Raw genomic sequence first — 115,343 nt, forward strand, 5'->3', positions numbered from 1 at the left:
TATAAGATCCAGTATACGTATTAGTTACTTTTCCAGTAAGCCAGTTAATCTCATCTACTTTCCAAGTTCCTCTGTCATAGAATCCTGTCCAATAATAAATTCTTGAAACATATGATGGGGTACCGCCAGCAAAACGCGGATTTACAACGCTAAGAAGAATGGAACACAAAAAAGGCCGGTTTTCACCACGTTAACGGTGTAACCGGCTTTATTGCTATCCCTCGTTCAACGGTCGCAAGGATTCCAAAGTGGTAAATCCTTTAGGATCAAAGCGATACTCGCCAAGGAAGTTGATATGCTCCCAACCTAGCGGAGACATATGCTTTAATAAATCCTCTCGTAACGCACCTTTACTCCGGAGTAGATCAGTGGCTTTCCCAAGATATACCGTATTCCAAACACTAATTGCATTAATCAGGATGTTTAAAGCACTTGCACGCTGCAGCTGATCCTGCAAAGCACGCTCTCTCAGCTCTCCATGTTTCCCGAAGAAAATGGCTCGCGCCAGAGCATTCATTGCTTCACCTTTGTTTAATCCGCGTTGGATACGGCGGCGCATCGATTCGCTTGAGATATAGTCTAAGATAAAGATTGTCTTTTCAATTCGCCCCATTTCTCGAAGTGCTTTGGCAACTCTATTTTGGCGAGCGTAGGAGCCAAGCTTACCCATGATAAGCGCACCGGACACTTTGCCCTCCCGAATAGAATGTGCCAGGCGCAAAACATCATCGTAGTTATCACGAATGACCTTCATATCAATTTGGCCACGCAGAAGATTCTCCAACTTTGGAAAGTCGCTTGGTTTTCCGATCACATACAGCTTTGAGTCTGATAAGTCACGAAGGCGTGGGGCAAATCGAAACCCAAGTAAATGAGTCAATCCAAAAACCTGATCCGTATAACCCGCGGTATCTGTGTAATGCTCTTCAATTGACAGATCCGACTCATGATGTAATAGCCCATCAATAACATGTACTGCGTCACGAGCGTTCGTATTAATCACTTTCGTATAGAACGATGAAAATTGATCGCTGACGAATCGATAAATCGTAGCCCCTTTGCCTGATCCATAATGAGGGTTAGGATCGGCACTAAGAGACGAAACACCCACTTGCACACGCATACCATCGGATGAGGATGTGCTCCCATCTCCCCAATATGCTGCTAATGAACGTCGATGATGAAAGTTTACAAGTGTTGCTTGCGCTCTGTTCATAGCATCATCGTACATTCTCCATTGAGCAGCGTTGGCCATTTGATGATACGAAATGCCAGGCGTTGCATCAGCCATTTTTGTTAGGCCGATGTTCGTTCCCATAGCCATGAGTGCTGCCAGAACAATCGGTTTTTCCTCGGCTTTAGGGTGACGATTGGTCGAAGCATGGACAAACTGCTCATCAAAGCCAGTCCAACTTGCTACCTCTAAAAGTAGGTCGGTCAGCTTCACTCGTGGCAGCATGCCGTAGAGAGTGGAGCTGTATTGTTTCGCTTCTTCAGGAACGTCCTTTTCCAGCCGATGAACATGTAATCTACCTTTTTCTATGTTTACTCCTTCAAGCGCGTCGATGTTTTCACTAATCCACTGTAGTCGGTGTAGAAGGGACGAAGTTCTTTCCTCAAGATATTCATCAACATTTAGACTCACGGCCAACCTGGTACCAGTCGCCTGAGTAAATTTCCATTCGTCTTGGGGCACTAGGTACTCGTCAAAGTCTTTATGCTGCCTGCTCCCAACAATAGAAACATCTCCGGATCTCACATAGTTTCGTAATTCCGTAAGTGCAGCCATCTCGTAGTAATGTCGATTAATGGTCCCATCCTCGTCGAAAACATGCTTTTGCCATCGGTTGGATACAAAATCTAAAGGAGCCCCTTCAGGTATTTTTCGTTTACCGGTTTGATTCATCTCTCGAATCGTATCGAGCGCTCTCATTAACGGTTCGGCTGACTTCGTTGAACGGAATTCTAACGCGTTCAGTAGGGTCGGCGTGTACTTTCGAAGATAATTAAACCGACTTTCTAAAAGATCTAAATAGTCATAATCAAGTGGCCGCGATAGTTTCTTCGCTTCTTCTACAGATTCAACAAACTTTTCCCACGGCATAACCGTTTCTAACATAACAAAAGGATCAATACCCTGATCCCGAGCTTTGATAAGCGCATCTCCTAAGTCTGCATAATGGACAACTTTTTCATTTACAGCTTTGCCGTTCTGTTTCTGTATCTCTTCTTGCTGTTTACGTCCTTTTGATTGCAAGGTTAAGACTTGCTTATCGTGGATCTCAAATGCCTGGTCAACTAAATCCTGGCTAAGATCCAATAGATACGCCACCAAGACCGTATATCGTTTTGCTTCATGGAAGCGTCGAAAGGATTGCGGCTCGTATCGTGAACCTAGACGCGAGAGCTGTCTTAACCGGTTCGGATGAATCGATCTCGTATCGATGTTTAATTGCAAACTTCGTATATAATCTAACCGTTCAATAACCTTTAAAAACGCTTCAGGAGAGAATTGTCCAGTCGTTTCTTTTAGCCATCCAAGTTTTGTTTTTCCGGTACCAATCACTGGTTCGATAAGCTTGTCTAGTTTCTGTTTTTGGGAAGAGGTTAGAGATAAGTGGATCAGTCGGTAAATTCGTTCTTCCGCACGATGCCGCGCTTCCCATACAACCCTCTCGATCGTCGTAATAGCCGGTAGGATAATTTTTGAGCGACGCATCTCATCTAATGCCGAACGAATTAAGTGAACAGCGTTCCCATTTTCCAGCGCCAGCTTAAATAAGTATTTCAGCAACCGGCGATAATCATTTGTTGTAAACGTAGTATACCGATATTCCTCTCGAATTTCTTTCAGATGATCCCATAGTGTGTTTTCCCTTCGGGCATACAAAGAAAAAACTCCTGGCTCAATATCCAGCTGCTTGGCCAGATAGTCAAGCAAAAAGTCAGGGATTTCCTTCATATCAGTTATGCTCCAGCCTGGGTAGCGGAGTAGAGCTAATTGGACGGCAAAGCCTAATCGATTGTAGTCTCGCCGGTGACGATTAATGATGTCCAAATCATGTTGCGAGAAAGTGTAGTATGTAGCAAGTTCCCATTCACCATTAGAAGGGGTCATCCATTCTAGTCTCTGGTCTGTTGTTAGGAGCTCTTTTCCGCGCAAGGTACTCGCACCTTTCTTTGATTTTCATACTCCTTTACGCGCCGATAAAACGTATTGGGCTTTAATTCAAGACGCTTCATTCCTTCCGTCGCAGTAATCGATCCGGATTTCCACTCATTATACACCTGAATAAATTCCGCATTTATCTCGTACTTACGTCGTCCGAATCTCACGCCGTTATTCTTTGCCACTTCTATTCCTTCGGCCTGCCGTTGCTTATTTTTTTTACGTTCTTGCTCGGCCACATAGGAAAGCAGGCTTAAAAATTGGTCCTCCATCAGCTTTCCAAGATCACCCATGCTTCGGAATTTCCTACTATCGAACAAAGTCTCATTTTCTAGTACCACAATATCTGCATTAAGCTCACGTGTAATATACTTCCATTCCCGAATGATTCCATCATAATCCCGACCTAATCGATCCAGTGCATCAAGATACAGCAAATCACCTTCACGTATGATTAGACGCATCGCCTGATACTGTGGTCGGTTAAAGTCCTTTCCACTTTGCTTGTCAACGAAGATATAGCGCTCTTCAATTCCAAGTTCACGCATTTTTTTAATCTGCCGTTCGGGATTTTGATCTTTGGCGGAAACGCGAGCATACCCCAGCTTCAAAATATCAACTCTCCTCTATAATATATTTCAAAAAGTATACCAATAAAATGAAATATTGCGAAATAAAAAAGGACACTTTATGACATACAGATGACGACCTATTTTCCATCGTGTCATAAAGTATGCTTTTTGACATGAGCACACATTTTGTTATTCAGCAGTTCCCCAATACGGATAGAGTAGTCCACTGACATTCGCTTTTTTTTCTTTCAAAACGAAGGGAAGACTAACACTTTAGGTACCTGCAAGGAAAAATCATGATCGGAAATAAAAAGACCGTTGGAGCATTTGAGCGCAATCCAACGATCTTCATTTTGTTCGTGCAGAGTTGTTATGGAGAGGTTGCCCCATCCAAAGAAAGCAGATATTGAATGAGGGCATCCTGTTCCTCACGAGTAAATCCGGTTGAAGTATCTACCCAATACTCGTGCCCAATGCCTTTTGTATGAGTAAAATCAAGGTCTTTCGAAGCTTGATTGGCAGAGATGACTTTCTTTCTCCATTCCTTATCCACCAAAGCCCGCAGGCTGTTGGCCGGGTCGGGTTCAATACCTTTCAGCAGAGTTCCTGGCATTCCTAGGTCACGATGTATATCCGGTCCGACGGAGACTCCGCCATCGTGCAAATAAGGCGCTGACCAGAAAAGTCCGATTAAACTCGGGACCTTGTAGCCGCCTGGGGAGTTTCCGTGCGCAAATCCTAGCTTAATCTGTTCCTCATCTAAATGATGAGTAGGTACATTTATTGTACGAGAGCCGGGAGGAACCGGTGCAGGCGTGTTGGGTGGATAAAAGACTGGGTCGACAAATACTTTTTCCGTTTTCTTTAACGCCTTCGCACGGGAGGGATCAGTTTTGATGATAGTTGCCGATATCACTCGATTATTCGTAAGGGCAGTACCTGCATGACACGTTATACACCCAGCTCGCTGAAATACGTTTTTGCCCAGGTCTACTGTTTGAGATGTCACTGGTTCAGATTGTTTGGGAGGCACAAGCGTGTTTTGCCAAGCTGCGATGCCGTTTACCTGTTCCGCTACCCGAAATCCCGGAGAACTGAGAAACAGCCCATCCGGAGCCACCAAAGATACATTCGGGAACGTCGGAGGCTTTATCATTTGATTGACACCGGGGACGCCGGGTGTCGGGTCCACAGTGGCAAAAAACTCAGATGGTTTGCTTCCACTTTCGGGAGTATAACGGTATTTTGGATTTGCCGCGTTTTGCAGGATTGTTCCCAGATACACTTCCTTGTCAATGCCGAAAAGGGGACCGCTAATCTCCGACTGCGAAAGGGAATCCGAATTCTGGGCATGCACGTTGTTGCTGAAGACACTTAATCCTTTAAATGGCCCTGCAGCTGCAAAACCACTCCAGCCATACGGGTGATCGCCGAGCGTGAACGAATCTGGAATTTGACTGGGATTGCTTTTAAGATCAATGGTGGAATCGAAGTTTCCGGGTGCCCATTTGAGAAAGGTTGAATCAACCGCATCTTCGAGTGACTTCGAATCGGGTAAAGCAGATTTTTTTCCTTCGGAATTCACGACAGGCCTATCCAAATTGTTCATGTATTTCTTTAGATCCTCGATTTCAGCATGTGTAAAATACGCTGCGGAATTCGTGGCTAATGCCAATAGCAAACCTGCGTTTAAATCTGTATTGGGCGCTCCTTCGACAACCAATTTCGTTTTCCGATCGACAGTTGCATGGCAGGCGGCGCAACTGATTCCCACTTTGATTCTTCCCTCCGCAAAGCTCACTGGCATGCCTAAAGGAACATATGCCCCTTTGGGAACATCGAGACCGGTGTCGATCTTTTGACCTTTTGTGAATGTTTTTCCTCCAACCTTAACCGTCTGAGCTAACTCCACACGAAGGTTAGAAGTACCCTCACCCTTTAGATCCCTGATCGCCTTTGCAAAACTAGAGAGAGTGAGCGGACCGTCAACAATTCCCAGAATGTCGGTCATAAACACCTCGTTGCCGAAGGTTTCTGTGTAAAACGCTTTTCTCCCCAAAGTAAGCAAGGAGTTGGTCACTTCAATCGCACCGTTTTCCGGAGCTAGGAGTTTGCGTCCTTCCGGTGTTTTCTGAAGAATCGAAGCTTCTTTCCGTGATATCGACTTTCCCCACACATCAAACTGCTGCTGATTGGCTGACGATACATTGATGGTTCCTCTCGTGAGGATTTTGTTTTGGGGGGGAACATAGCCGTATTGAAATGAGCTATTGTAAAAACAAACAGCGCCGAGCCCCACAATGCCAATTCCGAGAATGAGCAACCATTTCCCAATTTTCAACGCTCATAATCCCCTTTTGCAGATGTAGATACTATTCTCGAAAGTATTATTTGTATTTGTCACAAGGTTTATTTACGCTTTTGCTCAAATGATCGTTTGACTGTTAGCGTAAATAGTATTACAATAACAATCAAACGAACGTTGGAATGAGTGGTGATTATGTGACACATATTATTGGCTCGACCGTGGCCAACACTTGGTATCACTTGCACCCACTATGAGATGGTGGTGTGGTGGCCAAACACCGGACAATACACCAAAGGATGGAAAAAAACTATGTCGATCACGTTGATTCTTAGTGCGATTGGAACATTCATCGTTACAAACATTGACGATATTTTTGTGCTCATGATCTTTTTCGCCCAGATTGAGAAAGTACGTCATGCCCAAGTTGTTCTTGGTCAATACCTTGGATTTGGGATTCTGGTCATACTGAGCTTACTTGGAGCCTTCGGCTTTACGTTTCTGCCACCGGAGTGGGCCGGCTTCCTCGGGCTGATACCCATTTTTCTCGGTATTCGCATGTTCCTGAAAAAAGAGGAAGAAGATGAGGCGGAAGAGGCGCTTGAGAAATTGGGCGATGTAAAGGCTGAGCCCTCGAACAATCGTTTGTTTGGACCACTAACCGGTAAAGTGGCTGCGATTACCTTTGCAAACGGGGGGGATAACCTTGGGATTTACATTCCTTATTTTACGAGCCAGGGTAATGCCTCCCTGTTATACATCGCGATAGTCTTCCTTGTCATGGTCGCGGTCTGGTGTTTCCTGGGTTATCGCCTCGCAAGTTTTCCGACCATCTTAAAGATGTTGCAGAAATACGGAAGTGTCATCGTGCCGCTGGTTTTTATCGCCTTAGGTGTTTCGATTATGCTGCACGGTGATTCATTTGAATATCTGATGAGGCTGTTTGGGTAACAATCACATTTGAAAACACGAACTGGAGGGAAACACAATGGTAGTAGGGGATGCAATTCATCACACCCAGTTGTTGGTCATCGGCGGCGGTTCAGGGGGATATGTTGCTGCGATTAGAGCGGCGCAGCTAGGCAAAAAAGTGGTACTCGTTGAAAAATCGGAAATGGGTGGCGTTTGTCTCAACTGTGGCTGTATTCCGTCCAAAGCCCTGATCTCCGCTGCCCACCGGTATGAACACATGCGAAATTCCGGCATCTCCGGATTAATAGCAAATAATGTGGAGATTGACTTCGCTCAGATTCAGCATTGGAAGCAGTCGGATGTTGTAAACCGGCTTAAGATGGGTATCCATTCGCTGATGAAGAAACATAAGATCACGGTGTTCAAAGGAGAAGCAGTATTTATCAATGAGCGCGAAGCACGTGTTTATAACGAACAGGAAACGCTTCGTTACCGGTTTGATCACTGTATTGTCGCCGTTGGCTCCCGGCCGATCGAACTAAAACCATTCCCTTACGGCGGTCGTATCTTGTCATCGACCGAGGCGCTCAGTTTGACGGAGATTCCCCAGCGTCTAATTGTGATCGGCGGAGGATACATTGGCATCGAGCTTGGGCAAATGTACGCCAAGTTTGGATCGCAGGTGACGGTACTGGAAGGAACGCCGACCATACTGCCGGGATTCGAGAAAGACATTACCCGTATTATCAGCAAACATTTGGATGCACTTGGTACGATCGTTTACACGGAAGCTATGGCTCAGTCAGCCGCGCAAACGGATAAAGACATTACCGTTACATTTACCGTTAATAACGAGCAAAAACAAGTAACCGCAGATTATGTTTTGGTCACGGTTGGCCGTCGTCCAAATACGGACGGGGAGCTCGGTCTCGACAGGATCGGGGTAAAAATTGGTGACCGGGGGCTGGTTGAAGTTGATCAACAAGGGCGAACATCCATACCTCACATTCACGCGATTGGCGATATTATACCCGGACCTGCACTTGCGCATAAGGCATCCTATGAAGGAAAAGTTGTTGCCGAAGCAATTGCTGGGTTGCCAAGCGCCTTCGACTATAAAGTGATACCGGCGGTCGTCTTTTCCGATCCCGAGATCGCTTCTGTGGGCCTCAGCGAATCCGAGGCCAAGGAGCAAGGATTTGAAGTGATGGTTGGCAAGTTCCCGTTCGCGGCCAATGCGCGAGCACTATCCTTAACGGCGCCCGAGGGCTTTGTCAAGCTTGTTGGTGATAAGAAAACAGGGCTCATCCTTGGCGGGCAAATCGTCGGCACAAACGCATCTGATCTGATTCCGGAGATCGCCCTGGCAATCGAAATGGGAGCAACCATGGAAGATTTGGCCCTTACGATCCATGCGCATCCGACACTTGGGGAACTGTCAGCGGAAGCTGCAGAGGTGGCACTTGGCCATCCCATTCATATTTAAGGATTTTTCTTTTGACAAACGATCCGACGAGGTCTATGATAATAATCAAATAAGTATTTGATCGAGGTGATCCCGTGTGGAACGTGGAGATACTTGCGATATCTTTTGTTTTGATGAGCAAAAGGTAAGTCGGGTTAAGGAAAAGCTAAACAAACATTATTTTCAGGACATGGCCCAAATCTTTAAGGTGCTTGCAGACCATACGCGCCTAAAAGTGGCTTATGCGCTGTGCGATGAGGATGAACTGTGCGTGTGCGATGTAGCCAATATTATCGGCTCAACCGTGGCGACAGTGTCCCATCATTTACGGCTGTTGCGGAATATGGGTATTGCGAAGTACCGCAAGGAAGGAAAGCTTGTTTTTTATTCACTGGAAGACGAGCAGATTAAACAAATGCTTAGGCTCGCCATTGAGCATCAGAAGGAGGTTGTCGGCATTGAGTAAAGTGGCAGAACCCATGGACAGCAAAAATGTCTACCGCGTTGAAGGATTCACCTGCGCGAATTGCGCAGGGAAGTTTGAGAATAATGTGAAGCAGATTCCTGGCGTTCGGGATGCAAAAGTGAACTTTGGCGCTTCAAAAATCACCGTGTACGGTGATGCAACGATTGAAGAACTGGAGAAAGCCGGCGCATTTGAAAATCTGAAGGTAACGCCGGAAAAACCCGTACGGGCAGCGACGGTAGAAGTCAAAAAGGAAGTCAAGGAGCCATTCTATAAAAAGTACAGCACGTTACTGAATGCGACGTTATTGCTCGTATTCGGTTATCTTTCCCAGTATGTCAATGGCGAAGAAAACCTGATCACTTCCTTATTATTTGCGGCCTCTATTGTAATGGGGGGATTTTCACTATTTAAAGTTGGTTTCCAAAACTTGCTTCGGTTTGAATTTGACATGAAAACCTTGATGACAGTGGCCATTATTGGAGCCGCGATTATCGGAGAATGGGCAGAAGGCGCGATCGTCGTTATTTTGTTTGCCATTAGTGAAGCCTTGGAACGCTTCTCTATGGATCGTGCGAGACAATCGATTCGCTCCTTAATGGACATCGCTCCAAAAGAAGCTCTTGTAAGACGTAATGGACAAGAGATGATGATCCATGTCGATGATATCGCCGTCGGGGACATTATGATCGTGAAACCCGGTCAAAAGATCGCTATGGACGGTGTGGTTGTAAGTGGATACTCCGCCGTGAATCAAGCTGCTATTACCGGTGAGTCCGTGCCGGTAGAAAAGACGGTCAATGACGATGTCTTTGCCGGCACGTTAAATGAAGAAGGATTGCTTGAAGTTAAGGTAACAAAACTTGTGGATGATACAACCATTGCGAAGATTATTCATCTGGTTGAGGAAGCACAGGGTGAACGTGCTCCTTCACAAGCGTTTGTTGATAAATTTGCGAAATACTACACACCCATCATCATGATAGTTGCCGCTTTAGTTGCGGTTATTCCTCCGCTTTTCTTTGATGGAAGTTGGGCGGCATGGATTTATCAAGGCTTATCTGTACTCGTTGTAGGTTGTCCTTGCGCACTTGTGATATCGACTCCCATTTCCATCGTGTCGGCGATCGGAAATGCGGCCAAAAACGGTGTCCTGATCAAAGGCGGCGTGTATCTCGAAGAAATGGGAGCCTTGAAGGCTATTGCATTTGATAAAACCGGCACGCTCACAAAAGGAGTCCCGGTTGTAACGGATTTCAAGGTGTTTAACAATGAGACAAATGAATCGGAATTGTTTTCCGTCATTACTGCATTAGAGTACCGCTCTCAACATCCTCTCGCGTCAGCGATCATGAGAAAGGCCGAAGAGGAAAACATTTCGTACTCTGATGTCAGCGTTGAAGATTTTTCTTCGATTACAGGCAAAGGCATTAAAGGGATTGTCAACGGAACGACGTTTTACATTGGCAATCCAAAACTCTTCAAGGAACTGCCGACAGTTCATTTCAGCAGCGAGCAAGAGCAGTTGGTTACAACCCTTCAAAACCAGGGCAAGACGGCAATGGTTGTCGGAACTGACAGTGCAATTCTCGCGGTGATCGCCGTAGCGGACGAAGTTCGCGAGTCAAGTAAGGACGTTATTCAAAAGCTGCACCATCTGGGTATCAAAAAAACCATTATGCTTACCGGCGATAACAAGGGTACGGCAACTGCCGTCGGCGGACATGTCGGCGTATCGGATGTTCAGGCGGAACTGCTGCCGCAGGAAAAATTGGACTTTATTAAACAATTGAGATCCGATTACGGAAACGTAGCCATGGTCGGGGATGGCGTGAATGATGCCCCTGCACTGGCCGCTTCTACGGTTGGCATCGCCATGGGCGGAGCCGGCACTGACACCGCGCTGGAAACGGCAGATGTGGCTTTGATGGGTGACGATTTAAGGAAACTGCCATTCGCGATAAAACTAAGCCGAAATGCATTGAGCATCATCAAACAAAACATCACCTTTGCGCTCGCGATTAAATTGATTGCTTTGCTGCTCGTTATTCCAGGTTGGCTGACGCTGTGGATTGCCATCCTTTCCGATATGGGCGCAACACTCCTGGTTGCATTAAACGGATTGAGACTCATGCGTGTGAAAGAATAAATACTCTGGCGAGTTAGGGGTATTACGCCCCTGACTCTTTCTTTGAAAAGATGTGTGTATCTGGTTCGTTACTATATCGTCGCGATTTTCGCTTTTGCCGTTAACCAATAGATCAAATGGAGTGTAGCGACTTATATGGATCTCGGTCAGGTGGTTCAACTAATACAAACGGTACCGAATCGGCTAACCGTGCGTTTGAAAGTGACCGAGGGGTATCAAAGGGATCAAGGTTTTTAACCTGTACCAATGACAATGAGGTGTGAAATGGTCTATTTTTGGATGATAATCGCGGTATGTATTGATCAAGCAGCAAAGTTTGTAGTTAAAAATTATATGGAGCTAGGGGAAACGATTCCACTTATTCAAGGCATATTCCATCTAACATCCCATCGGAACCCTGGAGCTGCATGGGGGATTATGGCTGGGCAAAGATGGCTTCTTATAACGATTGCTATCGTTGTAGTCGCAGCAGGTTCCATCTATGCAAAAAAGATCACAAATCGAATGCAGCAGTTCGGGCTGGGATTGTTTCTGGGAGGAGCACTCGGAAATGTTGTTGACCGGGTTTTTTACGGAGAAGTCGTCGATTTTTTTGATATCCGTTTTATTAACTACCCGATCTTTAACACCGCGGATACCGCAATCGTTATCGGTGGGGTGATACTCGCAGTGACAAGCTGGAAAGAAGACAAGTTGAAACGGACGACGAGAGAAATCGAATAATAATCAAATTCTGTGAGGTTGGAGGAGCTTATGTCGAGAGGAGTCCGTTTATTCGTTCGTTCTGGAATTATGCTTTTGTTATATTTGCGCTAGGGTTTGCGATATACTCGAGTGCCTTTAAAGAAGAGGGACCGGAAGTGGGGAAAGAAGCACCTAACTTCAGCCTAAAGCAACTGGATGATGACACATTTAAAAAGCTCTCCGATTACCGTGGGAAAGCAGTTGTTCTAAATTTTTGGGGATCCTGGTGTATACCCTGCAAAACGGAAATGCCAGCGTTAGAGAAACAATATGAACGATTCAAGGAAAAAGGATTGGTTGTCATTGGCATTAATATTGGAGAATCGCCGATCGTTGTTAAACCATTTGTGCAATCCGTCGGCGCAACATTTCCGATTTGGTTGGATAGCGAACGAATCGTAACCCAGTTATATCGAATTAGCCCAATTCCACACACCTACTTTATTGATAAAGATGGCATCATCCGTGACCAGTTTATCGGAGAAATGACCGAGACAATCATGTTGAACAAAATTCAGAAGATTTTACCTTAAATACCAAGTTTATGTTGTAAACATGCGTTAGTTAAAGGGGGGAGAAGATCATGGATGTAAGATTATTTCATGTAACACTTGCTTTCGTTTTCTTTCTCTTACAATTATTTTCCCCGGAATCCGTGCAAGCTGATGCAATATCTGTACAAAGCAATCCGATGATAAACGGGACAATAGAGGGAGAAAGCCATATGTCCCCTGAAACAAAAAAGAATCAGGTGTCCTCCGAAAAGCCTAATCTTTCTCCATATCTCCTAGCATTTTTTGTTGCATTCCTTGTATTATTGCCAGTCATTAAATTGATATTTACAATCATAAAACACCTTACGAAAAAGAATGAATAAACAGTCGAAGTAATAATTATCGGAGGGTTCCAAGTGGATTCAAATGTTTCGTTGTTGCTTGCGTTTGGGGCGGGCTTACTGTCATTTATTTCCCCATGCTGTCTACCATTGTATCCATCTTTTTTATCGTACATCACAGGTATTACGGCTGAGGAGGTAAAAAAGGGGCCGCTGGTATTCAGAGAGTCTGTCAAGATTTTTGTGTAAACGTGAAAACGATGCTTCATATGTCGGGCTTGACATGGAGCCACTGGCGGGCATGAGTTCTTGCGATTGGGCGATGGAGAAGTTCACACCATCGCAAGGCAAAGTAGCCTATCATGCCCGCCCCTCCATGTAAAGCCCTTCATCGAATCTGTACCCGTTCTGGGAAATGTACAGTCAACTGGAGAAGGATTTGCCCCCAATTTTGGACCCGCCCTGTCCACTTCCGAATGACATCCATCGTCGCCAAATATAGCATTTTGAGTAGCGATTCATCCGTCGGAAAGATACTTTTTCCCTTTGTCACCTTCCGGAGTTGTCGATGGTAGCTTTCGATCATATTCGTTGTATAGATGAGCTTGCGCAACTCAGGGGAGTACTTGAAAAAGGTCGCCAGTTCATCCCAGTTACTCCGCCACGACCGGACAATCAGGGGATACTGTTTTCCCCAGGTCTCCTCAAATTGATCCAATTCCAGGAGAGCCGCCTCTTCCGTTGGGGCCGTATAGATCGGACGCAAGGCCGTAGTAATCTTCTTCAAATCCTTGTACGACACATATTTGATGGAATTGCGGATCTGGTGGATGATACATTTTTGAACCTCCGTTTGCGGATAGCTGGCTGCAATGGCTTCGCTGAAGCCTTTTAAATTGTCTACACAGATAATCAAAATGTCCTGAACGCCACGATTTTTCAGATCCGTCAACACATGTAGCCAGAACTTGGCTGACTCGTTTTCTCCGATCCAGATGCCAAGAACGTCCTTATAGCCTTCCAAATCAATGCCAATGACCATATAGGCGGCTTTGCTGATAATTTGCCCGTCCTGTTTTACCTTAAAATGAATGGCATCCATGAAAACAACGGAATACACGCTTTGCAGCGGGCGATTTTGCCATTCCTTGATAAGAGGTAACAGTTTAGCTGTTACGTTGGAGATAAGGGTCGGGGATACCTCAAGTCCATACAGATTGTGCAAATGATCCTGAATATCCCGTGTGCTCATGCCTTTGGCGTACATAGAGACGATTTGATCTTCAATACCCGTTACATGTCTCTGGTGTTTCTTGACAATCGCAGGTTCAAATTCTCCAAGACGATCACGGGGAATCGTGAGATCCAACTCCCCATACTCAGACGTAACCGTTTTTTTGCTATAGCCGTTCCGACTGTTTTTCGTCTGCTTCTGCTTGCTGTCATGCTTGGCATAGCCCAATTCGGTATCCAATTCGGCCTCCAACATTTCTTGCAGTGTTTCTGCAAAAATGTCCTTCAGGGCTTTTTGAACATCCACCATGGTTTGCAAGTTGTGTTCTTTGATAAGTTGGCGCAGCTGGTCTTTTGGAATGAGTCCCATGTGTTCTCTCAACCTCACTTTGTTTCATTGTAATGGAATGTGGAATGAGAGTTTACACAAAATATTTTACAGTCCCTATTCAGACGTCAAGCTATGTTCCATACCCTGTTTTTTATCACAGGGTTCTCCATTGTATTTGTTGCGCTTGGTTTATCTACCTCGTTACTAGGAAGTCTGTTTTCGGACTATCAGGAATTAGTAAGACAAATTGGCGGCATTCTTTTAGTCTTGTTGGGTCTGATCATGGTGGGCTTTTTTAAAACGGAAATGCTGATGAAAAGTTGGAAGATTGAAGTAAAGAATCGGCCGTTGGGTTATTTTGGTTCCGTTATCGTTGGGGTAACCTATGCCGCAGGTTGGACACCGTGTGTGGGTCCTATCTTATCCTCGATCATTGTACTGGGGGTAACAAATCCAACAAACGCAATATACTATACCCTTGCTTATACACTCGGATTTGCCATTCCTTTTTTCTTGATGACGTTCTTCATCAGTAAAATAAATGCAATTGCAAAGTACTCAGAACGGTTTATGAAGATCGGAGGAGCCTTCATGATCTTATTTGGGATCCTGTTGTACACGAACAAAATGACGGATATCACAGTCTTTTTGATACGACTGTATGGGGGTTTTACAGGATTCTAAGGAGCGATCCTCTTTCAATTCGATTTCGATATTTCCAAATCCAATCTATATCCAATAGGTTACAATTTCACGAATCCCTAACAAGATTAAAATGACACCGGCAACACGGTGTATGATTGACCCCCATCGCTTGGAATGCCGATTGGCGGAGGGATGATTATGTAAACGGATCAATAACCATATTGAAATGAAAAGGGGAACTGCGGTCCCCAAGGCAAAAACAACGGGGAGTATGACGCCAAGGGAACTGGCAAACATAAGTGGAACTAATAAACCGAAAAATAACCAAAACATGGTTGGACAAAATCCTAAAGCCATAACTACTCCAACCGCAAAGGCCGCTTCACCACTATCTTGCCTGCTGGAGAGAGGATGGAGCATTCGAGTTACAAAGCCACGCCCTTTGAAAGGGAAGTGTATAACTCTGAGCAGAAATAGACCCACTAAGATAAATAATGGACCAAGTAATTTGTTAACCCAATCAAATAAGGGAGAAATTGTATCAGAGATGCTGTGACCAAAAGTTAAGATGCAAAAACCTAACACCCAGTAAGCTATTATTTTTCCAAAGACAAAAAAAAGGAACTCCCTTTTTGGTAGGTTTTCAATAGTGGCCCCCTTTTTTCCAATCAACAAAAAAGCTGCCGTGTTGTTCGAAAGTTGACAAGGTTCCATTGCCCCGATTATTCCAAGAATAATTGCACTTAGGACAGGAAAACTAGCTCCCCATTCGATGGACATAATAATCCCCCTTTAAAGGGTAGAATGACTAAAGTATTTATATGACTGGCTGTCCAAATATATGCTTTGATTTAAAGCAATCCGCTCACCAAAGTTGTCCCTGACGTAAAAACAAATTGAGAGGGGTTTTCGTATGAAAAAAGGGGAAGATAGGCGAAATGATTTTATCCCTGCTCTACGATTTCATTGGCTTACATCGATTTATGATCCGATTCTTCGCTGGACAATGCGGGAATCTTCCTTTAAAAACCGACTCATCCAACAAATTCAACTCAGATCTGGACAACGTGTACTTGATCTTGGATGTGGAACCGGTACGCTAACTCTACTCATAAAACAAGCGAATCCGAACACGGAAGTGTTCGGATTGGATGCTGATCCAAAAGTTCTCGAAATTGCCAGGGGAAAAAACGCCAGTGTGGGAATGGACATCATTTTTGATCAAGGAATGTCTTTTGAGCTACCGTATCCGGATCATTCATTTGATCGAGTTGTTTCATGCCTAATGTTTCACCATTTATCCCACGAAAGTAAAAAAGCAACACTAGATGAGATTTACCGTGTTTTAAAGCCAGATGGTGAACTTCATCTAGCGGATTGGGGAAAGCCTCACAATCAACTCATGCGTATAGCCTTCTTGTCCATTCAAATCCTTGATGGATTTACTACCACCAAAGATAACGTAGAGGGTTTATTGCCAAAACTTATCAAGCATTCAGGATTTAACGTCGTTAAAGAAACTTCTAGATTCATGACGATTTATGGAACCTTGTCCCTTTATCATGCCAAGAAGATCAAATAAGGACGTACAGGCAACGCATATATGAGATAACTACTCTTTCGAAAAAAGTAATCAGGTGATCCCATGGGCCTCGGTAGTAAATGGAAGAGGATAAGATACATCTTAGCGGTAATCACTTTATTTGAATTAAGTTTCTTCGGAATGTTTTATGCAAGAAAACAACATATCACCATCGATCAGCTTGTTGAGGTTATCAAGGGTTTACCCCAGGCTGAAGTGGCACAAAATAAATTAGGAACGAAAAAGAACGAAATAGATGATGTCCCTTATTTACTTTTCAAAGAAGGACAGTTTTTTCAAGGGTTTAAAAGCTTACCCGAAGCCATTCACTTTGCGAAATCATTGCCGTTTTCTGTAACAATAAGAACCAAAAATCAAGTGACCGTCTGGGGAAAACGACCCGGCTGTGAACGCTCACCAAAATGTTGACCACTTTGCTCATCATAAAGTTACCCACCTGACAGTTTGAGCACACGTCATCATTTTCACACCTAATTGCAAATGTTTTTACTGAGCCAAGGATCGTCAAGGGCTTGCGTAGCAAGGGGTTTACCCTTTATCCTTGACGATCCTTGGTGCAGGAAATAAAATGCTACTTTGTGTGAAAAAAAGCATCGTAGGTGGTCAACTCGAAGATGAGCGTTTGCTCCAAAAATGGTCAACTTTTTGATTAGCATTCACACCCGGCGATATTTATAAAGACCATGTTGACGCCCCTTTTGTAAGTCAGCATCCAGAGTTACCACGTGGTTGCGAAGTTACGGCTTTAGCTATGTTATTGCAATACTACGGTTTTCAGGTAAATAAAATGGAGCTTGCCGCAGAAATCACGAAAGATAGAACCTCTTTAACATATGATCAGAGTGGTCAAATGTTTTGGGGGAATCCTTATAAGGGTTTTGTTGGCGATATGTATGATAGGAGCAAACCTGGGTTCGGAGTTTTTCATACTCCTATTGAAAAATTAGCTCAAAAGTACGCAGGAAGTCGAGTAGTCAATTATTCAGGTTTGTCATTTGATGATATTTTACACGTTGTGAAAAATGGAAAACCGATTTGGGTAATCGTTAATACCAAATATAAAAAAGTTGATACAAGGTTAGTCCAGTGGATGACGAAAGACGGACCTATTTCAACTACTTGGCATCAGCATTCCGTTCTTTTAACGGGTGTTGATCAAGAATATGTTTATTTTAACGATCCAAGTTTAACATCGGGTAAAAACATAAAAAAAAGAAAAGATGCGTTTGAACAGGCATGGATTCAAATGGGTAAGCAAGCAATAGGTATTGGCGATTTGGTAACAAGAGGAGATAGACACTAAAGAACAGTCGCATCATTCAAATTATCACAGCTCCCAACCAGGAGTTGAATTCGAAATTACTTCTAAGCATGGTGAGAACCGGTTTTTTTAGGTCCAGATCCCACCAACGGTGTAAATCCGCGTTTTGTTGGTGTTACCTAAAATAGCATGCGTTTCTGAGTTAAAAGTGAAGAAAGGGGGGGTTAATCCTCCGTTTTTCTGAGTACGAAATAAGGTGTGATCGTATTGAGCTGGAGTGTAGTCGGTTTTGTTCTCCTCGCCGCTGCTGCAAATGTAGTCGGTGGGTTATTCATCTTATTTAAAAAACACTGGTCAAAACGAGGCATCAATGGTTTGATGGCGCTGAGTGCAGGGTTACTCCTTTCAATTGCGATCATGGATTTAATCCCCGAGGCAATTGAAGTAATGCCAACAACGCCGGTTTTTGTTTTGGCAGGAATTATGGCATTGTTTTTCTTTCAGCAGTTTGTAGCGTCCCACTTCCATTTCGGTGAAGAAACGCATCATCATGGTAACGAGAAAAGTGCTGCCGTAGGAGCATTTTTTGGCATGATGATTCATACCTTCTTTGACGGGTTATCCATCGTTGCCAGTTTTGAAGTGGACGTTCGGTTAGGTGTAACAGTGTTAATTGCAATTCTGATGCATAAAATTCCTGATGGTTTAACCATTTCATCCATCGTTTTTGCTATGTCAAGAAAGCGGGGACAGGCAGTAGTTGCAGCGCTTCTGTTAGGTCTTTCAACCATTTTCGGTGCCGTCGTTGCGATGATGCTCTCGCACGTCGCTTTGCCGCATGAACAAATTACGGCAATCGCGATTGCTTTTACTGCGGGCATTTTTCTTTACGTAGCGGGAACAGATTTACTACCTGTTGTGAACGCAGCGGAAGATAGACCGATCGCTTCCTTGTTCTTTTTGGGGATATTCTTGTATTTTCTTCTTCAGTGGGGTTTTCATCTGTTAGCTCCAACGCTGCATTAGCGCAAGTAAGAAAGATGACAAGCGTGAATTCTATACGGAAAGTAATTCTCTTACTGTTATTGTTTTTACTCTTCCAGGTAGTGCCGGCACAGGCACACTCCGAACTGGAAAAAACGTATCCCCAATCCGGACAAGTTCTAGAGGAATTTCCAATCCAGATAGAGCTGTTGGCGATCACGATGCGTAGTTTGAGTATAACGAGGTAATCAATGAAATCCCAGTTTAACCCATACGTTTGCCGGTGATGTCAGCTGCATGGGAGCTACTCTAATTGTGACTTTAAATAGCTTGCGTTTATTAAGGGTAAAGGAGTAGGCTGTTAAGCTCTAGTTAAAAAGAAAGCCGGTTACACCTTAGCGTGGTGAAAACGGCTATTTTTGTGTCAGGACTCCATAGCGTTGTAAATTCGCGTTTTGCTGGCGGTACCCCATGATGAACTTTCGGCTGGTCCAGTCCAAGTTTCTTCTGTTGTGTATGTTGTCGATATCTCTGTAGTCAAAGTGCTTTCTACTTCTTCGCCGACGGATGCTGGGCCATTCCCAACAGAAACACTAGCTTTAACTCTTGCTGAGGAATTTACTTTCTTTGCTTGGGTCGTAGTAAGTTTAATTGTCTTCCCTTTAGGAACAGAAATAATTTGCACTGCTGCTGTAGGGTTATTGGAACTTTCTACCGGGACTGTAAAATATTTTGTGTAAACTCTCATTCCACATTCCATTACAATGAAACAAAGTGAGGTTGAGAGAACACATGGGACTCATTCCAAAAGACCAGCTGCGCCAACTTATCAAAGAACACAACTTGCAAACCATGGGGGATGTTCAAAAAGCCCTGAAGGACATTTTTGCAGAAACACTGCAAGAAATGTTGGAGGCCGAATTGGATACCGAATTGGGCTATGCCAAGCATGACAGCAAGCAGAAGCAGACGAAAAACAGTCGGAACGGCTATAGCAAAAAAACGGTTACGTCTGAGTATGGGGAGTTGGATCTCACGATTCCCCGTGATCGTCTTGGAGAATTTGAACCTGCGATTGTCAAGAAACACCAGAGACATGTAACGGGTATTGAAGATCAAATCGTCTCTATGTACGCCAAAGGCATGAGCACACGGGATATTCAGGATCATTTGCACAATCTGTATGGACTTGAGGTATCCCCGACCCTTATCTCCAACGTAACAGCTAAACTGTTACCTCTTATCAAGGAATGGCAAAATCGCCCGCTGCAAAGCGTGTATTCCGTTGTTTTCATGGATGCCATTCATTTTAAGGTAAAACAGGACGGGCAAATTATCAGCAAAGCCGCCTATATGGTCATTGGCATTGATTTGGAAGGTTATAAGGACGTTCTTGGCATCTGGATCGGAGAAAACGAGTCAGCCAAGTTCTGGCTACATGTGTTGACGGATCTGAAAAATCGTGGCGTTCAGGACATTTTGATTATCTGTGTAGACAATTTAAAAGGCTTCAGCGAAGCCATTGCAGCCAGCTATCCGCAAACGGAGGTTCAAAAATGTATCATCCACCAGATCCGCAATTCCATCAAATATGTGTCGTACAAGGATTTGAAGAAGATTACTACGGCCTTGCGTCCGATCTATACGGCCCCAACGGAAGAGGCGGCTCTCCTGGAATTGGATCAATTTGAGGAGACCTGGGGAAAACAGTATCCCCTGATTGTCCGGTCGTGGCGGAGTAACTGGGATGAACTGGCGACCTTTTTCAAGTACTCCCCTGAGTTGCGCAAGCTCATCTATACAACGAATATGATCGAAAGCTACCATCGACAACTCCGGAAGGTGACAAAGGGAAAAAGTATCTTTCCGACGGATGAATCGCTACTCAAAATGCTATATTTGGCGACGATGGATGTCATTCGGAAGTGGACAGGGCGGGTCCAAAATTGGGGGCAAATCCTTCTCCAGTTGACTGTACATTTCCCAGAACGGGTACAGATTCGATGAAGGGCTTTACATGGAGGGGCGGGCATGATAGGCTACTTTGCCTTGCGATGGTGTGAACTTCTCCATCGCCCAATCGCAAGAACTCATGCCCGCCAGTGGCTCCATGTCAAGCCCGACATATGAAGCATCGTTTTCACGTTTACACAAAAATCTTGACAGACTCTTTCTACCCGCTTAACTACATCAGATAGGTACATTGGTTTTATTTTGTCATCAGTGTTTTTACCAACTTTATGAATAGTTATACTTTTAGCATCTCCAGCTTGCTCTACTATTTGTTCGATTTGCTCTTTTGTGACCATGCCTTGGGCTTCTTCGGCGATGTTTACAACGACCTCTTGATCTTCGGCGCCAAGGAGTTTCAGTGACTCACTATAATCTTCTTTTGCAAACGAAAGGGATGGCAACATAGCCAGTAGACTTAATGTGCATAAAATAGCAATTGATTTTTTCTTAAACACAGTTCAATCACTCCTATTTTTTGGTATATAACAACATTATATCTTATTGGTAAATTTGTAAATATTTTCTTATATTTTGTTTTATGTTCTGTTTAATATGAATTATTTGTATAATCCATCAACCATATCACTAGCTAGTCGTCACATCGTCCATACAGTCATTCAGGAAGGCGTGTCGATCATCAAACTTGAGCGACTAGAGAATATTCGCAAGACGGCAAGAACAAGCCGTAAAAACGCCAAGAATCTGCATAGTTGGACGTTCTATCAGCTTCAACAATTCATCTCCAATAAAGCAACCCTTGTAGGCATACAAGTTGTGGAGGTCAATCCTGCCTACACTTCTCAAACTTGTCCTGTCTGCGGGGAGAAGAATAAAGCGAAAGACAGAAGATACGAATGTTCATGCGGATTCAAAACGCATCGTGATCGGGTTGGAGCGATCAATATCATACGTCAACCTGTGACAGATGGTAACAATCTGTCAGCCTAAGATGCTAGAGGCACTGTCTTAGGACGGGCTGATGAGACAGCCCTGAACTTGGGGGAACTACGGATAGCAGAAATGTACTTCCGACTACCACCCAAGAATCCACCCAAGAATCCCACTGATACCGAAAGGCTTCAGCTTGCGGCTTTAGCCGTGGGAGTCTCAATCATGCTATACTGATAGAGAATGATTTTTGAGGGAGGGAAGAGTGTTGTCAACGATTGTCCAGCAATCTTGGAAGCGCTGCCAGGAATCGAACCTCAAAGCTTGGGAGAAAGCCAATGACCAGATCATTTCCAGCAAACGAATCAAAGAAATCATTCAGGAAAATCACCCTCTGATTCAAGAAAGCCTCCCGCTCTTCAACAAGCTTGCTCCTTTTTTGCTGTCGACAGAGCATATCGCTTTGCTGTCGGATCGGGATGGCAATATCATTCACACCGTCGGGGACCCTGTGTTTGCCAATCAGGCGCAAAAGGTGCAACTGCAGATCGGGGCGAACTGGACGGAGGATTACAAAGGAACCAATGCGATAGGAACGGCGCTGATCGCGCAGCAGCCGATCTCCGTGCAGGGCGACCAGCATTACTTTTTGGAGAACCGCTTTCTTTCCTGCTCGGCGGCGCCGATTTTTTCACCGACGGGCGAGCTGCTTGGCGTCATCGACATCAGCACGCGCAAGGAGTACACGCATCCGTTTGCCTTGACGATTGCCTGCATGATTGCGGAAGCCCTGCAAAATCGCTTTCTGTATGCCAACGCCGAGCGGGTCATTGCCCTGCCCGGCAGCACGGCCGTGAAAAGCAGCCAGGGAAAAGTGCCGCTCGTAGCTCTCGACAGGGACGAGCGGATCGTGGGCTTGAACGAATTGGCCAAGCAGCGGCTGGGAAAAGACGCTTTGGGAACGCGGCTGTCCCCGGAGCAGGAGCGCGCCGGACGGGATGTGCAGGATAACCGCCAGCGTTTCTGGGGGGCGCAAGCTGCAACAGACGGTGCTTCCAGGAACGCTGCGGCTGCCCCAAACCAAAAGCCGATGCCTGCACTCAAGCCGTTTCCGCGTCTCGCCGGATCGTGCCCGCTCTTTTTGCAGGCGAAAATGCTCGGGCAAAAGGCGGCGCAGGTTGATTTTCCCGTGCTGATTCTCGGCGAGAGCGGCACCGGAAAAGAGCTGTTCGCACAGATGGTTCACGAGACAGGGCCGCGAGCGCAGGAGCCTTTTATCGCCGTGAACTGCAGTGCGATTTCAGAAAATTTGATCGAAAGCGAATTGTTCGGATACGAAAGCGGGGCGTTTACCGGGGCCAATCGCGAAGGAAGAATCGGCAAGTTTGAAGCGGCGAAGAAAGGGACGATCTTTTTGGATGAGATCGGGGACATGTCTTTGCGCGGACAGGCCGCTCTGCTGCGCGTGTTGCAGGAAAAGGTCGTCACGCCTGTAGGCAGCAACCAGTCGCGGCCAATTCATGCGCGGATCATCGCCGCCACGCACCGCAATTTGCCGGAGGAAATCAGGGCGGGGCGTTTTCGGGCGGATTTGTACTACCGGCTCAAAAGCGTCTCCATCCACCTGCCGCCGCTGCGCAAGCGAAGCGACATCGTCCAACTGGCCGAACATTTGATGCAGCAAATCGCCATGGGACAGCCATACGTCTTGCTCCCGGAGGCAAAAGCAAAGCTCGCCGCCTACTCCTGGCCGGGCAACGTTCGCGAGTTGCAGGGCGTGCTGGTGCAGGCTGCCTTTTTGTCCGACGGCGGGGAGATTGGCGAGGAGCACATCCAGCTTGAAGGCTTGACCGGAGAGGCGGAGCCTGTGCATGCGGTCCCATCCTTGCGGGAAACCGAGCTTGTGGCGATCAAGCGGGCGCTTGATTCGAGCGGAGGCAATGTGAGCCGGGCCGCCAAGCTGCTGCAAATCGGGCGAAACACCTTGTACCGCAAAATGGCGGAATACCATCTGACAGCGCCCGTCAACCAGGAGGAACCATGATCGCCCTGTACAGGCTGGATAAGGAGCTGGAGCGGAAAATGACCGCGCTGCTGGAAAACAGCGGGCAAAACATCGGATATTTTTACTCGATCAAATCCATTCTCGACCAGATGATGAACCCGTTTGTTGCCATCACTACAGAAAAATACAGCGAGGAGCTGGAGGCGCTCTCGTTGCCCGTCGTCAGCCTGTCGATAGACATGAATGACGTGCGCCGGGCTATCGCAACGCTTCCGGATGAAGGGCGGGGCCACAAGGTCGTCGTGGTGTGCGCCACGCAAAAAGAAAAAAGCTGGTTGCAGCAGGAGTACGCTCTGGAAGAGGGGGAACCGCAGCCAGACTGCACGTTTCTCTGCGCAAAAGAGCTGGCGTATCCGCAGGAGCAGGCTGTCTATCTCGTGCCGATCTGGAACCGCCATGCTTTTGCGCTGCACCCGGCCTCGCAGCAGTGGCATCCCGTCGAGCCTTCGCTCGCCACCTTGCGCAAAGCGGTGCAGCAGGCAGCCTCGCTGGTCACTTACACAAAGGAGCGGCTGCGCGAAAAGCATCAGATGGAAGCCGTCGTAAACTCGGCCCATGACGCGGTGATCGCCGTCGATCGGCACAGCCAGATTACGCTGGTCAACGAGCATGCCAAAATGCTGCTGGGGCTGTCCGGAGATGTGCTGGGCAAACCGATCACGGACTACATCCCGCACTCTGACATGCTGCGCGTGCTGAAGACGGGCAGGGAGGAGCTGGGCGAAATCGCGACGGTGCGCGACCGTTCCATCGTCATCAATCGCATTCCGGTGATCGTCAAGGATCAGGTTGTGGGGGCGGTGTCCAACTTCAAGGAAATCATCGACATTCAGAAGATGGAGATGACGCTGCGCAAAAAGCTGCACGACAACGGACTGTCAGCCAGATACCGCCTGGACAGCATCGTCGGCTCCTCGCCTGCCATCCTCGAAACGAAGGAGCAGGCGGCGCTGTTTGCGAAAACGAACGCGACCGTGCTGATTACAGGGGAATCGGGAACGGGCAAGGAGCTGTTTGCCCAAGGCATCCACCTGGAAAGCGGACGCGCTGTCGGGCCGTTTTTGGCGGTGAACTGTGCGGCGCTCCCGGAGGGGCTTCTGGAGAGCGAGCTGTTCGGCTACGAGGATGGCGCTTTTACAGGGGCGAAAAAGGGCGGCAAGCCGGGCTTGTTCGAGCTGGCGCACGGAGGCACGCTGTTTTTGGACGAGATCGGGGAGATGCCGCTGCGCATTCAGGTGCTCTTGCTTCGCGTCCTGCAGGAGAGGCGCGTGCGTCGCGTCGGCGGCGAAAAAGTGATTCCCGTCGATGTGCGGATTGTCGCGGCGACGAATCGCGAGCTGGCCAAGGAGATCGAGAAGGAGCAGTTTCGCGCCGATCTCTACTACCGCATCAACATGCTCAGGCTCGATGTCCCTCCGTTGCGGGAGCGCCTGAGCGACATTCCGCTGCTGGTCGAGAGCATGATTCGCGAGATGAACGAGCAGCACGAGAAAAAGATCAAGGAAGTCGATGAAGACATCTACCCGCTGTTTCAGAGTTACTCGTGGCCCGGCAATGTGCGGGAGCTGAGAAATGTCGTCGAGCGGATGGTGCTGCTGGCAAAAGGGGGAAGAATCGGCAAGGAGGACGCAGGCTTTTTGTTCGCGAGGCAAAAGGGAGGGCACGACGGCAGGCTGCCCGTGCCGCCGGAAGCAAGCGAAGCAGAGCGGAACCCCGAAGCGCAGCAAATTGCCAGCGCGCTGCAGCAGACGAGATACAACAAGACTCTTGCGGCAAAGGCATTGGGCATGGATCGAACTACACTGTGGCGGAAAATGAAACAGTATCGTCTGGAGTGAGCAAAGTGTTGCAACGTTGTGTTGCAACACTTTGTTGTTTTATGAGGGAGGAAGCATCGAGACGGCGTGGACAGTCGAGACAAAATGTAAGCGTTTTACCGCGTTAACGCGATTGCGCCTGCTTGGCATCAAACGTGCATTTACTATCTGGTGCATATAGTCAAAAAATTTAGATCATTTAGGGGGGAGTCGATTGCTTCACTATTCGATTGCAGTCATTCCGGGAGACGGTATTGGTCCAGAGGTGATGGACGAAGGCTTGAAGGTTTTGGCGGCGCTGGAAGAAGCGCACGGCGGGATTCGCTTTACCCGTGACGTCATGGACTGGAACTGCCAGTACTACCTCACGCATGGCAGGATGATGCCGGAAAATGGACTACATACATTGAAGGACTACGATCTGATCTTGCTGGGAGCTGTCGGGGCGCCGGAAGTACCGGATCACGTGTCGGTGTGGGAGCTGATTTTGCCGATTCGCCGTGCCTTCCAGCAGTATGTGAACCTGCGGCCTGTCAAGCTGCTCAAAGGGTTGGAGAGCCCGCTGCGCTACAAAGGGCACGCCGATCTCGACTTCGTCGTCGTCCGGGAAAATACAGAGGGCGAGTATTCCAACATGGGCGGGCGGATGCACCAGGGGACGCCGTACGAGATGGCGGTGCAAAACAACGTATTTACTCGCTACGGCACCGAGCGCATTCTCAAATACGCGTACGCGCTGGCGGAAAAGCGGCCGAAAAAGAGCGTGACGGCGGCGACCAAGTCCAACGGCATCAACCATTCCATGCCTTTCTGGGATGAGATCGTCAAGGAAATCAGCCGGGAGCACCCAGACATTCAGACCAACCTGTATCATATCGACGCATTAGCCGCTTACTTTATCACGCGCCCGGAGACGTTTGACGTCGTGGTCGCCAGCAACCTGTTCGGAGACATTTTGACAGACCTTGGGGCGGCGATTGTCGGCGGCTTGGGGCTGGCACCGTCTGCGAACATCAATCCCGAGCGCAAATACCCGTCCATGTTTGAGCCGATTCATGGCTCTGCGCCCGATATCGCCGGAAAAGGCATCGCCAACCCGATCGCACAGGTGTGGAGCCTCAGCATGATGATGGACCACCTCGACTTGCCGGATGCAAGCGCCGTCATTATGAACGCGATCGAACAAGTGCTGCAGGAGGGCAAGGTGCTGACGCCTGACCTCGGGGGCAAGGCGACGACAAAGGAAGTGGGAGACGAGCTTGTCCGGCACATCTACCTGGCAACCAGATAAAAACAAAGGAGGAAAAGGAGCATGGAACCAAAAACGTATGACCTGTACATCGGCGGAGAATGGATCAAAACAGAGAGCTACATTCCCGTTTTTCACAAATACAGCGGCGAGTGCATCGCGCATATCGCCCGCGCCGAACAGCAGCACGTCACGACGGCGGTAGAAGCGGCCTGGCAGACGTTCAAGCAGGATAAGCTGACGCCGTTTCAGCGCTATCAAATTTTGCTGAAGGCTTCCGCGCTGATGGAGGAGCGCCGCGAGGAAATGGAGCTGTCGCTGATTCGCGAAGTGGGGAAAACGCGCAAGGACGCGCAGAACGAGCTGGACCGCACGATCAACACGCTGCGCCTGTCGGCGGAGGAAGCGAAAAAAATTCACGGCGAAATGATTCCGCTGCAATCGACGGAAGGCTCGGAAAATCGCCTGGGCTTTACGATCCGCGTACCTAAAGGCGTCATCGGAGCGATTACTCCGTTCAACTACCCGCTTTTGCTCAGCACGCACAAGATCGCTCCGGCGCTCGCCGCGGGAAATACGTTGGTAGTCAAGCCGGCGACGGTCACGCCGATCGCGACCTTTCTTTTGCTGGACGTATTGGAGGAAGCGGGCCTGCCCAAAGGGTATGTGAACATCGTGACAGGCGCAGGCAGCGAGGTGGGAGAATGGCTGCTGGATGAGGAACGCATCGCCATGTACACCTTCACCGGGTCGGGCGAGGTGGGCCGCCATATCAAGGAGCGCAGCGGCATGCGTCCGGTGGCGCTGGAGCTTGGCAACAACTCGCCGAATATCGTACACCACGATGCAGACCTGGAGCTGGCGGCCCGTCAGACAGCCGCGCGCAGCTTTCATAACGCAGGCCAGGCGTGCATCGCCGTGCAGCGCATTTACGTACACGAGGACGTGGTGGAAAAGTTCAGCGAGCTGTACATCGCGCACGTCAAGCAGTTGAAAGTAGGCAATCCGGAAGACCCGGAAACAGACGTAGGGCCGATGATTAGCGAAAAAGAAGCCAAACGAACGGAGGAATGGGTGCAGGAAGCGATCAGCCAGGGGGCGCAGTCGCTTTTGCCAGTCAAACGGGAAGGCGCTCTTTTCTATCCGGCGGTGCTCGTCAATACGAAGCCGGAGATGAAGGTCGTGTGCCGGGAAGTGTTTGCTCCTGTCGTGACGATCATTCCGTACAGCGATCTGGAGGACGCTTTTGCCCAGGCCAACGATTCGGAGTACGGCTTGCAGGCGGGAATTTTCACCCGCGATCTGAATGTCGCGATGAAAGCGGCGCGTACCTTGGAATACGGCGGTGTCGTCATCAACGACGTCTCGACCTACCGCAACGACGTCATGCCGTATGGCGGCGTGAAAAACAGCGGACTGGGCAAGGAAGGCCCGCGCTACGCCGTAGAAGAAATGACCGACGAAAGAATGGTGGTGATTAATCTATGAACGGACAACTGCTGCAAGGAAAAACCGCGCTGGTAACAGGTGCCGGGTCAGGGATGGGAAAAGCGATCGCCAAGCTGTTTGCCGCAGAAGGAGCCAATGTCATCCTCGCTGATCTAAACGAAGAAGCCGCTTTGCAGGTGGTCGCCGAATTGCCGGAAGGAAGCGGCCACGCGGTGCAAGCCGATGTAGCTGACGATGAGAGCGTAGCCGCGCTCGTCCGGGAAACGCTCGATGTCTACGGAGCGCCCGATGTGCTGGTCAATTGCGCCGGAGTGCCACAGGCGTTCACCCCTATCGAGGAGCTGACGCTCGCCCAATGGGATCGGATCATGTCCGTCAATACCAAATCGATCTATTTGACGACCAGGCATGCGGTTCCGCATATGAAAGCGAAAAACAAAGGAAGCATCATCAACATCGCCTCGATTGCCGGGATTCGCGCGCGGCCTGGCCTCAACGCCTACTGCGCCTCCAAAGGAGCGGCGATCATGCTGAGCAAGGCTTTGGCGATCGAGCTGGCCCCTCATCACATCCGGGTCAATGTCATCAATCCGGGCCCGGCCGAGACGCCGATGCTGGGCAAATTCATCAACGGGGACGAAGCAGAGGTAGAAGCCGGGAAAAAAGATATTTTCATCAGCAGCGTTCCGCTGGGGGAGCTGATTCAGCCGGAGGATATCGCGCAAGCCGCCCTGTACCTGGCATCTGATCTGTCGAAAATCGTGACGGGCGAGGTCATGAATGTGGACGGTGGAAGAGGAATCTAGTAGCTAGTCAAATGAGCGGAATTTTCATATTATTAAATAAATTGAAAACAAACAAACACAAATAGGGGGTATTGCAACATGTCTCGAAAGAAGTGGAGTTTCGTGCTATCTGGCATCATGTCTGTTTCGTTATTACTGGCGGCATGCGGAGGCGGAGGCGGTCAACAGGCCGCCCAGCCTTCCGGACAAGGCGGGGGACAGCCAGCCGCGCAAACGGGAGCGCCGTCGAGCGACGGGCAAAGCTATGTCTTCAAGGCGGGGCACTCCTTGACCGAAGACCACCCGTACCATCTGGCGCTGAAAAAGATGGCCGAGGATGTAGACAAGCGTTCGAACGGAAAAGTGAAAATCGAGGTGTATCCATTGAGCCAACTCGGGGCCGAGCGGGAGCTGACAGAGGCACTGACGTTTGGAACGGCAGATATGTCGATTACGTCAACCGCGCCTGTCACGAATTTTTATGCCAAGCTGGGCGTGCTCGACCTGCCTTTCCTGTTTGAGAGCCGCGAGCAAGCGTACAAGGTGCTCGATGGAAAAGTCGGAGAAGAGATGCTGAAAAACTTGGAAAGCGCCAACCTCGTTGGCCTGGCTTGGGCTGAAAACGGTTTCCGCCACATCACGAACGGAACGAAAGACATCAAGAAGCCGGAGGACGTCTCCGGCATGAAGATTCGTACCCAGGAAAATCCGATTCACCTCGCTGCCTTCGAGACGCTGGGCGCCAAGCCGACGCCGATGGCATGGACAGAGGCGTTGACCGCTTTGCAGCAAGGAGTGGTAGACGCGCAGGAAAATCCGGCGATCGTCGCACAGACCTACAAGCTGTACGATTCGAAGCAAACGCACATGTCGCTGACCGGGCACGTGTACTCCGCGGCGATGATTTTGTTCAGCAAGCCGGTGTGGGACAAACTTCCCGCAGACGTTCAGCAACTGATTGCGGAAGAAGCGAAAAAAGCCGGGCAGTACGAGCGTGAGCTGATGATTAAGATGGAGGAAGAAGCGATTGCCAACCTCAAGGCAAAAGGGGTTGTCGTGACAGAGGACGTCGACAAGCAGGCTTTCCGCGAGGCCATGAAGCCTGTGTACGACAAGTTTTCCGACCAGTTTGGCAAAGAGCTGGTGGATGAAATCGTCAACACGAAATAAACGGCAAAAGGGAGAGGGGCCAGGCGGCTTTTCTCCCCCCTTTTCCACGAAAGGAGAAACTGTGTGAGCAATCTCATATCCAAACTAAACAGCGCTCTGCGTCTCGTCATTATTGCCTTGCTGGCCGTGATGGTCGTCGCCGTCTTCCTGCAAGTCCTTTTCCGCTTTTTCCTTGACCAGCCGCTGGCCTGGACAGAGGAGCTGGCGCGCTATCTTTTGATCTGGATTACTTTTCTCGGCTCCGCTTATGCCATGGCGATCAAGGCCCATATCGGTACCGAATACATCCAAAAGCATTTGTCGCCATTCATGAATAAGGTCGTGTTGATCGTGGCGGCTCTGTGCAGCCTTTTCTTTTTTCTCGTGATGGTTCAGCAAGGCTATCTGCTGTCTGCCAGAAGCATGGTTCAAAAATCACCCACCCTGCTCATTCCCATGGGCTATGTCTACATGGTGATACCTATCAGCGGTGTTCTGCTCATCATGAACGTGATTCATGTGACATGGAAAGACATTACCGGGAAGGAGTGAGCCATCGTGGGCACGATATTGTTTTTGACGCTGCTTGTGCTTTTAATCATTAACGTCCCGATTGCGGTTGCGTTGGGGCTGTCGGTAGTCGTGGCCTTTATAGTCGAAGGTAATATTCCGCTTTTGGTCGTCATTCAAAAAATGTTTAACGGAACTGATTCGTTCCCGCTCATGGCGATTCCGTTTTTTCTGCTGGCGGGCAAGCTGATGGAAACGGGCGGGATCTCGGCAAGGCTGATTCGCTTTGCCAATACGATCGTCGGCAATTTGCCCGGCGGACTGGCTATCGTGGCGGTTCTCGGGTGCACCTTTTTCGCCGCGATCTCGGGTTCGTCGGCTGCGACGACGGCTGCTGTAGGGGGCATTCTGATTCCGCACATGGTTAAAAAAGGGTACGATGTGCGCTTTTCCTCGGCGCTGCACGCAGCAGGCGGAACGATTGGCGTCATGATTCCTCCCAGCGTGCCGATGGTGCTGTACGGAGTGGCAGCGAGCACGTCGATTAACGATCTGTTCATCGCGGGCATCGGCCCGGGCATTCTTGTCGCGATCTCGCTCATCATCTACGCGTACTGGGTCAGCAAAAAGCAGGGCTGGGGCGGCGGTGAAAAGCATTCGGCAAAAGAAATCTGGCAGGCGTTCAAAGATGCGATTTTGGCGATTCTCATGCCAGTCATTATTCTGGGCGGGATTTACGGCGGCGTCTTTACATCGACGGAAGCTGCGGTCGTGGCGGTCGTGTACGGGCTTGTCGTCGGCCTGTTCGTTTACCGGGAAATCAAGTGGCGGGACCTGGGCGAAATTTTCAACAGCGCAGCCAGCATGACGGCTGTCATCATGCTGATTATTGCGACCGCCAACGCGTTCGGGTTTTTGATGACGAGAGAAAACATTCCCCAGGAGATCGCGCAGTTCATGCTGGGGATTACGGATAGCACGATCATTACGCTGTTGATTATCAATATACTGCTCCTGATTCTCGGTACGTTCATGGAGACGGCAGTGACCATCATTCTCCTGACCCCGATTCTGTTGCCGATCATTCACACACTGGGGATTGATCCCGTCCTGTTCGGCGTTATCATGGTCGTCAACTCGGCCATTGGCATGTTGACTCCTCCGGTCGGAATTAATCTGTTGGTAGCGGGAAATATTGCCAAGCTGTCGAATACAGAAATTGAGAAGGCAGCCATTCCGTTTCTGATCCTGTTGTGTGTAGATTTGATGCTGATTACGTACATTCCGGAAATCAGCCTGTTTCTCGTCAATCTGAGCAAGTAGCGAAGGAGAGAGTATGCGTGGACTATCAACAGCAATTAGTGAGTCTGCTAGGAGAAGACAGGGTGACGACCAACCCGACCGTTCTTGTGCACCACAGCCATGACGAATCGTATCACACGCCGCATTTGCCGGACGTAGTCGTGTTTCCGCAGACGGCGGCAGAGGTCAGCGCAATCCTGAAGCTGGCCAATGAAAAGCGGATTGCGGTGACGCCGTTTGGACTGGGGACCAGCCTGGAAGGGCACGCGATTCCGTACGCGGGTGGCATCAGCATGGACTTTTCGCTGATGAACCAGGTGCTGGAGGTGCGGCCGCAAGATTTTCTCGTGCGGGTGCAGCCAGGCGTGACGCGCACCCAGCTAAATCGCGAGCTGAAAAAGCACGGCTTGTTTTTTTCCGTGGACCCTGGGGCTGACGCGACGCTGGGCGGCATGGCGGCCACCAATGCGAGCGGAACGACCTCGGTACGCTACGGAGTGATGCGCGATCAGGTTCGCGATCTGGAAGTGGTGCTGGCCGATGGCCGTATCATCCATACGGGCAGCATGACAGCCAAGTCTTCGTCCGGGTATCACCTGACCGGAATGTTCGTCGGCTCGGAAGGGACATTGGGTGTGTTCACCGAGCTGACGCTGCGCGTGTACGGGATTCCGGAGGTGACGATGGCAGCGCGGGCCAGCTTCCCGACAGTTCAGGACGCGGTAGATACTGTCGTCGATATTCTCGGAGCCGGGATTCAGGTGGCGCGGATCGAACTGGTTGACGAGCGCTCCATTCGCCAGGTGAATTTGTACAAAGAGACGAGCTACCCGGAAAACCCGACGCTTTTTATCGAGTTTCACGGCAGCGAGCAGAGCTTGGCGCACGACATCGAGTTTGCCCAGACGATCGCGACCGAGCACGGCTGCACGCAGTTTTTGTTCGAGACCGATTCCAAGGCGCGGGCTGTGCTCTGGGATGCCCGCCACAATCTGGCCTACGCCTTCGTGCATAAGTCGCCAGGGAAAAAGATGATGGTGACAGACGTATGCGTGCCGTTTTCCGAACTGGCCGGAGCAGTGGTCGACGCCCGACAGGCTATTGACCGCTCGGGTCTGGACGGAGCCGTACTAGGGCATGTGGGCGACGGAAACTACCACGCGATTGTGATGATAGACGTCCATGATCCCGAGGAAATGGCGCGCGCCGAGGCGCTGAATGCGCATCTGGTAGAGTACGCGCTCGGCAGAGGCGGGACGTGCACCGGAGAGCACGGCGTCGGAGTCGGCAAGGTCAAATACCAGCGCAAGGAGCACGGAGCGGCGCTGGACGTGATGCGGTCGATGAAGCAAGTCCTCGATCCGAACGGCATTTTGAACCCGGGAAAAATATTCGACAAATAATGACAGCCTGCATTCTGAATGCGCAACAGAATGCAGGTTTTCTTTTTGCGAAAAGTGGAGCGCCGGAAAGGAGAACAAACTGCAATGTGGAATGTAGAAGATTGGTAAATAAACATTTCGCAAGGCAGGGAGGCAGGTATGAAGTCGATTGTTGAGATTGCCAAGGCAGCAGGTATCGATGAACAGGATCTGGAGCTTTACGGAAAGTATAAGGCAAAAATCTCTGATGAGCTGTGGGATAAAATAAAAGACCGACCTGATGGCAAGCTGATTCTCGTTACCGCGATGAATCCCAATCCGGCAGGAGCAGGCAAGACGCTGACCACGATTGGTTTGTCGCAGTCGCTCAATCTGCTTGGAAAAAGGACGATTGCAGCGCTCCGTGAGCCATCCCTTGGCCCGTGCATGGGGATAAAAGGAGGGGCTACCGGAAGCGGCAAGGCGCAAATCCTCCCTGCGGATGAAATCAATCTGCATTTTACTGGCGACATTCACGCCATTACCGCCGCGCACAATTTGCTTGCGGCGATGATCGACAACCATATTTTCCACGGCAATCCGCGGGGCATCAATCCGAAAAAAATCGTCTGGAAACGGGCGATGGACATGAACGACCGCGCGCTTAGAAATATCGTGGTCGGGCTGGGAGACGGCAACGGCATGACGCGCGAAGACGGCTTCATGATTACGACCGCATCGGAAATCATGGCGATTTTGTGCCTGAGCGAGAACCTCGCCGACTTGCGCGAGCGGCTGAACCACATCATCATCGGCTACGATTTTGAAGACAAGCCAGTCCGGGCGGAAGAAATCAATGCGGTCGAGGCGATGTGCGTACTGCTCAAGGAAGCGATCAAGCCAAACCTCGTGCAAACGATCGAGGGCACGCCAGTCATCGTCCACGGCGGTCCGTTTGCGAATATCGCGCACGGATGCAGCAGCGTGATCGGCACGAAGACAGCCTTGAAGCTGGCCGACTACGTCGTAACGGAAGCGGGCTTCGGCGCTGACCTGGGCGCGGAGAAGTTTTTTGACATCAAGTGCAGAAAAGCCGGGCTGACGCCATCGGCAGCAGTCGTGGTCATTACCGTGCGTTCCTTGAAGTACAACGCCGGAATCAAAGTGCCGGATTTGGCCGAAGAAAACCTCGCCGCATTGGAAAAAGGCTTCGCCAACGTGCGTCGCCATCTGGAAAACTTGCAGAAGTTCGGCGTGCCGGCGGTTGTAGCGATCAACCATTTTGCCACCGATACACAAGCGGAGATCGACGCAGTCATGGCGCTGTGCCAGGAGGCAGGTGCCGAGGCGGCGCTGTCCAAGGCGTGGGCAGAAGGCGGAGAAGGCGCAATCGAACTGGCGGAAAAAGTGACGCGCGCGGCAGAGCGCCCTGGGCAATTCCGCTTTTTGTACGAAGAAGACCTCGGCGTGAAGGAAAAGATTGAGACGGTGGTCAAAGAAATTTACCGCGGCTCCGGGGTAGTCTTTTCGCCGCTGGCGACAAAAACGATCCAGAAGGTAGAGGAAATGGGGCTGTCCCATCTGCCTGTGTGCATGGCGAAGACGCCGTACTCCTTTACAGATCGGGCCGATCAGCTTGGCGCCCCTGTCGGTTTTACCATTCAGGTGAGCGAAGTGCGGATTTCGGCAGGAGCAGGCTTCATCGTCGCCTTGACCGGAAGCCTGGTGACGATGCCGGGACTCCCGAAGAAACCTGCGGCCGAATCGCTGTATGTGGATGAGCACGGCCACGTGGAAGGGCTGAGCTAAACGAAGAAGTCAAAAGTGGACGACAGGCTGACACCAACAACAAGGTGTCAGCCTTTTTGCGATTTTTTCGCAATTATTTCGCAGAAAGTAGTTTACTTGTCAAACAATTTGGGTAAAGATTTTGTGTGGAAAAAAATCCAAGCCATTATTTTAAAGTTAACCCACATTTTTCCGATGTTGTGCTATAGTATTTTTATACAGATAAAACGACAAAAAATGACAAAGGCAAACCTGTTGAAAGGCAGGGACGCAAAGCCACGGGTCTAAGGCAAGCAGAGCGCATCTTCTGCTGCTACGATAGCCGGGTTGCCATGCCGTACACGTAAGAAGGCTGTCCGGGTGGCAGTCTTTTTTGTTGCCAAAAAAAGATAGGAGGTACAGCGTGAGATGGAATCCAGTTTGAAGAAAAAGCTGATCGTCGTCATGTGCCTGCTCTTGATTGTCAGCTTGGGTACGGTCTGCGGTGCCAGCTACTACAGCTCGTCGCAGTTGCTGTCGTCCAGCCTGGACAAAGAAGCGGAACTTACGGCCAGCAATCTTTCCATCAGAATCGACAGCTTTTTCCAAGAAAAAATCGGAATTGTTGAAACGATCGGAGAGATGATTTCCGCCGACAACAATTTCGACCATGACTTGAAGCTGATTCAGGAGGCGCAGAAGAAAAACCCCGAGTTTGAGACGTTTTTCTTTTCCTATGACCTGAGCGGCAAAAAAGTCATCAACTTCAAGGGCGAGGAGACGAACCCGTCTGATCGTCCGCATTTTCAGGAGGCAGGACGAGGCGAGGGGAAAATCATCGTTTCCGAGCCGGTCGTGTCGCAGCGGACAGGCAACTACATCGTGACGATCATCGTTCCGCTGATGAAGGACAATCGCCAATACGGCTATGTCGGTTCGACCATTCCGATCAACGAGATTCAGAAGACGGTTTCCGAGGAGAAGTTCGGACATAGTGGCTATGCCTTTTTGGTGAGCAAAAAAGGAACGTATATTTGGCATCCGAACAGCGAAGTCATTTTGAAGCAGTCGGTGCTCGACAGCAATATTCCTGAGTTGAAAACCGCCTTTGAAGCAACGGCACAAGGCGGCCGCGGAGTCATTCAATACGAAGAGGGACAAGCGGCGCAATTCGCCTCCTACGCTTCGACCAGATTGAACTGGGGAGTGTTCATCACTGCTCCGGCCAAAGACCTGCACGCTCCGGTCAACGAACTGTCGATCAAGCTGCTGGCTATTTCCTTGGTCGTTCTGGCGGTGGGCATCGTCTTCGTGTACTGGCTGTCGGTTCGCTTGGTTCGACCGATCCAGCGTCTGAACCAGGCCGTCAATGTCGTCGCCCAGGGCAATCTCACAGAGACGGTCACGGTGGCCGGAAAAGATGAGATCGCAGTGCTTTCCCGCGACTTCAACCAGACCGTCTCGCACTTGAAAGGCTTGATCGAAGGCGTGTCGCAATCGTCGGAGCAGGTGCTGCGCTTTACGCATGAAGTGTCGGCAGGAATTGAACACGCGACCGAAAACGTAAACCGGATCGGGACGTCAATCAACCAGATTGCCAGCGGGGCCGAGGCACAGGCTACCAGCTCCAAGGACGTCGCCTTGTCCATGAATGACATGGCGGCGGGGATTGTGAAAATTGCAGAGACATCCGCGCATGTGTCCGAAGCGGCGCGCGAGGCATCGGATCAGGCCGAGCAAGGCGCAGCAGTCGTTGAGCAGGCCGTCCGGCAAATGGGCAGCATCGGAGAGGGCACGACCAGAGCGGCTGAAGCCATTGAGCGCTTGAACAGCCGATCCAAGGAGATCGAAGGGATTCTCGATACGATCAGCCAGTTAACCTCGCAAATCAACCTGCTTGCGCTCAACGCGTCGATTGAGGCAGCGCGGGCTGGCGAGCACGGCCGCGGCTTTGCCGTCGTGGCGGGAGAAGTGAAAAATCTGGCGCATCAATCCGAGGAGTCGGCTGCGAAAATCGCGGCGCTGATCGGGGAAATCCAGCAGGATACCCGCCACGCGGTAGAAGTGATGAACACCGGCAATCGCGAGGCGCAGGAAGGCATTTCGATGATCGAAGAGGTGCGGGATATTTTCGCGCATATTTTGGAATCGTCGCGCAATGTTGCCGCCCATATTTTGGAGGTGTCGGCGGCATCGGAGGAAATGTCTGCAGGCTCTGAGCAGGTGAGCGCCTCGGTCGACGAAATGTACAACTTTGCCAAGCTTGCCTCGGAAGACGCGCAGAAGGTCGTGGAGGCCACGGCCGAACAGTTGCAAGCCATTCAGGACATTGCCCGTTCGGTCGAGCAGTTGAACACGGTCACGGAGGAGTTGCAGCAGGGCGTAGGCAAGTTCACCTTGTAAGACCTTGTAAGGCTAAAGCCCGTCCCTGGTTAAAGGGGGGATGCCATGTAAGGGATGAGACAGCTCGAAACAGCAGATGGGCATGAGACAGACTGATCGACAATCGGGAGGAGAAGAAACTAATGAAAAAGTGGACAAAAAGAATGATGGCGAGCGCGCTCGCTGCAACGATGCTGATGACTGGAACCGGAGCGTTTGCTGCTACTACAGGCGCGCAAACCGGGCAGACCGCAGCAGTGGAAGCGGTCAAAAAACAGGAAAACAAACAGTTTGAGTCCCGCCTCGACGAGATTATCGCACGGGGATACATTCTCGTGGGCACACCGGGCGACTACAAGCCGTTCACATATTTGAACCCGAAAACGAACGAATTTGAAGGCTACGACATCGACGCGATGAAAGAGTTTGCGAAAAGCCTTGGAGTAGAAGCGCGCTTCGTGCAAACATCCTGGCCGACGCTGATGGACGATCTGCTGGCGAACAAATTTGACATCGCGGTCGGCGGCGTGACCCGCAACACCGATCGCCAGAAAAAAGCGCACATGGGCGATCCGTACATCGAGTTCGGAAAAGCTCCGCTGATTCGCGTGCAGGACAAGGACAAGTACAAAAGCCTGGAAGACATCAACAAAAAAGAAGTGCGCATCGGCGTGAATCCGGGCGGTACCAACGAACAGTTCGTGCGCGACCATTTGAAAAACGCTACCGTTACTGTCGTGCAAAACAACCTGGACATCCCTGGCCTTGTCGCCAACGGCACATACGATGTGATGATTACCGACACGATCGAAGCCATGGTGTATTCCAAAGCCGATTCCCGCCTGTACGCGGCTCTGACGGACAAGCCGTTTACCCGCAGCGAAAAAGCGTACATGATTCCGCGCGGCGACTTTATTTTCGCCAGCTATCTCGATGTCTGGATGGACGAAATGAAGCTGCAAGGGAAATTCGACGAGCTGTTCCATAAATGGGTAAAATAATCGCGGTGCCGGGTATGAAAGCGCGATGACGGAAGAAAGCAGTCCTGTCTGGATGATCCGGGCAGGACTGCTTTTGTTTTTGCAGTTAACGGAGGTATGTTTCTGCGCCAATCTGTTGAGACTAGAGGAAAATGGGCACAAATGCCGTTTGCAATTTTACAGGATGCATGGTACGATTACAGCTATGTTCTTTGTAGGGTGCTTATGTACAATCGGAGATAAAAGGGCATGTTCCGGCTGTAAGGAATAGTGCCCTTTTTTAGTGAGGATTTTATAGAAGAAGGTAAAGTAAAAGGAGACTGACGTTCATTGACTACATTTTATGATTTTGGTTTGCATCATTCTGTTGTAAGAGCGCTTGGCAATATGGGATTCGAAGAGGCGACTGCGATTCAGGAGCAAACCGTTCCTGTTGCTCTGCAAGGCCGGGACTTGATCGGACAGGCGCAAACAGGTACAGGGAAAACGGCTGCATTCGGGATTCCGCTGGTGGAACGCCTCGATGAAAACAACGGCAACATTCAAGGGGTTGTCCTGACGCCGACTCGCGAGCTGGCTGTGCAGGTAGCAGAAGAAATCAACAAGATCGCCCAGTTCAAAAACATTTCCGCGCTGCCGATCTACGGCGGTCAAGACATTACCCGCCAGATCAAGGCGCTGAAAAAGCGTCCGCAAATCATCGTGGCAACGCCGGGCCGTTTTATGGACCATATGCGCAGAAGAACCATCCGCCTCGACGCGATCGAGATCGTCGTCCTGGACGAAGCGGATGAAATGCTGAACATGGGCTTCATTGATGACATCAAGGAAATTTTGCAAGAAGTGCCTGACAACCGTCAAACGTTGCTGTTCTCTGCGACTATGCCGAGAGCGATTCAGGAAATCGCGCAGCAGTTCATGACAGAGCCGGCACTGATTTCCGTCAAGCCGAAGGAAGTCACCGTTCCAAACATCGAACAGCAATATATGGAAGTTGCCGAAAAGCAAAAATTCGACGTGCTCTGCCGCTTGCTCGATATTCACTCGCCTGAGCTGGCGATTATTTTCGGGCGCACCAAGCGTCGTGTAGATGAGCTGTCGGAAGCGCTGACCAAGCGCGGCTACGGCGCTGAAGGAATCCACGGCGATTTGAACCAGGCAAAACGCGACAGCGTGCTGCGCAAGTTCAAGGAAGGCACGATCGAGGTGCTGGTGGCGACAGACGTTGCTGCCCGCGGTCTGGATATCAGCGGCGTAACGCACGTATTCAACTTCGACATTCCGCAAGACTCCGAGAGCTACGTTCACCGTATCGGCCGTACGGGTCGTGCCGGGAAAACAGGTCTGGCGATCACGTTTGTCACTTCCCGCGAAATCGACCATCTGCGTCTGATCGAGCGCGCGACAAACCGCCGCATGGAGCGCCGCTCGGTGCCGACGATGGCGGAAGCGTTGGAAGGCCAGCAGCGTTTGACCGTGGAGAAAATTTTGGAGGCGTCCGGCCGCGAAGACTTGAGCGCCTACAAAACATTGGCGGAGCAATTGCTGGAGGATATTGATTCTGTGACGCTCGTGTCTGCTGCCCTCAAGCTGCTGACCAAAGAGCCGGATATGACTCCGGTTCGCCTGACCGAAGAAGCGCCTCTGCGCGTAGGCAAGAAAAAGACGTTCCCGAAAGGAAAAGGCGGATACGGCTCTGGCTCCGGCTTCGGCGGCAAACGCCCACCTCGCCCGCGCAGCGGCGAGTTCCGTCCTCGCAGTGGCGATTCCCGCCCGCGCGGCGGCGAGTCCCGCTCCCGCAGCAGCGAGTCGGCAGGAAGACCGTATAACAAGCAGCGGTAAGCGCTGTGGATAAGAAAAGGGGCATCTCAAAGTCGAAATCTCGGCTTTTGAGACGGCCCCTTTTTACGTTTCCATTGAAGCCTGTATGGAATGGGTTGTTATCCATTATGTTTTAGTATACTCGTAATAAATTGATTTTTTTGCGTTTGATATTTTGCATAGCTAATATTACTAGCACTAATTTTCATTTCATTAAATTGTTTGGCTAATTGATCGTTTGAATTAATCAGATCTCTAAAATTTAATACAGACTCCCAAAATGAACTATTTATTGTGGTGATAAAGACATTATAATAGACCTCTTTGGGTGTAGCTTTTGTTAAGTAGAATATAGGCATTGGGCCTGGGAAATCTTCTGTACTGAAGTAGTCATGTTTCAGGTCGTCATAAACCATTTCTGCTGATAGGGATGTTTGAGTTCCAATGAGTATGTCAACAATTGGGCGAGAAGATACAGCTTGCATAGTAGTGCTTCCAATATGTTGAATTACTACACCCGGTTCAGTAATGATACTTTCCAAATATTCCCGTTCCTTATCAAACATTTTCATCCAATCGGTAGAATAATTGTATAAGAGGTCATTTACCTTTAGATTGCTTTGAGGATAATGGTAATACTTTTCGACAGGAGAAAAATTTTTCATATTGCCTTTTAAGCAGTTAATGAATTGGATGACATCATCGTAGGAATCGGTGCGCAATTGTTCTTTAATTCTACCAAAGAACAGGCTGGAACCATCAATTACTGCATGAATAAATTCTTCCTGGGAAGGAATAAAAGCTCGGTGAGTAATCTCTTGATTAGCAGTAACTGTTAAGCATAATGCATTCTCAGAGAGTGATTCCACAATGATTCTTTTATTAATCGAACCGATTAGCTTACTACCGTATCCAAATTTAATAAGTTTTTCAACGATCTCAAGTAATGTAATCCATAAGGCATCGACCCAGCCGTATAGTTGGGAGTTCAAAATTAGAGTATTGTCACATTTCATCAAAATGAAGCCTCTAATACCCACCCTTATATCGTTAATAAGGGTAAGCTCATCAGAATCAATATCAAAAAAGAATGTCCCAAGTTCATTTTCCGGTGGGAATCTGTCAAATTTTTTATCCGGATATTTGAGATAGGAAATTACCTCCATTAATATCCCCCCTATACAATCCAACAAGGAGGAGAATTGACTTTTCCTCCTTGTTATCATTTAGATCAAAAATCTTTTATTTCTTTGCTATTCAATTTTCGCAATGTTCCAGCCATCTGGATAGAAGGTGATTACCTTACCACCTTTTATTACAAGTTTATATTTTCTACCGTCACTACCAATAACACTAAATGCTTGTTCACCATTCTTAAATCCATCCTGAGAAATTTTACTTTTATATTTTTTAATTACATAATCTAGGATGTGTCTGAAAACTCATTATTGAGTTAGTTTAAAGATGGACGCGACATATACAAACGCTAGGAATGATTTGGCCAGCTTGTCGTAACGAGTAGCGATTCGTCGAAAATGTTTGATTTTATTGAAGAAGCACTCCACCAAGTGCCGTTCTTTATAGCGGTACCAATCCACTTTCCAAGGATTTTTATTATTCGCTTTAGGCGGGATGGTGTACGCTGCCTGCTTAGCCGTAATCCAATGCCGAATGCCTTCTGAGCCGTAGGCTTTGTCACCAACAATATGGCTTCCCGTAAGATCAAACCCTTGAAGCAAATTGATCGCTGGAACGGAATCATAGACGTGCCCCCCCGTGAGAAGAAAAGCGAGGGGATTCCCTAATCCATCGACGACGGTATGAAGTTTGGTTGTCTTTCCGCCACGGCTGACGCCTATGTGCTGATTTACTTCGTGTCCTTCTGCGTTTTTTTAGCACCCGCACTGTGTTGATGAGCTTTGACCGATGTAGAATCGATGCTCAAGTTTTCAAAGTCAGGTTCTACGTGAAGAGCTTGGAAGATGGCGACAAGTAATCCGGTATCTCTCCACTTGCAGAAGCGACTGTAGACCGTTTTCCATGAACCATAACGTTCTTCCGGCAAATCTCGCCAAGCCGCACCACTTCGGGCAATCCAAAGAATGGCATTAAACATGGTACGATTACTTAATTTGGACGGACGTCCTGTTCGATAGGGGGGGAACATGTCCTGAATTTGTTCCCACTGTTCATCGTTTATTTCGTACCGTCTTTGAATCATGCTCGTTGCTCCATTCGTTTTTCCTAAATCATACCACATTTTCTTTAGTTTTCAGACACGTCCTAGTATGAATCCTTTCACAAAATCATCAAAATCGTGCTTAATACGAGTTCGGATAACTTCAAGATAACTATTCAACTTCTATTGTTATGTTTGCAGAAGTGCAAATGCCTGGCTTTGAAAATCCAAAGCTGGACAAGCCAATCCTTCTTGTGGAGTGAACGAGTATCACTTTGTAAAGCTTAGAGTGATGAACAGAGGCTTTCACTTGCATGTAACCGAGCAGATTGGTCAGACTACTGAATGATTTGTTATGCGATACATCAAAGGAGGAAGCCCATCCATGAAAACCCCAATCCCCTGGACCGCAGCAGTCGCGCTGGCAGTGGCACTCGGAGCGGCAATACCTGCGCCGATTCACGCAGTAAACACCCAGACAGCAGCAGTAGAGCCGATGCGTATTACGCAGGAGCAGGCAAGGCAAATCGCCCTGCAGCAAGTGCAAGGCCGCGTGCTGCACGCGGAGCTGGACACGGAAAACGGCGTGCTTGTGTACGAGTTCATCATTTTGACCGACCAGAACCAGGTGTACGAAGTAGAGGTCAATGCGGAAACGGGAAAAGTAATGAAGGTGGAAAGAGAAGATTTTTAAGGAGAAGAGACTTCGGCTTTGGGGGCTGGAGTCTTTTTTATGTGTGCCGGTTATTAAGTTTTGGCAACAATGAGAACGACAAATTCGCGCTTTGATTTTGTTGTGACGCTTATGTAAACGCTTTATATTTGAGGTGTGCACATTATTAATTTAATCTTGTCAACAATTTATAGAGAGGGTAAAGGAGGGTCCAGTATGGAGAACTTGGCGACAAAGAATCAAGCTTCCGGCAGTTTGCGAGTCTCGGTACAAAAATTTGGGCGGTTTCTCAGTGCGATGGTGATGCCGAACATCGGTGCGTTTATCGCCTGGGGACTGATTACGGCGTTGTTTATCCCCACGGGGCGATGGCCTAATGAGGAACTGGCCAAGTTGGTTGTTCCAATGATTACGTATCTGCTACCGCTTTTGATCGGATACACGGGTGGGAAAATGATTCACGATGTACGTGGCGGTGTCATAGGGGCCGTTGCCACAATGGGGATTATAGTTGGATCAGACATCCCGATGTTTTTGGGAGCAATGATAATGGGACCTCTCGGTGGTTGGATCATGAAAAAAGTGGACCAACTACTTGAAGGCAGAATTCGTTCTGGTTTTGAAATGCTGATTAACAATTTTTCGGCGGGAATAATTGGGGGGGTGCTTGCGATAATAGCATTCCTAGCGATTGGTCCGGTCGTGACTGGTCTTAGCAAAGCACTCGCTTCCGGTGTTCAAGTGATTGTGGATGCAGGATTGCTGCCGCTCGCAAGCATTTTAGTCGAGCCGGCGAAGATGCTGTTTTTGAACAATGCAATTAACCACGGTATTTTTAGTCCGATTGGACTGGAAGAGTCAGTGAGAACAGGGAAATCAATTTTTTTCCTCATGGAGACAAATCCAGGGCCTGGCTTGGGAATCCTATTGGCATATTGGCTGGCAGGGCGCGGCAACGCCAAGCAGTCGGCGCCAGGTGCGGTTATCATTCACTTTTTCGGTGGTATTCACGAAATTTACTTCCCTTACATCTTGATGAATCCGCGCCTCGTTTTGGCGGCAATAGGCGGCGGAATGGCAGGGGTCTTCACCTTCACGCTGCTTGGAGCAGGACTGGTGTCATCGCCATCGCCAGGTAGCATTTTCGCTCTCAGTGCAATGGCTCCGCGGGGCGGCTTGCTGCCAGTGTTGGCAGGGGTTGTTGCAGCGACAGTCGTTTCCTTCGTCATCGCGGCTGCATTGCTGAAAATGGGCGGCAAGTCTGATGAGGACGAGTTGGAAAAAGCGACGGAAAAAATGCAGGAACTGAAAGGCAAAAAGCAACCAGCAGCAGAAGGAGAAGAGGTAGCGGCGGCGAAAGCAGTGGTGGCTGCCGATGTGAAAAAAGTAGTCTTTTCTTGCGACGCTGGTATGGGCTCCAGCGCAATGGGGGCGGCATCCCTGCGCAAAAAGTTCAAGGATGCCGGACTTGGCGAGATCACGGTTATCAACACCGCAATCAACGACATTCCTGACGATGCCGACATCGTCATTACGCACAAGTCGCTGACAGAGAGAGCGCGGGCAAAAGCACCGTCTGCCGAGCACATCTCCATTGATAACTTCTTGAATAGTCCGGAGTATGACAAGTTGGTCAAACGGCTGGGGTAAAAGGGGATCAACGCTAGTGAAAGCTAGCGTTTTCCCTCTTTGGCGTTAAGGAGGGAGCAAGGGCATGCATGTATCCTCACGGCAGCGATCGATCATGGAAATTTTATTGCAGGAGAAAAAGGGCATAACCGTAGCGCAGATCGCCGAGCGAATCGGCGTGAGCACGCGAACCGTCCACAGGGAGCTGGACGCCCTCGACCCGCTGTTTGCCGAAAGCGGTCTGGAACTGGTGCGCAAGACGGGGGCCGGGGTAGAGGTTGTAGGCACACCCGAGCAAAAGCTGGCGCTGAAAATGTCTGTCCTGCACCAGACGACGACGGAGTTTACCGCCGAGGAACGCAAGGCGATCATCCTCTGCTCCCTGCTGGCAGCCACAGAACCCGTCAAGTTGATTTCGCTGGCGATTGATCTGAAGGTAACGACCGCCACGATCAGCCACGACCTGGACGATCTCGAGGAACTGCTCGGCCGTTACGACCTGACCTTGCTGAGAAAGCGAGGATACGGAGTCGAGCTGCTGGGAAACGAGGCGTCCAAAAGAAAGGCGATCAGCCGTTTGATTGCCGAGCATCTCGATGACCACGAGCTGATCGGGATTATTAAGGAAAACATTCAAAACAAATCTTCGCGGGACATGGACTCGATTTCCCGGCGGCTTTTGTCACTGATCGACCGGGAAAAGCTGATGAAGGTGGAAAATGCCCTGAGCCACCTCGAAGCCGAGCTGCCGTATCCGCTCGCGGACAGCGCCTATATCGGCCTGGTCGCGCATTTGGCACTGGCGATGGAGCGGATTGAAAAAGGCGAAAAGATTCGCTTCGACGAGCATACGCTGAGCGAGCTGGCGGGAACCCCCGAATACGTCGTCGCCAAAAACATCATGGAACGGCTGCAGCACATCTTTCAGATGGAGATTCCGCAGGATGAAATCGGCTATATTACGATGCATTTGCGTGGAGCGAAGCTGCGGCAGTCCCCCGAGGACGCCGTCTGGCCGGAAAATACCGAGCTGGCCGCCTTGACCGCACGCTTCATTGCCCTGTGCGAAGAGCGTCTGGGGCTTTCGCTGCGGGAGGACACGTCTTTGTTTCACGGCCTGCTGACGCATCTGGAGCCGGCGCTGTACAGGCTCAGGCGTCAGATGGAGATTCACAATCCGATCCTCGGCCAGATCAAGCAAAACTACCCGGAGCTGTTTACGGTGGCGAAGGAGGTGGTGGCGGTCCTCCTGCCTGAGCTGCAAGTGCCGGAGGAAGAGGTTGGCTATCTGGTCATGCATCTGGGGGCAGCGCTGGAGAGGGGGCGGCTGGAGCACCATCGCTATCGCGCACTGGTCGTCTGCTCCAGCGGCATCGGCTCGTCGAAGATTTTGGCGACGCGCATCAAAAAGGAAATTCCCGAGATCGTCAGCTTGCGCAACTTGTCCATGTTTGATCTGGGCAACGTGCCGCGCAGCGACTACGATCTGATTATTTCCACCCTGCCGCTGGCGCTCGACCCGGCAGAATACGTAGTCGTCAGCCCGCTGCTGCCGCAGGACGACATTCAAAAAATCAAGTTTCATCTGCACAACCGCCCGGTCCAGGTGGGGGCGGCGAAAAAGGAAAGCAAAATTGTGCCGCCTGGCAGGCAGTCGCAGGAGCAGTTGAAGGCGATGCAGCTCTATGCCACTTACGCCAATCAAATTCTCGATGGCTTATGGGGACAGCGCGTCAGTAACAGCCAGCACGATATGCCAGCTCTTTTGCGGGACATTTGCACAGAGCTGGAAAAACGGGAAACCGTCCTTGCGGCAGAGGCGGTCGTCGAGCAATTGATCGCACGCGAAAAGCTCGGCGGGCTAGGCATCCCCGGCACGTCCATGGCGCTGTTCCACGGCAGAAACGAGGCGGTGCAGAAAGCGTCGTTCACTTTTCACCGCCTGGAGCAGCCCGTATTGCTTCGCTCGATGGATGAAGAGGAGATGCAGGTTGACCTGCTGCTGCTTCTGCTGGGGCCAAAGGAAGTGCCCAAGGAAGGGCTGGAGGTGCTCAGCGAGGTCAGCTCACTTTTGATCGAGGAAGACATGCAGAACTTGTTGCAGACAGGAGAACCACAGCGCATTGCTGATTATATAGCAGGCAGGCTATATGCCTTTTGCCTGAAAAAGACAGGATGGGAGAGAACAAAATGAAAAACATACTGACCACAGAGAAAATCATGCTGAATGCAAAGGCAGCGAACAAGGAAGAAGCGATCAGACTGGCAGGCGAGCTGCTGGTTCGCGCCGGACACGTGACGGCTCAATACGTGGAAAAAATGCTGGAGCGCGAAGAGCTGGCGACCACCTACATCGGCAGCGGCGTAGCGATCCCGCACGGAACGAACGAAGCAAAGGCAGAGATCCAATCCACCGGAATCTCGGTTGTGCAGGTGCCGGATGGCGTCGATTTTGGCGAAGGGAATACGGCGTACCTATTGGTCGGGATTGCGGCAGTAGGCGATGAGCATCTGGAGGTGCTGTCCAATATCGCCATCCTTTGCTCTGAGGAAGAAAACGTGAAGCGGATCGTCCAAGCCGCTACAGCAGAAGAAATCATGGCGATGTTCACCGAGGAGGTGTAGTCGCTCATGCTGGCAGTCCATTTCGGAGCAGGCAATATCGGGCGCGGTTTCATCGGGCAACTGTTGAGACAGGCAGGCTACGAGGTTGTGTTTGTCGATGTGAACACAGCGCTGGTCGACGAGCTGAACCAGAGAAAAATGTATCACGTGCAATTGGCAACAGCAGGAAATCCCCAGTCGGTCGTGGAAGGAGTGCGGGCGATTCACGGGCAGGATGTCGAAGCTGTCGCTGCTGCTATCGCTTCCGCCGATCTGGTGACTACGGCTGTAGGGCCAAACGTCCTCGGGCCGATTTCGGGAGCGATTGCGGCAGGCATTGCGAAGCGACTGGCAGACAATCCGCGTCCGCTCAATGTAATCGCCTGCGAAAACATGATTGGCGGGAGCGCCAAGCTGAAGGAGCACGTTTTGGCGGGGCTCTCCGCAGAGCTGCAGGCACAGGCGACGGAGTTGATCGGTTTCCCGAATGCGGCGGTAGACCGCATCGTGCCGATCCAGCAGCATGAAGACAAGCTGCTCGTTGTGGTAGAGCCGTTTTTCGAGTGGGTCGTGGACCGTTCGCAGTTAGTAGGAGACGTGCCGCAGATCGAAGGCGTCACCTATGTAGACGATTTGGCTCCGTACATCGAGAGAAAGCTGTTTACCGTCAATACCGGCCATGCCGTGATTGCGTATCTCGGCTATCAGTTGGGATTGAAAACGATTGATGAAGCGATGCAAAACGAGAAGGTGGCGAAGGCTGCGAGAGGCGCCTTGCAGGAGACAGGAGCGCTTTTGGTAGCCAAGTACGGCTTTGACGAGCAGGCGCATGCGCAGTATATCGAGAAAATATTGGCGCGCTTCACGAATCCGCTGCTCTCGGACGAAGTGGTCCGGGTAGGGCGTTCGCCGCTGCGCAAGCTGTCCCGCCACGATCGGCTGGTAGGCCCTGCGCTGGAATGCATGGAGAGAGGAATCAGTCCCGAGCATTTGGGGTTGGCGATTGCCGCAGCGCTGTTGTTCGACTCGCCAGAGGACGAAGAAGCGGTGCGCATCCAGTCAGACTTGAAACTGTTCGGGTGGGAATATGCGTTGCACAACAACACGGGCATTCCGGCAGGCCATCCGCTGGAGGAAGTGGTGCGCAGACAAGCCCGGCTGATGCAGGAGTGGACCAGTACCAAGTAAAGAAAGGTGGGTGCAAGGAATGTCCCAAAAAATCGTAGGGGTAAAAGCTTCCGCAGGGGTAGCCATCGGCAAGGCGTTTTTGCTGACCGCTCCTGACATGCAAATCAAGACGGTAGCGGTAGAAGATGCTGCCAGTGAGATTCATCGTTTCGAGGAAGCGCTGGAACGGGCGAAGGCAGACTTGCAGCAAATTGCGCTGCGCGTGGAAAAAGAGATGGGCGCGGAGCAGGCCGACATTTTCAGAGCCCACCTGCTTGTCTTGGAGGACCCTGAGCTTGTCGACACCGTAAAAGACAAGATTACACAAGAAATGACGAACGCAGAAAGCGCCCTGCACGACGTCGCGCAGGCGTTTATCGGCTTGTTCGAACAGATGGACAACGATTACATGCGCGAGCGGGCAGCCGACATTCGCGATGTGACGAAGCGTGTCCTGGCGTATTTGCTTGGAGTGAACTTTTTTCATCCCGGCTCTTTGACAGAGGAAGTCATCATTGTGGCGGAGGATTTGACTCCGTCGGACACGGCGCAGCTTGACCGCCGCTATGTAAAAGGCTTCGTGACCGACATTGGCGGACGCACTTCGCACTCCGCGATCATGGCGCGTTCCCTGGAGATTCCGGCCGTGGTCGGGACGCAGACGATCACAAGCGCGGTTCAGCCGTCTACACTCGTTATTTTGGACGGGCATGAAGGCGTGGTCATCATCGACCCGAGCGAGGAAGAGATCGCGCTCTATACGAGGAAGCAGGCGGAGTACGCCGAGCAAAAGGCCGAGCTGGAAAAGCTGGTCCACAACCCGACCATTACGGCAGATCAGCATCACGTGGAGCTGGCGGCCAATATCGGAAGCCCGGCCGATGTGGCAGGCGCGCTCGCAAACGGCGCAGAAGGGGTTGGCCTTTTCCGCACCGAGTTTTTATACATGGGACGGGATGATTTCCCGACAGAAGAAGAGCAGTACCTCGCCTACAAGCAGGTGCTCGCGGGCATGGGCGACAAGCCTGTCGTCATCCGCACGCTGGACATCGGGGGCGACAAGCACCTCTCCTATCTGGACATGCCGGAGGAGATGAATCCGTTCCTCGGCTATCGCGCGATCCGGCTGTGTCTCGACAGACAGGAGCTGTTCCGCACGCAACTGCGCGCCCTGCTGCGGGCGAGCGCGCATGGCAATCTGAAGATCATGTTTCCGATGATAGCGACGCTGGAGGAGTTCCGCGCGGCCAAAGCGATCCTGGAAGAAGAGAAGCAGGGCTTGCAAAACAGCGGAGTCGCTGTATCCGATCGCATCGAAGTGGGTATCATGATTGAGATCCCTGCTGCCGCCATGATGGCAGATGTATTCGCGCGGGAAGTAGACTTTTTCAGCATCGGAACCAACGACCTGATTCAATATACGATGGCAGCGGATCGAATGAACGAACGGGTAGCCTACCTGTACCAGCCGTATCACCCTGCGGTCCTGCGGCTGTTGCGCAACGTCATCGAGGCAGGGCACAGCCAAGGCAAATGGGTAGGGATGTGCGGAGAAATGGCAGGCGATCCTGTTGCCGTACCGATCCTTTTGGGACTCGGCCTCGACGAGTTCAGCATGAGCGCGAGCAGCATTTTGCCAGCCCGCAAGCAGATTAGCCAGTTGAGCCGGGAGGAAATGGCAAAGCATATCGACGCGATTTTGCAGATGAGCACATCCGCGCAGGTAGAAGCGTTTGTCAAAGAAACAATTTTGCAAGAAGACATCTAAGGAGGCACAACAGGATGGTGGAGAAGAAAATTGTAGTCCAATTGCCGCACGGCTTGCATGCGAGACCGGCAGCTAATTTTGTGAAGATGGCCACGTCCTTTTCCAGCGAGATCAAGATCGTCAAACAGGAAAAGACGGTCAACGGAAAGAGTATCATGGGCATCATGGCTTCGGCGATCGCCAAAGGGGAGGAAATTACCCTGATTGCCGATGGCGTAGACGAGAACGAAGCGATTGCTGCGCTGGAAAAAGTGTTGCTGTCGCAAGAAGGATAAATTCCGGAAAAACCCCCTGTCAGAAAGGGGGTTTTTCTTTTGACACAAAGCAAAGCGCTTCGTGACAGCAAGCTTGCTTTCTTCAAGAGTGCGCTCCGTTGCCTTGCTGCCGTGACGCGCGTCGAGGCGTGAGCCGCTTCTGCTCTCGCTGTTCGACCAGCATCCGCTCCATCTGGCGGCGCACAGGCTCTGCGGAAGGATTGGCATAGGCAGGTGCGGCGAGATTGCGCATTTCAGATGGATCTGTGCTGAGATTGTACAATTCGTATTCGGGTTCGATGGCCGGGGAAGACTCGGCAGGTGATGGGGGCACCGCGAAGTAACGAGAGTATTTCCACAACTCCCGGTGTCCATGTCCAGCAGACGGCAGGCAGGCTATGACGGTTTCGATCCGGTTCGGCTCGATGACGGAGTGATAGGGCTGGCCGAACAGGCTGATCTGGTGCTGTCCTTTTGTCACATCATCCTCCGACATGAAGTATAGCGGCCCGGTATCGCTTGCGTCTGTTTCGCCGTTGCCGAGAATCAGCGCAGAGAAATCTTTTCCCGCAAGCGGGCGGACTTCGCTGTGAGTCAACTGCAATTCTGCGGAAATGGCCGCCACATCCGCATGGGCACAGCCGAGCAGGGTCGGGAGGATATCCACATGGCTGGTCAGCATTTCGGTAGACAGAGGCTGTGGAAAAAGCAGCGGATTGTGGATGATGAGCGGGAGGTGAATCGCTTCCTCGTAGGCGCAATACCATTTTTGATGGAGCCCGCCGTGTGCCCCCAGCAGTTCGCCGTGGTCGGATGTGAACAAAATCAATGTTTCCGGGTAAAAGGACGTTGCCGTCAATGCTTGCAGCACGCGCATGATCTGTTGATCGGCATTTTTTTGCAACTGGTAATACAAGCGGCGGTAAAAAGGCTCGTCTGAGATCGGCTGGAACGCTTGTGGATAAACCTCGCGATAGCTCGCCTGGCAGCGCGGCTTCGTCTCAAGCGATTCGTGCCGGGTCGGAGGCGGAGCGATTGCGGGCACGGATGGCTCTACTTCAAAGCGAAAAAGCGGAACTTGTGCCGAGATATCCCCATAGAGGGCGATATCGTGTGGATTGACAAAAGAAGCGACGATGAGCCACGGCTGGTACGTCTCCGGGCGTGTGAGCCGACTTTTTTCCTGATCGAGCCAACCGAGCAGGCTGACAACCTCGCTGCCGTACACCACGTCCCGGCCGTTTACGCCGATGGCGGCTGACGAGCCTGAATTGTGCGGGGATCTGCCGTGCGGCTCAGGGCCGATCCAGCCGGAAAAGCCGTAGTCGTTTAACCGATTGGCGAGCCAGTACAGGCGCTCCTTTTCCGGGTCGGGCATGCCTGTGCCTGAATCGTAGCTCAGGATGGGCAGGTGCGTGCCCGGTACCCAAATATCGCGATCGGATATGTGCCATTTGCCTTTGTAATACGTGCGGTAGCCGAGAGCGCGGAAGTAGTCGCCCATGGTAGGCACGGTGTTTGGATCGAGCCAAAACATGTCGCTGTCAGGGGAGCTTTTGGCGGCGCCGCTCGTCTGGGTGACGCCGTGCAGGGACGGGTACTGCCCGGTAAACAGCGTGGCCCTGCTGGGACAGCAGGCTGTCGCGCCTGCGTAGTGGCGCCTGAACTCCAGGCCGTGGCTGCGCAAAAAAGAATGAGCGGGAAGCTCTGCATCGCGCCATGCCCGCACAGAGGCTTCCTCGTAAGCGGGCGGATAGCGCTCCTGATCGACAATTATCAACAGGATGTTCGGACGGGTTTGAAAAAAGCGACTCAACATATGGACGCCTCCAGGTGAGATGTTCACACTGTTATCAACATATGGGGATAAGCTTTGTCCTTATCCACAAAAAAACGCCTGGCTGCGCACCAGGCGATGATGGGTTCTCCACAGGCTAGATCAGCATGTAGGACAGCGCGGATAACAGGATCGAGGTAATGGACATGGCGATCAGCGGCTTTGCCGCTTTTGAGCGCAGGGCACGCAGGTTGACGTTCAGTCCGAGACCGACCATCGCCATGGTCAGCACGAAGGTGGTCAATTGGGCCACTCCGGCGTTGAAGGCGGCGGAGACAGGAATGTGCTTGCCGAGCACGTAGCTTCCGAACAGGCTCATGACCAGAAAGCCGATCAAAAACCAGGGAAACTCGATTTTGGCTGCGCCTTGCCTTTTCCCGCTGCGCTTCATCCAGAACATCAAGAGAAAACAGAGCGGGACCAGCAGGAGCACGCGTCCCAACTTGGCCAACAGTCCCATTGCCAGGCCGTCCTGCCCGGCAGGCGCGGCCGCGAGTGCGACGTGGGCGATTTCATGCAGGCTGATGCCCGACCACATCCCGTAATCGACGGCAGTCATAGGCAGAAAAGGGCGCAGGACGGTGTAGGCGATTGCGAAAACGGTTCCGACGAGCGCGATGATGCCTACGCCAATGGCGGTATCTTCGTCTTTGGCCTGGATGATCGGCGAGACGGCAGCGATGGCCGCTGCTCCGCAGACTCCGGTTCCTACGCCGAGCATGAGCGAGAGCGAGGTGTCGGCTTTCAGCCATTTGGCGATCAGCATGGTGAGCGCGATGGAAAAAACGATGACTCCTGCGTCGTAGACAAGCAGTCCAAGTCCTTGATGCAAAACGACGCCCATATTCAGCTTCAGTCCGTACAAAATGATGGCGAGCCGCAGCAAACGCTTGGCGGAAAATTGAATCCCTGACCGCAGCGGCTCCGGATATCCCCAAAACTGGCGATAGGCCACGGCGATCAGGATGGCACAGGCCAACGGTCCGACCCGGTCAAAGCCGGGAATGTAAGCTAAGCCGTAACCCAGTAGCGCGATGACAAAGGTGAAGGCGACACCGCCGAGCCAGAAGGAAACAGGGGCAGGTATGTTGTGAGGCTTGCTTTCAGCTTTGACAGATGCCTGGTCGTTGTCGTTCAATGGCGCGCTTTCATGCAGCGGGGAGGCCATTGCGATCACTCCTCGAACAGATTTGACAACCAAAGCATAAAACAACTATAACAATAAGAAAAATAAATCATTGCTATGATGATGATAAGTAAAAGCGTATAGTTGTTGGAAAAAGAAGAGGGGGATGCTGCATGGATCAGCAACTGCGCGTATTTGTCACGGTCGCAGACAGGCAAAACTTTTCGCGGGCCGCCGAAGAATTGCACATGACACAGCCAGCCGTCAGCCAGTACATTCTCTCGCTGGAGCGGGCGATCGGGACGAAGTTGCTGGAGCGCAGCAACAAGTACGTCAGGTTGAACAAGGCGGGGGAGATCGTTTACCATCATGCCCGGGAAATTTTAGGGCTGTACACGCGCATGCAGAGCCTGGTCGACGACTTGATGAACACGCCGAGTGGGCATTTGACGATTGGCGCCAGCTACACGTATGGAGAGTATGTCCTGCCTCACGTGATCGCGAGGCTGCGCAAAGACTACCCTTTGATTACGCCGACGATCACGATTCACAATTCGACCGTCATCGCTGACCTGGTAGCGACCCGGCAACTGGATGTCGGGATCGTGGAGGGGGAGTACGTGAACGAAAAAATGTGCATCGAGCCGTTTGCCGACGATCGCATGTACGTGATCGTCTCCCCGCAGCATCGGCTGGCAGGCAAGGAGAAGGTTGCGGTCAGCGAGCTGATGCAGGAGACGTGGATTGTGCGGGAGGAAGGCTCCGGGACGCGGGAGGCGGCGGAAAAGATGTTTCGCCAGCTCAAATTCCAGCCGCAGAAGCGAATGGAGTTCGGCAGCACACAGGTGATTAAGGAATCGGTAGAAGCGGGCCTCGGGATCAGTCTCTTGTCCTATTGGGCGATCCGCAAAGAGCGCCAGTTGGGGACGCTCTGTACCTTGAAAGTAGCGGGCACGCCCGTGACGCGGGATTTTTCGCTGGTGACGAAATCGAACGAGTTCCAGACGAGAGCGTTGGAGATTTTCATGGATCTGATTCGCTCGCACGTGCCGGAGGGATCGCACGTCTGAAACGCGTCTAAAGCAGGCAAGCGGCGCAGTCTGCCAGACGCGCCGTATTTTTGGGAGGTGGGCATTCTCGGTCATGCCAAGATGCGAGTAACGCGCCTGGCGGTTTGTTTTTGCTTGCTGCCTTGTTGCCTGCGGTCATGCTTTCCCGGCAGGGGGCGTGGCGAGCGTCAGGCGGAAGGTAGTGCCCGCCGGACTGCTCTGCACCAGCTCTACATCGCCGCCATGCGCCCTGGCGAGCAGGCGGCAAATCGTCAGGCCAAGCCCGAGGCCGTGCTTTTTCTTCCGCTTGCTGTCCCCCGGTAGTACCGCTCGAAAATGAACGGGGCTTCTTCAGCGGGAATGCCTTTGCCGTTGTCGATGATGTCGAGGATGAGCTTGTCGGTTTGCCGGGCGACCACTTCGATGCGCGTCGCTGCTGCGGCCACGCTGTTGTTGAGCAAATTCAGCAAAATTTGTTTGAAATGCGCGCTGTCTCCGATCCAGACGATTTCCGGCTGGGGCAGCGTGATTTCGATGGCGGTTTCGGCAAAGGCAGGCAAGGTGCCGACTTGCGCGACGACCTGCTCCAGCAAGCTGGCGAGCTTGATTTCCTGCTTTTCCGCGTAGACAGCGCCTGCCTCCATCGAGGAAAAGTCGAGCAGGTCGTTGACCATCGTCTGCAGCCGCTTTGCTTCATCCATGCTGATCTGCATGAACTCGTCGGCATCGGGGCCTTTGACGACCCCGTCCTTTACAGCCTGTATCATCCCGCGAATCGACGTCACCGGGGTGCGCAGCTCGTGGGAGACTCCGGCCAGCAAGTCTGTGCGCATCCGCTCCAACTGCCCCAGCCGCTTGGCCATGTCAGCGAACGAGGAGACGAGCTGGCTGATCTCGGCTTCTTTGACCCGGGTGGAGTCGGGCAGGGCTGGCTCGTAGTTGCCGGAAGAGATTTGCTCCGCTGCCAGCGCCAATCGGCGAAGCGGCTGCGTAAGCGAACGCGACAGGACGTAGACCAATCGCCCAGCCGCAAAGCGTAATGATCCCGATCGAAACCATGATTGTGATGTACGTATGCACCAGATCGTTGTTGAGGCGGGTGCTGACGTAATACGTTCCCGCCACTGTGTTTTGCTCGTAGTACGGCACCCCGACCCGCAGCCATGTGGAGTCTTTCAGCGTGATGATCTCGCGCGTTTCTTGGCGGATGTCGGCGGGCTGGACAGGGGCAGGCAAGGTGACCGCAGTGCTGGCGAGAGCGAGATTTTCTTCCAGGCTGATCGCCGGCAACGCCGCGCTGTTTGCGGTAGCGTCCGCCAGCTTCACCATTTTTACGGCTACAGGCGCTTTGTCAGAGTCCGCCTCTGTCGCGGGAACTGCGAGTGTCAGCGCCGCTTTCATAAACTTGCCTTCTTTTTCAAGCTGCTTGAGCAGTTCGTCCACGGAGATGCCTTTTTCCTTTGCCATCTGCTCCAGATTAATGACCGGCTGCATTGGCACTTGCATGCCGTCGTTTTGGACGGTAACGGTTTTGGCAGGGAAAGTCGCGACAGCTTTTTGCACTGTGGATTCATCTGCGGCAAATGCAGAGCCTGCCATTGCGGATACGGCCAGAGCGATTACGGACATTGCGAGTTTCTTTTTCATGAAAAATTCCTCCTTGGGGTTTCGGTTTGTTTTTTGTTTGTGCCAGCTTGCGGGCTTGCCCGTCCCGGCTACACAACCAAGATAGCCAGGCCGTGTGTCCGTCAAATGACCGGAATATGGAAAAGTCGTGGAATACCGAAAACGCTTGCATTTTTTCTTGCCTTGTCATACATTAGAAGCAGGAATAAGATCGCAGAATTGGCGTGAATCTTATCCGAACAAGTGAATAGACAAAAGGCAAAGGTGCCCTTGAACACGAGTCTTGTTCTTTCGTGTTTAGGCACCTTTTTTTGCGTTTTGAAAAGGGAAGTTGTCTGAAAGGAGTGTGACACGCATGGAAAAACCAATTCGAGCGACGCCGCTTGCGATCCGAATGATTCCCAACGTCGATCCACAATTTGCGGAGAAGCTGAACCTGCCTTCCCATATCCGCAGTGTGGGGATGCTGACATCCACCATTGACGATGTGGGCTATACAGCCATTGATGAAGCGACGAAAAAGGCAGCAGTCGAAGTGATTTACGCCAAGTCGTTTTACGCAGGCTCTGGGCACGCTTCCGGTCCGTTGTCCGGCGAGTTCATCGGGATCATCGGGGGAGCGACGCCATCAGAGGTACAGAGCGGTATTGATGCAGCCGTTGCCTTCATGGAAAGCGGAGCATGCTTTTACTCGTTGAATGAAGAGGGGACGCATGCGTATTACGCACATGTCGTGTCGCGGACGGGCAGCTACTTGTCTGGGCTTGCCGGCATCAGGGAAGGGGAGCCGCTCGCCTATCTGATCGCTCCGCCGCTTGAGGCCATGTACGGGATAGATGCCGCTCTCAAGGCAGCAGATGTACAGATGGTGCAGTTTTTTGGCCCGCCCACGGAAACCAACTTCGGGGGAGCGCTGCTTACAGGAAGCCAATCGGCATGCACCGCAGCAGCCGCTGCCTTTGCCGACGCAGTAAGAAGCGTCGCCCGACAGCCAGTCAAACGATAAAAGGGATTTTCCCTCTTGAAGGGGAGGAAATGTAAATGCGCGCTCATGCATACTCACTGGGCATGATTGAGACGCTGGGCTTGCCCGCGCTCATCGCGGCCGCCGATGCTGCTGCCAAAGCGGCAGACGTCAAGGTCGTTACTTATGAAGGCGCGGATGCAGGGATTGTGACCGTGTACGTAATCGGAGATGTTTCTTCGGTTCAGGCGGCTGTAGACGCTGGCGCTGACGCAGCAAGACGCGTCGGACGGTTGCTGCACTCCCACGTCATCCCGCGTCCTGATGAGAATGTTCCCAAAATGATTAAAAATCTGATGCGTTCGGAAGCGAAGGAAGAAGCCAAGCCACAGCCTGCACAGGCAAAGGCAGAGCCGACGCTGGCGGAGCAATCGATCAACGACTTGCGCAAGCTGGCCCGCTCGATTGCGGATTTCCCGCTTTCGACCAATGACATCAATACGGCGAAGAAAGAAGACCTGATTCGCCTGATTGAAGAAAAGCAGCAAGGCGGAGGTGACAAAGCCTAATGACACTGGACGCTGATTTGTATTCCATTCAGGAAGTGCGCACGTACCTCGCCCAAGCGAAGGAAGCGCAGGCGAAGCTTGCTACCTACACCCAGGAGCAGATCGACCGGATCATCGCTGCCATGTCCAAGGCTGGCGTAGAGAATGCCGAGCGATTGGCCGCTCTGGCGGTTGAAGAGACTGGCTTCGGAAACGTTCCGGACAAACGGATGAAAAACTTGTTCGCTTCCCAGGATGTGTATGCTTCTATCAAAGATGTGAAGACCGTAGGCATCATTCGCAAGGACGAAGAGAACAAGGTGTGGGAAGTGGCGCAGCCGGTCGGGATCGTGGCTGGTATCGTGCCGTCGACCAACCCGACATCGACCGTTATTTTCAAGTCGATGATCGCGCTCAAGGCGCGCAACGCGATTGTCTTCAGCCCGCACCCGTCGGCAGCCAAATGCACGCTGGAAGCAGCGCGGCTGATGGCACAGGCCGCTGTGCAGGCTGGAGCGCCGGAAGGCTTGATCCATTGCGTTAGCAAGCCGACGCTCCCGGCTACAAACGAGCTGATGAAGCACAAGCTGACCAACGTGATTCTCGCAACAGGTGGTACGCCAATGGTGCGGGCTGCGTACAGCTCCGGAAAGCCTGCTTACGGTGTCGGACCCGGAAACGTTCCGGTCTACATCCACCACAGCGCTGACCTCGCTGCCGCTGCCAAGCGCATTGTGCAGAGCAAGACCTTTGACTACGGCACCATCTGCGCCTCGGAGCAGGCACTAGTGGTTGAGGAAGCGGTCAAGCATCAGATGATTGCCGCTTTGAAGCGCGAAGGAGCGTACTTCCTGGACGAGAACGAGAAGGCAAAAGTAGCCGCCATCATCATGGTGAACGGCTCGCTCAACGCCAAAATCGTCGGCCGCTCCCCGCACGTCATCGCGCAAATGGCAGGCATCTCGATTCCGGCCGAAACGCGCGTGCTGGTGGCGGAAGAGACTGGCGTAGGCAAAGAGTATCCGCTGTCCGTGGAAAAGCTGGCGCCGATTCTCGCTCTCTACACCGTTCAAGGAGACAACGAGGCGTTTGCCCGTTGCCGCGAGCTGCTCACGCACGGCGGCTTGGGCCACACCGCAGGGATTCACGCACAGGATGAAAACATCATCGCATCTTACGGCCAGGCGATGCCGGCTTCCCGCATCCCGGTCAATACCGGAACCACCTTCGGGGGCATCGGGGCCACGACTGGCGTGCAGCCGTCCTTTACGCTCGGATGCGGTTCTTTCGGGAACAACATCACATCCGACAACATCGGTCCCAAGCATCTTTTCAACATCAAGCGCGTCGCTTTCGGCGTAAGAGAAATGCCTGAGTCTGCGCCAGTGCAAGCTGCACAAGCGACAAAGGCAGAGGAAGCCGTGCTGCAAGCAGTCTCTTCGCTGAACGTCGGCTTGAGCCGCGAAGAGATCAAAAACATTATTAAATCGGTTTTAACAGAAATGACGTCGTAAATTAGTAAAAATTTGTCCATATAATTAAGGAGGAATAAAAAAATGGCTGGAGAAATGTCCGCATTGGGAATGGTAGAAACAAAAGGTCTGGTAGGAGCAGTTGAAGCTGCTGATGCAATGGTAAAAGCAGCGAACGTAAAACTGATTGGCAAAGTACACGTAGGTGGCGGTCTCGTAACAGTCATGGTACGTGGTGACGTAGGTGCAGTAAAAGCTTCCACGGACGCAGGCGCCGCTGCTGCCGAAAAAGTAGGCGAGCTCGTATCTGTACACGTCATCCCACGCCCGCACGGAGACATTGAACTGATCCTGCCTAAGCTCGAAGGGTAATCCCCTATGGCAGTTATTACAGAAGCATCTTTGCGAGCCATGCATAAGACAGGCATCCCAAACCCCTTTCTCCTGGAGAAAGGGGATAAAATCACACCAGCAGCGGCAGATTTCTTGAAAGGAAGAGGGATTCAAGTGAAATCTTTTGAAGAACAACAGCAGCAACCTTCCACCAATCAAACTGCCGGGGCCGTACAGGAAATTCCCCTTGGCGTTTCCAATCGCCACGTTCATTTGTCGCCAGCCGATGTAGAGAAGCTGTTTGGCGCAGGACACCAATTGACGCCGATGCGCGATCTGTCGCAGCCTGGCCAGTTCGCTTGCCAGGAGACGGTGACCATCGTCGGGCCAAAAGGCAGCATTCACGGCGTGCGCATTCTCGGACCGGCGCGCGGAGCGACGCAAGTGGAAATCTCCCGCACGGACGGATTTACGCTGGGCGTGCATGCCCCTGTGCGGATGTCTGGAGATATTGAAGGAACACCGGGTCTGGTACTCGTAACAGCAAAAGGCACAGTCGTACTGGACAAAGGTGTGATTGTAGCCAAGCGGCACGTTCACATGTCGCCTGCGGATGCCGAGCAGTTCCAGGTGAAGGACGGCGACACGCTGATCCTTGCGACGCAGAGTGACCGCCCTGTCATCTATCCGGATGTGGTCGTTCGCGTACATCCACAATTCGCGCTCGATTTCCACGTCGATCTGGATGAAGGGAATGCCGCCAATTTGAAAACGGGCGACCGGGTAAAAGTGATCGGCAAAAACGGCCAGTTTTACTCCGGCTAACGGAGGTAGAGCTTTGATGGACATCAGAGAAATGGTGGCATCGATTACGAAAGAAATTTTGCTTTCCATGAATGCAGAAAAGAAACCGGAAGCGCCTCGTGTCCTGTATGTCTTTTGCGACAGCCAGGCACATGAGGCATTCCAGGATCATTTTATCCATCTGAAAAACCACGGGATTTGCCACGACATCCTTTTCCTGGACGGGGAAACTTCCTCCTGGCTGGGGATGCACAAGATCGAATGCGGGGGAGCAGGCAAAATTCTCACAGCGGATGAGTATGCTCCCGCCCCGTTGGAAGTGCCGAAAGATTACGCCGGGATCGTCATTCCGGAGATTGATCTGGACAATGCGGCGCGAATCGCCTCCGGCCTGAAAGGCACGATCAAGGCAGAAATCGTCTTCTCCGCACTGGTGACAGGCAAGTTCGTCATCGCAGGTTCCGACGTGCCGGGCATCAAGCGCGCCGACCGCCGCACCCTGCAAACGTTGACGCTGACGCCAGCATACGACAGGCTGTTCCTGCGTCATGTCGAGGCGATGAAGGAGCTTGGCGTGGAGTTCGTGGAGCAGAAACGCTTGGCTGACCGCGTCGTTTCCAAGCTGAAGTCCCAACTGCAAAAAGCAGAGGCAAAGCCTGAGCAGCCGACCTTGACGGCCTTGGACGAGGCAGAAGCGGTGTTCTCTGGCAAGCTGCTGACGGCTGACTGGATCAAATCCCAGCCGGAGTTGCGGGATACGACCTTGCATGTGAAAAAAGGAGCGATTGTCTCTCCGCTGGCTTACGACAGCATGAGAGAGCGCGGCATTACGGTCAGCTATTTAGGAAAAGGGTGATCGCATGTTTTTGGGAAAAGTGATCGGCAGCGTTTGGGCAACCCAAAAGGAAACCGGCATGGAAAATCTCAAGCTGATGGTTGTCCAGCCCATTGACTGGCGCGGCGAAGAGAGCGGGCAAACCGTCATCGCAGCAGACCGGATCGGGGCAGGGATCGGCGAGCAGGTCATCGTCTCGCGCGGGACGCCTGCCCGTATCCTTTTTACTGGCAACAGCGTGCCGATCGATGCGATCATCGTGGGCATCGTCGATTCGTTTGAGGTGCCGGGTGCCGCAGGAGGAGAGGGATAGCGATGGAACAGGAACGTTCACGGGTCATACAGGAATTTGTCCCAGGGAAACAGGTCACGTTGGCTCATGTGATCGCAAACCCTGACCCTATGCTCTATACCAAGCTGGGGATCAAGGAGGCCGGAGCGATCGGCATTCTGACCCTGACGCCGACGGAAACGGCCATTATTGCTGCCGACATCGCAACGAAGGCAGCAGGTGTCGAGCTTGGGTTTCTCGATCGTTTCACAGGTTCACTGATTGTCGTGGGGGATGTCTCTGCTGTAGAGATGGCAGTGGACGCGGTCAATCAGGTGCTGAGCGAAAAACTGCGGTTCACACCGGCATTGGTGACGAAATCATGACAGGCCGTGTCATGATTATCGGGGCCATCGAAGCGGGCAAGTCTTCTCTGGTCAAAGCGCTGTTCAACGATGAACAGCCGGCCAGGAAGACGCAAGCGCTGGAATATCGGGACTGGGTGATCGACACGCCGGGCGAGTACAGCGAAAATCCGATGTTTTACCGCACCCTGATGGCAACCGCGCTGGAGGCGACCATCGTGGTGATGGTCCAGGATGCCACACGCGAGCGCAACTACTTTCCCCCGGGCTTCGCGCACGGCTTTCCCCAGGCGTGCGTAGGAGTCATCACCAAGGTAGATCACCCCGCTGCCGATGTGCAACGAGCGGAAGGCTTTTTGCGCCAGTCGCTGGGCGACGCGCGAATTTTTCGGACGTCCTCCTACACCAGTGAGGGAGTGCCGGAATTGCGCGCGTATTTGCAAGAAATGGTAAGCGAATAAGCCTCTTTCCGCCGTAGCGAGTCTGTGAGAAAATGAAGGCAATATCAACTCCTAGCAGGTGAAAAGAGGTTCGCATGCAATCCATACGGGAACTGTGCAAAGCGTCTACGATATTGAGTGAGGACGACATCCAGATCGTGGAGGACCTCGCTTCCAAATTGCAGATTTTTGCCGATCTGTCGCAGGCAGACATGTTCATCGACTGCCCGACAGTAGACCGAAGTGCTGCTTTGGTGGTCGCGCAGGCCAAGCCTAGCACCGCGCGATCCATGTACAGCGGCTCCGTCGTGGGGCATCTGGCGACCGCGATCAACGAGCCTGCTGTCATGTACTGCCTGACTACAGGAAAGCCGGTGATCGGGTCGAGAGGTGTCTCGCAGGAGCAGGTCGTCATGCGTCAAAGCGTCGTGCCGATTACAAACGCCGAGGGCAAAACGATCGGGACGCTGATTACCGAGCAGGATATTTCCAAGCAGGTCGAACAAGAAAAAAATGTCGAGATGCTCAAGGAAACGACCGAACATCTGAGCGAGACGCTGATTCAGTTCGCAGTGCCTGATATGCCGATTTCTTCACTTTTGCATGAAGGCATGATTTTGTTTGACCAGAGTGGGATCATCACCTACGCCAACGGGCGCGCCCACAAGCTGCTCTCCTTGATCGGCTTTGAGAGACCGGACAAGGGCGTGAGCATCGAACGCATTTTTTCCTGGCGAGTTTCCCCGGAAAACTTCGTGCGTCACGGGGGCTACATTCAGGATGAGTTGTCAAAAGGAAAGCATTTTATCATGATGAAAGCGGTTTCGTCCGTGCGCAAGCTCGACATCATCGGAGGCATCATCTTGCTCCGGGACATTTCGGACATCCGCGAAAAAGAAAAGCAGTTGATGATTAAGTCGGCTGTCATCAAAGAGATTCACCATCGCGTGAAAAACAATTTGCAAACGATCGCAAGCCTGCTGCGCCTGCAAATGCGGCGTTCGCAGTCGAACGAGATCGAGAAAGTCTACCGGGAAAGCATCAACCGGATCAACAGCATCGCCATTATTCACGAATATTTGGCGCAGGACGGTCTGGAGCAGATCGACTTCAAAGAGATTTTAACCAAAATATCGAAAATAATCGTCTCTTCCATGAGACGTTCAGAGCAAGCTATACACGTCGTCGTGACGGGAGAATCCGTGTACCTGCCGTCCAACAAGGCGACATCCTTTGCCCTAATCGTCACGGAGCTGATTCAAAACTGCATGATCCACGGATTTCGCGAGCTTCATGAAGGGCGAATCTCCATTGCGCTCGTCTCGAAGGAGGATTTCGTCAGCCTGTCTGTCACGGATGACGGGGTGGGCATTGAGGACATGGAGCATATTCTCAAAAAAGGTCACCTTGGCTTGAAAATCGTCGACACGCTCGTCAAGGAAGACCTGGAGGGAACGATGCATTTCCGCAACACAGGCAACGGAACGGAAGTTACCATTCTCTATCCGATCCAGAAGGAGGATGAAGATGACACAGCCAAAGATTATGGTGGTTGACGACGAGCCGATCATTCGCATGGATTTGCGCGAGATGCTGGAAAACGAAGGCTATCAGGTTGTGGCCGAGGCGAAAAACGGGGAAGAGGCGGTCGAACTCGCTCATCGTCACAAACCCGACCTCATTATCATGGATGTGAAAATGCCTGGCCTTAATGGCATCAAGGCAAGCGGGATTATCCGCTCCTTTTCGGACTGCTCCATCCTTCTTTTGACCGCGTACAGCCAGAAGGAACTGGTGATCGATGCGCGGAAAGCCGGAGTGACGGCTTATCTGGTAAAGCCCGTATCCGAGGATGACCTGATTCCGGCTGTGGAGATCGCGCTCAGCCAAAAGGAAAAAGTCGTGTCGTTGAAGAAAGATATTAGCGATCTGAAACAGAAGATCGAGGATCGAAAATGCGTGGAAAAGGCCAAAGGCAAACTGATGAGCGCACTCTCCCTGGAGGAAGAGGCCGCTTACAAATGGATGCAGCAAGTAAGCATGCAACGGCGCATGCCGCTTGTGAAGCTCGCCGAGGAAATTCTCGCCGGCGAGGAAACGCTGTTTTCCCAAGGCTGATTTTCCTGACCGATAAACAAATGCGGGAAACGAAACAAGTAGATAGCAAGCAAAGCAAAGGCGCTTGAGTCAGACCGGAAGCGATTTTTTCGGCTGTTCAGGCGTTTTTCTTTTGCGGCCTTGTCTGGCACGCCAATGGTTCAAGGAGGTTCACGATGGATGAACAATGGATCCAAAGCGTCGGCATCGATGTAGGAACGAGCACGACCAAAATGATCGTCAGTCGTCTGCGCCTGGGGCGCATGTCCAGCACCTTTTCGCTGCCGCGCTACCAGATCGTGGAGCGCCAGTTGCTGTATGCGAGTCAAGTGCATTCCACTCCGCTGCTCGGGTTCGATGAGATTGACGCGGAAGGCATCGGGGCGATTTTGCAAGCGGAGTACGAAAAAGCACAAATCAGTCTGTCGTCCATCAAGTCGGGGGCCGTCATCATCACCGGGGAGACGGCCAGCAAGAAAAACGCGCAACACATCGTGCATTTGCTGGCAGAGCGATCCGGCGATTTTGTAGTGGCAACGGCGGGGGCAGACCTCGAAGGCGTGCTGGCAGGCAAAGGCGCGGGTGCGGAAAAACGCTCGCAAACGCTGCAAGGAACGATCGTCAACGTGGATATCGGCGGCGGTACGGCCAATGCGGCTTATTTTCAGCGCGGCCGAGCGATTGCGACAGTGACCTTCCACGTCGGCGGCAGGCTGATTCGCCTGGATCGGGAGGACGTCGTCACCTACGTGTCGCCAAACATTCAGGAATGGCTGAAGGCAAAAGGCTTGCGCATCGCGGTCGGGCAAAAAGTCGGACTGCCAGAAATAACAGAAGTGGCCCAGCAGATGGCCCGCAGCATGCTGGATTATTTGACGGGCAAAGAACGGCACGTATCGGGCTTGCTCGTCGTAGGGCCGCATTTGCGCGGGGAATTTCCGGTAGAAGAGCTGACCGTCTCCGGCGGGGTCGGACAGTTGATGACGGGACCGCCCGTGAAAAGCATGGCAGATGTCAGCCGCTACGGCGATTTTGGTCCGCTGCTGGGCTATGTGCTGCAGCAGGAGCGGGAAAAAGGAACGTACCCGGTGCGCTGGCTCGATCCGGAGCAAACCGTGCGAGCCACCGTGATCGGGGCTGGAATGCAAAGCACGGAAATCAGCGGCTCGACGGTGCATATCAAGCCGGAGCTTTTGCCGATTAAAAACATTCCGATTCTCAAGCTGGAGCTTACCCAGGAACAACTGTCGGACCCGGCGCGGATTCATCAGGAGGTAGCGGCGATCTACCAGCTCGGTGAACGGCTTTTTGATAAAACAACAGGCATCCCGTTCGCGCTCGCGATCTCAGGCATCGGCTATTGCTCGTATGCGCTGCTGCAAACGATCGCTCAGGAGCTGTCGGACCAATATCGGCATTATTTTGCCGAGAGCCGGACGATGGTCGTCATCTGCGAGACAGACATGGCCAAAGCATTGGGGCAGGGACTGGCACTGCGCTGCAAGGGAGAGCCAGAGATTATTTGCATCGATCAGGTGCGGGTGGAGTATGGCGATTATATCGACCTGGGTGAGCCGATTTCGGGAACGATTATCCCGGTCGTGGTAAAAACCCTCGCTTTTGATGAGAAGGCGTAACGTACAAAGGGGTGGACGAAATGAACACGAAAACGACTGTGCTTGGACAGACCTATCAATTTCGCGATTTGAAAGAAATTTTCGCGAAGGCAAACGAAGACAAATCCGGCGACCAACTGGCTGGAATCGCCGCTTCCGATTCCCGGGAACGCGTTGCTGCCAAGCAAGTATTGGCTGATCTGACGTTGGCCGACATTCGCAACAACCCCATGCTTCCTCCGGAGGAAGACGAAGTATCCCGCGTCATTGAAGAAGGCATCAACGAAAAAATTTACAACGAAATCAAAAACTGGAGCGTCGCCGAGTTGCGCGAGTACATTTTGAGCCACGAGGCGGGCGACAACGAGATCAAGCGCATCAGCCGCGGCTTGTCCAGCGAAATGATCGCGGCTACCGCTAAGCTGATGAGCAACCTCGACCTGATTACGGCTGCGGCCAAAATTCGCGTGGTGACTCACTGCAATACCGCGATTGGTCAGCAAGGCGTACTGGCATCGCGGGTTCAGCCCAATCACCCGTCCGATAGCGTACAAGGCATCAAGGCATCGCTGTACGAAGGACTCAGCTACGGAATCGGCGACGCGGTAATCGGAATCAACCCGGTTATTGATACAGCGGACAGCGTCAAGGATATTCTCAACATGACCAAAGAGGTAATGGACAAATGGGCGATTCCGACGCAAAACTGTGTACTCGCTCACGTGACCACGCAGATGCGCGCCATCCGTCAGGGGGCGCCTGCCGACCTGATTTTCCAAAGTCTTGCGGGCAGCGAAAAAGGCAACAACGCCTTCGGGATTGACGTCAAGCTGCTGGACGAAGCCGACGAGCTGATGCGCAAGGAAGGCACTTCCTACGGGCCGAACTTCTGGTACTTCGAGACGGGCCAAGGCTCCGAGCTGTCCTCCGAGGCGCACTTCGGCATCGACCAGGTGACGATGGAGGCGCGCTGCTACGGTCTTGCTCGCAAGTACAACCCGTTTATCGTCAATACGGTAGTCGGCTTCATCGGACCGGAATATTTGTACGACAGCCGGCAAGTGATCCGCGCCGGGCTGGAAGACCACTACATGGGCAAAATGCACGGGCTGCCGATGGGCTGCGACGTCTGCTACACAAACCATATGAAGGTTGACCAGAACGATATGGACAATCTCGGAATTTTGCTATCGGCGGCAGGGGTGAACTTTGTCATCGGGGTGGCGATGGCGGACGACGTCATGCTCAACTATCAATCGACCAGCTTCCACGATATTGCCGCGTTCCGCGAGGTTCTCGGCCTCCGTCCGGCACCTGCTTTTGAAAAGTGGCTGGAAAAAATGGGGATCATGGAAAACGGCAAGCTGACGCCAATAGCAGGCGATCCGACAATCTTCATGTAAGAAGAGGGGGTGTATGACGGATGGAACAACAATTGGATTTTTTGGTAGACAAAGTGGTGGCAGAGCTGCAAAAAAAGCTGACCGAGCTGGGCGAAAAAGCGCCTGAGCCAAAAGCGGCAGCAGCGGCGGACGCGAAAGCCGGGGCACAGCAGGAAGCAGCTCCGGCACCAATGGCTTCCCGCCCGCAGGAGACACACGCCGCGCCAGCGGAGCCGGAGCGAACAGCGCAAATCCCGAATCCGAAATGGAAGGAAGGGCTGGATGAGTTGTTGGCCAGCACGCCTGCGCGGATCGGCGTATGGCGTACAGGGGTAAGACCGCTGACGAAAACGATGCTGCAACTCCGCCGCGACCACGCAGCGGCAGTCGATGCCGTCTACGGGGAAGTCAGCCAGGAAGTGCTCGACCAGTTTTCCTTGTTCACGGTAGAAACCCAGTACGACAACACCGAAAACTATTTGAAGCGCCCGGACATGGGACGCGTTCTCACCGAGGAAGGCGTGCGCTTGCTTCAGGAGCGTTGCCAAAAGAAGCCGCAGGTACAAATCGTCGTCTCCGACGGCCTGAGTGCCAGCGCGGTCGACGCCAACCTGAAAGACGTGCTTCCCTCCTTGATGGACTCGTTGAAAAGCTACGGCCTGAGTTGCGGGACTCCGTTTTTTGTCAAAGGCGGACGCGTCGCGAGCATGGACCATATCGGCGAGATTTTGGAGCCGGAAGTGCTGGTGCTGTTGATCGGAGAGCGTCCGGGTCTGGTTACGGCCCACTCCATGAGCGCCTACATGTGCTACCGTCCGCGCAAAGGAATGGTAGAGTCCGAGCGCACGGTAATTTCCAATATTCATCGTCAAGGGACGTCGCCGATCGAGGCAGGCGCCCACATCGGTACGATTCTCTCCAAAATGCTGGAGCAAAAAGCAAGCGGTGTGAAGCTGGTCTTGTAACATATGTGGGAAACGACACGACGAGGAGGAACTACCATGACATTCCGCAGAAAAAAAGTAGCCGTCATCGGCAGCGGCTTTACCGGAGCGACAACGGCGTTCATCATGGCGCAAAAAGAACTGGCTGACATCGTTTTGGTCGATATTCCGCAGCTTGAGAACCCGACCAAAGGAAAAGCGCTGGACATGATGGAGTCTTCGCCGGTGCTCGGCTTTGATGCCAACATCACCGGAACGTCCGACTACAAGGATATTCAAGGCTCCGATATCGTCATCATTACAGCAGGGATCGCCCGCAAGCCAGGCATGTCCCGCGACGACCTGGTGGCGACGAACGCGGCTATCATGCGTTCGGTAGCGGAGCAAGTGAAAATTTACGCGCCAAACTCCATCGTACTCATCCTGTCCAACCCGGTAGATGCGATGACCTATACGTTCTTCAAAACATCCGGCTTCCCGAAACACCGCGTCATCGGTCAATCCGGTGTGCTCGATACGGCGCGCTTCCGCACGTTTGTCGCCATGGAGCTGAACGTCTCCGTGGAAGACGTGACAGGCTTCGTGCTTGGCGGACACGGTGACGAAATGGTGCCGCTGTTGCGCTACTCCTACGCAGGCGGCATCCCGCTCGACAAATTGATCCCGCAAAATCGCCTCGATGCCATCGTCGAGCGCACGCGCAAAGGCGGCGGCGAGATCGTGGCCCTGCTCGGCAACGGCTCCGCCTACTACGCGCCTGCGGCCGCCCTGGTGGAAATGGCGGAAGCGATTCTGAAAGACAAGAAGCGCATCCTGCCGTCCATCGCTTATCTCGAAGGCGAGTACGGCTACCACGACCTGTACCTCGGCGTGCCTACCTTGTTGGGTGGCAACGGCATCGAGAAAGTCATCGAGCTGGATCTGACTGCCTCCGAGAAGGCAGCGCTGGACAAATCGGCTGACTCTGTTCGTGCTGTATTGAAAGTAGCGATGCAATAACAGCGTGTGATAGAGGGAAGCCCTGCCACCTGCACTTGGCGGGGCTTTTTCTCATGGGCGTGGAATGGGCTTGGGCTAGGCAAAAAAATGGGCTGAACAGAAAAAAACGCCTGCTTGTACGGGCGGTTTTTTCTCGTTTCTAGCTCGTTTATTTGGAGATCAACTGCGGCTCTTTTTCGCCCAGCCGAATGGTCGACTCGCTCGGAATCCACATGCCGGTGTTTTCGTCACGGCCTTGCAGGACAACCGTTGGGCTGGCTTTGCCGAGCTGCTCGGCGGCTTTGGCTGCCTGCTGGCCGATTTTGCCGCCTTTGACGCGGTTGACGACCAGGGCGAGCTGTACGCTGTCCAACTCGGTCATCATCTCAAAATCACCGTTGCTGTCGCCCGCGATAAAGATCGGCCCATAGCCGTATTTTTTGACCAGCACGCTCTCGATTACTTCTGTTTTGCCGTGCCCGACAGTGATCGGGTAATCTGGCTGGTACACGTTCGTAATCAGCCCGTTTTCCGTTTTCAGCCGCATGCCGATGATGTTTTCCGATGGCAGGTTGTAGCCGTATTTCGGCAGGGTGGCGAAAACGCGCACCACGTCCTCGAGCGAAGCGGACACGACGTAGACGTCAATGCCGTTTGCGCGCAGCGTGTTCATCAGGTTCGCCACTTCCGAAGTCAGGCGCAGCCCGGTTGTGTGGGAAGCTTTTACTACGCCTGCTTTGCCTGCCAAAGCTTTCGGGCTCGTCCAGGTTACTTTTTCAATCGCCATGCCCAGGCTCGCATCGTTGGAAACCTCGGCAAGCTGATGAACCTCGTCGATCGTCATGTTGGTGAACAGGTAGAGCACCCACGGATAGCCGATGGTGTTGCTGTGTGTGTCGTTGATCGCTTCGTAGAGAAAATACAGCTTCGCTCTGAAGTCGGCGAATTGCTCCGTTGCCTTCACTTCCTCCAGCGTTTTGCTGCCTTTGAGCCCTTCGTAATTTTGGTACAGGTAAGTGTAGTCGGCAACCAGGTCGCTTGCGATCGCGTCGAGAGTGACAGGTTTGCCGTCCACGTTTTTATACGCATCGGAAAAAGGCCCTTCCGGCACGTTGGTGCGAATCACCTTGCCGAACTCTTCCGGCGTGAGCTTGTAGGCGAGGTGGTTGATCTGGTAGACAAAGAGGGCTTCTTCCGTATCGTGCATGATGCTGGTGTTGTCCCAGTCAAAGACGACATACGGCTTTTTGGCCGCGTTGTAGGCAGGATTTTTGCTGCCGTTTTTCTCGATCAATGCGTTGACAGCCTGATAGGTGGCAGGTGCCCATTTCCCCTTGTCGAACACTTGTGGAGCTGGTGTTGCCGCGTGCGCCAAGACAGGCAGCGACGCTGCGAGCAGTGCAGCGGCCATCAGCAGCGTCAGCGACCAAAAGCTGCGCTTTGCCAGTGTGTGAGACATTGTTGTCATCCCCTTTTCTTTCTGAGATTGTCAGGAACCCCAAATGAAAACGCTCTCATTTTTCGGGAAGTTGGCCCCAGGCAAAAAAACAGGGCCCTTCCCGGCGCTCTATCACAAGCGCAGAAAAAGACCCCGTTGTCTTTTGCGTTTTTATTTGTACATTCATCATACTAAATCCGAAGAAAAAATCAAGAAAATTTCGCCAGTTTCTTCGCGAGCAGGAGTGGCAGCAAAAGAAAGCGAAGACAACATGGTTTGCAGGATCGTGATGGACATAATGATAGAGAGAAAGAGGCAGAGGATGATGAATCGGATGAAGCTGATAGAGACGAGCAAGGCTATTTTGACAAACTGCATGGCACTTCAGGCGAACGAAGCTTTTTTGGTGGTCGCGGACGAGCCTAAGCAAGAGCTTGGCGAAGTGCTCTTCGAGGCTGGCAAGCAGCTCGGGGCAGAGGCGATGCTGATGGTGATGAAAGAGCGGGAAAAATCAGGCCAGGAGCCTCCGGCGGCTGTAGCTGCGGCGATGAAAAGCGCCGATGTGGTCGTGTGCGTGACCGAGCATTCCTTGACGCATACAAAAGCGCGAAAAGAAGCGGCGGCCAACGGCGCAAGACTCGCCACCATGCCGAGTATTACGGCCGACATGTTTTTGGAGGGCGCGATCTCTGCCGACTACGCGCAAGTAAAAGTGCTGACGGAGAAAGTGACCGAACTGCTGACCGCAGCCAGCACCGTTCGCATCGAAAAGGCGGGCAAGTCGCTCACTTTTTCCATCGCTGGACGCAATGGCGTGCCGAGCACAGGCATGTACGTCAATCCAGGCGAATCGGGCAACCTGCCGTCGGGGGAAGCTTACGTGGCGCCGCTGGAGGGCACGGCAGAAGGGCAAATCGTGGTGGACGGCTCGATTTCCGGGATCGGCAAAATCGACTCGCCGCTGCTGCTGACGATTGAAAAAGGGCGGATTACCCACGCCGAAGGCACGTCCGCCGAGCGGCTGTTGCAAATTTTGGGCGACCAGGACGGACGCATGCTCGGCGAATTTGGGATCGGGACGAATGACAAGGCGCGGATTACGGGAGTCGTGCTGGAGGACGAGAAGGTGTACGGAACGATTCACGTGGCCTTCGGCAGCAACAATACGTTCGGCGGAACGATTGTGGCAGGGGTGCACATTGATCTGGTGGTCAAAGAGCCGGATGTTTACTTGGACGATACATGCATCATGAAAAACGGGAAGCTTTTGGGGCAGTAACCGACCCGGTCCGGGGCCCAGGATGAATCCCAGGATGAATCCCGGGAGGAAATGGTGTAAAATGGGAGATATCTTGTGAGGGTGGATGTGGTGTGATGTTGTTGCTGGAGCAAATTGTGGCGGTCATTACGATAGGGAATCTGATCTTGGCCGCTGTTCTCATCTTCATGGAGAGGCGCAACATTGCGGCTACCTGGGCCTGGCTGATGGTTCTTCTGTTTTTGCCGGGTATCGGGTTTCTCCTCTATCTGATTTTTGGGCAAAGACTGAGCAAGAAAAAGCTGTATCGGCTGCGCCAGGGAGAGTTTTCCCATTTCCGTGCGGCTGTCGACAAGCAGAAGAAGCTGTTGGAGCAGGGCGAGCTGCAGGTGAACGATCCGGAGATGAAGCGGCATCGCGACATGATTTTCATGAACGTGGTGAGCGACGGCGCCTACTATACACAGGACAATGCCGTCCAGGTGTTCGCCGAAGGGCACAGCTTGTTCGACCTCATGTTCAGGCAGATTGAGGAGGCCAAGGAGCACGTTCATTTACTCTACTATATTTTCAATGATGATGAACTTGGGACGCGGCTGTTGGAGCTGTTGACGAAAAAGGCGCGGGAAGGCGTAGAGGTCAGGCTGCTCTATGATGCGGTCGGATCGGCGGGCGTCTCTTCCCGGTTTTTCCGGCCATTGGTAGAGGCAGGCGGAGAAGTCGTCTCGTTTTTTCCTTCGTCGATTCCGTTCCTCAATTTCCGGGTCAATTTTCGCAACCATCGCAAGCTGACGATCATTGACGGAAAAAGCGGCTATATTGGCGGCTTCAACATCGGCGACGAATATTTGGGCAAGGACAAGAAGCTGGGGTACTGGCGGGATACGCACCTGCAAATTGAGGGGAAAGCCGTTTACATGCTGCAGGCGCGCTTTTTCCTGGACTGGAATTTGTCCGCGCCGAAAAGAATGCAGGAGTCGTTCGACTACTTCCCGGAGATGCCGGAGCCAAAGGGCACAATTGGCTGCCAGATCGTGTCGAGCGGGCCAAATTCGGAAAAGCAGCAGATCAAGCACGCGTTTTTGAAAATGATCTACAAGGCGCGCCACAAGATTTATTTGCAGACCCCGTACTTCATACCGGACGACAGCATGCTGACCGCGTTGAAAATGGCTGCGATGTCCGGGGTGGACGTGCGCGTGATGGTGCCGGGCAGGCCGGACCACCTGATGGTTTTCTGGGCGACGCACTCCTACCTGGGCGAGTTGTTGAAAAGCGGCGTGCGCTGCTATTTGTACGAAAAAGGCTTCATGCACGCCAAGACGATGGTGGTCGACACCCAGCTTTCCTCGGTAGGGACGGCGAACGTCGACATCCGCAGCTTCAAGCTCAATTTTGAAACCAATGTGTTCTTGTACGATTCGCAGATGGCGCGGCAGTTGGAGGAGCTGTTCGTGGCAGACCTCGCCGATTGCCGGGAAATGACGGTGGAAGAGTATTTCAACCGCCCGCTTCGCACGCGTATGCAAGAATCATTGACGCGATTGTTGTCTCCGATTTTATAAACAGAATAAGGACCCTCTGGCCTTGTGGATTTTCGCGGGGCAGAGGGTCCTTTTGCACGTGCATGGTTTAGGCAGGGGCACGGACTGCTGCTTGCGGCAGCCGCCAGCGGGACAGGGCTACGGTTTTTTCGATTCGCGCAGCAGCTTCTTCGCCTGGTCCATCCGGTAGCTGGTCACATATTCAATCGGGCATTTGCCGATGTTCTTTTTGAAAACCTCGGTGTAGTAGCGCGGTGTCAGTCCGGCCTTGTTCGCCAGATCGGCCGGAAGAGAGCGGCGCTGCAAAATTCGCATGGATGTAGGAAAGCGTCTGCTCGATTGCTTTTGCCGAATCGACTGAAGGTTGCGTGCTGGCGGCGCTCCAGATCGTGTGCAGCAGTTGCTGAAAACGGATCTGATTTTGCAGGAGGTCCAGCGGATTTGTGCTCTGCTGGTCGGCCTGCAAGGCGAGGACAAGCTCTGTGCAGCGATGGAGCGAGTGAAGCTGATAGCTGTCTTCGTGCGGCTTCCAGGAGCGGCTGGGCGAGTAGCTGCCGGGCGCGGTTTCATCTGGTTCCAGGACATCGAAAAAGAACGCGAAAAAAGACAGGGATGCTCCGCTGGCGGCTGCGACGGAAGCGACAGCCTCCTCGGCGGCAAAACGACGTGCTGCATGCTTTTCAGGAGGAACAAGGCCGCAGCCAAAAAGGGAGGAGAAGGATTTTTTGCGTGCTGGTCGCCCATGATGACCTCTCCTTTCCAAAAATGATGGCGCATAGGGAAAGCGAGCCGATCAGGAAACCAGCTCAAAAGACTCGGTCACGACGATGCTGCCTTTTACCGACTGGACCATCGGGCAGTTTTTGCTGGCGGCTTCTACAGCTTTTTGCACTCGTTCCTGCTTCAAGTTTTCCCCGGTAATGATGAAGTGCAGGTGAATTTTCTCGACGCGGTTTGCCTCTGCCTCGTTGCGTGTGACATCGGCTGTGATTTTCATATCGGTGCACGGCATTCTCATCTTGTCCAACACTTTGCGCAGCACGCCGCCGCTGCAAGCGGCAATCGAGGAGACCAGCAACTGGTACGGGCGAAAGCCGTATGCTTCATCGCCGGAGACGTGCAGGTCGCCGTACGATAAATGGGTGACGAATCCTTTTTCTTTTGCTTCAAAGTTCATGACGAGTCCTCCTCAGCGATCACTTTTCTTCATTATAAAGAAAAAGCGGGGGGCAAGGCAGAAAAAAAGCGCCGGAAAACAGCAAGGCTCTTACGCGTGAGACGGCAGCCAGCCGCGGCGACGTAAGAACCTTTCTGTTTGGAAGCGGGGAAAAAGCTATCTCATTCCTTTGCCGCCTGCCCATTTTGCAGCAGAGACTGGATGCAGCGAGGCAGCATGTCTTTTAACGTGTCGAATGCGTAGTCCACATCGAGCCGCTCCGTCCATTGATGCGCATCGCGGCCTACAGGGCCGAGGTTCATGACGGGCACGTCAAAAGCTTCCAGCTCCTGTAGCGGGATGGAGTAGCCGTTGTCCCACAGCGGCATGTTGGCGACCAGTGGCTGCATGGAGGCTGCCGGGTATTGCAGTCCGACGTAGCTCAGGTCGGAGATGCCGCCGAAGTAGTTTTGTTTGCGCAAAGTGACCTGGTGCTGTTCCCGCGCATACGCCTCCATCTCGGCCACTGTTTTCTGGATCAGCGGGTGATTGCGCGAGCTGACAGCCGGGTAAAACGGCGGAGCGAAGAACAGGATTATCATCGGAGACAACTCTTTGCAGAGAATCGCCAGTCGATCGACCAGCTCGATGGTCGTGTCGCGATCGTCTTTGTCGTGGCGGTTGGCGATGACGTCTGCCTCGAGCTGGCGCAGCTTGTCCTCGCCGTATGTTTTCAGGGCGTACGTGTACAACTCCTCGTAGGTCATTACGGAGATGGACAGGTCACGCGGGCTAAAAGGAGCAAAATTGGCGAACTGGCTGGCATGGCGAAGGTAGTTTTCCCGGATGCGCTCGGCTACATTTCGCGCTGCGTCCAGGAGCGGCTCCACGACTTCCTCCATCTTCTTTTCCAAAAGGAACAGGTTGAACAGCGTCACGGCGCGATGCGGAATTTGCACCGAGTACTCTTTTTTCAAGTCTTTTTGAATCAGGTTGGTAGGAGGCGGGGAAGCTTCCCCCTCGACGACTTCGCAAAAAGAAGTGTTCAGCTCCAGCTCGCACGTAATCTGCGAGGCCATGTAGTTGCCGTTCAGCCCGGCAAACGGCTCGCCCACGTGCGTTTCTTTTCCGTAGCACAAAAAGCCCGGCAGCACCTTGCCGATGGAGCCAGTGTACAAATACTTGTTTTGGTCGCCCGGGAAACGGGTGAACATCGGCTCCGAATTGAGCACAGTCGTGTAGCGCAAATCAAATTCTGCGGCAATTTTCAACAGCTCAGGGACAGCCGCGCGCATGCCGACAGAGTTTACTTCCTCGTCGGGAACGGTCAGCAAGAGCAGGTTGCCGTCAAATTCCCCGGCGCACGCCCGCTCGATCATCGACATGTGCAGGGCGAGCCCGCATTTCATATCCATCGTCCCGCGGCCAAACAGCCAGTTGCCTGTGCGCAAATCTTGCTGAACTTCGGCAGGCATGTCAGCTTGGTTTTGCTGGAAGAGCGGAGTGAGCGTTTTCGGGTCAAAGGCGTGCTTCATCCAGCCGCCGTAATCCTCGACATCGACCACATCGAAGTGGCTGACCAAAATCACGGTGTCGCGCACGCCCGGCTTTTTGACGAGAGCGGTGACAAAGTGCCGTCCATCCCCGGTCGGGTTGGCCCGGACATGGTCGGGATTGGCCTGGTAGTAAGGCAGTGAGCGGAGCTGATCGACGACGTAACCGGGCAAGTCTTTTTCGGCAGGCGATCCGGTCACGCTCGGGATGTTGACCAGGTTGCACAGGAGATCGACGAGTTGTTCTTTTGTCTGCCATTTTTGCATGATAAATGCCTCCGTTTTCCGTATAGTGAAAACTATTTCCGTTTGGTGGGTAAAAAATTAAGGCAATGCGCCGATCTTATGGGAAATTTCCTTGGCGCTTTGTCTGGCCCGCTCAATCAGGGTGGACAAAAGCTCGTCGGTGATGCGATAGCTGGGGACGCCGATGCTCAATGCGCCGACTACCCGCTGATTGTAGCCGATGATGGGAGCCGCGATGGAAGCGGTACCTTCCGTTTTCTCCCCGTAGCTGACAGCGTATCCATTTTGCCTGATTTGCGGCAGCAGCAGAAGCAGTTCGCGGCGGCGCTCGGGTTCCGGGATCAGCGCGGCGACGATCCGTTCGGCTTCCTGTGGCTCCATGTTGGCCAGGATCGTTTTGTTGGCGGCTCCGATATGCAGCGGGATGCGCTCGCCCAAATTGTCGATGCTTCTCACCGTCATGGAGCTTTCCACCCGTTCGAGCACGATGGCGTCATGGCCGTGCGGAATATTCAGATAGACAGACTCGCGCACATCTGCCGCCAATTGCTCCATGACGGTTCTGGCGACTGCCCGCACATCAATTTTGTCCAAAATGCGCAGCCCGATCTCCATCCAGGTCAGGCCGACCTTGTATTGCTTGGTTTCCGGAACCTGCTGGATCAAGCCGTACTTCATCAGGCTGCTAATCAAACGGTGTACCGTACTGAGCGGGAGAGACGTTTTCTCAGCGATTTCCGAGATGGGCCAGAGCGTTTTGCTCTCGTCAGATATCAGGACAAAGATGATGCTCATTGCCCGGTCAATCGATTGTACCAACGTGTTTCCCTCCTGGCTTTCTAGTGACGTAGGACTGCTTGCCAGTTGTCTCGCCAGCATTTTATGAGATCAATCTATCAGAATTGTTCAGGCGAATCAACAAGATTTCGAGCAGGTAAAAATTCATTGACAAAAAATTTAAAACTATTTTACATTAAGGGTGTGATTTTGTATTGTAGAAGCGATTCCACGATACGGAATAAAAGGTGGCGGCGTAAGGCAGCAAACGCACTGGCCGATCCAGGCAGAATGGCTTGCAGCCGAGCATGCCGCCGCCAAAGGCACGACGCTATCAGTGGCAGCGCACGGGCAGCAGGGCGCGGGCTTATGCGGAAGCGTTTCCAGGCAAAGCCGGTGCGCCTGAACGGAAGCGGGCACCTGAACGATTTGCAGATCTCAAGAATGATTTCAAAAAAAGAAGGGAGAACGACTATCATGAGATTTTCTCGCGCGATTGTAAGAAAACCGGGGCAAAGCTATGTGAACGGCCTGACGACATCTGATCTCGGAAAGCCGGACTACGCTCTGGCGCTAAAGCAGCATGCTGCTTACATAGAGGCTTTGAAGCAAGCCGGTTTGGAAGTGACCGTGTTGGAAGCGGACGAGCGTTTCCCGGACTCCACATTCGTCGAAGATACGGCTGTCCTGACGGAAAAGTGCGCGGTTATCACCAACCCTGGCGCGGAAAGCCGCAACGGTGAGATCGAGGACATGAAGCAAGTGCTCCCGCGCTTTTTTGACACGATTGAATATATTCAGGCTCCCGGCTTCCTCGATGGCGGCGACGTCATGCAGGTAGAAAACCATTTTTATGTGGGACTGTCCACGCGCACGAACGAGGAAGGCGCGAAGCAGTTCCGGGACATTCTCTCCAAGTACGGCTACGAAGTCACGATCGTTCCGCTGAAGGAGTTTTTCCATCTGAAAACCGGAATCGCCTACCTGGGCAACAACACCTTGGTACTGGCAGGCGAATTTATTGATTCCCCCGTGTTCAAAGACTACAAGCACCTGATCGTGGAAAAAGAAGCGGAGTATTCCGCGAACTGCATCCACATCAACGACTACGTCATCATTCCGAAAGGCTACGACAGCACGAAAAAGCAAATTACGGATGCTGGCTACCAGGTGATCGAGCTGGAGATGTCCGAATTTCAGAAGCAAGACGGAGGATTGAGCTGCCTGTCCCTGCGCTTCTAACGCAGGCAGTTCCTTCCCGGCATCTTATTTTGCCATTCCCGAGCGGGGAAAGAGAGGGATCATATGAACGGTGGGATTCACAAGGACAAAGAGCTGCAGCGCTCGATGAAAAGCCGCCACCTGTTTATGCTGTCTTTGGGTGGGGTCATCGGAACGGGGCTTTTTCTGAACGCAGGCTATACGATCAACCAGGCGGGGCCGGGCGGTGCGCTCGTCGCGTTTCTCGTCGGAGGCATTTTGCTCTACCTGGTCATGACCTGCCTGGGTGAGCTGTCTGTGAAAATGCCTGTAACCGGCTCTTTTCAAACGTATGCGACGAAGTACATTGGCCCGGCCAGCGGCTTTACGCTCGGCTGGATGTACTGGCTCGGCTCTGCGACGACGGCTGGCGTGGAGTTTACCGCCGCCGGGATGGTCATGCAGAGATGGTTCCCGGATACGCCAATCTGGATTTGGTGCGCCCTGTTTATTCTTTTGCTGTTTACCTTCAACGCTTTGACAACGAAAGGATTCGCGGAAACCGAATACTGGTTTGCGGGGATCAAGGTGCTGGCTGTCCTCATCTTCATTATTGTCGGGCTAGGTGCTATTTTCGGTATTATCAGTATGGAAGGCCGGGAAGCCCCGTTCTTCACCAACTTTTCAGCGGAGGGCGGTCTGTTTCCGTTCGGGTTTACCATTGTCTTTGTCACGATGATGAACGTCGTGTTTTCCTACCAAGGCTCTGAGCTGATCGGGATTGCTGCGGGTGAAGCCGAGAACCCGCAAAAAAACATCCCGCGAGCGATCCGCAATGTCGTTTTCCGCATCCTCGTGTTCTACGTGGCTTCTGTGACGATCTTGTCCGCTCTGTTCCCGGCAAGCGAGCTGGGGCTGTTGGAGAGTCCGTTCGTGACGGTGTTTGATTCTGTAGGGATTCCGTTTGCGGCAGATATCATGAACTTCGTCATCCTGACGGCGCTGTTGTCTGTCGGCAACTCGTGCCTGTACGCGGCCACGCGCTTGTTGTGGGCCTTGTCGCACAGCGGCATGGCGCATCCTGTATTCGGCAGGTTGACGAAAAGAAGCGTGCCGCTCAACAGCCTGCTGGCGACATTGGCTTTCTCGCTCTTGTCGCTGCTGACCAGCGTGATTGCTGCCGATACCGTTTATGTCCTGCTGATGTCTGTCTCCGGGATCGCGGTCACCTTCACCTGGATGGGCATTGCCCTGTCCCAATTCAACTTCCGCCGGACATATTTGCGGGAGGGCGGCAAGCTGGAGGATTTGCAGTTCGTGGCGCCGTTTTACCCGGTGATGCCGCTGCTGTGCCTGGCGTTGTGCACGTTCATCCTGATTTTCCCGGCGTTCGATCCGACGCAGCGAGTGGGGCTGTTCTACGGACTTGGCGCACTGGCGCTGTTTTATCTCTACTATTATGTGCGCTATGGCCGCGGCAAGAAAAGCAACCCGGACATCCCGACTCAAGGCTAAGCGCCCGACCAGACAAAATGCCCCTGCCACGGCAAATGGCAGGGGCATTTTTGCGTGCGCGGACATGCGAATGGCTCCAGGCGTCAGGAAAGCCCGAACAGCTCGGACAAGTACGGATTGACGAACATGCCTTCGGGATCGAGCCGCGAGCGGATGGCGAGGAAATCAGGCAGGCGCGGGTAGACTTGATGCAGCTCGTCGGCGGTCATGTTGTGCATTTTTCCCCAGTGCGGGCGGCCGCCATAGCGCCGGAAAATTTGCTCCATGCGGGCGAAATACGCTTCATAGGGCATTCCTTTGTACATGTGCACGGCGATAAAGGCACTGTCGCGCTCGTAGGCGGGGCTGAGCCAGATGTCGTCTTTTTTCACGTAGCGGCATTCCAGGGGGAAGTGAACGTTGAAGCGCTCCTGTTCGATGGCCTGGCGCATTTCCCGGATGGCCTCGCCCATATGCTCGGCGGGCAGGTAATATTCCATCTCGTAAAAGCGGACGAGGCGCGGGGTGGCGAACAGCTCGTGGCTGTAGCCGCTTTCGTTGACCGCCGGCACGCTTTGGGCGGACAGCCTGCTCACGGAGCGGGCGAGCGCGGGGCGCAGGCGGCAGCTTTCGGACAGCAGCCAAAACAGCCCGTTTTCCACGACCATTTTTTTCAGGTAGCTCCATTGCTGATTCGCGCTGGAAGGCTCCGAGGTTTCGTTCATGAATTTCACTTGCACGGTGTCGGAGTAAGGGAAGGAGAAAAACTCGAAATGGCGGTGTGATTGCTTGAAAGTATCCAGGGAGGACAAGCATTCGTCCAGCGGCATGCGCAGGCTCTGGTAGCGAAGACGGTAGGCGGGAAGAACACGGAGCTTGACGCGGACGATGGAGACGACCTCGTCCAGCGATTGCGGCAGCGCGATTTGCCGCGGCTGGCTTTGCACATTTCCTGTCCAGTTGCGAAAGCGGTTTGCCTTTTTGCTTATAGAAAGCATTGTCCATCCCCCCGATAGGTCGTCATTTCCTCGACAACTTTTCCGCCTGAAACACAGTAGAGCCGTGAAAAGCGTTCGCATAGTTCTCCCGCTTTGGCGTGGCGAAAAAAGACGGGATCGCCCAACTGCAACGTCTCCATGCCGCGATACTGGATGGGCGTCTGCACTTCGCCGGCGCCCTCGTTGGGCATAAGCCGAACGCCCGTTGGCAAATACGGCTTAGGCAAGCGATCCGCCCCTGCGGAACCGGAGGCGATATAGCCGCCGCCCGCGCATGTGTAAATATGCTCGGCAGGCTTGCGAATGATTTCCAGCGCAAATCCGGCAGCCGGCTGAAAATGAAAGTCCTGGTAGTAATCGAACAGGCCGGGCGAAAAAAAGCCGGAGCCGGCTGTCAGCTCGGTAACCGCGTCCTCTCTTCCCGTATGATGCAGGCTGCCCGTTCCGCCGCCGTTGACGAAGCGCAGCGAAATGCCCAGCTCGCCGATCGCCTTCACCAGCTCCGCTCTGCGATGAGCCACCTCCTTGACCGATTGCTGCTTCAGCAGGCGAATCAGGCTGTTTTTGAAAAATTGCCGGGGGTAGCGATCGCCGACGCCTGCGATTTGCGCTTCGTAGCCCATGATGCCGTCCAGTTTGAGGTGTTTGGAGGAAGCGACGCGGGAAGCAAGCGCGACGGCTTGTTCCAGCGAGCGCAGAGGGGAGCGCCACACGCCGAAATGCAGGCCCAATATATCGGACGACATGTCGATGTCCAGGCAGACGGGGAAAATGACGCCTTGCTCGCGGGCGATTTGCTCCAGATGCTCCACGTGCGAGACAGAGTCGATCATGAGGGTGAGGGAGCGCCCTTGCTGGATTTGCTCGCCAAGCGCGATCAGCCAGCTTTTTTCCCAGACAGGATATCCCAGCAGCAAATCGTCAAAGCCCGCCGCGCACAAATGGAGCGCTTCGGGCGCGGAGAAGCACATCAGCCCGGAAAGGCAGTCGTCCAGTTGCAAAAGGTGTTTGAGAATACCGACGCTGCGGATGGATTTGCTGGCAATCCGAATCGGCTTTCCATTGCTTTGCAACCCGATTTGCTCTGCATTTTGCTCCAAAAGATCCAGGTCGACGAAGGCGAACGGCTTTGGAATACCGGCAAAGGCAGACTGGTAATAGCGATAATCCCGCATGGGCAAGCCTCATCCTTTTTGTATGAGAGTAGTAATACGAAAATAATTTCTTAAAATTCTATATATTCTATCTTTTTGTGTCGATTCCTCCCGGGTTTTTCGGAGAGACTCACCGGAAATGACGAACGTTCGGATGTAATGTTCGGATTTTGCTTTGTGAAACCGTTTTTCAATCGTATTTTTTATATTAAAAAAATGTAAACACGAATAAATGGGCTGAAGAATATTGACTTGATTCAGCTTATACGCTACTATACATATTGTTGTTGGCTACAAGACTGGCTTGATGAATACATGACAAATTCGTATATCCTCAAAGATATGGTTTGAGGGTCTCTACAGGGAACCGTAAATTCCCGGCTACGAATGAGGGTGTTTTTTGACATACCTTATTCGTCGGCCGGGAATTTTTTGCGTTGTCGTCTGTTGCCGCGGGCAGGGATAGACAGCGCAAGAGCCATCTATGCTTGGTGAAAGCCTAGTATTCCAACATGCTTACGGGGAGGAACTGGAAGTGAAGAAATACGATGCGATTGTGGTAGGAGCAGGACCAGCCGGAATTTTTACATGTTATGAGCTGACGCGAAAAGCGCCGAATGCCAAGGTGCTTCTCATTGATAAAGGGCACGACATTTACAGCAGACGCTGTCCGATCCTGGAAGAAAAAATCAAGCTTTGTCCGCCGCCTGCCGGGAAAAAGGACTATGCGGGCTGTCTGCCGGCCTGTTCGATTACCAGCGGTTTTGGTGGAGCAGGCGCTTACAGTGACGGCAAATTCAACATCACGACGGAGTTCGGCGGCTGGATGACGGATTACCTCAGTCCTTCCACTGTGCTTGGTCTAATCAAATACGTCGACGAAATCAACCTGGAGCACGGCGCGACCCGCACGATTACCGATCCGACGACAGAGACGATCAAAAGCATCGAGCAGCGCGGGTACGCGGCAGGGCTCAAGCTGCTGCGCGCACAGGTGCGCCATTTGGGCACAGAGCAAAACCTGGAGATTTTGCAGTCGATTTTTGAATATTTGAAGGAACGGATCGACATGATGTTCAAGACCGAGGTCGAGGACATTTTGACGGTCAAGGAAGACGGCGGCCATCGCGTGAGAGGCGTCGTCCTGAAAAACGGGGGAGAGTACGAGAGTGACTTTGTCGTGATCGGACCTGGCCGGGACGGCTCGGCTTGGCTGACCAACATCCTGAAAAAGCGCCGCCTGAAAATGTACAACAACCAGGTGGACGTCGGGGTGCGCGTAGAGACGTCCGATGTCGTCATGCGCGAAATCAACGAGCATTTGTACGAGGGCAAGTTTATTTTCAACACATCCGTCGGCACGCGGGTCCGCACGTTTTGCAGCAATCCGTCCGGGCACGTCGTCGTGGAAAACCACAGCGGGGTCATGGCGGCAAACGGGCATTCCTACAAAGACCCGGCGCTCGGCTCGACCAATACGAACTTCGCGCTGCTCGTTTCGCATACGTTCACGGAACCTTTTGACAAGCCGAACGAGTACGCGCGCGAGATATGCAAACGCGCCAACGATTTGTCCAACGGCGGCGTGATCGTGCAAAAGTACGGCGATATTTTGCGGGCGCGCCGCTCTACGGAAGCGCGGATCAAGGAAGGCTTCCTCGAGCCGACCTTGAAGGAAGCCGTGCCGGGCGATCTCGGACTGGTGCTGCCTTACAATACGATGAAAAGCCTCATTGAAATGGTGGAAGCGCTGGACAAGGTCACGCCGGGAATTGCCTCGGAGCACACGCTGTTTTACGGCGTCGAAGCGAAATTTTACTCGGCGCGTCCCAAGCTGACAGAGGAGTTTGAGACGGAAATCAAAGGACTGTTCTGCGGGGGCGACGGGGCAGGGATCACGCGCGGACTGGCGCAGGCGGGTGCGGCAGGCGTCTGGATGGCGCGCAGCATGGTCAAACGGATGATGTAAACAGCAACCCGCAATAGGGAAAAGGGCTTCTGCTTGAGCACGGCTGCTTAGCCGCTCAGGAGTAGAAGCCCTTTTGTCGTGTCGTCGTATCAAAAACAAGCCTACGCTTGCGTATTCAAATTTTCCGTCATCTTTTTCAGCACCCGGTTGAAGACGGCAAGCTCGTTCTCGTCCAGATCGCGCAAGGCAACCGCTTCCAAATCGCGCGCCGCTTGCAGCCACTGGGGAAAACGCTCGATTGCCGCAGGCGAGAGCGACACGTACCGTTCCCGCTTGTCGTCGCCTTCTGAGCGGATGATCCAGCCCATCTCTTCCAGCCGGGTCAATGTCCGGGTAATCGTCGGGGCTTCGACATTCAGGTAGTTGCTCAGTTGCACCTGCGTCAAAGAGTTGCGGTAGTGCAGGCAAAGAATAATGCTCCATTGCGAGCTATATAATCCCATCGGGGACATGATTCCATTCAATGTTTTACTGAAGACTCTGGCAGCTTGGCCGATCTTGTGACCGTAATGTTGCATGATATCAGACCTCCAGGAAAAGCTGGTTCGAAAGACGAAGCGCTTGATTGCTTAAGTAAATATGTACAAATAACATAGTAGCAGTTCAGGACATATAAGTAAATGTTTATTCGAGTGGAAAAGAAGGCGTTTTTCTGACAAAAATAAAGCCGATGCCGTTTCAAGGGCATCAGCTCGGGGAAGAAGGTAAAAGGAGGGCTGTTAATCGGCAGCCAAAATGCCAAGCGGCCCGTTTTCGTCAATGATGGGCTCCAACTCGTAGATGGAGATGGGAAACATCGGGAAGCCGACATAGTACGGGGTGATTTCGTACAGTTGGAAGTAAATGACCAATGATTTGTCGGCAACGTAAAAATCTTGATCGGGCTTGATCGTGGTAAAACCGTTCAGCGTCGGGATTTGCCGCGCCTCGATCTGGCGTTTGATGTTCGCGGACAGGACGTTGACGTAGTCGCTGCCCGGCTTGAACAGCTCGCGCAGCGTATAGAGCTTGCCTGTATGGATGTTTGCCGTCACCGACCCGAGGAAGGTCATGCCGTGGGCCATTTGCGGAGTGTACGCGTAATTGCTCATGGTGACGCTGAAAATGCCGCGCTCGTTCGTTTTGATTTCGTAGCTTCCTTGCATTTGGGTATTTCCCGGTACTTGTACCCGTTGCTGTTCGTGAATCAATCCTTGGACCGTTTGCAAAATGGCGCGGTTGATGTCTTTTTCTGCTTGCTGATTGGCTAGCCCCGCCAGTTGCGGGTAATAAATCGTGGTATTCGGACGTTGGATCGTCCGCGTCAGCACGGTGGCTGGCAAAAGATTGCGTTGTTCTTCCACGGTTCTTAGTTCCTTTCCAGATGTCTTAAAATAAGGGGTATGATAGTAGCCTATTCGTCACTGGTTTTGGCTGTTCTCACTTTTTTCACAAATTAGTCAATCTGAGCGCGATATAATGGAAAAAGAATCCGATACATAAGTAGCAGGGAAAAGGGGGGCAACTATGATTCAATTGGTTCGCAACACATTAACGGACAAAGAAGGCTTTATGATTTTTATCCTATGGAACCATCTGTGGATGGCGGGACTCATTGCCTATCAAGTCGACGCTAATTTCTGGAAAGTGACGTCCCTCGGATTGCTGGTCACCCTTATTGTTTCGCCTTTTTACTTCATCAAAAGAGACAGCCATGTCATTCGTTATCTGGTAGCGATCGGACTTATGTTTTACGCGATTTCGTTCGATCATTTCACGACGTATCCAGAAGTTACGTTTCTCGCTTTTGTGGTCATGGGTTTTCTCGCGGCTTACCTGGATTGGAAGCTCGTAGTGACAGCCGGAATTGCGCAAATCATCGTGACGCTGGTCGGATTTTACACAGGATCGTACGAGATTTTCAGCGGCGATTTCACCGAGCTGAATCTGGTGCTACGCATCATGGCGATTCTGATGATGATGGGAGCGGTGACGTACCTCTGTCTGGCGGGACAAGCGTCCTTGCAGAAGGCAAACATCGCCCGCCAGGAAGCGGAAGAAAAAGAGCGTCGCCTGGGAGAGATGCTCGTCCATATCCAACAGATGACCGAGCAGATCGACCGTACGACAGAGCACGTACACGAGCATGCCGAAGGAACGAAACGCAATACGGATGAAATGATGATCGCCTTCAAGGAAGTGGCGACGGGCATGGAGTCGCAGGCGAACTCGACAGTGAAGATCGAGGAAGAGGTGCAGTCGATCGACCAGGAGATCGTGGCGGTCACCACGCAGACGAACGCGATGAAGAGCGAGTCCGACCAGAACAACCGCCGCCTGAAAGAAAGCGTCGACATGATGAAAGAGCTGTCGCAGCAAATGGAACAGATCGTTTCTGCCGTCAACGTGGCAGCGTCGACGATTCACCAGCTCAACCGCCAGGCCAATCGGGTCGAGGAAATCGTAGGAGCCATCAACCAGATTGCGACACAAACGAACCTGCTTGCGCTAAACGCCGCCATCGAGTCGGCGCGTGCAGGCGAGCACGGCCGCGGCTTCGCCGTGGTGGCAGACGAGGTGCGCAAGCTGGCGGAGCAGAGCGCAACCGCTACACAGGAAATTACCGAGATTCTCAAATCGCTCCATCAGGAAAGCGAGAACGCTGTACAGCAGATCAGCAACGGGGAAGCTTCGGTGGCAAAAGGCCAGGAGCTGGCTGTGAAAACAGTGGCGTCGATCGAGGCGGTGCGCTCCGGCATGATGGCCTTCCTGCAGGCAGCGGAGCAGGTCGGCTCCAGCATGAACCGGGTAAAAATGCGCTCGGGCGAAGTGGCGATGGAAATGTCGACCATTACCGCTGTCACCGAGCAGTCGGTCGCCAATCTGGAGGAGCTTTTCGCCACAGCGGAAAACCAGCATCAAAAGGTGCGGGAAATTACCGAAGAGCTGGGGGAGCTGAACAATCTGTCGCATCGGCTGCAGGAAACGTTTCACAGACAATAGGCGCCAAAGTGTAAAATTGGCGAGAACAGTCTGAAAAAACAATTGCTTTTTCAGTTTGTTCTGCTAGAATGAATGCATTGTAACTTGATAGTTTTTATCTCCTTATCGAGAGCGGCGGAGGGACTGGCCCGATGAAGCCCGGCAACCACTGGACATGCGTGACATGGACAGAAAGGTGCCAATTCCTGCAAAACCTGTACCGGGGTTTTGACAGATGAGGAAGAGGACGGCTTCGGACGCAAACTCTTCCTTCGGGAAGAGTTTTTTTGTTGTCAGGAGGGGTAATACACGAACGATAAAATATTTTTATTGCAAAATATTCGTGTTTAATATTGATTTTTTCGGAAAAAAGCCGTACATTACGTAGTAGGATACAGAAAAAACGTAGAACGTTCGGATGGGAGCGGAAGACACCATGAAGAAGTTGTTGTTAGCATTCACCACTTTTGCTGTTTTGGCTGCGGGCTGTTCGGCTGGCGGAAATGCGCCTGCTGACAAGCCAAAAGAAGAAGCGGCAGGGCAAGAAGGCGCGGCGAAGAAGCGCATTGCGCTGATTTTGCCGGAAAAAATCGGGGTAAACCCGTTCTTCCAGCAAATGGACGAAGGCGCGAAAAAAGCAGGACAGGAATTTGGCGCAGAAGTAAAAAGCATCGAGTCTACTGACCACGGCGCCATCGAAGAAAATTTGCGCGTTGCGGTAGCGGAAAACTACGATCTGATTATCACTTCTTCTTTTGAAGCGGAAGACGCGCTGAAAAAAGTGGCAGCCGAAAATCCTGACCGCAACTTCGCGATTATTGATACCGTAGTAGATTTGCCAAACGTGCGCAGCGTTACCTTCCGCGAGCAGGAAGCGGCTTACCTGATGGGCGCTGCGGCAGGTCTTGCCACGAAGACAAACAAGGTCGGCATGGTTGTCGCCATGGATATTCCGCTGTTGAAAAAATGGACAGGCGGCTTCCAGGAAGGCTTGAAAGCAACCAATCCAAACGCGGAGTTCCTGGTGAACTACGTAGGAAGCTTCTCTGACCCGGCAAAAGCGAAGGAGCTGGCGCTGCTGCAAGCATCCAAAGGCGCCGACTTCATCAACGGAGCGGCAGCAGTAGGCGACCTCGGCGTGTTCGAGGCCGCGAAGGAAAAAGGCTTCTATACATCGGGACAGGACGTTGACCGCACCACGATCGACCCTGAGCACATCGTGTTGTCCCAGCTCAAAGGGACAGATGCCGCTGCGTATGAAACCGTGAAGTCGTTCGTAGAAGGCTCGTTCAAGCCGGGCGTTGTCACTTACGGCCTGAAAGAAAAAGGCGTAGGCGTAACGTATGTGACGCACGAGAGCCAGACGCCTCTGAACGCTTTTATTGGCCAGGAAGTCGTGGACAAAGTAAAAGCGATCAGCGAGGAGATCATCGCTGGTACCCGCAAAGTGCCAGACTCGTTTTAACAGCTAGCGCACAGTGCATGATTGTGACCGACTACAACTGTGTAGTCGGTCTTCCTTATATGCAAGGCAAGGAGCAGAGGCAAGGAAGAGAAAGGCTAGGCGCAAAGAAGGAGGAGCAAGGATGACCGATCGTTTGGAAATGCGGGCCATGACCAAGAAATACGGAGATTTTATTGCAAACGACAAGGTCTCGTTTTCGCTTGCTGCGGGAGAAGTCCACGCCATCGTCGGGGAAAACGGCGCGGGCAAGACGACGCTGATGAGGATGCTGTACGGCATGGAGCAGCCTACGTCCGGCGAGATCGTGCTAGGCGGCAAGCCTGTCGCTTTTCGCGGGCCGCAGGACGCCATTCGCAGCGGGATCGGGATGGTGCACCAGCACTTCATGCTGTTTGGCGAGTTTAGCGTGGCGGAAAATATCGTGATCGGCTACGAGCCGCAGCAGGCCGGATTTTTCCGCCGGAAGGACGCCGTGGAAAAGGTCCGCGCACTAAGCGAGCAGTACCGGATTCCGATAGATGCACAGGCTAGAGTGTCCAACTGCTCCATCGGCGAGCAGCAGCGTGTGGAAATTCTCAAGGTGCTGTACCAGGGAGCGGACATCATCGTGCTGGACGAGCCGACTGCCGTGCTGACGCCGCTTGAAGTTCGCGAGCTGTTGCAGACGATCCGCCATCTGGCGGAGAGCGGGAAGAGCGTCATTTTGATTACGCACAAGCTGCAGGAAGTGATGGAGGTCGCAGATCGGATCACGGTGTTGCGCGGCGGCAAGGTGACGGGCACGGTAGCGCGTAACGAGACGAATGTGGACGATCTGGCCCGGCTGATGGTCGGACGCGAGCTGCGGGAGCTGAGCGAGCGCGTCGATCTGGAGCGGGGGCCGCTTTTGCAGGTGGAGAACTTGACGGTTCGGGAAAAACAGACGCTGCTCGACCGGGTCAGCTTTACCGTGCATCACGGGGAAATCGTCGGCATCGCGGGCGTATCGGGCAACGGCCAGTCCGAACTGCTGCAAGCGATCAGCGGCTTGCGGACGGCACAGGAGGGAACGATTCGGCTGGGCGGCAAGGACGTCACCAACCAGACTGTCGCGACGATTCGCGAGGCGGGCTTGGCGCACATCCCGGAAGATCGCTACTTGTGGGGGACGGCCAAGCTGGAGAGCGTCGAGGAAAACGCGCTGATGGGCTATCAGCGAAAGCCTGCGTTCAATCGGCGCGGCGTCGTGCGGCGGGAAGCTTTTCGCCAGGTCGTCAGAGGCTGGGTAGAAAAGTTCGCGATCAAGACAGGCTCCAGACAGCTTCAGGAGCTGGCCGGGAATTTGTCGGGCGGAAATCTGCAAAAGCTGATCGTGGCGCGAGAGCTGGGACATGAGACTCCGTTTTTGATCGCGGCGGAGCCGACCCGGGGTGTCGATATCGGCGCGATGGAGTACATCCATCAGGCGCTGATCGACAAGCGCAACGCAGGCGACGGAATTTTGCTGGTTTCGTCCGAGCTGTCGGAAATTTTGGCGCTGTCAGACCGGATTTTGGTGATGTACAAAGGGCGGATCGCCGGAGAGCTTTCGCGCAAAGAGGCAACCGAGGAAAAAATCAGCGTGTTAATGGCGGGAGGAAGCGTTCATGGCAGCAATCAAAGAGCTGGGTAAATCACTGGTTCAGCCGCTTTTGGCGGTTGTCATCGGGCTGTTGATCGGGGCGCTCGTCATCGCTTCGGTAGGGGAATCTATCCTGGGCACGTATCAGGAAATGTGGAAAGGGGCCTTCGGCAGCTTCTACTTCTTCACCTCTACCTTGGCGAGAGCGACGCCGATCATGCTGATCGCCTTGGGGCTGTCGCTTGCTTTTCGGGCGGGAGTGTTCAACCTGGGGGCAGAAGGACAGATGGTGCTCGGGGCGATCAGCGCTACGCTCGTGGCGATCTATTTGCCCGCACCGGGAGTCGTGAAGCTGGTGGCGGCGATTCTCACGGGGATGGCGGCAGGCGGTTTGTGGGCGCTGCTGCCGGGCTTTATGGAGGCGAGATTCCGCATACCGCTGCTCATCTCCACCTTGCTGTTCAACTATATCGCCGTTCTGTTCGCAAGCTACCTCGTAACCGAGCCGTTTCGCGACCGCAGCGGTTCGGCGGCGCTGGCGCAGACGGTCATGCTCGATAAAAGCGTCTGGTTGCCCAAGTTGTTTGCGGGGATGAGCGTGCACGCGGGCTTTTTGTTTGCCATCGTCGGTGCCGCGATCCTGTTTTGGGTGATTCGCTTTACGCCGTTTGGCTATGAAGTGAAAATGCTCGGACAAAACCCGCTGTTTGCCCAGTACGGGGGGATCAACCGCATTCGCGTCATGCTGACGGGCATGTTTGCGAGCGGCGGATTGGCCGGCCTGGCAGGAACGGTCGAGGTGCTGGGGGCGCACTATCGTTTTGTCGACGGCGCTTTGACGGTGCCGAACTTCGCCTGGACAGGGCTGATGGCAACGCTTTTGGCGAACTCCCATCCGGTGGGTGTCGTGTTTACCTCGATTCTGCTGGCTGCGTTCCAGACGGGAGCGATGGGCGTGGAGCGCAACACAGAGGTACCGCTGGAGCTGGCCAGCGTGATTTCAGCCGTGCTGATCCTGTTTATCTCGGCTAAATTCAGCTACGACTGGTGGAAAAAGCGGAAAGCAAAAGGGGGAGAATCTCATGGAGCTGCTTGATTGGTCCCTCGTCAGTTCTACCATTCGGATGGTGACGCCGATTTTGCTCGCGGCATTGGGGGGAGCGCTGTGCGCGCGGGTTGGCATTTTTAATGTAGGTCTGGAAGGCATGGTGCTCGTTGGCGCCTTTTCCGCCATCGTCGGCAATCACTTTACCGGGAATCTGTTCCTCGCAATCTTGATCGCGGCGCTGACGAGCGTTCTTTTTTCCCTGCTGTTTGCCTATATGACGATCAAGCTGAAAGCAAACGAGATCGTCGTCGGGGTGGCGATCAATTTCCTCGCGCTCGGTTTGACGACGTTTGCGTTGCGGGCGATTTTTGGCGTCAAGGGAGCTTTTTACGATAAAGACATGGCAGGCTTGCCGAAGTGGGACATTCCGGGGCTACAGCACATTCCGGTCGTGGGCGAGGTCGTATCGGGGCATTCGCCGCTCGTCTACCTCGCGTTTGTGGCCGCGATTGCGCTCTATTTGTTCTTTTACAAGACGGTTACCGGCTTCCGGGTTCTCGCCGTCGGTTCCAATCCGGTGGCTGCCCGCAGCCTTGGGTTGAAGGTAGCAGGCTTGCAGGTGCTCGCGATCGTCATGTGCGGCGCTTTGTGCGGGATTGCCGGAGCGCAGCTTTCTTTGGGGCAAGTGACGATGTTTTCGGAAGGGATGACCGCGGGTCGCGGCTTTATCGCCCTGGTCGCGATGATGATGGGGCAGTCTCACCCGCTGGGAATTTTGGCGTCGAGCTTCCTGTTCGGCTTGATGGATGCGCTGAGCATTCGTCTGCAAGGCTTCTCGCTTCCGACGCAGTTTACTTCGATGCTGCCGTATTTGCTCACGGTGGTGGCGATGTTCTTCCTGAAGGATCGGATGCAAGGCGCCAGCCATAATCAGCAGAGCACCCGGTAAAAGGAGGGTGCAGTCAGCAAAGACCAAGGGGGTACGCAACATGAACAAGGCAGATCGGATCAAACGGATGAAGGTGCCGGCGGTCGACCCGGCATTGGCCAAACGGCTTCCGCCAGGACAAGTATTGACAGAGCGCTTTCCTATTTTGCACGAGGGCGAAGTGCCCACCTACGACATGAAGGACTGGACGCTGCGCGTGTTTGGCGAGGTCGACCGGGAAGTTACGCTCAACTACGAACAGCTCATGGCGCTGCCGCAGGTGACGGTGAAAAGCGACATTCACTGCGTGACGCGCTGGTCGCGGTTTGACAATGCATTTACAGGCGTGCGCTTCCGTGATTTTTTGCAGGCAATCGGTGTCGTGCCCGCCGCGTCCTACGTCATGCTGCACGGCGATCACGATTACACGGCGAATGTGCCGCTGGCCGACCTGATGCGCGACGATGTGCTGTTGGCCCATTCCTTTGACGGGGAGCCGCTGACGGACAAGCACGGCTGGCCGCTGCGCCTGGTCGTCCCGCACCTGTATTTCTGGAAAAGCGTGAAGTGGCTGCGCGGCATTGAGTTTATGCGCGAAAACAAGCCCGGCTTCTGGGAGCAAAACGGCTTTCACCTGATCGCAGACCCGTTCCGCGAAGAGCGGTTTTCCGGTGAGGCGTTGCCGATCCCGGAAGACGAATGGGAGAAAAAGGAGTTTGATTGAGATGCTGACCAATCTGAAAGTAGACCCGGAACAACTGCCAAAACGCGCTATCGTCTGCGGCGATCCGAAACGCGCTGCCTTGATCGCCTCCAAGCTGGAAAACACGCGGCAAATTGGGGAAAATCGCGAGTACCACAGCTATGCCGGAAGCTGGAGGGGCACGGAGGTAGCGGTAGTCAGCCACGGCGTCGGTTCGCCTGGAGCGGCTGTATGCTTTGAAGAACTGGCGAAGGGTGGCGTACAGGTCATCATCCGCGTCGGGACGGCCGGATCGTATCAGCAAGAAATCGAGCCGGGCAGCCTCGTCATCAGCTCGGCTGTTGTGCGCCAGGACGGGCTTACAAGCCAGTTGGTTCCGCCCGGTTTCCCGGCTGTCGCCAATCGCCGCGTGGCAGATGCGCTCGTGCAAGCAGCAAAAGCGCACGAATCGGGGCTGCACGTAGCGGAAGGCATCACGCTGACGCTCGATGTTTTTTACAGCGGCGTCCTCGAATTTCCGCACAAGCTGTACCAAAAAGCAGGGGTGTTGGCTGTCGAGATGGAAAACTCCGCGCTGTTCGTCATTGCCGCGCTGCGCGGCATGAAGGCCGGGTCGATCCTCGCGATTGACGGCTACGCCGATGCCGATTTGCTTGCCTCGTACAACCCGCACACAGAGACGATGGCCAAAGCGATTGAAGCCGAGGCGCTGATTGCGCTGGATGCGCTAGTGTCCGTTTCCGCATAAAAATGAAGCAAGCCCGGGACGATGAGAAGTCCCGGGCTTTTTCTTTTGCCATACGACAGCCGCTATTCTTCATTGAAGCGATCCAGCATCGAGATCGTGTCGATCAGGTGGTTGTTGAAAATTTGCCGGGCAACGCTGAGCAGCTCGATAATCATCGGGTCGCGCAAGGAATACGTCACCTTGTTTCCGTCCTTTGTTCCGTACACGATGTTGTTGTTGCGCAAAATAGCGAGTTGCTGGGAAACGGCCGAGCCTTCGCTGCCGATGAGCGTTTGCAGCTCGTTCACGTTTTTGTCTCCCTCCGCCAAGAGCTCCAGAATCCGAATCCGCAGGGGATGACCCAGTGCTTTGAAGAAATTCGCTTTAAATTGCTGTAGCTCCAAATTCAATAGCAGGTTCCTCCGATCTTTTCGTCATACCGATGTTTGGGATGTTTGCTGCACGCAAGCCGTTTGCGAGTGAGGATCAGCCAGGCTCGCGCATTCCCGGAAAGCAAAGTGCTGGCAGCCCAGACATTTGCCGACGTCCAGCCGGCGCAGGGCGTACTCGATTGCCTCTCCGGTGTGGTCGAAAAAGTGTGCTTCGCCGATGAGCGCATAAAGGCCCGTGCGCTCTAAAATTTGTTTCGGGGCGTTTTGGATTCCGGAGACGAGTACCGTTGTTCCCTGACTCATGCATTGTTTCACGATCCGCGACAAATTGGCTTCGCCCGTCATGTCCAGAAACGGTACTTTGCCCATTCGCAGCAGCAACACTTTTGGCTGATGCTGCAACGTGTTCGCAAGCGAGCTTTCGAACAGATCGGCATCCCCGAAAAAGAGCGGTCCCTCGATCGTGTAGATGCTGATTTGCGGGCAATCGTGCTGGGACGTCACCATGTGAGGCGTGACCTTCTCATGCTTCAAGGAAGGGTCGGGCAATACTTTGGCTACTCGCAGGCTTTCGCGCATTCGTTTGATAAACAGCAGCACGGCCAGCACCAGCCCGACCTCGACGGCGGTAGTCAGATTCGTAAAGACAGTCAACAAAAAAGTAATCAGCAGCACGAGAGAGTCGCTCGTCCTTGCTTTCAGGATGTGCGCAAATTCCTTGCGCTCGCTCATGTTCCAGGCGACCAGCATCAGAATCGGCGCCATGCTCGCCAAAGGAATGTGCGAGGCGTAAGGAGCGAGCAGGACGAGAATGAGCAGGACGACGATGCCGTGGACGATTCCGGACACAGGGGAGGTCGCTCCGCTGCGGATATTCGTCGCGGTTCTGGCAATCGCGCCTGTAGCGGGTATTCCCCCGAAAAGCGGCGTCACCATGTTGGCGATGCCTTGCCCGATCAGCTCCTGGTTGCTGTTGTGGCGACTGCGTGTCATGCCATCCGCGACTACCGCAGACAGCAAAGACTCTATCGCTCCTAGTATAGCAATGATTAGAGCGGGACTCAGCAGTTTTTGGACGCGCTCCAGCGTAATTTCAGGAAAATGGAAGCCGGGCAGCGCGTTGGGAATCTCTCCGAAGGTCGAACCGATCGTCGCGACTTTTCCTTCGAAAAAGAGGAAGGCAACGACGCTGGAAATGACCAGGCCGACGAGCGAGCCTGGAATATTTCGCACGAAGCGCGGCGTGATTAAAATAATGGCGAGACTCAAGACTGCCGTCGCTACGCTGTACAAGCTGGTTGTATCGAGGTGAACGGCGACTTCCTTCATGTTGGACAAAAAGTCCTCGTGCCGCTGCACTTGCGACAGACCGAGGAAATTGGCGATCTGCCCCGTAAAAATAATGACGGCAATCCCGGCAGTAAATCCGATGGTGACGGGGCGGGGGATGAATTTGATAAGTCCGCCAAGCTTGAGCAGCCCCATCAGGACGAGAAGAATCCCGGCCATGAAGCCCGCGAGCAGCAAATCCTCATAGCCGTACTGCATGACGATGGCAAACAAAATCGGGATAAAGGCCCCGGTCGGCCCGCCGATCTGGTAGCGGGAGCCGCCAAAAAGCGAGATGAGCGTACCCGCGATGATGGTGGTGTAAATCCCGTACTCCGGTTTGACGCCTGAGGCGATCGCGAACGCCATGCCAAGCGGAATTGCGATAATCCCTACGATTAGTCCTGACACGCAGTCTTTTCTGAATGCTTGCGTATTGTAGCCCTCAAATCTAGCGGCCCACTTCATGGTAGCAACCCTTCTTTTCGTATATTCGAATATTTGATTATTTGAATATAGATGGATCATACTCCTGCTCGGCGATTTTCGTCAATCGCATCCTTACAGGAACTTTGCCCTTTTTTTACAAACGCTTCAAGTTCTCTTAATGCTGGTGCATTACCATTCAAAGTAACAAGTGAATACATCCCTTCGGTTGGAGCCATGGAGAAACCCCCGACAGCCTTTCCAAGCACTTTCATCGAGAGTTCTTTGGCAATTGTCATGTCGCTGTGGGTTTTTTTGTTGAGGGCAAAGGAGGCTTACGAATGAATCAGGAGCAGTTTCATGCCAGGCTGGCCGCGTACAAGCTGATCGCTTCCGTGAAGGAGGCGAAGTACCTGGAAAAAGCGGCCGAGGCGCAGGTGAGTGCCGCGGTGCTCTCGATCGGCAATATCGGTGTAATAAAAGGCTACGTGGACTTTTTCAAAAGCAGGAATATCCCGGTGTTTCTTCACCTGGAAAGAATCGGCGGCATCAGCTACGACCGGGAAGGCATCGCCTTTTTGGCGCATTACGTGAAGCCGGACGGGATTGTGACCACGCGCAATACGCTGGTCAAGCTGGCGAAAAAGCAAGGCTTGTTGACGATCCAGCGGCTGTTTCTCGTCGATAGCGACTCGCTCAAGTCCGGGCTGTCGTCTCTGCAGGAAACGCAGCCTGACGCGGTCGAGCTGATGCCTGCCCTCTTGCCGGAGTACATCGCGGAGTACAAGCGGGTGATTGATATTCCGATTATTGCTGGAGGATTAATCCGCAAGCGGGAACAAATGGAGGAAGTATGGCAGCATGGAGCGACTGCGGTGTCAGTCGGCAGCCCCCTATTGTGGAAGGAGAGTTTTTTGCATGATTCAAGCGTTGCTGTTTGATCTGGATGGCACCCTGCTGGACAGCCGGGATGCGGTCATCGACGCGGTCGCCTATACAGCAGAAGAGTATGCGCCGGGTCACTTCAGCCGGGAAGAGCTGCTCGCGCGCTTTGGCGAGTCGTTTGACGATTTTTTGGCGGCTGTAGCTGCGGCAGCAGGCGTGCCTGACAAGCGCGAGGTGCTGGACAAGTACTTTGCCTACGTGCGCGAAAACCATGCCCGGCACGTCCGCCTGTTTCCTTACGTGCGAGAAGGGCTGGAAAAATTGAAGCAGGCGGGCTACCAACTGGCGGTTGTCACCAACAAGCAGCGGGAATTTGCGCTGGCCGGGCTGGAGCAGGCGGGGATTGACAGGCTGTTCGACGTGATCGTCACCGTCGACGACGTGACGAGAGGCAAGCCTGCTGCCGAGCCTGTGCACAAAGCGCTGGCAAGTCTGGGCAGATACCCGGAGCAGGCGATGATGATTGGAGATAGCCGCTACGACGTGCTGGCGGCTGTTGCCGGCGGGGTGTCGGCCGCAGTGCTGGAGTGGTACGGGCAAGAGGAATGGCTCTACGCGGTGCCTGATTTCCGCTATGCCGATTTTGAGTCATTTGTCACTGATATGCTGGCCGCCAAGGCGCAAGGAGGGAGATGAAGAAATGGCGCGAGTGGTATTGCAAGGGGTAACGAAAACCTTTCAGAACCAAAAGGTGGTCAAAGGACTGGATCTGGTGATTCCGGACGGCTCCTTTACCGTTCTGGTAGGGCCATCGGGGTGCGGAAAATCGACGACTTTGCGGATGATCGCAGGTCTGGAGACGGTGTCAGGCGGGGACATTCTCATTGGCGATCAGGCGGTGAACGCGTTGCCGCCCGGAAAGCGCGATGTCGCCATGGTGTTTCAAAACTACGCGCTCTACCCGACGATGAACGTGTTCGACAATATCGCCTACGGCTTGCGAAACCGGGGAACTTCCAAAAAAGAATGCAAGGTGCTCGTAGAGGAAATCGCGGAAATCGTCGGGTTGTCCGACTATCTCAAGCGCAAGCCGTCCCAGCTCTCCGGGGGTCAGCGGCAGCGCGTCGCTCTCGCCCGGGCGATGGTGAAAAAGCCAAAAGTATTTTTGATGGACGAGCCGCTGTCCAACCTGGACGCGAAGCTGCGCAACCAGATGCGCGTAGAGCTGACCAGCCTGCACAAACAACTCGGAAGCACCTTCATCTACGTGACGCACGACCAGGTGGAGGCGATGACGATGGGCGACCAGATCGTCGTCATGAGCGACGGACACATCATGCAGGTGGCGGCCCCGATGGATTTGTACCAGGAGCCGGAAAACTTGTTTGTCGCCCAGTTTATTGGCTCGCCCGCGATGAACGTCGTGCCGGCGGAAGGCAGAAGCGAGCAGTTGTGGGGATTTCGCCCGGAAAAAGCGCTGCTTTTGCCTGCATCGGTCTCCCCGGTTCCGGCCGACGACAGATGGGTGGCAAAAGGCCAGATCGTCTCCCGGGAAATACTCGGCTCGGACACGCTGTTCCATGTGGAGACGGAAAAAGGCAGGGTAATCGTCAAGGCCGACACCGAGGAAGCGGGGCAGCTTGGCGCAGCCGTTACCGTCACAGTCGCAAAGCCGCACATGTACGTGTTTGATCGGGCAAGCGGAAAAAGAGTGGGCCGACTGGGCGGACGCGAGCAAGTATCGACGCTTGCAGGAGGGGTGAGCTGATGCGAAAGGCGGCAACTGCCCACGAGCTGCCGGGTACCGGACAGGTGCAGGCAAAAGCGGCTGTGAAGCCTGCGGCATGGCTGGAGCTCGCGACGCGTCTTCGCCCGTACCTCTATCTGGCGCCTGCGATGATCTGCTTTTTGCTGTTCTTTTTTTACCCGATCGGGTCGATCATCTATTTGAGCTTTTTGGACTGGTCGCTGATTAACCTCGAAGAAATGGATTGGGTCGGGCTGCAAAACTACCGCGATTTGCTCGGCGACCAAGATTTTCGGCAAGTGCTGGGCAATACGGCGGTCTTCACCGTCGCGACAGTGGGAATCGGCTTGACGCTCTCCTTTTTGCTCGCGCTGTGGCTGAACAAGAAGGCAAAAGTGTACGGAATCATCCAGGCAACAGTGTTCAGCCCGCACATCATCTCGCTCGTTTCTGTCTCTATGCTCTGGATGTGGCTGATGGACCCGCAGTTCGGGCTGCTGAACGCGGCGCTCGAAGCTGTCGGGCTGCCGGGATACACCTGGCTGACCGATCCGAAAAGCTCGTTGTTGTCTCTCATCATCGTCAGCATCTGGAAAGGCGTCGGGTACAACACGCTCATTTTCATTGCCGGGCTGCAAAGCATTCCGGGAGACATTTACGAGGCGGCCGCGCTCGATCAATCGCCTTGGTGGCGGACGCTTGTGCGGATTACGGTACCGATGCTGTCACCGACGATCTTCTTTTTGCTCATCATCAATACGATCTCGTCGTTTCAGGCATTCGATACGATTGCGATCATGACCCAAGGTGGGCCGATCAACAGCACGAACATGCTCGTCTACTACATTTACGAGCAAGGGATGGATTTTTACAACGGCGGGCTGGCTGCGGCTGCATCCGTCATCCTGTTGATTCTGGTAGGGATTTTAACGGCACTGCACTTCGTGTTCATGTCCAAGCGTGTGCACTATCGTTGACGACATGCGAGAGAAAGGAGGAACAGCATGAAACGAGTGGGTGCAATCTCTTTGAAAACAGCAGAGTGGGTCGGGCTTTTGGTTGTCGCTTTGTTGTTTGTGTTTCCGTTTTTATGGATGGCCTCTACCGCCTTCAAGACGATGCCGGAGGTCAGGCAGTTTCCGCCGACCATGCTGCCTGAATCGTGGGAGTGGAGCAATTTTGCCCACGCCTGGGAGTCTGGGCCGTTTCTCATGTACACGGTGAACAGCATTTTGGTGGCCGTCGGAATTTTGGTGCTGCAGTTTTTGACCGCAGTTCCTGCTGCCTATGCGTTTGCCCGCTATCAGTTTCCCGGCCGCAACTTGTTGTTTGGCCTCGTGCTGATCGTCCTGATGATTCCCGGACAGGTGATCTTTTTGCCGATCTACGTGCAACTGAGTGGCTGGGGGCTGGTCAATACGCTCTGGTCGCTGATTATTCCATACGCGGCGAGCGCATTCGGAATTTTCCTGCTTCGCCAGGCGTTCATGCAGGTGCCGGACGAGGTGATCGAGGCGGCGCGGCTGGACAATGCCTCGGAGTGGAAAATCATGTGGACGATCATGGTGCCGATGGCGAAGCCGGTGCTGGTCACATTCGGGCTGTTCAGCTTCATTTATCACTGGAACGACTACTTCTGGCCGCTGATTATGACCAACAGCGACGAGGTGCGCACACTGCCGATCGGGATTTCGAGTCTGCACATGTCAGACGGCGGCACGCTGTGGAACGTCATGATGGCGGGGAACATGATCCTCATCCTGCCGATTCTCGTCATTTTCTTCGTGGCCCAGCGCCATATCATCAAAGCGTTTGTCTACCAATCCAAATAATCGAAAACGATGTGGGAGGAAACCAAATCATGAAGGCGATGAAAAAGACAGGAACGATTCTATGTGCACTTGCTCTCGGCTTGTCAGGCGTACTGGCTGGCTGCGGCTCGACTGGCAAGGAGCAGGCTGCCGGCACGGGCAACGCGACTACCCAGCCGGCAGCGGAAACAGCGGCAGAAAACGGCCCGGTGGAGATCGACTTCTGGTATGCGCTCGGCGGCGTGCGCGGGAAAACGATTGAAGATATGGTCAAAAAGTTCAACGAGACACATAAGGATATTAAAGTAAAAGCGGCATACCAGGGCGCTTATCAGGAGAACCACTCCAAGGTGCTCGCCTCTGTCGCGGCGGGCAACAATCCCGATGTGACGATGGTAGAGATCGCGTCGATCGCCGCCTTTGCCGATGCGAAAGTACTGGAAGATTTGACGCCGTACTCGCAAGGCGAGGAGAAAAAATACATTCCCGGCCTGATGAAGAACTCCTACTGGAAAGACAAACTGTACGCCGTGCCTTTCAACCGTTCCACACCGCTTCTGTACATCAACCGCGACATGCTCAAGGAAGCGGGGCTCGATCCGAACGGCCCGAAAACATGGGATGAGCTTATCAGCTTTTCGCAAAAGCTGACCAAGAAGGAAGGCGACAAAGTTACCCGCTACGGCTTCTCCACACCTGTTGACATCTGGTTCTACGAGGCGCTTGTATTCCAGGGCGGCGGCAGCATTTTGAGCGAGGACGGCAAGGAGCTGACGCTGAACAACGAGGCGGGCAAGGCACCGCTTGAGCTGTGGTCCAAAATGGTCAAGGAAGGGCTGATGAAAAACCCTCCAGGCGAAAACTACAACGCGTGGGATGTAGCGGAACAGGACTTTTTGAACCAAAAGGTCGGCATGATTTTCACCACGACAGGCTCCTTGACGGAGTTGAAGAAAAATGCCAAATTTGACATGGGGGCAGCTTTCCTGCCAGCGAATAAAAACTACGGTACGCCTACAGGCGGCGCCAACCTGGTGATGCTGGCGAAGTCGTCTGACGCCGAGAAAAAAGCGGCGTGGGAGTTCATGAAGTGGATGACCGACACCGAGCAAACAGTGCCGTGGTCGATCGCTTCCGGATACATGCCTGTGACGACTGACGCTGTAGATTCGCCGGAGATGAAGGCATTCTATGAAAAAGATCCGAACTTCAAGGTCGCGGTCGATCAGTTGCAATACGGCTATCCACGTCCGATGGCCCCTGGCTACAAAGAGCTGCAGGATGTCATCCAGAAAGAACTGCAACGCGCCATGCTCGGACAGGCAACGATTGACGAAGCACTGCAAAATGCGACGGACAAAGGCAGCAAGCTGCTGAAAAAATAAGAGCGGCACGATACAGAGAGGAGCTCGCGACATGAACATATGTATGGCCCATCGCGGCTGGTCGGGCAAAGCACCGGAAAATACGATGGCTGCGATTCAACTGGCGCTGGCCGAGCCTGCGATCCAGGCGATGGAGATTGACGTGCAGTTGACGCGTGACGGTGTTCCGGTCCTGATTCACGATTTTACGCTGGAGCGCACGACGAACGGAAGCGGGCTAGTCAAAGACCACACGCTTGAGGAACTGCGCCAGCTCGATGCGGGCAAATGGTTCGACGAGAAGTTTGCAGGCGAAAAAATTCCGACTCTGGCGGAAGCGCTGGCTGCGATCAAGGGCCACTGCACGCTGAACATCGAGCTGAAGGCGACGAGCGACATGTACCCGGGAATTGCGGAAAAGGTGCTGGCGCTGGTGGAGCAGTACGGAATGAAGCAGGAAGTGTATGTGACGTCGTTTGACCACGAACTGATTCGCCACGTGCGCACGCTCGATCAGGAGGTGCAGACGGGGCTGATCGTCTACGGCCGTCCCGTGCTCATGCTGGAGCAGATCGAGGCGGCAGGCGCCAGCATCTTGTCCATGGGCTATCCGTATCTGACGCGGGAGCTGACAGCCGCCGCGATTGAAAAAGGGTTCAAGGTCATAGCCTGGACGCTAGATGAGCCTGCGTACATCCGGGAAGTCATGTCCTGGCATCCCGAGGTGCAAATTTGCACCAACCATCCTGACCGGATGCTGACACTGGGCTAAGCGAGCATGAACAAAAAGCCGTCGGGGAGAATCGGTCCCGACGGCTTTTAAGCATGTTCCCGCTATATTTTGAACCGGCTCACATGAGATTGCAGCTCTTCTGCGATTCTCGCCAGGGAAGCAGCAGAGGAGTTCACTTCCTCCATGGCGGCCAGTTGTTCCTCAGTGGCGGCTGACACGCTCTGGGTTCCGTCTGCCGAGCTTTCAGCGACCTGTTCAATGACGCTGACCAATTCGACGACCTTCTCGGTTCCGGCAGACATTTGTTCGGAATATAGCTTCACTTCCTGGATTTGGCTCGCTACTTGTGCGACTGCATCCTGAATCTGCTCAAACGATTTTCCGGCGTTGTTTACGACCGTCAAGCCGAGCGCGACTTCCTTGGTGCCTTGCTCCATCGACAGCACAGCCTGATTGGATTCCAGTTGAATGGCGGTAATCAGCTCTTTAATCTGCTGCGCCGATTGGGCGGACTGCTCGGCCAATTTGCGTACTTCGTCTGCCACCACCGCGAAACCGCGGCCTTGCTCGCCCGCTCTGGCGGCTTCGATGGCGGCGTTTAGCGCGAGCAGGTTCGTTTGCTCCGCGATCGCCGTGATGACCTGCACGATTTGCCCGATTTCCTGCGAGCTGTTTCCCAGCCGTTTGACGATATCCGCAATGTTGCTGACCGTATTTTCAATGGACTGCATCTGGCTGATGACGACCTGCAGCGCCTCGTTGCCTTCCACGGCGATCCGGGAAGCGCTCATGGCCGATTCGTCCGCGTACTGGGCATTCGCCGCTACTTGCTGCGCCCCTTGTGACACCCCTTGCATGGCGTGCACGCTGTCTTCTACGCTCCTCACCTGTTTTTCCGCGCCGTAGGCCACTTCCTGAATCGTAATCGCAATTTGTTCCGTCGCCTTGCTGGTATGTTCCGCATTCACCGACAGCTCTTCTGCGGAAGAGGCGAGATCGGTAGCTGTGTCGTTGACCTGTTGAATGATCGTGCGCAAGTTGTGCACCATTGTGTTTACCGACTGGGATAGCTGTCCGACCTCATCCTGCGAGCGGATTCGCAGAGGCTGCACGGTGAGTTCGCCTTCGGAAATGCGGTTCGCCACAGAGGCCACATCCACAATCGGACGGGTGATCTGGCGCGAGATCGCATACGCGATGGCGATGACTACAGCAACTACGCCAAAAACGATCAGCATGACGTTGTTGCTGACGGAAGAAACGGCGGCCGTGATAGATTCGACCGGAATGTGCAAGTACAGGCCAAAGTTCGTTTTCGAAATCGGCGAGTATGTGACGACGTATTCCTTGCCTTGGTCGGAGTAGCTGTAGGAGCCTTTCTCGGCTTTGTCCGCTTGCAAAATGTCGACCAAAGGCTGGGGCAGAGCCGATTCCGCAAGCGGCTTTCCGATCAGCTCCTGGTTGGGGTGGTATTGAATCTGGTGCTTGTTGTCCACCAGAATCGGGTAACCGTCGCTGCCGACGTTCAGATTGGCCAGAAACGTCGCGGCGAACTCGTCCACGTTGACAAGCCCGGTCAGGACGCCGAGCGCCTCCTTGTTTTTGCCGGTGACGGGAGCAGCGACGATGATCGAACGGTTGCCCGTTGTTTTGGCGACCAGGACATCGGAGTAGCTCGGTTTGCCCTGCATGCCGTCCTTGAAAAATTGCCGCTCGCCAAGGTCGATCCCGACGCTTTTCGGGAACGTATCGGCGGATACTTTTCCGTCGCTGCCGATAAACGTATTGCCGTCGTACAGCTTCATTTCTTCGGTAAACTTGCGGATGAACTCGTTTTTCGCCGCCGCGTCGTCCGATTGAATATCAGAGGTGCGGGCCAACACCTGAATTTCGGTCATGCGCCGGTCCAAATATTGATCCATCGCCATCGCGGTACTGGAGGTCAGGTCGACATACGACGCTTTTTGCTTGTCGATCAGGATGGATGAAAAGCTGTTCGTAATAAACAGCGAAACGACGGCCAGAGGAATGACTGCAACGGTGAGAAACCAGAGAATCATTTTGTTCCTCAGCTTTTTGAACAAAAACATAGGCTTTTCCACTCCTAAATTCGTGCTTGGCAATTTCTTTCTGTCTTGCGTAGAACGCTGCCTGCCCGAAAGAAATGCACAGTCAGACTGCCGAGAAGACTCAGCAGCCTGACGAGCGATTAATATCCCATTGCCGCGCCTTCCCCGCGAGGGTCAGCGCCGCCAAACTTCACATTCGTTTGCGGATCAATCAAGATCGCGCCGGACTGGCCCATCGCATCGGTGTAGGCTGCTTCCAGCTTTTCGACCGGATGGCCGCGCTTCACCAGCTCGTCCAGAACGTCCTGCGGAATCCGGCTTTCGACTTTCAGGTTGTTGGAGGCAGAGCCCCAGTTGCGGCCGTGCAGCCATCTTGGCGCTTCAATCGCGTCCTGCACGCTGAAGCCGAAGTCGACGATGCGCGTGACGAGCGCCGCCTGCGTTTGCGGCTGGCCTTCGCCGCCTTGTGTTCCGTAGAGCAGGTAAGGCTTGTCTCCTTTAAAGAGCATCGCCGGGTTGATCGTGTGGAAGGTGCGTTTGCCCGGTTCCAGGTGATTGATGTGTTTCGGGTCCAGAGAGAAGTAGCTGCCGCGGTTTTGCAACAGGACGCCCGTGTCTTTCGCGACGATGCCGGAGCCCCAGTCAAAGTAGTGGCTCTGGATGATCGACACGGCATTGCCGTCCTTGTCCACGACGCCAAACCACGTAGTATCGCCTTTTGGATCGAGCGGCTCGACCGCTTTTGCCGCTTGCTTCATGTCAATGCGCGCTGCCAGTTCTTTTCCGTGCTGCTTGGACAACAGCTCGTCCACAGGAATATCCACGAATGCCGGGTCAGTCAGCCATTTGTCACGGTCGGCAAAAGCTTGTTTGGTCGCTTCGACGATCGTGTGGTAGTAATCCGGCGTACCTTCGCCCATGCTCTTGAGGTCAAAGTTGTTCAGCACGTTCAAAATCGAGAGCGAGGCCATGCCCTGGGAGTTGGGCGGCACGTTGTACGCCTTGTAGCCGCGATAGTCTACCGTAATCGGCTCCGCCCAGGTGGAGGTATGCTTCTCGAAGTCTTTCAGCGTGAGCAGCCCGCCGTTTTTTTGCAGGTCGGCGACGATTTTTTGCGCGACTTCGCCTTTGTAAAATCCGTCGGCGCCTTTTTGGGCAATGATTCGCAACGTTTTGGCAAGGTCCTTTTGCTTGAGAATTTCGCCTGCGGCATACGGCTCTCCGTTCGGCTTCAGGAACGTTTTGCGGAAGCCCTCGAAGCGCTGGAGATTTTTCAGCTCGTTGTCAGTCGGGTCTGTTGCGTACTTGGTCCAGTAAACCTGGTTGGGCGAGACGGGATAGCCGTTTTCGGCGTACCCGATCGCAGGCTCCAGCAGCTTGTGCCAAGGCAGCTTGCTGTTGCCCATGCTTTTGTGCGCGTAGTTGTAGGCTTCCCACCAGCCGGAAACAACGCCGGGAACCGTGTTGGCAGACTCATAGCCGCGGGAAGGAATTTTGTCGTAGCCTTTGCTTTTGTAGTATTCGATGGTTGCCTTTTCGCCAGCTCGTCCGCTGCCGTTCAATGCTTTCAGCTCTTTTGTTTTGGCGTTGTAAATGAGCCAGAAGTTATCCCCGCCAATGGTCGTGTAGTGCGGATAGACGACGGCGAGGGTAGAGGCGGCGGTAATCGCGGCGTCTACTGCGTTTCCGCCGTCTTCCAACGTTTTCAGGGCTGCGGCTGTAGCCAGATAGTGAGGTGTTGTGACCATGGCATTTGGCGACATTGATGTTGGACGATTGGCAGCTTGGACCGGAGCGAATGTTGTCAGGCCGATAGCGGCGGTCAATGCGACGGCAGAAAGTTTTTTCCAAAGTGACATCTCATGAAGCCTCCTTGTATTTTGGTGAAAAGGTTCCAACAATCCGACAGCTTTTCGCAGCCTCACCTCCTTGACCGGGACAGACAGAAAATTCCTCATACCTACAAAAATGGACAAAAACAGACAATGAGTGCGCAAAAAAAGACCAATGATATAGGATCATTGGTCTTGTCCTACATCAATATTTCGGTAGCTGGCTGGCATGCCCGCTCGTGCGGAGGTAGCCCCTCTAGCTTTGCGTCGCCGGATTTCCCCGGGTTTGCCGTTTCGATATCAATGAAAAATTAATGCAAATGTTGCAGGTAAAATTTCCTAAACCTGTTTGTCAATAATATAGACGATTTGTCGATTGGGGTAAATAAGGAAATTTCTTTTTATCTAGAAAAAAGGAAGCATCAGGGAAATACGCGTTTTTCACCGACATTCACACACCTCTGTTGGCCGAACTGCTTATGATGATAAAAAGGCACATTTGCCAAGGAGTGAAACAACGACCATGATGCATCCCGATACAGAGCTTCGCTATATCAACGACGAGATCGGGTACGGTGTGTTTGCGACAAAGCTCATTCCCAAAGGCACGATTGTCTGGGTCCAGGATGATCTCGATCAGGTATTAGACCCGGCATTTGTGGAAAAACTGGATCCATTAAGAAAACAGGACGTGCAAAAATATTCGTTCAAAAATCAGTTCGGCAAATACATCTTGTGCTGGGATAAGGCCCGGTTTGTCAACCACAGCTTCCATGCGACCTGTGTGGCGACGATGTACGATCTGGAACTGGCGGCGCGGGACATTTTGCCGGGCGAGGAACTGACCGATGATTACGGAACGCTGAACCTGGATGAACCGTTTGACTGTTTGCCGGAGCCGGGCACGAGCCGTTCAAGGGTGATGCCTGACGACTTGCTGCGCTACTATCGCCAATGGGATGAGATCGCAGCCGCCGCCTTCGAGCGGTTCAATCAGGTTGAACAGCCGCTGCTCCACCTCGTAAGACCTAAGCATTTGCAAACCATTCGCGGCATTACCGAACAGCAGCGGTCGCTCGACTCGATCATTTCGCTGTACTGCCAGCCGCAATCGCGATGGCCAAAAGAGCAGGAGTGGTAGACGCAGCGGGCCGGACAACGGCCCGATTTTGTTGAACTCTGGGAAGAGAATCAGTATTATGGAATGTAAAGGTGAAGTGAAAGGTTGATTTCATTGGAAAACAAGGTAGCGTCATCCAATTTTATCCGCAATATCGTGATTGACGACCTGCAAGCAGGCAAGGTCAAGGAAGTCATTACCCGCTTTCCGCCGGAGCCGAACGGGTATCTTCATATTGGACATGCAAAAGCCATCTGCCTGAATTTTGAACTGGCAAGCGAATTTAATGGCAAGGCTCACCTCCGTTTTGACGATACCAATCCGGTGAAAGAAGACACTGAGTACGTGGAAGCGATCAAAACAGACGTCAAATGGCTTGGCTTTGAATGGGACGGGCTGTTTTTTGCATCGGATTACTTTGAAGAGATGTACAAGCGTGCGGTGCTGTTGATTCAAAAAGGCAAAGCCTACGTGGACGATCTGTCTGCCGAAGAGATGCGCAAGCTGCGCGGAACGTTGACGGAGCCGGGCGTAGACAGTCCGTACCGCAACCGTTCTGTGGAGGAAAACCTCGACCTGTTCGAGCGCATGCGCAACGGAGAGTTCAAGGACGGGGAAAAAGTGCTGCGTGCCAAAATCGACATGTCCTCCCCGAACATCAACATGCGCGATCCGGTTTTGTACCGCATTTCCCATACGACCCACCACAACACGGGAGACAAATGGTGCATTTACCCGATGTACGACTACGCGCACCCGCTGGAGGATGCGATTGAAGGCGTGACCCACTCGCTCTGCTCGCTCGAATTTGAAGACCATCGTCCGCTGTACGACTGGGTCATCAGCGAGTGCGAGATGGAGCACGTTCCGCGCCAGTACGAGTTTGCCCGCCTGAACCTGACCAACACGGTCATGAGCAAGCGCAAGCTGAAACAGCTCGTAGACGAAAACGTCGTCGATGGCTGGGACGATCCGCGCATGCCGACCATTGCAGGCTTCCGCCGTCGCGGCTTTACGCCGGAAGCGATTCGCACGTTTGCCCGTGAAGTCGGGGTAGCGCGCAGCAATAGTACAGTCGACGCGAAAATGCTGGAGCATTTCATCCGCGAGGACTTGAAGCTGAAAGCACCGCGCACGATGGCTGTTTTGAATCCGCTGAAAGTCGTCATCACGAACTATCCGGAAGGCCAGGTCGAGATGCTCGAAGCGGAAATCAACCCGGAAAATCCGGAGATGGGCAATCGTCAAATTCCGTTCTCCCGCGAAATCTACATCGAGCAGGACGACTTCATGGAAAACCCGCCAAGCAAGTATTTCCGCCTGTTCCCGGGAAATGAAGTCCGTCTCAAGCACGCCTACTTCATCAAATGCAACGACGTGGTGAAGGACGCGGATGGCAATGTCATCGAGCTGCACTGCACCTACGACCCGGAGACGAAGAGCGGAAGCGGGTTTACAGGACGCAAGGTAAAAGGGACCATCCACTGGGTAGATGCGAGCCAGGCAGTACCTGCCGAGTTCCGTTTGTACGAGCCGCTGATTCTCGACGATGAGGACACGGAAGGAAGCTTCCTGGACAACATCAACCCGAACTCGCTGGAAGTGTTGAACGGATTCGTCGAGCCGAACATGAAAGACACGAAGGCGCAGGACAAATACCAGTTTTTCCGCCACGGATACTTCAACGTCGATCCGAAGCATACGACGCCGGACAAGCTGGTCTTTAACCGGATCGTTTCGCTGAAAAGCTCGTTCGAACTGCCAAAAGCGTAGTACAGGCGCAGGCTGTGACAAACACAAAAACGCTGTTGCGGCATGGGAAAACCGTGTGCAACAGCGTTTTTTCATCAGGCAAGGCGTGGAACTTTTCTCATTCGCGTGTATAATTATTCGTGGTGCACCAGAGAAGGAGGACAGGCAGTGAATGGGGGAGCAGAGCTTACACGCAGCTTGAAGCTGTGGCATATCGTCGTAATTGGCCTGGGGTACATGGCTCCGATGGCCGTCTTTGACACTTTTGGCATTGTGGCCGAGGAAACCGGTGGACACGTTCCTGCTGCCTACGCAGTGACGCTGCTCGCCATCCTGTTTACCGCCGCGAGCTACGGGAAAATGGTCCGCGCGTTCCCGTCGGCAGGGACCGCGTACACGTACACGCAGCAAACGATCCATCCGTATGCGGGATTTTTGGTCGGATGGGCGTCGCTGCTCGATTATTTGTTTTTGCCCATGATTAACGCCCTGCTGACAGGGGTGTATTTATCGTCCGTCTTCCCCGAGGTGCCGACCAGGTGGTGGATTATCGGATTTATCGCACTGATTACATTATTGAATGTGTTCCGGGTCACCGTGACGGCTTCTGTCAACTCGTTTCTCGTGCTGTTTCAAATCGCCTTTGTCATTTTGTTCGCGGGGTTGTCCATTCGCAGTCTGGTTCAGGGAGAGGGGCTTGGGCACGTATTCAACATCCAGCCGTTCTTCTCGCCCGATCTGTCCGTAGTCGCGTTACTGTCGGGCGCCTCGATTCTTTGCTTTTCCTTTTTGGGCTTCGATGCCGTGACCACGCTGACCGAGGAAACGGTCGAGGCCAAAAAGACGATTCCCCGGGGGATTTTGCTGGTCGCGCTGGCAGGGGGAGCGCTGTTCATTACCGCTTCGTACTTTATGCAATCGTTGTTTCCTGATGTTTCTGTATTGTCTGACCCCGAAGCGGCCTCCGCGGAAATCGCGCTGTTTATCGGCGGCTCCGTGTTTCAGCTACTGTTTTTGGCGGCAGCGCTGTCTTCTACGCTCGCCTCCGGGCTTGTGTCGGTGACCAGCGTCACGCGGCTTTTGTACGCGATGGGGCGGGACGGCTATTTGCCGCGAAAATGGTTTGGCTATGTGCATCCGAAGCTGAAAACGCCTTTGCTCAACGTCCTTTTGGTCGGGACGCTGATGCTGTCCGCGCTCTACCTGGACCTGTTGACCGCGACGTCGTTCATCAACTTCGGGGCGCTGATCGCCTTCAGCTTTGTCAACCTGAGTGTCATCGCCTACTATCTCAGGCTCAAGCAGGAAAGGCGCATGGCCGATTGGTGGGGCTATCTGCTGGCGCCGCTGATCGGGACCGCTTTTATCGCGTTTTTATGGATCAGTCTTGATATCAAGTCGATGATGCTCGGACTGTTGTGGACGTTTGTCGGCCTTGTTTATTTGTTTTATTTGGTCAAAATCAAGGGAGCCAGGCTGGAGCTGGTGAAATTCGATGAGTAGCAGCTTCACAGACGAAAGCGGGGATGAAAGGAGCGCGGGCAAAATGAAGAGGGGAACCGGAGCGAGTGTAGTGCGGACAAGCCGCATCCCGATCGCGGGAGGGGAGCTGGAATACAGCGTAACAGGCAGAGCGGATGCCCCTGTGCTGTTGCTGCTCGCCGATGAAACGAAGCTGCCTGATGAAGCGCAGCGGACCTTTTGCCGGGAAGCCGCTGTCCGTTATCAGCATGCCGTACCGCAGGCAAAAGTGAGGACGATACCGGATTCGCTTCATTTGCTGATGGTGACTCATCCACAGGAGACGGTGAAGGCCATCGATGAATTTTTGCATAGCTAAAGGGAAAGGGACAAGCGCGCGCTGCTTGTCCCTTTTTGTCTTGACCAATGGCTTGACGCAGCCATGTTTTCTCATGAACTGGCCGATCAGCGCTTGCCGGTCTGTCTATCGCTTCGCCTCGCGGAAGAGCCTGTCCAGCTCGTCCGCCATTTTTTTGTCCCGGTTGTTGTCTCGCAAATGTTTTTTCACTTTTTCCAGCGAGTCGATCCCTTTTTTCGAGTTGACCGTCCAGACTTTCGCATCGGTGCCGTACAGGCGCTCTACGACGGTGCGCGCTTGCGTAAACAAAGCGTTCCGATCGCTGGTGCCCAGCACGCCTGTCGTGTTGGTTCTCGCCTTCGCCCCTGCGATGCCGTTCGCCGTATCGTTGCCTCTGCTGCTGCTGCCCGCATAGCTGCTCAGCAGGTGGGACTGCATCGGGTCCATCGAATTGATCGAAGCCTGGTTGGCGGTCGTCGGCGCAAGAAAAATAGCATCGCCGACGATCAATGCCTGGATGCCGTGAACTCCGGCTGCGCCGAGCTGTGCTTCCAGCTTGGTCGAGGGGCCGCCGCTGTGCAGATGCGAGCTGCCGATGGAGCTGTACACGCCGTTGCCCATTCCGCTGAAAGTCGTGCCGTGAGAGTTGGTTGTCAGCTTTTTGTCGCGGTCTACGCTGGGAATGACCGTCTCGCCCGCTCTGTCCGGATGTACGGTATGTGTCCGGGCCGGTTCTTGCGGCGCAGCCTGGTTGTTGCAGGCCGAAAGCAGAAGCGCGATGCCCAATCCGGTGCTGCCCACCCATGTTCCTAAGCGTTTCATCGTAATCCCTCCAACTGTTGCTATATAGGTAACCATATCCTTTGTTTGCCTCTGGAAACTATGTGTGGAGCATGTTGGGAAAATTTCCGGGAAATGCGTTTAGCCTGTCGAAAAAATGCGCAAACCAAGGGAAGAGAGAACTGGAGGTGGTAGATTTGGCAGAATCAAACAACAGGCATGAGCAGCCAGTGTCGCGTCGGCACTTTTTGAAAAACACTGGTCTGGTGCTCGGTGGTCTGGTTGTCGGGGGAGTGGCAGGAAGCCTGCTCCGCAAGCCGGAAGCACCACCGCAACCGGGAGCGACACCGGCTCCTGCTGCCGATTATAATCAGGCGCTGATGTATTTCAGTCCGGAGCAGTTCAAGGTAGTGGACGCCGCATGCGAGCGAATTTTCCCCGAAGACGAGCTAGGCCCGGGGGCAAAAGCGTTGGGCGCGGCTTACTTCATCGACCACCAGTTGGCGGGCGATTGGGGGTTCAACTCGCGCGAATACATGCAAGGTCCGTTTTATCCGGGGGAAGTGACCCAGGGCTATCAGGGCAGGCTGAAGCGGCGGGAAATATTCGACATCGGAATTCAGGAGCTGAACAACTACAGCCAGTCTACACATGGCAAACGCTTTTACGAGATCACGCCTGAGCAGCAGGACGCCGTGCTGAAGGCGTTTGAGACAGACGAGGTGAAGCTGACCACGATCTCGGCCAGCGCTTTCTTCAAAATGCTGCGCGCCAGCACAATCGAAGGGATCTACGCTGACCCGCTGTACGGCGGCAATAAAAATATGGATGGCTGGAGATTAAAAAATTACCCAGGTAATCAGATGACCTATACACAGGTGATCGAGCAAGACAAATTCGTGAAGATGGAGCCCTTGAGTTTGCGGGATCATCAACACTGACAACACGGGGTGAAACAACATGGCCAAAAAATTGCCCAAAGTGGATGTCGTCATCGTGGGTGTAGGCTGGGGCGGAGGGATTATCGCCTCGGAGCTGACGAGGCAGGGGCTGACAGTCGTTGGACTGGAGCGAGGCAAAGAGCGGAAAACAGAAGATTACTTCATGGTACACGACGAACTGCGCTACGCGCTCCGCTATGAAATGATGCAGGACTTGTCCAAGGAAACGATCACCTTCCGCAGCAACACCAACGTTCGCGCGCTCCCCATGCGCTCGTACGGCTCTTTTTTGCTGGGAACGGGGCTGGGCGGATCGGGCGTTCACTGGAATGGCCACACGTTCCGGTTTTTGCCGTACGATTTTGAGATACGCAGCAAGACGGTCGAACGCTATGGCGAAAAGAAAATTCCCGAGGGCATGACGATTCAGGACTGGGGCATCACGTACGATCAACTGGAACCTTACTTTGACAAATTCGAGCGAATGGCGGGCATTTCGGGAGCAGAAAATCCGCTCGGGGGCAAACGTTCCCAGCCGTACCCGACGCCGCCGATGAAAACGACGCCGAGCATGAAGCTGTTTGAGGAAGCGGCGAAAAAGCTGAATTTGCATCCGTATCCGCTCCCGTCCGCGAACCTGTCGGAAGCGTACACCAATCCAGACGGTATTTCCCGGGCCGCCTGTCAATATTGCGGCTTTTGCGAGCGGTTTGGTTGTGAATACGGCGCGAAGGCAGACCCGGTTGTCACGGTCATTCCCGTGGCGAAGAAGACCGGGAAGTTCGAAATCCGCACGCATTCCCACGTGCGCCGCATTTTACATACGGGCAACAAAGCGACAGGCGTGCTGTACACGGATGTGACGACGGGCGAGGAAATCGAGCAGCCAGCCGATATCGTGGTGCTGACCAGCTACGTATTCAACAATGCCCGCTTGCTGCTGATGTCCAAGCTGGGCAGACCGTACGACCCGAATACAGGCAAGGGCGTCATCGGGAAAAACTACTGCTATCAGGTCATGCGCGGCGGAGCGACAGGCTTTTTCGAGGACAAAGAGTTCAACAACTACGCTGGCGCCGGCTCGCTCGGTATGGTGCTCGACGATTACAACGGCGACAATTTTGACCATTCCAGCCTGAACTTCATTCACGGTGCCAACATCAGCGTCTCCCAGTACGGCCAGCGCCCGATCGCCAACAACACGGTTCCGGAAGGCACGCCGAGCTGGGGCAAGGAGTTCAAGGCCGCTTCAATCAAATACGCGAACCGCACGGTCAACGTCGGGGCGCAGGGAGCTTCCATGCCGTTCCGCCATCATTTCCTCGATCTCGACCCGACGTACAAAGACGCCTTTGGCGATCCGCTGATGCGGATTACATTTGACTTCGAGGAACAGGACAGGCAGTTGGCCGCCTTTTTGTCCGAGAAATGCGGGGAAATTGCCAGGGAAATGGGCGCCAGCAAAGTGGAGGTGCGCGGCAAACTGGGGCCTTACGATATTACCCCGTACCAATCGACGCACAATACAGGCGGGGTCATCATGGGGGCATCGCCGGAAACTTCTGCGGTCAACAACTACTTGCAAATGTGGGACGCGGAAAACGTGTTCGTCGTCGGCGCTTCCGCCTTTGCGCACAACAGCGGCTACAACCCGACAGGCACGATGGGGGCGCTCTCGTACCGCGCTGCAGAAGGAATTTTGAAGTACCACAAGAGCGGCGGCATCCTCGTCTAAGCCGTTTTTTTGCCCGTGCAAAACTTCATTGTCAGCTTTGCAAAAAGCCGTTAGTGTATCTGACGGCTTTTTCTCGTTCGAGGCCAAACTTTTTTTGCGAAAATGCGAAAACACCCCGCCGTGAGCAGCGGAAAAGGGCGGTTTGATGCGCTTTTTTCGTTGGCACGCTCCTTGCTACTACCATTCGCCAAAGGATGATGGAGAGGATCGCGAAAAAGGAGAGACGATGATGAAGACAAACGACTGGAAGCTGGACACCGCGATTATTCACACTGCTCAGGAGCCTTGCCGAAAGACTGGGGCGGTCGCGGCTGCTGTCGTGCCTGCGGTAGCCTACGCGTTTCCGGACGCGGATTCCGCTGCTGCCTGCGTGGCCGGAGAGCGGGCAGGGACGTACTACGGTCGGTACGGCAACCCGACGATTGAGACGCTGGAGCAAAAAATCGCCGCGTTGGAAAACGGCGAGGCCGCTTTGGGCGTATCGAGCGGCATGGCGGCCATTTCCGGGGCGCTGCTCGCTTTTTTGCAGCAGGGCGACCATGTGGTGTGTACACGGGACGTTTACGGCGGGAGCTACAAATTTCTGACGACGATGGCCCCGCGCTACGGGATCGCCGCCGATTTCGTCGATTGCACCGATTTGCAGGCGGTAGAGCGTTCGCTGCGCCTGAATACCCGCGTGCTCTACATCGAAACGCCATCCAATCCGTGCCTGACCGTGCTGGATATCGCCGCGCTGTCCCGTCTGGCCCACGCGCGGGGGATTGTCGTGATCGTGGACAATACGTTCATGACCCCGTACTTGCAGCGGCCGCTGGAATTGGGCGCTGACGTCGTCGTGCACAGCGCGACCAAATATTTGAACGGACACGGGGACGTCATTGCCGGGTTTATCGTCGGGAAACAAGAGCAGATTCAGTTCATGCGCAAACACATTATGGGCGACCTGGGACAAAACTTGAACGCCTGGGATGCTTTTCTTATTTTGCGCGGCTTGAAGACGCTCGGCTTGCGCGTTCGCCAGCATTGCCACAACGCCCAGGTTGTCGCGGAATATTTGGCGCAGCACCCGGCGATTTCCCGCGTCTACTACCCCGGCCTTGCGTCTCATCCGCAACACGAGCTGGCGCAACGCCAGATGGCGGGAATGGGCGGAATCGTCTCGTTTGAGGTCAAGGGAGGGTACGACGCGGCCAAATCTTTCATTAACGCGCTG

At 53.0% G+C, this 115,343-nt stretch carries 101 protein-coding genes, 3 pseudogenes and 4 riboswitches (1 of these 108 cut by a window edge); of the genes and pseudogenes, 77 read left to right on the forward strand and 27 right to left on the reverse strand.

Annotated elements, in window-relative coordinates; genetic code table 11:
* Positions 1-214: 214 nt before the first annotated feature.
* From M655_RS01750 to M655_RS01760, 3 genes are all read right to left on the reverse strand, one after another.
* Positions 215-3,163, reverse strand: coding sequence for a Tn3 family transposase (locus M655_RS01750; RefSeq protein ID WP_026557618.1), 2,949 nt, complete (start codon positions 3,161-3,163; stop codon positions 215-217).
* Positions 3,142-3,780: a recombinase family protein gene (locus tag M655_RS01755; RefSeq protein ID WP_035422914.1), complete on the reverse strand. Its 639-nt coding sequence runs from the start codon at positions 3,778-3,780 to the stop codon at positions 3,142-3,144. The genes M655_RS01750 and M655_RS01755 overlap by 22 nt, the downstream gene beginning before the upstream one ends.
* A 331-nt stretch (positions 3,781-4,111) precedes the next feature.
* On the reverse strand, positions 4,112-6,076 hold the full coding sequence (locus tag M655_RS01760) for a hypothetical protein (protein ID WP_035422965.1): 1,965 nt from the start codon (positions 6,074-6,076) through the stop codon (positions 4,112-4,114).
* 282 nt (positions 6,077-6,358) lie between these two features.
* On the opposite strand from M655_RS01760, the gene M655_RS01765 reads away from it, so the two are divergent.
* From M655_RS01765 to M655_RS01800, 8 genes and pseudogenes are all read left to right on the forward strand, one after another.
* Positions 6,359-6,997, forward strand: coding sequence for a cadmium resistance transporter (locus tag M655_RS01765; RefSeq protein ID WP_026557616.1), 639 nt, complete (start codon positions 6,359-6,361; stop codon positions 6,995-6,997).
* A 37-nt stretch (positions 6,998-7,034) separates the two neighbouring features.
* Positions 7,035-8,444 (forward strand): dihydrolipoyl dehydrogenase, encoded by a 1,410-nt coding sequence (gene lpdA, locus M655_RS01770; RefSeq protein WP_026557615.1) that lies wholly within the window; start codon positions 7,035-7,037, stop codon positions 8,442-8,444.
* Positions 8,445-8,520: 76 nt separating this feature from the next.
* A complete protein-coding gene (locus M655_RS01775; RefSeq protein ID WP_026557614.1) occupies positions 8,521-8,889 on the forward strand; it encodes an ArsR/SmtB family transcription factor in 369 nt (122 codons plus the stop codon).
* 13 nt (positions 8,890-8,902) lie between these two features.
* Positions 8,903-11,038, forward strand: coding sequence for a heavy metal translocating P-type ATPase (locus M655_RS01780; RefSeq protein ID WP_035422964.1), 2,136 nt, complete (start codon positions 8,903-8,905; stop codon positions 11,036-11,038).
* 264 nt (positions 11,039-11,302) lie between these two features.
* Positions 11,303-11,761 carry a signal peptidase II gene (gene lspA / locus M655_RS01785; protein ID WP_026557612.1) on the forward strand — a complete coding sequence of 153 codons (459 nt, stop codon included), beginning with the start codon at positions 11,303-11,305 and terminating at the stop codon, positions 11,759-11,761.
* Between the two features lie 80 nt (positions 11,762-11,841).
* Positions 11,842-12,315, forward strand: a complete 474-nt coding sequence (resA, locus tag M655_RS01790; protein ID WP_244944357.1) for a thiol-disulfide oxidoreductase ResA — start codon at positions 11,842-11,844, stop codon at positions 12,313-12,315.
* 50 nt (positions 12,316-12,365) lie between these two features.
* Entirely contained in the window at positions 12,366-12,659 is a 294-nt protein-coding gene (locus M655_RS01795; protein WP_026557610.1) for a hypothetical protein, read from the forward strand.
* A 33-nt stretch (positions 12,660-12,692) separates the two neighbouring features.
* Positions 12,693-12,842, forward strand: a pseudogene (locus M655_RS01800) (cytochrome c biogenesis protein CcdA); the annotation flags it as partial.
* A gap of 163 nt (positions 12,843-13,005) precedes the next feature.
* Here M655_RS01800 and M655_RS01805 read toward each other — a convergent pair.
* Complete coding sequence (locus M655_RS01805; protein ID WP_286085903.1) at positions 13,006-14,220, reverse strand: IS256 family transposase; 1,215 nt, start codon at positions 14,218-14,220, stop codon at positions 13,006-13,008.
* A 93-nt stretch (positions 14,221-14,313) separates the two neighbouring features.
* Between M655_RS01805 and M655_RS01810 the strand changes: the two genes are divergently transcribed.
* The gene (locus M655_RS01810) at positions 14,314-14,865 is read left to right on the forward strand and encodes a cytochrome c biogenesis CcdA family protein (protein ID WP_051353919.1); all 552 of its coding nucleotides are present in this window, start codon (positions 14,314-14,316) and stop codon (positions 14,863-14,865) included.
* 45 nt (positions 14,866-14,910) lie between these two features.
* Here M655_RS01810 and M655_RS01815 read toward each other — a convergent pair whose 3' ends face one another.
* Positions 14,911-15,606 carry a sulfite exporter TauE/SafE family protein gene (locus M655_RS01815; protein ID WP_051353915.1) on the reverse strand — a complete coding sequence of 232 codons (696 nt, stop codon included), beginning with the start codon at positions 15,604-15,606 and terminating at the stop codon, positions 14,911-14,913.
* Between the two features lie 133 nt (positions 15,607-15,739).
* On the opposite strand from M655_RS01815, the gene M655_RS01820 reads away from it, so the two are divergent.
* The 5 genes from M655_RS01820 (at position 15,740) to M655_RS01840 (ending at position 20,681) form a co-directional block, all read left to right on the forward strand.
* A complete protein-coding gene (locus tag M655_RS01820) occupies positions 15,740-16,408 on the forward strand; it encodes a class I SAM-dependent methyltransferase (RefSeq protein ID WP_026557609.1) in 669 nt (222 codons plus the stop codon).
* 63 nt (positions 16,409-16,471) lie between these two features.
* On the forward strand, positions 16,472-16,837 hold the full coding sequence (locus M655_RS01825; protein ID WP_286085951.1) for a hypothetical protein: 366 nt from the start codon (positions 16,472-16,474) through the stop codon (positions 16,835-16,837).
* Between the two features lie 262 nt (positions 16,838-17,099).
* Positions 17,100-17,732 carry a C39 family peptidase gene (locus M655_RS01830; protein ID WP_152344107.1) on the forward strand — a complete coding sequence of 211 codons (633 nt, stop codon included), beginning with the start codon at positions 17,100-17,102 and terminating at the stop codon, positions 17,730-17,732.
* 216 nt (positions 17,733-17,948) lie between these two features.
* Entirely contained in the window at positions 17,949-18,716 is a 768-nt protein-coding gene (locus M655_RS01835) for a ZIP family metal transporter (protein WP_244944354.1), read from the forward strand.
* Between the two features lie 750 nt (positions 18,717-19,466).
* On the forward strand, positions 19,467-20,681 hold the full coding sequence (locus M655_RS01840; RefSeq protein ID WP_286085912.1) for an IS256 family transposase: 1,215 nt from the start codon (positions 19,467-19,469) through the stop codon (positions 20,679-20,681).
* 83 nt (positions 20,682-20,764) lie between these two features.
* Here the strand turns inward: M655_RS01840 and M655_RS01845 are convergent, their stop codons facing one another.
* Complete coding sequence (locus M655_RS01845; protein WP_286085952.1) at positions 20,765-21,142, reverse strand: hypothetical protein; 378 nt, start codon at positions 21,140-21,142, stop codon at positions 20,765-20,767.
* A gap of 136 nt (positions 21,143-21,278) precedes the next feature.
* Between M655_RS01845 and M655_RS01850 the strand changes: the two are divergent.
* The 14 genes and pseudogenes from M655_RS01850 to cshA all read left to right on the forward strand — a co-directional run.
* A pseudogene (locus M655_RS01850) lies at positions 21,279-21,635 on the forward strand (RNA-guided endonuclease TnpB family protein); the annotation flags it as partial.
* Between the two features lie 208 nt (positions 21,636-21,843).
* Entirely contained in the window at positions 21,844-23,619 is a 1,776-nt protein-coding gene (locus M655_RS01855) for a sigma-54-dependent Fis family transcriptional regulator (RefSeq protein WP_026557607.1), read from the forward strand.
* Positions 23,616-25,478 (forward strand): sigma-54 interaction domain-containing protein, encoded by a 1,863-nt coding sequence (locus tag M655_RS01860; protein WP_035422910.1) that lies wholly within the window; start codon positions 23,616-23,618, stop codon positions 25,476-25,478. The genes M655_RS01855 and M655_RS01860 overlap by 4 nt, the downstream gene beginning before the upstream one ends.
* Positions 25,479-25,671: 193 nt before the next feature.
* Entirely contained in the window at positions 25,672-26,748 is a 1,077-nt protein-coding gene (locus M655_RS01865; protein ID WP_007779288.1) for a tartrate dehydrogenase, read from the forward strand.
* Positions 26,749-26,769: 21 nt separating this feature from the next.
* Positions 26,770-28,194 carry an aldehyde dehydrogenase family protein gene (locus M655_RS01870; RefSeq protein ID WP_026557606.1) on the forward strand — a complete coding sequence of 475 codons (1,425 nt, stop codon included), beginning with the start codon at positions 26,770-26,772 and terminating at the stop codon, positions 28,192-28,194.
* Positions 28,191-28,961 carry an SDR family oxidoreductase gene (locus M655_RS01875; RefSeq protein ID WP_005835152.1) on the forward strand — a complete coding sequence of 257 codons (771 nt, stop codon included), beginning with the start codon at positions 28,191-28,193 and terminating at the stop codon, positions 28,959-28,961. Before M655_RS01870 ends, M655_RS01875 begins: the two co-directional genes overlap by 4 nt.
* Before the next feature lie 78 nt (positions 28,962-29,039).
* On the forward strand, positions 29,040-30,110 hold the full coding sequence (locus M655_RS01880) for a TRAP transporter substrate-binding protein (RefSeq protein WP_005835150.1): 1,071 nt from the start codon (positions 29,040-29,042) through the stop codon (positions 30,108-30,110).
* Positions 30,111-30,173: 63 nt separating this feature from the next.
* On the forward strand, positions 30,174-30,641 hold the full coding sequence (locus M655_RS01885; RefSeq protein WP_005835149.1) for a TRAP transporter small permease: 468 nt from the start codon (positions 30,174-30,176) through the stop codon (positions 30,639-30,641).
* Positions 30,642-30,647: 6 nt separating this feature from the next.
* Complete coding sequence (locus tag M655_RS01890) at positions 30,648-31,922, forward strand: TRAP transporter large permease (protein ID WP_005835148.1); 1,275 nt, start codon at positions 30,648-30,650, stop codon at positions 31,920-31,922.
* A gap of 17 nt (positions 31,923-31,939) precedes the next feature.
* Positions 31,940-33,304, forward strand: a complete 1,365-nt coding sequence (locus M655_RS01895) for an FAD-binding oxidoreductase (protein WP_007779314.1) — start codon at positions 31,940-31,942, stop codon at positions 33,302-33,304.
* 138 nt (positions 33,305-33,442) lie between these two features.
* Positions 33,443-35,071, forward strand: coding sequence for a formate--tetrahydrofolate ligase (locus M655_RS01900; protein ID WP_007779317.1), 1,629 nt, complete (start codon positions 33,443-33,445; stop codon positions 35,069-35,071).
* A gap of 214 nt (positions 35,072-35,285) precedes the next feature.
* A riboswitch (cyclic di-GMP riboswitch) is annotated at positions 35,286-35,385 on the forward strand.
* A gap of 73 nt (positions 35,386-35,458) precedes the next feature.
* Entirely contained in the window at positions 35,459-37,432 is a 1,974-nt protein-coding gene (locus M655_RS01905; protein WP_026557604.1) for a methyl-accepting chemotaxis protein, read from the forward strand.
* Between the two features lie 122 nt (positions 37,433-37,554).
* Entirely contained in the window at positions 37,555-38,412 is an 858-nt protein-coding gene (locus M655_RS01910) for a transporter substrate-binding domain-containing protein (protein WP_026557603.1), read from the forward strand.
* Between the two features lie 309 nt (positions 38,413-38,721).
* A complete protein-coding gene (gene cshA / locus M655_RS01915) occupies positions 38,722-40,233 on the forward strand; it encodes a degradosome RNA helicase CshA (RefSeq protein WP_026557602.1) in 1,512 nt (503 codons plus the stop codon).
* Positions 40,234-40,331: 98 nt separating this feature from the next.
* On the opposite strand, the gene M655_RS01920 is transcribed toward cshA, so the two are convergent.
* Together M655_RS01920 and M655_RS01925 are read right to left on the reverse strand one after the other, a co-directional pair.
* Positions 40,332-41,378: a GrpB family protein gene (locus M655_RS01920; RefSeq protein WP_025846879.1), complete on the reverse strand. Its 1,047-nt coding sequence runs from the start codon at positions 41,376-41,378 to the stop codon at positions 40,332-40,334.
* A 279-nt stretch (positions 41,379-41,657) separates the two neighbouring features.
* A protein-coding gene (locus M655_RS01925) for an IS5 family transposase (protein WP_170206163.1) occupies positions 41,658-42,433 on the reverse strand; the annotation gives its coding sequence in 2 pieces (ribosomal slippage) (positions 41,658-42,106 and positions 42,106-42,433; 777 coding nt in all).
* A gap of 343 nt (positions 42,434-42,776) precedes the next feature.
* On the opposite strand from M655_RS01925, the gene M655_RS01930 reads away from it, so the two are divergent.
* From M655_RS01930 to M655_RS01960, 7 genes are all read left to right on the forward strand, one after another.
* Positions 42,777-43,085, forward strand: coding sequence for a PepSY domain-containing protein (locus tag M655_RS01930; protein WP_025844602.1), 309 nt, complete (start codon positions 42,777-42,779; stop codon positions 43,083-43,085).
* Positions 43,086-43,280: 195 nt separating this feature from the next.
* Complete coding sequence (locus M655_RS01935; protein ID WP_005835139.1) at positions 43,281-44,714, forward strand: PTS mannitol transporter subunit IIBC; 1,434 nt, start codon at positions 43,281-43,283, stop codon at positions 44,712-44,714.
* A 64-nt stretch (positions 44,715-44,778) separates the two neighbouring features.
* A complete protein-coding gene (locus M655_RS01940) occupies positions 44,779-46,887 on the forward strand; it encodes a BglG family transcription antiterminator (RefSeq protein ID WP_026557599.1) in 2,109 nt (702 codons plus the stop codon).
* The gene (locus M655_RS01945) at positions 46,884-47,318 is read left to right on the forward strand and encodes a PTS mannitol transporter subunit IIA (protein ID WP_005827491.1); all 435 of its coding nucleotides are present in this window, start codon (positions 46,884-46,886) and stop codon (positions 47,316-47,318) included. The genes M655_RS01940 and M655_RS01945 overlap by 4 nt, the downstream gene beginning before the upstream one ends.
* Before the next feature lie 6 nt (positions 47,319-47,324).
* Positions 47,325-48,485 (forward strand): mannitol-1-phosphate 5-dehydrogenase, encoded by a 1,161-nt coding sequence (locus M655_RS01950; RefSeq protein WP_026557598.1) that lies wholly within the window; start codon positions 47,325-47,327, stop codon positions 48,483-48,485.
* A gap of 19 nt (positions 48,486-48,504) precedes the next feature.
* On the forward strand, positions 48,505-50,232 hold the full coding sequence (gene ptsP, locus M655_RS01955) for a phosphoenolpyruvate--protein phosphotransferase (protein WP_007777390.1): 1,728 nt from the start codon (positions 48,505-48,507) through the stop codon (positions 50,230-50,232).
* A 14-nt stretch (positions 50,233-50,246) separates the two neighbouring features.
* Entirely contained in the window at positions 50,247-50,507 is a 261-nt protein-coding gene (locus M655_RS01960) for an HPr family phosphocarrier protein (RefSeq protein ID WP_005827500.1), read from the forward strand.
* A gap of 82 nt (positions 50,508-50,589) precedes the next feature.
* Here M655_RS01960 and M655_RS01965 read toward each other — a convergent pair whose 3' ends face one another.
* Complete coding sequence (locus M655_RS01965) at positions 50,590-52,305, reverse strand: sulfatase family protein (protein ID WP_026557597.1); 1,716 nt, start codon at positions 52,303-52,305, stop codon at positions 50,590-50,592.
* 115 nt (positions 52,306-52,420) lie between these two features.
* The gene (locus M655_RS01970; RefSeq protein WP_007777386.1) at positions 52,421-53,491 is read right to left on the reverse strand and encodes a YeiH family protein; all 1,071 of its coding nucleotides are present in this window, start codon (positions 53,489-53,491) and stop codon (positions 52,421-52,423) included.
* A gap of 131 nt (positions 53,492-53,622) precedes the next feature.
* On the opposite strand from M655_RS01970, the gene M655_RS01975 reads away from it, so the two are divergent.
* Positions 53,623-54,519 (forward strand): LysR family transcriptional regulator, encoded by an 897-nt coding sequence (locus tag M655_RS01975; protein ID WP_005827505.1) that lies wholly within the window; start codon positions 53,623-53,625, stop codon positions 54,517-54,519.
* Between the two features lie 135 nt (positions 54,520-54,654).
* Here M655_RS01975 and M655_RS01985 read toward each other — a convergent pair.
* Positions 54,655-55,472 (reverse strand): annotated as a pseudogene (locus M655_RS01985) (sensor histidine kinase).
* Positions 55,363-56,145 carry a histidine kinase gene (locus M655_RS01990; RefSeq protein ID WP_026557595.1) on the reverse strand — a complete coding sequence of 261 codons (783 nt, stop codon included), beginning with the start codon at positions 56,143-56,145 and terminating at the stop codon, positions 55,363-55,365. Before M655_RS01990 ends, M655_RS01985 begins: the two are co-directional and overlap by 110 nt.
* Before the next feature lie 334 nt (positions 56,146-56,479).
* Here M655_RS01990 and eutL point away from each other — a divergent pair, with 334 nt between their 5' ends.
* From eutL to mdh, 15 genes are all read left to right on the forward strand, one after another.
* Positions 56,480-57,130: an ethanolamine utilization microcompartment protein EutL gene (gene eutL, locus M655_RS01995; protein ID WP_005827509.1), complete on the forward strand. Its 651-nt coding sequence runs from the start codon at positions 56,480-56,482 to the stop codon at positions 57,128-57,130.
* Between the two features lie 35 nt (positions 57,131-57,165).
* Positions 57,166-57,657 (forward strand): BMC domain-containing protein, encoded by a 492-nt coding sequence (locus tag M655_RS02000; protein WP_005827511.1) that lies wholly within the window; start codon positions 57,166-57,168, stop codon positions 57,655-57,657.
* Positions 57,657-59,150, forward strand: a complete 1,494-nt coding sequence (locus M655_RS02005) for an acetaldehyde dehydrogenase (acetylating) (protein ID WP_007777369.1) — start codon at positions 57,657-57,659, stop codon at positions 59,148-59,150. The genes M655_RS02000 and M655_RS02005 overlap by 1 nt, the downstream gene beginning before the upstream one ends.
* A 42-nt stretch (positions 59,151-59,192) precedes the next feature.
* Entirely contained in the window at positions 59,193-59,480 is a 288-nt protein-coding gene (gene eutM, locus M655_RS02010) for an ethanolamine utilization microcompartment protein EutM (RefSeq protein WP_005827515.1), read from the forward strand.
* 6 nt (positions 59,481-59,486) lie between these two features.
* Positions 59,487-60,266, forward strand: a complete 780-nt coding sequence (gene pduL / locus M655_RS02015) for a phosphate propanoyltransferase (RefSeq protein WP_005827517.1) — start codon at positions 59,487-59,489, stop codon at positions 60,264-60,266.
* A 16-nt stretch (positions 60,267-60,282) separates the two neighbouring features.
* Positions 60,283-61,101 carry a hypothetical protein gene (locus tag M655_RS02020; protein WP_007777362.1) on the forward strand — a complete coding sequence of 273 codons (819 nt, stop codon included), beginning with the start codon at positions 60,283-60,285 and terminating at the stop codon, positions 61,099-61,101.
* Between the two features lie 4 nt (positions 61,102-61,105).
* Complete coding sequence (locus M655_RS02025) at positions 61,106-61,393, forward strand: EutN/CcmL family microcompartment protein (protein ID WP_005827520.1); 288 nt, start codon at positions 61,106-61,108, stop codon at positions 61,391-61,393.
* A gap of 2 nt (positions 61,394-61,395) precedes the next feature.
* Positions 61,396-61,737, forward strand: coding sequence for an ethanolamine utilization microcompartment protein EutS (gene eutS, locus M655_RS02030; RefSeq protein ID WP_005827522.1), 342 nt, complete (start codon positions 61,396-61,398; stop codon positions 61,735-61,737).
* The gene (locus M655_RS02035; RefSeq protein WP_005827524.1) at positions 61,734-62,177 is read left to right on the forward strand and encodes a EutP/PduV family microcompartment system protein; all 444 of its coding nucleotides are present in this window, start codon (positions 61,734-61,736) and stop codon (positions 62,175-62,177) included. The genes eutS and M655_RS02035 overlap by 4 nt, the downstream gene beginning before the upstream one ends.
* A 74-nt stretch (positions 62,178-62,251) precedes the next feature.
* The gene (locus M655_RS02040; RefSeq protein WP_026557594.1) at positions 62,252-63,712 is read left to right on the forward strand and encodes a GAF domain-containing sensor histidine kinase; all 1,461 of its coding nucleotides are present in this window, start codon (positions 62,252-62,254) and stop codon (positions 63,710-63,712) included.
* Positions 63,678-64,274 (forward strand): ANTAR domain-containing response regulator, encoded by a 597-nt coding sequence (locus tag M655_RS02045; RefSeq protein WP_429777001.1) that lies wholly within the window; start codon positions 63,678-63,680, stop codon positions 64,272-64,274. The genes M655_RS02040 and M655_RS02045 overlap by 35 nt, the downstream gene beginning before the upstream one ends.
* A 155-nt stretch (positions 64,275-64,429) precedes the next feature.
* Positions 64,430-65,890, forward strand: a complete 1,461-nt coding sequence (locus tag M655_RS02050) for an ethanolamine ammonia-lyase reactivating factor EutA (RefSeq protein WP_005827530.1) — start codon at positions 64,430-64,432, stop codon at positions 65,888-65,890.
* A gap of 20 nt (positions 65,891-65,910) precedes the next feature.
* Positions 65,911-67,272 carry an ethanolamine ammonia-lyase subunit EutB gene (locus M655_RS02055; protein ID WP_026557593.1) on the forward strand — a complete coding sequence of 454 codons (1,362 nt, stop codon included), beginning with the start codon at positions 65,911-65,913 and terminating at the stop codon, positions 67,270-67,272.
* A 20-nt stretch (positions 67,273-67,292) separates the two neighbouring features.
* Complete coding sequence (gene eutC / locus M655_RS02060; RefSeq protein ID WP_005827534.1) at positions 67,293-68,216, forward strand: ethanolamine ammonia-lyase subunit EutC; 924 nt, start codon at positions 67,293-67,295, stop codon at positions 68,214-68,216.
* 36 nt (positions 68,217-68,252) lie between these two features.
* The gene (gene mdh, locus M655_RS02065; protein ID WP_005827536.1) at positions 68,253-69,194 is read left to right on the forward strand and encodes a malate dehydrogenase; all 942 of its coding nucleotides are present in this window, start codon (positions 68,253-68,255) and stop codon (positions 69,192-69,194) included.
* Between the two features lie 148 nt (positions 69,195-69,342).
* Here the strand turns inward: mdh and M655_RS02070 are convergent, their stop codons facing one another.
* Entirely contained in the window at positions 69,343-70,632 is a 1,290-nt protein-coding gene (locus M655_RS02070) for a haloacid dehalogenase-like hydrolase (RefSeq protein WP_007777346.1), read from the reverse strand.
* A gap of 313 nt (positions 70,633-70,945) precedes the next feature.
* Here M655_RS02070 and M655_RS02075 point away from each other — a divergent pair, with 313 nt between their 5' ends.
* Both M655_RS02075 and cls read left to right on the forward strand, forming a co-directional pair.
* Positions 70,946-71,890 carry an aminopeptidase gene (locus M655_RS02075; RefSeq protein WP_081414726.1) on the forward strand — a complete coding sequence of 315 codons (945 nt, stop codon included), beginning with the start codon at positions 70,946-70,948 and terminating at the stop codon, positions 71,888-71,890.
* 95 nt (positions 71,891-71,985) lie between these two features.
* Complete coding sequence (cls, locus tag M655_RS02080) at positions 71,986-73,434, forward strand: cardiolipin synthase (RefSeq protein ID WP_005827542.1); 1,449 nt, start codon at positions 71,986-71,988, stop codon at positions 73,432-73,434.
* Between the two features lie 117 nt (positions 73,435-73,551).
* Here cls and M655_RS02085 read toward each other — a convergent pair whose 3' ends face one another.
* From M655_RS02085 to M655_RS02100, 4 genes are all read right to left on the reverse strand, one after another.
* Positions 73,552-74,157 (reverse strand): helix-turn-helix transcriptional regulator, encoded by a 606-nt coding sequence (locus tag M655_RS02085; protein ID WP_007777341.1) that lies wholly within the window; start codon positions 74,155-74,157, stop codon positions 73,552-73,554.
* A gap of 49 nt (positions 74,158-74,206) precedes the next feature.
* Entirely contained in the window at positions 74,207-74,590 is a 384-nt protein-coding gene (locus tag M655_RS02090; RefSeq protein ID WP_005827547.1) for an OsmC family protein, read from the reverse strand.
* 161 nt (positions 74,591-74,751) lie between these two features.
* Entirely contained in the window at positions 74,752-76,389 is a 1,638-nt protein-coding gene (locus M655_RS02095) for a M20/M25/M40 family metallo-hydrolase (protein ID WP_005827549.1), read from the reverse strand.
* Positions 76,390-76,446: 57 nt separating this feature from the next.
* Positions 76,447-77,187, reverse strand: coding sequence for an IclR family transcriptional regulator (locus M655_RS02100; RefSeq protein WP_026557591.1), 741 nt, complete (start codon positions 77,185-77,187; stop codon positions 76,447-76,449).
* A gap of 435 nt (positions 77,188-77,622) precedes the next feature.
* Between M655_RS02100 and M655_RS02105 the strand changes: the two genes are divergently transcribed.
* Together M655_RS02105 and M655_RS02110 are read left to right on the forward strand one after the other, a co-directional pair.
* On the forward strand, positions 77,623-78,387 hold the full coding sequence (locus M655_RS02105; protein ID WP_026557590.1) for a dimethylarginine dimethylaminohydrolase family protein: 765 nt from the start codon (positions 77,623-77,625) through the stop codon (positions 78,385-78,387).
* Positions 78,388-78,450: 63 nt separating this feature from the next.
* Positions 78,451-79,860: an amino acid permease gene (locus M655_RS02110; RefSeq protein WP_005827554.1), complete on the forward strand. Its 1,410-nt coding sequence runs from the start codon at positions 78,451-78,453 to the stop codon at positions 79,858-79,860.
* Positions 79,861-79,943: 83 nt separating this feature from the next.
* Here the strand turns inward: M655_RS02110 and M655_RS02115 are convergent, their stop codons facing one another.
* Together M655_RS02115 and M655_RS02120 are read right to left on the reverse strand one after the other, a co-directional pair.
* On the reverse strand, positions 79,944-80,837 hold the full coding sequence (locus M655_RS02115; protein ID WP_026557589.1) for a D-arabinono-1,4-lactone oxidase: 894 nt from the start codon (positions 80,835-80,837) through the stop codon (positions 79,944-79,946).
* Positions 80,825-82,012, reverse strand: coding sequence for an amino acid deaminase/aldolase (locus M655_RS02120; protein ID WP_005827558.1), 1,188 nt, complete (start codon positions 82,010-82,012; stop codon positions 80,825-80,827). The genes M655_RS02115 and M655_RS02120 overlap by 13 nt, the downstream gene beginning before the upstream one ends.
* Before the next feature lie 283 nt (positions 82,013-82,295).
* A riboswitch (purine riboswitch) is annotated at positions 82,296-82,395 on the forward strand.
* Between the two features lie 131 nt (positions 82,396-82,526).
* Here M655_RS02120 and M655_RS02125 point away from each other — a divergent pair.
* On the forward strand, positions 82,527-83,960 hold the full coding sequence (locus M655_RS02125) for an NAD(P)/FAD-dependent oxidoreductase (RefSeq protein WP_005827559.1): 1,434 nt from the start codon (positions 82,527-82,529) through the stop codon (positions 83,958-83,960).
* 101 nt (positions 83,961-84,061) lie between these two features.
* On the opposite strand, the gene M655_RS02130 is transcribed toward M655_RS02125, so the two are convergent.
* Positions 84,062-84,478 carry a MarR family winged helix-turn-helix transcriptional regulator gene (locus tag M655_RS02130; protein WP_005827560.1) on the reverse strand — a complete coding sequence of 139 codons (417 nt, stop codon included), beginning with the start codon at positions 84,476-84,478 and terminating at the stop codon, positions 84,062-84,064.
* A 201-nt stretch (positions 84,479-84,679) separates the two neighbouring features.
* Positions 84,680-85,303: a DUF3298 and DUF4163 domain-containing protein gene (locus M655_RS02135; RefSeq protein ID WP_005827561.1), complete on the reverse strand. Its 624-nt coding sequence runs from the start codon at positions 85,301-85,303 to the stop codon at positions 84,680-84,682.
* Between the two features lie 163 nt (positions 85,304-85,466).
* On the opposite strand from M655_RS02135, the gene M655_RS02140 reads away from it, so the two are divergent.
* The 7 genes from M655_RS02140 to M655_RS02170 all read left to right on the forward strand — a co-directional run bounded on the left by M655_RS02140 (position 85,467) and on the right by M655_RS02170 (position 93,413).
* Positions 85,467-86,942: a methyl-accepting chemotaxis protein gene (locus M655_RS02140; RefSeq protein ID WP_005827563.1), complete on the forward strand. Its 1,476-nt coding sequence runs from the start codon at positions 85,467-85,469 to the stop codon at positions 86,940-86,942.
* 99 nt (positions 86,943-87,041) lie between these two features.
* A riboswitch (SAM riboswitch) is annotated at positions 87,042-87,163 on the forward strand.
* Positions 87,164-87,357: 194 nt separating this feature from the next.
* Positions 87,358-88,386, forward strand: coding sequence for a BMP family lipoprotein (locus M655_RS02145; protein ID WP_005827564.1), 1,029 nt, complete (start codon positions 87,358-87,360; stop codon positions 88,384-88,386).
* 121 nt (positions 88,387-88,507) lie between these two features.
* Positions 88,508-90,037 carry an ABC transporter ATP-binding protein gene (locus tag M655_RS02150; RefSeq protein WP_026557588.1) on the forward strand — a complete coding sequence of 510 codons (1,530 nt, stop codon included), beginning with the start codon at positions 88,508-88,510 and terminating at the stop codon, positions 90,035-90,037.
* The gene (locus M655_RS02155; RefSeq protein WP_026557587.1) at positions 90,012-91,082 is read left to right on the forward strand and encodes an ABC transporter permease; all 1,071 of its coding nucleotides are present in this window, start codon (positions 90,012-90,014) and stop codon (positions 91,080-91,082) included. Before M655_RS02150 ends, M655_RS02155 begins: the two co-directional genes overlap by 26 nt.
* Positions 91,069-91,983, forward strand: a complete 915-nt coding sequence (locus tag M655_RS02160) for an ABC transporter permease (protein ID WP_026557586.1) — start codon at positions 91,069-91,071, stop codon at positions 91,981-91,983. Before M655_RS02155 ends, M655_RS02160 begins: the two co-directional genes overlap by 14 nt.
* Before the next feature lie 40 nt (positions 91,984-92,023).
* The gene (locus M655_RS02165; RefSeq protein ID WP_005827568.1) at positions 92,024-92,686 is read left to right on the forward strand and encodes a sulfite oxidase-like oxidoreductase; all 663 of its coding nucleotides are present in this window, start codon (positions 92,024-92,026) and stop codon (positions 92,684-92,686) included.
* 1 nt (position 92,687) lies between these two features.
* Positions 92,688-93,413 carry a nucleoside phosphorylase gene (locus tag M655_RS02170; RefSeq protein ID WP_007777312.1) on the forward strand — a complete coding sequence of 242 codons (726 nt, stop codon included), beginning with the start codon at positions 92,688-92,690 and terminating at the stop codon, positions 93,411-93,413.
* Positions 93,414-93,475: 62 nt separating this feature from the next.
* Here the strand turns inward: M655_RS02170 and M655_RS02175 are convergent, their stop codons facing one another.
* From M655_RS02175 to M655_RS02185, 3 genes are read right to left on the reverse strand one after another with little or no spacing between them, the layout of a single operon-like run.
* On the reverse strand, positions 93,476-93,802 hold the full coding sequence (locus M655_RS02175; protein ID WP_005827573.1) for an ArsR/SmtB family transcription factor: 327 nt from the start codon (positions 93,800-93,802) through the stop codon (positions 93,476-93,478).
* Between the two features lie 24 nt (positions 93,803-93,826).
* Positions 93,827-95,581 (reverse strand): SulP family inorganic anion transporter, encoded by a 1,755-nt coding sequence (locus M655_RS02180; RefSeq protein ID WP_026557585.1) that lies wholly within the window; start codon positions 95,579-95,581, stop codon positions 93,827-93,829.
* A 56-nt stretch (positions 95,582-95,637) separates the two neighbouring features.
* Positions 95,638-95,778, reverse strand: coding sequence for a hypothetical protein (locus M655_RS02185; protein WP_155808538.1), 141 nt, complete (start codon positions 95,776-95,778; stop codon positions 95,638-95,640).
* A gap of 102 nt (positions 95,779-95,880) precedes the next feature.
* Here M655_RS02185 and M655_RS02190 point away from each other — a divergent pair, with 102 nt between their 5' ends.
* Genes M655_RS02190 through M655_RS02220 form a run of 7 tightly spaced genes read left to right on the forward strand, consistent with a single transcriptional unit; the run spans position 95,881 to position 102,118 of the window.
* Positions 95,881-96,480 (forward strand): glycerol-3-phosphate responsive antiterminator, encoded by a 600-nt coding sequence (locus M655_RS02190; protein ID WP_005827577.1) that lies wholly within the window; start codon positions 95,881-95,883, stop codon positions 96,478-96,480.
* On the forward strand, positions 96,458-97,120 hold the full coding sequence (locus M655_RS02195; RefSeq protein WP_005827579.1) for an HAD family hydrolase: 663 nt from the start codon (positions 96,458-96,460) through the stop codon (positions 97,118-97,120). Before M655_RS02190 ends, M655_RS02195 begins: the two co-directional genes overlap by 23 nt.
* Before the next feature lie 4 nt (positions 97,121-97,124).
* Positions 97,125-98,192 (forward strand): ABC transporter ATP-binding protein, encoded by a 1,068-nt coding sequence (locus M655_RS02200; protein WP_026557584.1) that lies wholly within the window; start codon positions 97,125-97,127, stop codon positions 98,190-98,192.
* On the forward strand, positions 98,192-99,148 hold the full coding sequence (locus tag M655_RS02205) for a carbohydrate ABC transporter permease (RefSeq protein ID WP_005827582.1): 957 nt from the start codon (positions 98,192-98,194) through the stop codon (positions 99,146-99,148). Before M655_RS02200 ends, M655_RS02205 begins: the two co-directional genes overlap by 1 nt.
* A gap of 27 nt (positions 99,149-99,175) precedes the next feature.
* Entirely contained in the window at positions 99,176-100,003 is an 828-nt protein-coding gene (locus M655_RS02210; protein WP_005827584.1) for a carbohydrate ABC transporter permease, read from the forward strand.
* A gap of 29 nt (positions 100,004-100,032) precedes the next feature.
* Complete coding sequence (locus M655_RS02215) at positions 100,033-101,367, forward strand: ABC transporter substrate-binding protein (RefSeq protein WP_005827586.1); 1,335 nt, start codon at positions 100,033-100,035, stop codon at positions 101,365-101,367.
* Positions 101,368-101,398: 31 nt separating this feature from the next.
* Positions 101,399-102,118, forward strand: a complete 720-nt coding sequence (locus M655_RS02220) for a glycerophosphodiester phosphodiesterase (RefSeq protein WP_007777298.1) — start codon at positions 101,399-101,401, stop codon at positions 102,116-102,118.
* Between the two features lie 62 nt (positions 102,119-102,180).
* Here M655_RS02220 and M655_RS02225 read toward each other — a convergent pair whose 3' ends face one another.
* Positions 102,181-104,169, reverse strand: a complete 1,989-nt coding sequence (locus M655_RS02225; protein ID WP_026557583.1) for a methyl-accepting chemotaxis protein — start codon at positions 104,167-104,169, stop codon at positions 102,181-102,183.
* Between the two features lie 119 nt (positions 104,170-104,288).
* Positions 104,289-106,007 (reverse strand): gamma-glutamyltransferase, encoded by a 1,719-nt coding sequence (ggt, locus tag M655_RS02230; RefSeq protein ID WP_007777292.1) that lies wholly within the window; start codon positions 106,005-106,007, stop codon positions 104,289-104,291.
* Between the two features lie 185 nt (positions 106,008-106,192).
* Positions 106,193-106,281, reverse strand: a riboswitch (cyclic di-GMP riboswitch).
* 222 nt (positions 106,282-106,503) lie between these two features.
* Here ggt and M655_RS02235 point away from each other — a divergent pair.
* From M655_RS02235 to M655_RS02250, 4 genes are all read left to right on the forward strand, one after another.
* Positions 106,504-107,121 carry an SET domain-containing protein gene (locus M655_RS02235; RefSeq protein WP_005830323.1) on the forward strand — a complete coding sequence of 206 codons (618 nt, stop codon included), beginning with the start codon at positions 106,504-106,506 and terminating at the stop codon, positions 107,119-107,121.
* A gap of 84 nt (positions 107,122-107,205) precedes the next feature.
* Positions 107,206-108,873: a glutamine--tRNA ligase/YqeY domain fusion protein gene (locus tag M655_RS02240; RefSeq protein ID WP_035316699.1), complete on the forward strand. Its 1,668-nt coding sequence runs from the start codon at positions 107,206-107,208 to the stop codon at positions 108,871-108,873.
* 147 nt (positions 108,874-109,020) lie between these two features.
* On the forward strand, positions 109,021-110,355 hold the full coding sequence (locus M655_RS02245) for an APC family permease (protein ID WP_005830319.1): 1,335 nt from the start codon (positions 109,021-109,023) through the stop codon (positions 110,353-110,355).
* A gap of 43 nt (positions 110,356-110,398) precedes the next feature.
* A complete protein-coding gene (locus M655_RS02250; RefSeq protein ID WP_005830317.1) occupies positions 110,399-110,692 on the forward strand; it encodes an alpha/beta fold hydrolase in 294 nt (97 codons plus the stop codon).
* A 105-nt stretch (positions 110,693-110,797) separates the two neighbouring features.
* Here M655_RS02250 and M655_RS02255 read toward each other — a convergent pair whose 3' ends face one another.
* Positions 110,798-111,493, reverse strand: coding sequence for a hypothetical protein (locus M655_RS02255; protein ID WP_005830315.1), 696 nt, complete (start codon positions 111,491-111,493; stop codon positions 110,798-110,800).
* 146 nt (positions 111,494-111,639) lie between these two features.
* On the opposite strand from M655_RS02255, the gene M655_RS02260 reads away from it, so the two are divergent.
* The 3 genes from M655_RS02260 to M655_RS02270 all read left to right on the forward strand — a co-directional run.
* A complete protein-coding gene (locus M655_RS02260; RefSeq protein WP_122953104.1) occupies positions 111,640-112,392 on the forward strand; it encodes a gluconate 2-dehydrogenase subunit 3 family protein in 753 nt (250 codons plus the stop codon).
* 19 nt (positions 112,393-112,411) lie between these two features.
* Positions 112,412-114,127 carry a GMC family oxidoreductase gene (locus tag M655_RS02265; protein ID WP_005830310.1) on the forward strand — a complete coding sequence of 572 codons (1,716 nt, stop codon included), beginning with the start codon at positions 112,412-112,414 and terminating at the stop codon, positions 114,125-114,127.
* Between the two features lie 229 nt (positions 114,128-114,356).
* Positions 114,357-115,343 carry the 5' portion of a trans-sulfuration enzyme family protein gene (locus M655_RS02270; protein WP_025843679.1) on the forward strand. Its footprint extends 225 nt past the window's final position, so the window shows 987 of its 1,212 coding nt (coding positions 1-987); its start codon is at positions 114,357-114,359; its stop codon lies beyond the right edge, outside the window.

It is taken from the genome of Brevibacillus sp. NSP2.1, from assembly GCF_000470975.2.
Lineage (GTDB): Bacteria > Bacillota > Bacilli > Brevibacillales > Brevibacillaceae > Brevibacillus > Brevibacillus agri.

What these genes read in the sequence shown, in the direction of transcription:
- M655_RS01910 (WP_026557603.1), top strand. Translation starts at nt 37,555, where the DNA reads ATGAAAAAGTGGACAAAAAGAATGATGGCGAGCGCGCTCGCTGCAACG.
- M655_RS02035 (WP_005827524.1), top strand. Translation starts at nt 61,734, where the DNA reads ATGACAGGCCGTGTCATGATTATCGGGGCCATCGAAGCGGGCAAGTCT.
- cls (WP_005827542.1), top strand. Translation starts at nt 71,986, where the DNA reads ATGTTGTTGCTGGAGCAAATTGTGGCGGTCATTACGATAGGGAATCTG.
- M655_RS02185 (WP_155808538.1), bottom strand. Translation starts at nt 95,778, where the DNA reads ATGGCTCCAACCGAAGGGATGTATTCACTTGTTACTTTGAATGGTAAT.
- M655_RS02215 (WP_005827586.1), top strand. Translation starts at nt 100,033, where the DNA reads ATGAAGGCGATGAAAAAGACAGGAACGATTCTATGTGCACTTGCTCTC.
- M655_RS01805 (WP_286085903.1), bottom strand. Translation starts at nt 14,220, where the DNA reads ATGGGACTCATTCCAAAAGACCAGCTGCGCCAACTTATCAAAGAACAC.
- M655_RS02005 (WP_007777369.1), top strand. Translation starts at nt 57,657, where the DNA reads ATGACACTGGACGCTGATTTGTATTCCATTCAGGAAGTGCGCACGTAC.
- eutL (WP_005827509.1), top strand. Translation starts at nt 56,480, where the DNA reads ATGGAAAAACCAATTCGAGCGACGCCGCTTGCGATCCGAATGATTCCC.
- M655_RS01880 (WP_005835150.1), top strand. Translation starts at nt 29,040, where the DNA reads ATGTCTCGAAAGAAGTGGAGTTTCGTGCTATCTGGCATCATGTCTGTT.
- mdh (WP_005827536.1), top strand. Translation starts at nt 68,253, where the DNA reads ATGACATTCCGCAGAAAAAAAGTAGCCGTCATCGGCAGCGGCTTTACC.
- M655_RS01965 (WP_026557597.1), bottom strand. Translation starts at nt 52,305, where the DNA reads ATGTTGAGTCGCTTTTTTCAAACCCGTCCGAACATCCTGTTGATAATT.
- M655_RS01970 (WP_007777386.1), bottom strand. Translation starts at nt 53,491, where the DNA reads ATGGCCTCCCCGCTGCATGAAAGCGCGCCATTGAACGACAACGACCAG.
- M655_RS02225 (WP_026557583.1), bottom strand. Translation starts at nt 104,169, where the DNA reads ATGTTTTTGTTCAAAAAGCTGAGGAACAAAATGATTCTCTGGTTTCTC.
- ptsP (WP_007777390.1), top strand. Translation starts at nt 48,505, where the DNA reads ATGTCCCAAAAAATCGTAGGGGTAAAAGCTTCCGCAGGGGTAGCCATC.
- M655_RS02045 (WP_429777001.1), top strand. Translation starts at nt 63,678, where the DNA reads ATGAAGATGACACAGCCAAAGATTATGGTGGTTGACGACGAGCCGATC.
- eutM (WP_005827515.1), top strand. Translation starts at nt 59,193, where the DNA reads ATGGCTGGAGAAATGTCCGCATTGGGAATGGTAGAAACAAAAGGTCTG.
- M655_RS01820 (WP_026557609.1), top strand. Translation starts at nt 15,740, where the DNA reads ATGAAAAAAGGGGAAGATAGGCGAAATGATTTTATCCCTGCTCTACGA.
- M655_RS02025 (WP_005827520.1), top strand. Translation starts at nt 61,106, where the DNA reads ATGTTTTTGGGAAAAGTGATCGGCAGCGTTTGGGCAACCCAAAAGGAA.
- ggt (WP_007777292.1), bottom strand. Translation starts at nt 106,007, where the DNA reads ATGTCACTTTGGAAAAAACTTTCTGCCGTCGCATTGACCGCCGCTATC.
- M655_RS02090 (WP_005827547.1), bottom strand. Translation starts at nt 74,590, where the DNA reads ATGAACTTTGAAGCAAAAGAAAAAGGATTCGTCACCCATTTATCGTAC.
- M655_RS01840 (WP_286085912.1), top strand. Translation starts at nt 19,467, where the DNA reads ATGGGACTCATTCCAAAAGACCAGCTGCGCCAACTTATCAAAGAACAC.
- eutC (WP_005827534.1), top strand. Translation starts at nt 67,293, where the DNA reads ATGGAACAACAATTGGATTTTTTGGTAGACAAAGTGGTGGCAGAGCTG.
- M655_RS01815 (WP_051353915.1), bottom strand. Translation starts at nt 15,606, where the DNA reads ATGTCCATCGAATGGGGAGCTAGTTTTCCTGTCCTAAGTGCAATTATT.
- M655_RS01905 (WP_026557604.1), top strand. Translation starts at nt 35,459, where the DNA reads ATGGAATCCAGTTTGAAGAAAAAGCTGATCGTCGTCATGTGCCTGCTC.
- M655_RS02075 (WP_081414726.1), top strand. Translation starts at nt 70,946, where the DNA reads ATGAAGCTGATAGAGACGAGCAAGGCTATTTTGACAAACTGCATGGCA.
- lpdA (WP_026557615.1), top strand. Translation starts at nt 7,035, where the DNA reads ATGGTAGTAGGGGATGCAATTCATCACACCCAGTTGTTGGTCATCGGC.
- M655_RS01810 (WP_051353919.1), top strand. Translation starts at nt 14,314, where the DNA reads ATGTTCCATACCCTGTTTTTTATCACAGGGTTCTCCATTGTATTTGTT.
- M655_RS01960 (WP_005827500.1), top strand. Translation starts at nt 50,247, where the DNA reads ATGGTGGAGAAGAAAATTGTAGTCCAATTGCCGCACGGCTTGCATGCG.
- M655_RS01795 (WP_026557610.1), top strand. Translation starts at nt 12,366, where the DNA reads ATGGATGTAAGATTATTTCATGTAACACTTGCTTTCGTTTTCTTTCTC.
- M655_RS01950 (WP_026557598.1), top strand. Translation starts at nt 47,325, where the DNA reads ATGCTGGCAGTCCATTTCGGAGCAGGCAATATCGGGCGCGGTTTCATC.
- M655_RS02115 (WP_026557589.1), bottom strand. Translation starts at nt 80,837, where the DNA reads ATGCTTTCTATAAGCAAAAAGGCAAACCGCTTTCGCAACTGGACAGGA.
- M655_RS02170 (WP_007777312.1), top strand. Translation starts at nt 92,688, where the DNA reads ATGCTGACCAATCTGAAAGTAGACCCGGAACAACTGCCAAAACGCGCT.
- M655_RS02095 (WP_005827549.1), bottom strand. Translation starts at nt 76,389, where the DNA reads ATGCAAAAATGGCAGACAAAAGAACAACTCGTCGATCTCCTGTGCAAC.
- M655_RS01990 (WP_026557595.1), bottom strand. Translation starts at nt 56,145, where the DNA reads ATGAAAAAGAAACTCGCAATGTCCGTAATCGCTCTGGCCGTATCCGCA.
- M655_RS02140 (WP_005827563.1), top strand. Translation starts at nt 85,467, where the DNA reads ATGATTCAATTGGTTCGCAACACATTAACGGACAAAGAAGGCTTTATG.
- M655_RS02180 (WP_026557585.1), bottom strand. Translation starts at nt 95,581, where the DNA reads ATGAAGTGGGCCGCTAGATTTGAGGGCTACAATACGCAAGCATTCAGA.
- M655_RS02040 (WP_026557594.1), top strand. Translation starts at nt 62,252, where the DNA reads ATGCAATCCATACGGGAACTGTGCAAAGCGTCTACGATATTGAGTGAG.
- M655_RS02195 (WP_005827579.1), top strand. Translation starts at nt 96,458, where the DNA reads ATGATTCAAGCGTTGCTGTTTGATCTGGATGGCACCCTGCTGGACAGC.
- M655_RS02200 (WP_026557584.1), top strand. Translation starts at nt 97,125, where the DNA reads ATGGCGCGAGTGGTATTGCAAGGGGTAACGAAAACCTTTCAGAACCAA.
- M655_RS02210 (WP_005827584.1), top strand. Translation starts at nt 99,176, where the DNA reads ATGAAACGAGTGGGTGCAATCTCTTTGAAAACAGCAGAGTGGGTCGGG.
- M655_RS02190 (WP_005827577.1), top strand. Translation starts at nt 95,881, where the DNA reads ATGAATCAGGAGCAGTTTCATGCCAGGCTGGCCGCGTACAAGCTGATC.
- M655_RS01930 (WP_025844602.1), top strand. Translation starts at nt 42,777, where the DNA reads ATGAAAACCCCAATCCCCTGGACCGCAGCAGTCGCGCTGGCAGTGGCA.
- M655_RS01935 (WP_005835139.1), top strand. Translation starts at nt 43,281, where the DNA reads ATGGAGAACTTGGCGACAAAGAATCAAGCTTCCGGCAGTTTGCGAGTC.
- M655_RS01940 (WP_026557599.1), top strand. Translation starts at nt 44,779, where the DNA reads ATGCATGTATCCTCACGGCAGCGATCGATCATGGAAATTTTATTGCAG.
- M655_RS02155 (WP_026557587.1), top strand. Translation starts at nt 90,012, where the DNA reads ATGGCAGCAATCAAAGAGCTGGGTAAATCACTGGTTCAGCCGCTTTTG.
- M655_RS01860 (WP_035422910.1), top strand. Translation starts at nt 23,616, where the DNA reads ATGATCGCCCTGTACAGGCTGGATAAGGAGCTGGAGCGGAAAATGACC.
- M655_RS02250 (WP_005830317.1), top strand. Translation starts at nt 110,399, where the DNA reads ATGAAGAGGGGAACCGGAGCGAGTGTAGTGCGGACAAGCCGCATCCCG.
- M655_RS01900 (WP_007779317.1), top strand. Translation starts at nt 33,443, where the DNA reads ATGAAGTCGATTGTTGAGATTGCCAAGGCAGCAGGTATCGATGAACAG.
- M655_RS02085 (WP_007777341.1), bottom strand. Translation starts at nt 74,157, where the DNA reads ATGGGCGACCAGCACGCAAAAAATCCTTCTCCTCCCTTTTTGGCTGCG.
- M655_RS01825 (WP_286085951.1), top strand. Translation starts at nt 16,472, where the DNA reads ATGGGCCTCGGTAGTAAATGGAAGAGGATAAGATACATCTTAGCGGTA.
- M655_RS02070 (WP_007777346.1), bottom strand. Translation starts at nt 70,632, where the DNA reads ATGTCTCACACACTGGCAAAGCGCAGCTTTTGGTCGCTGACGCTGCTG.
- M655_RS01870 (WP_026557606.1), top strand. Translation starts at nt 26,770, where the DNA reads ATGGAACCAAAAACGTATGACCTGTACATCGGCGGAGAATGGATCAAA.
- M655_RS02105 (WP_026557590.1), top strand. Translation starts at nt 77,623, where the DNA reads ATGAGATTTTCTCGCGCGATTGTAAGAAAACCGGGGCAAAGCTATGTG.
- M655_RS02120 (WP_005827558.1), bottom strand. Translation starts at nt 82,012, where the DNA reads ATGCGGGATTATCGCTATTACCAGTCTGCCTTTGCCGGTATTCCAAAG.
- M655_RS02130 (WP_005827560.1), bottom strand. Translation starts at nt 84,478, where the DNA reads ATGCAACATTACGGTCACAAGATCGGCCAAGCTGCCAGAGTCTTCAGT.
- M655_RS02145 (WP_005827564.1), top strand. Translation starts at nt 87,358, where the DNA reads ATGAAGAAGTTGTTGTTAGCATTCACCACTTTTGCTGTTTTGGCTGCG.
- M655_RS02110 (WP_005827554.1), top strand. Translation starts at nt 78,451, where the DNA reads ATGAACGGTGGGATTCACAAGGACAAAGAGCTGCAGCGCTCGATGAAA.
- eutS (WP_005827522.1), top strand. Translation starts at nt 61,396, where the DNA reads ATGGAACAGGAACGTTCACGGGTCATACAGGAATTTGTCCCAGGGAAA.
- M655_RS01975 (WP_005827505.1), top strand. Translation starts at nt 53,623, where the DNA reads ATGGATCAGCAACTGCGCGTATTTGTCACGGTCGCAGACAGGCAAAAC.
- M655_RS01920 (WP_025846879.1), bottom strand. Translation starts at nt 41,378, where the DNA reads ATGGAGGTAATTTCCTATCTCAAATATCCGGATAAAAAATTTGACAGA.
- M655_RS02050 (WP_005827530.1), top strand. Translation starts at nt 64,430, where the DNA reads ATGGATGAACAATGGATCCAAAGCGTCGGCATCGATGTAGGAACGAGC.
- M655_RS02055 (WP_026557593.1), top strand. Translation starts at nt 65,911, where the DNA reads ATGAACACGAAAACGACTGTGCTTGGACAGACCTATCAATTTCGCGAT.
- M655_RS02265 (WP_005830310.1), top strand. Translation starts at nt 112,412, where the DNA reads ATGGCCAAAAAATTGCCCAAAGTGGATGTCGTCATCGTGGGTGTAGGC.
- M655_RS01780 (WP_035422964.1), top strand. Translation starts at nt 8,903, where the DNA reads ATGGACAGCAAAAATGTCTACCGCGTTGAAGGATTCACCTGCGCGAAT.
- M655_RS02255 (WP_005830315.1), bottom strand. Translation starts at nt 111,493, where the DNA reads ATGAAACGCTTAGGAACATGGGTGGGCAGCACCGGATTGGGCATCGCG.
- lspA (WP_026557612.1), top strand. Translation starts at nt 11,303, where the DNA reads ATGGTCTATTTTTGGATGATAATCGCGGTATGTATTGATCAAGCAGCA.
- M655_RS02165 (WP_005827568.1), top strand. Translation starts at nt 92,024, where the DNA reads ATGAACAAGGCAGATCGGATCAAACGGATGAAGGTGCCGGCGGTCGAC.
- M655_RS02205 (WP_005827582.1), top strand. Translation starts at nt 98,192, where the DNA reads ATGCGAAAGGCGGCAACTGCCCACGAGCTGCCGGGTACCGGACAGGTG.
- M655_RS01945 (WP_005827491.1), top strand. Translation starts at nt 46,884, where the DNA reads ATGAAAAACATACTGACCACAGAGAAAATCATGCTGAATGCAAAGGCA.
- M655_RS01875 (WP_005835152.1), top strand. Translation starts at nt 28,191, where the DNA reads ATGAACGGACAACTGCTGCAAGGAAAAACCGCGCTGGTAACAGGTGCC.
- M655_RS02220 (WP_007777298.1), top strand. Translation starts at nt 101,399, where the DNA reads ATGAACATATGTATGGCCCATCGCGGCTGGTCGGGCAAAGCACCGGAA.
- M655_RS02235 (WP_005830323.1), top strand. Translation starts at nt 106,504, where the DNA reads ATGATGCATCCCGATACAGAGCTTCGCTATATCAACGACGAGATCGGG.
- M655_RS02000 (WP_005827511.1), top strand. Translation starts at nt 57,166, where the DNA reads ATGCGCGCTCATGCATACTCACTGGGCATGATTGAGACGCTGGGCTTG.
- pduL (WP_005827517.1), top strand. Translation starts at nt 59,487, where the DNA reads ATGGCAGTTATTACAGAAGCATCTTTGCGAGCCATGCATAAGACAGGC.
- M655_RS02020 (WP_007777362.1), top strand. Translation starts at nt 60,283, where the DNA reads ATGGACATCAGAGAAATGGTGGCATCGATTACGAAAGAAATTTTGCTT.
- M655_RS02150 (WP_026557588.1), top strand. Translation starts at nt 88,508, where the DNA reads ATGACCGATCGTTTGGAAATGCGGGCCATGACCAAGAAATACGGAGAT.
- M655_RS01765 (WP_026557616.1), top strand. Translation starts at nt 6,359, where the DNA reads ATGTCGATCACGTTGATTCTTAGTGCGATTGGAACATTCATCGTTACA.
- M655_RS02160 (WP_026557586.1), top strand. Translation starts at nt 91,069, where the DNA reads ATGGAGCTGCTTGATTGGTCCCTCGTCAGTTCTACCATTCGGATGGTG.